Origin of the sequence: Arenibacter hampyeongensis, assembly GCF_002909255.1 — a bacterium.
Classification (GTDB): domain Bacteria; phylum Bacteroidota; class Bacteroidia; order Flavobacteriales; family Flavobacteriaceae; genus Arenibacter; species Arenibacter hampyeongensis.
The window spans coordinates 173,015-288,357 of sequence record NZ_PIOB01000006.1; the positions used below are offsets into that span (position 1 = coordinate 173,015).

84 protein-coding genes (1 of these 84 cut by a window edge) are annotated in these 115,343 nt (G+C 38.6%); 43 read left to right on the top strand and 41 right to left on the bottom strand.

The genetic code is table 11. From position 1 onward, the window contains the following. Positions 1-733, top strand: partial view of an ATP-dependent helicase gene (locus CWD91_RS15675; RefSeq protein ID WP_103441914.1) — the final stretch only. Its footprint begins 1,589 nt before the window's first position; 733 of the gene's 2,322 nt are visible here — the last part of the coding sequence; its start codon lies off the left edge, out of view; it ends in the stop codon at positions 731-733. A 40-nt stretch (positions 734-773) separates the two neighbouring features. Here CWD91_RS15675 and CWD91_RS15680 read toward each other — a convergent pair whose 3' ends face one another. Then, on the bottom strand, positions 774-1,616 hold the full coding sequence (locus CWD91_RS15680; RefSeq protein ID WP_103441915.1) for an alpha/beta hydrolase: 843 nt from the start codon (positions 1,614-1,616) through the stop codon (positions 774-776). Positions 1,617-1,662: 46 nt separating this feature from the next. Between CWD91_RS15680 and CWD91_RS15685 the strand changes: the two genes are divergently transcribed. Beyond that, positions 1,663-2,283, top strand: coding sequence for an L-threonylcarbamoyladenylate synthase (locus CWD91_RS15685; RefSeq protein WP_103441916.1), 621 nt, complete (start codon positions 1,663-1,665; stop codon positions 2,281-2,283). Between the two features lie 86 nt (positions 2,284-2,369). On the opposite strand, the gene CWD91_RS15690 is transcribed toward CWD91_RS15685, so the two are convergent. The 3 genes from CWD91_RS15690 to CWD91_RS15700 all read right to left on the bottom strand — a co-directional run bounded on the left by CWD91_RS15690 (position 2,370) and on the right by CWD91_RS15700 (position 4,918). Beyond that, entirely contained in the window at positions 2,370-3,218 is an 849-nt protein-coding gene (locus CWD91_RS15690) for an OmpA/MotB family protein (RefSeq protein WP_103441917.1), read from the bottom strand. Positions 3,219-3,314: 96 nt separating this feature from the next. Next, positions 3,315-4,319 carry a glycosyltransferase family 2 protein gene (locus CWD91_RS15695; protein WP_103441918.1) on the bottom strand — a complete coding sequence of 335 codons (1,005 nt, stop codon included), beginning with the start codon at positions 4,317-4,319 and terminating at the stop codon, positions 3,315-3,317. 152 nt (positions 4,320-4,471) lie between these two features. Continuing rightward, the gene (locus CWD91_RS15700) at positions 4,472-4,918 is read right to left on the bottom strand and encodes a type I restriction enzyme HsdR N-terminal domain-containing protein (RefSeq protein ID WP_103441919.1); all 447 of its coding nucleotides are present in this window, start codon (positions 4,916-4,918) and stop codon (positions 4,472-4,474) included. Between the two features lie 26 nt (positions 4,919-4,944). Between CWD91_RS15700 and holA the strand changes: the two genes are divergently transcribed. Beyond that, positions 4,945-5,943 carry a DNA polymerase III subunit delta gene (holA, locus tag CWD91_RS15705; RefSeq protein WP_103441989.1) on the top strand — a complete coding sequence of 333 codons (999 nt, stop codon included), beginning with the start codon at positions 4,945-4,947 and terminating at the stop codon, positions 5,941-5,943. 156 nt (positions 5,944-6,099) lie between these two features. On the opposite strand, the gene CWD91_RS15710 is transcribed toward holA, so the two are convergent. The 5 genes from CWD91_RS15710 to uvrA form a co-directional block, all read right to left on the bottom strand. Then, complete coding sequence (locus tag CWD91_RS15710; RefSeq protein WP_103441920.1) at positions 6,100-6,462, bottom strand: DoxX family protein; 363 nt, start codon at positions 6,460-6,462, stop codon at positions 6,100-6,102. A gap of 135 nt (positions 6,463-6,597) precedes the next feature. Beyond that, positions 6,598-9,009 carry an alpha-ketoacid dehydrogenase subunit alpha/beta gene (locus CWD91_RS15715; protein WP_103441921.1) on the bottom strand — a complete coding sequence of 804 codons (2,412 nt, stop codon included), beginning with the start codon at positions 9,007-9,009 and terminating at the stop codon, positions 6,598-6,600. A gap of 162 nt (positions 9,010-9,171) precedes the next feature. Continuing rightward, complete coding sequence (locus CWD91_RS15720; RefSeq protein ID WP_103441922.1) at positions 9,172-11,997, bottom strand: gluzincin family metallopeptidase; 2,826 nt, start codon at positions 11,995-11,997, stop codon at positions 9,172-9,174. A 33-nt stretch (positions 11,998-12,030) separates the two neighbouring features. Beyond that, complete coding sequence (locus CWD91_RS15725; protein ID WP_103441923.1) at positions 12,031-12,717, bottom strand: LOG family protein; 687 nt, start codon at positions 12,715-12,717, stop codon at positions 12,031-12,033. A 95-nt stretch (positions 12,718-12,812) separates the two neighbouring features. Then, on the bottom strand, positions 12,813-15,647 hold the full coding sequence (uvrA, locus tag CWD91_RS15730; RefSeq protein WP_103441990.1) for an excinuclease ABC subunit UvrA: 2,835 nt from the start codon (positions 15,645-15,647) through the stop codon (positions 12,813-12,815). Between the two features lie 122 nt (positions 15,648-15,769). On the opposite strand from uvrA, the gene CWD91_RS15735 reads away from it, so the two are divergent. After that, positions 15,770-16,297 carry a hypothetical protein gene (locus CWD91_RS15735; protein WP_103441924.1) on the top strand — a complete coding sequence of 176 codons (528 nt, stop codon included), beginning with the start codon at positions 15,770-15,772 and terminating at the stop codon, positions 16,295-16,297. A gap of 120 nt (positions 16,298-16,417) precedes the next feature. Here the strand turns inward: CWD91_RS15735 and CWD91_RS15740 are convergent, their stop codons facing one another. Next, complete coding sequence (locus tag CWD91_RS15740) at positions 16,418-17,137, bottom strand: TIGR03915 family putative DNA repair protein (RefSeq protein ID WP_103441925.1); 720 nt, start codon at positions 17,135-17,137, stop codon at positions 16,418-16,420. A gap of 2 nt (positions 17,138-17,139) precedes the next feature. Further along, entirely contained in the window at positions 17,140-17,319 is a 180-nt protein-coding gene (locus CWD91_RS15745) for a hypothetical protein (protein ID WP_103441926.1), read from the bottom strand. Between the two features lie 172 nt (positions 17,320-17,491). Between CWD91_RS15745 and CWD91_RS15750 the strand changes: the two genes are divergently transcribed. The 3 genes from CWD91_RS15750 (at position 17,492) to CWD91_RS15760 (ending at position 21,488) form a co-directional block, all read left to right on the top strand. After that, positions 17,492-18,259 carry an XRE family transcriptional regulator gene (locus CWD91_RS15750; RefSeq protein WP_103441927.1) on the top strand — a complete coding sequence of 256 codons (768 nt, stop codon included), beginning with the start codon at positions 17,492-17,494 and terminating at the stop codon, positions 18,257-18,259. Positions 18,260-18,944: 685 nt separating this feature from the next. Further along, positions 18,945-20,783, top strand: a complete 1,839-nt coding sequence (locus CWD91_RS15755) for a sensor histidine kinase (RefSeq protein WP_317045619.1) — start codon at positions 18,945-18,947, stop codon at positions 20,781-20,783. Positions 20,784-20,807: 24 nt separating this feature from the next. Next, positions 20,808-21,488 carry a metal-dependent hydrolase gene (locus CWD91_RS15760; protein ID WP_103441929.1) on the top strand — a complete coding sequence of 227 codons (681 nt, stop codon included), beginning with the start codon at positions 20,808-20,810 and terminating at the stop codon, positions 21,486-21,488. On the opposite strand, the gene CWD91_RS15765 is transcribed toward CWD91_RS15760, so the two are convergent. Beyond that, positions 21,489-22,283 (bottom strand): SDR family oxidoreductase, encoded by a 795-nt coding sequence (locus CWD91_RS15765; protein WP_103441991.1) that lies wholly within the window; start codon positions 22,281-22,283, stop codon positions 21,489-21,491. 48 nt (positions 22,284-22,331) lie between these two features. Here CWD91_RS15765 and CWD91_RS15770 point away from each other — a divergent pair, with 48 nt between their 5' ends. The 4 genes from CWD91_RS15770 (at position 22,332) to CWD91_RS15785 (ending at position 27,216) form a co-directional block, all read left to right on the top strand. Continuing rightward, a complete protein-coding gene (locus tag CWD91_RS15770) occupies positions 22,332-23,369 on the top strand; it encodes an o-succinylbenzoate synthase (protein ID WP_103441930.1) in 1,038 nt (345 codons plus the stop codon). Positions 23,370-23,376: 7 nt separating this feature from the next. Next, a complete protein-coding gene (locus tag CWD91_RS15775; protein ID WP_103441931.1) occupies positions 23,377-24,336 on the top strand; it encodes a CPBP family intramembrane glutamic endopeptidase in 960 nt (319 codons plus the stop codon). Continuing rightward, the gene (locus CWD91_RS15780) at positions 24,320-25,393 is read left to right on the top strand and encodes an AMP-binding protein (RefSeq protein ID WP_103441992.1); all 1,074 of its coding nucleotides are present in this window, start codon (positions 24,320-24,322) and stop codon (positions 25,391-25,393) included. The genes CWD91_RS15775 and CWD91_RS15780 overlap by 17 nt, the downstream gene beginning before the upstream one ends. Positions 25,394-25,470: 77 nt before the next feature. Next, on the top strand, positions 25,471-27,216 hold the full coding sequence (locus tag CWD91_RS15785) for a carboxypeptidase-like regulatory domain-containing protein (protein ID WP_103441932.1): 1,746 nt from the start codon (positions 25,471-25,473) through the stop codon (positions 27,214-27,216). A 182-nt stretch (positions 27,217-27,398) separates the two neighbouring features. On the opposite strand, the gene CWD91_RS15790 is transcribed toward CWD91_RS15785, so the two are convergent. After that, positions 27,399-29,027 carry an acyl-CoA carboxylase subunit beta gene (locus tag CWD91_RS15790; protein WP_103441933.1) on the bottom strand — a complete coding sequence of 543 codons (1,629 nt, stop codon included), beginning with the start codon at positions 29,025-29,027 and terminating at the stop codon, positions 27,399-27,401. 73 nt (positions 29,028-29,100) lie between these two features. Here CWD91_RS15790 and CWD91_RS15795 point away from each other — a divergent pair, with 73 nt between their 5' ends. The 3 genes from CWD91_RS15795 (at position 29,101) to ettA (ending at position 32,527) form a co-directional block, all read left to right on the top strand. Next, a complete protein-coding gene (locus tag CWD91_RS15795) occupies positions 29,101-30,084 on the top strand; it encodes a Gfo/Idh/MocA family protein (protein WP_103441934.1) in 984 nt (327 codons plus the stop codon). Positions 30,085-30,538: 454 nt separating this feature from the next. Beyond that, the gene (locus CWD91_RS15800; protein ID WP_031443882.1) at positions 30,539-30,721 is read left to right on the top strand and encodes a CAL67264 family membrane protein; all 183 of its coding nucleotides are present in this window, start codon (positions 30,539-30,541) and stop codon (positions 30,719-30,721) included. 114 nt (positions 30,722-30,835) lie between these two features. Continuing rightward, positions 30,836-32,527: an energy-dependent translational throttle protein EttA gene (gene ettA, locus CWD91_RS15805; protein WP_103441935.1), complete on the top strand. Its 1,692-nt coding sequence runs from the start codon at positions 30,836-30,838 to the stop codon at positions 32,525-32,527. A gap of 118 nt (positions 32,528-32,645) precedes the next feature. Here ettA and CWD91_RS15810 read toward each other — a convergent pair whose 3' ends face one another. After that, positions 32,646-33,446: an MBL fold metallo-hydrolase gene (locus CWD91_RS15810; RefSeq protein ID WP_103441936.1), complete on the bottom strand. Its 801-nt coding sequence runs from the start codon at positions 33,444-33,446 to the stop codon at positions 32,646-32,648. A gap of 12 nt (positions 33,447-33,458) precedes the next feature. Next, complete coding sequence (locus tag CWD91_RS15815; protein ID WP_103441937.1) at positions 33,459-33,923, bottom strand: GNAT family N-acetyltransferase; 465 nt, start codon at positions 33,921-33,923, stop codon at positions 33,459-33,461. 173 nt (positions 33,924-34,096) lie between these two features. Here CWD91_RS15815 and CWD91_RS15820 point away from each other — a divergent pair, with 173 nt between their 5' ends. Then, a complete protein-coding gene (locus CWD91_RS15820) occupies positions 34,097-34,984 on the top strand; it encodes a hypothetical protein (RefSeq protein WP_103441938.1) in 888 nt (295 codons plus the stop codon). A 322-nt stretch (positions 34,985-35,306) separates the two neighbouring features. Here CWD91_RS15820 and fumC read toward each other — a convergent pair whose 3' ends face one another. Further along, the gene (gene fumC / locus CWD91_RS15825; protein WP_103441939.1) at positions 35,307-36,704 is read right to left on the bottom strand and encodes a class II fumarate hydratase; all 1,398 of its coding nucleotides are present in this window, start codon (positions 36,702-36,704) and stop codon (positions 35,307-35,309) included. Between the two features lie 277 nt (positions 36,705-36,981). Here fumC and CWD91_RS15830 point away from each other — a divergent pair, with 277 nt between their 5' ends. Next, positions 36,982-37,521, top strand: a complete 540-nt coding sequence (locus CWD91_RS15830; RefSeq protein WP_103441940.1) for a CHRD domain-containing protein — start codon at positions 36,982-36,984, stop codon at positions 37,519-37,521. An 89-nt stretch (positions 37,522-37,610) separates the two neighbouring features. On the opposite strand, the gene CWD91_RS15835 is transcribed toward CWD91_RS15830, so the two are convergent. Continuing rightward, positions 37,611-38,021, bottom strand: coding sequence for a thiol-disulfide oxidoreductase DCC family protein (locus CWD91_RS15835; RefSeq protein ID WP_103441941.1), 411 nt, complete (start codon positions 38,019-38,021; stop codon positions 37,611-37,613). Between the two features lie 29 nt (positions 38,022-38,050). Further along, complete coding sequence (locus CWD91_RS15840) at positions 38,051-40,222, bottom strand: endonuclease MutS2 (protein WP_103441942.1); 2,172 nt, start codon at positions 40,220-40,222, stop codon at positions 38,051-38,053. 242 nt (positions 40,223-40,464) lie between these two features. Between CWD91_RS15840 and CWD91_RS15845 the strand changes: the two genes are divergently transcribed. Both CWD91_RS15845 and CWD91_RS15850 read left to right on the top strand, forming a co-directional pair. Continuing rightward, positions 40,465-41,514, top strand: a complete 1,050-nt coding sequence (locus CWD91_RS15845; RefSeq protein ID WP_103441943.1) for a DUF6340 family protein — start codon at positions 40,465-40,467, stop codon at positions 41,512-41,514. Positions 41,515-41,827: 313 nt separating this feature from the next. Continuing rightward, a complete protein-coding gene (locus CWD91_RS15850) occupies positions 41,828-42,877 on the top strand; it encodes a DUF6340 family protein (RefSeq protein ID WP_157943817.1) in 1,050 nt (349 codons plus the stop codon). A gap of 77 nt (positions 42,878-42,954) precedes the next feature. Here CWD91_RS15850 and CWD91_RS15855 read toward each other — a convergent pair whose 3' ends face one another. The 4 genes from CWD91_RS15855 to CWD91_RS15870 are packed head-to-tail and all read right to left on the bottom strand — an operon-like array spanning position 42,955 to position 48,046. Continuing rightward, a complete protein-coding gene (locus CWD91_RS15855) occupies positions 42,955-44,775 on the bottom strand; it encodes an ABC transporter ATP-binding protein (protein ID WP_103441945.1) in 1,821 nt (606 codons plus the stop codon). Next, the gene (locus CWD91_RS15860; protein WP_103441946.1) at positions 44,775-46,484 is read right to left on the bottom strand and encodes a phospho-sugar mutase; all 1,710 of its coding nucleotides are present in this window, start codon (positions 46,482-46,484) and stop codon (positions 44,775-44,777) included. Before CWD91_RS15860 ends, CWD91_RS15855 begins: the two co-directional genes overlap by 1 nt. Positions 46,485-46,529: 45 nt before the next feature. Beyond that, positions 46,530-47,486 carry a glycosyltransferase family 2 protein gene (locus CWD91_RS15865; RefSeq protein WP_103441947.1) on the bottom strand — a complete coding sequence of 319 codons (957 nt, stop codon included), beginning with the start codon at positions 47,484-47,486 and terminating at the stop codon, positions 46,530-46,532. Between the two features lie 35 nt (positions 47,487-47,521). Further along, positions 47,522-48,046 (bottom strand): DUF4199 domain-containing protein, encoded by a 525-nt coding sequence (locus tag CWD91_RS15870; RefSeq protein WP_103441948.1) that lies wholly within the window; start codon positions 48,044-48,046, stop codon positions 47,522-47,524. A gap of 168 nt (positions 48,047-48,214) precedes the next feature. Between CWD91_RS15870 and CWD91_RS15875 the strand changes: the two genes are divergently transcribed. The 3 genes from CWD91_RS15875 to mtaB all read left to right on the top strand — a co-directional run bounded on the left by CWD91_RS15875 (position 48,215) and on the right by mtaB (position 51,167). Then, positions 48,215-48,466: a type B 50S ribosomal protein L31 gene (locus CWD91_RS15875; protein ID WP_103441949.1), complete on the top strand. Its 252-nt coding sequence runs from the start codon at positions 48,215-48,217 to the stop codon at positions 48,464-48,466. A gap of 67 nt (positions 48,467-48,533) precedes the next feature. Further along, on the top strand, positions 48,534-49,709 hold the full coding sequence (locus CWD91_RS15880) for a GlmU family protein (RefSeq protein ID WP_103441950.1): 1,176 nt from the start codon (positions 48,534-48,536) through the stop codon (positions 49,707-49,709). A 129-nt stretch (positions 49,710-49,838) separates the two neighbouring features. Beyond that, positions 49,839-51,167 (top strand): tRNA (N(6)-L-threonylcarbamoyladenosine(37)-C(2))-methylthiotransferase MtaB, encoded by a 1,329-nt coding sequence (gene mtaB, locus CWD91_RS15885; RefSeq protein ID WP_103441951.1) that lies wholly within the window; start codon positions 49,839-49,841, stop codon positions 51,165-51,167. Between the two features lie 78 nt (positions 51,168-51,245). Here mtaB and CWD91_RS15890 read toward each other — a convergent pair whose 3' ends face one another. After that, complete coding sequence (locus tag CWD91_RS15890) at positions 51,246-51,539, bottom strand: GNAT family N-acetyltransferase (RefSeq protein WP_103441952.1); 294 nt, start codon at positions 51,537-51,539, stop codon at positions 51,246-51,248. A gap of 163 nt (positions 51,540-51,702) precedes the next feature. Between CWD91_RS15890 and CWD91_RS15895 the strand changes: the two genes are divergently transcribed. From CWD91_RS15895 to cls, 3 genes are all read left to right on the top strand, one after another. After that, the gene (locus tag CWD91_RS15895; protein WP_103441993.1) at positions 51,703-52,365 is read left to right on the top strand and encodes an alpha/beta fold hydrolase; all 663 of its coding nucleotides are present in this window, start codon (positions 51,703-51,705) and stop codon (positions 52,363-52,365) included. A 125-nt stretch (positions 52,366-52,490) separates the two neighbouring features. After that, a complete protein-coding gene (locus tag CWD91_RS15900) occupies positions 52,491-53,447 on the top strand; it encodes a lytic transglycosylase domain-containing protein (RefSeq protein WP_103441953.1) in 957 nt (318 codons plus the stop codon). Next, entirely contained in the window at positions 53,448-54,911 is a 1,464-nt protein-coding gene (cls, locus tag CWD91_RS15905; protein WP_103441954.1) for a cardiolipin synthase, read from the top strand. Positions 54,912-55,024: 113 nt separating this feature from the next. Here cls and CWD91_RS15910 read toward each other — a convergent pair whose 3' ends face one another. After that, complete coding sequence (locus CWD91_RS15910; protein ID WP_103441955.1) at positions 55,025-55,540, bottom strand: hypothetical protein; 516 nt, start codon at positions 55,538-55,540, stop codon at positions 55,025-55,027. 1 nt (position 55,541) lies between these two features. Continuing rightward, entirely contained in the window at positions 55,542-56,426 is an 885-nt protein-coding gene (locus CWD91_RS15915) for a DUF6263 family protein (RefSeq protein ID WP_103441956.1), read from the bottom strand. 206 nt (positions 56,427-56,632) lie between these two features. Between CWD91_RS15915 and rpmH the strand changes: the two genes are divergently transcribed. Then, complete coding sequence (gene rpmH / locus CWD91_RS15920; RefSeq protein WP_026809253.1) at positions 56,633-56,794, top strand: 50S ribosomal protein L34; 162 nt, start codon at positions 56,633-56,635, stop codon at positions 56,792-56,794. A gap of 103 nt (positions 56,795-56,897) precedes the next feature. Then, positions 56,898-59,750 carry a carbamoyl-phosphate synthase large subunit gene (gene carB / locus CWD91_RS15925; RefSeq protein WP_103441957.1) on the top strand — a complete coding sequence of 951 codons (2,853 nt, stop codon included), beginning with the start codon at positions 56,898-56,900 and terminating at the stop codon, positions 59,748-59,750. 196 nt (positions 59,751-59,946) lie between these two features. Here the strand turns inward: carB and CWD91_RS15930 are convergent, their stop codons facing one another. The 4 genes from CWD91_RS15930 to CWD91_RS15950 form a co-directional block, all read right to left on the bottom strand. Then, the gene (locus CWD91_RS15930; protein WP_103441958.1) at positions 59,947-61,797 is read right to left on the bottom strand and encodes a Xaa-Pro dipeptidyl-peptidase; all 1,851 of its coding nucleotides are present in this window, start codon (positions 61,795-61,797) and stop codon (positions 59,947-59,949) included. A 538-nt stretch (positions 61,798-62,335) separates the two neighbouring features. After that, entirely contained in the window at positions 62,336-63,571 is a 1,236-nt protein-coding gene (locus tag CWD91_RS15940) for a DUF3999 family protein (RefSeq protein ID WP_103441960.1), read from the bottom strand. Further along, entirely contained in the window at positions 63,555-65,915 is a 2,361-nt protein-coding gene (locus CWD91_RS15945; RefSeq protein WP_103441961.1) for a DUF2339 domain-containing protein, read from the bottom strand. The genes CWD91_RS15940 and CWD91_RS15945 overlap by 17 nt, the downstream gene beginning before the upstream one ends. A 199-nt stretch (positions 65,916-66,114) precedes the next feature. Continuing rightward, positions 66,115-66,804, bottom strand: coding sequence for an arylesterase (locus CWD91_RS15950; RefSeq protein WP_103441994.1), 690 nt, complete (start codon positions 66,802-66,804; stop codon positions 66,115-66,117). 72 nt (positions 66,805-66,876) lie between these two features. Between CWD91_RS15950 and CWD91_RS15955 the strand changes: the two genes are divergently transcribed. Further along, entirely contained in the window at positions 66,877-67,566 is a 690-nt protein-coding gene (locus CWD91_RS15955) for an ABC transporter ATP-binding protein (protein ID WP_103441962.1), read from the top strand. A gap of 47 nt (positions 67,567-67,613) precedes the next feature. Then, the gene (locus tag CWD91_RS15960) at positions 67,614-70,112 is read left to right on the top strand and encodes an ABC transporter permease (RefSeq protein WP_103441995.1); all 2,499 of its coding nucleotides are present in this window, start codon (positions 67,614-67,616) and stop codon (positions 70,110-70,112) included. A gap of 82 nt (positions 70,113-70,194) precedes the next feature. Here the strand turns inward: CWD91_RS15960 and CWD91_RS15965 are convergent, their stop codons facing one another. The 5 genes from CWD91_RS15965 to CWD91_RS15985 form a co-directional block, all read right to left on the bottom strand. Then, positions 70,195-70,707: a MepB family protein gene (locus CWD91_RS15965; protein WP_103441963.1), complete on the bottom strand. Its 513-nt coding sequence runs from the start codon at positions 70,705-70,707 to the stop codon at positions 70,195-70,197. A gap of 51 nt (positions 70,708-70,758) precedes the next feature. Then, positions 70,759-71,721, bottom strand: a complete 963-nt coding sequence (locus tag CWD91_RS15970) for a metallophosphoesterase family protein (RefSeq protein WP_103441964.1) — start codon at positions 71,719-71,721, stop codon at positions 70,759-70,761. 3 nt (positions 71,722-71,724) lie between these two features. Further along, positions 71,725-74,085: a hypothetical protein gene (locus CWD91_RS15975; RefSeq protein WP_205164649.1), complete on the bottom strand. Its 2,361-nt coding sequence runs from the start codon at positions 74,083-74,085 to the stop codon at positions 71,725-71,727. Positions 74,086-74,226: 141 nt separating this feature from the next. After that, positions 74,227-75,039, bottom strand: coding sequence for an HpcH/HpaI aldolase family protein (locus tag CWD91_RS15980; protein WP_103441965.1), 813 nt, complete (start codon positions 75,037-75,039; stop codon positions 74,227-74,229). Positions 75,040-75,077: 38 nt separating this feature from the next. Further along, positions 75,078-76,043 carry a D-2-hydroxyacid dehydrogenase gene (locus CWD91_RS15985; RefSeq protein ID WP_103441966.1) on the bottom strand — a complete coding sequence of 322 codons (966 nt, stop codon included), beginning with the start codon at positions 76,041-76,043 and terminating at the stop codon, positions 75,078-75,080. 688 nt (positions 76,044-76,731) lie between these two features. Between CWD91_RS15985 and CWD91_RS15990 the strand changes: the two genes are divergently transcribed. The 7 genes from CWD91_RS15990 (at position 76,732) to CWD91_RS16020 (ending at position 86,555) form a co-directional block, all read left to right on the top strand. Next, positions 76,732-77,550, top strand: coding sequence for an alpha/beta hydrolase (locus tag CWD91_RS15990; protein WP_103441967.1), 819 nt, complete (start codon positions 76,732-76,734; stop codon positions 77,548-77,550). Between the two features lie 199 nt (positions 77,551-77,749). Then, positions 77,750-78,889 (top strand): glycerate kinase, encoded by a 1,140-nt coding sequence (locus CWD91_RS15995; protein ID WP_103441968.1) that lies wholly within the window; start codon positions 77,750-77,752, stop codon positions 78,887-78,889. A 22-nt stretch (positions 78,890-78,911) separates the two neighbouring features. Then, positions 78,912-80,159, top strand: a complete 1,248-nt coding sequence (locus CWD91_RS16000; RefSeq protein ID WP_103441969.1) for a Tm-1-like ATP-binding domain-containing protein — start codon at positions 78,912-78,914, stop codon at positions 80,157-80,159. Between the two features lie 76 nt (positions 80,160-80,235). Next, entirely contained in the window at positions 80,236-81,096 is an 861-nt protein-coding gene (locus CWD91_RS16005; protein ID WP_103441970.1) for a phosphoenolpyruvate hydrolase family protein, read from the top strand. A gap of 7 nt (positions 81,097-81,103) precedes the next feature. Further along, positions 81,104-81,514: a cupin domain-containing protein gene (locus CWD91_RS16010; RefSeq protein WP_103441971.1), complete on the top strand. Its 411-nt coding sequence runs from the start codon at positions 81,104-81,106 to the stop codon at positions 81,512-81,514. Between the two features lie 78 nt (positions 81,515-81,592). Continuing rightward, positions 81,593-84,937: a PVC-type heme-binding CxxCH protein gene (locus CWD91_RS16015; protein WP_103441972.1), complete on the top strand. Its 3,345-nt coding sequence runs from the start codon at positions 81,593-81,595 to the stop codon at positions 84,935-84,937. 142 nt (positions 84,938-85,079) lie between these two features. Further along, on the top strand, positions 85,080-86,555 hold the full coding sequence (locus CWD91_RS16020; protein WP_103441973.1) for a potassium/proton antiporter: 1,476 nt from the start codon (positions 85,080-85,082) through the stop codon (positions 86,553-86,555). 305 nt (positions 86,556-86,860) lie between these two features. On the opposite strand, the gene CWD91_RS16025 is transcribed toward CWD91_RS16020, so the two are convergent. The 5 genes from CWD91_RS16025 to nirB form a co-directional block, all read right to left on the bottom strand. Further along, positions 86,861-87,235: a DUF7009 family protein gene (locus CWD91_RS16025; RefSeq protein WP_103441974.1), complete on the bottom strand. Its 375-nt coding sequence runs from the start codon at positions 87,233-87,235 to the stop codon at positions 86,861-86,863. A gap of 107 nt (positions 87,236-87,342) precedes the next feature. Further along, a complete protein-coding gene (locus CWD91_RS16030; protein ID WP_103441975.1) occupies positions 87,343-89,187 on the bottom strand; it encodes a sensor histidine kinase in 1,845 nt (614 codons plus the stop codon). Between the two features lie 28 nt (positions 89,188-89,215). Beyond that, positions 89,216-89,803, bottom strand: a complete 588-nt coding sequence (locus CWD91_RS16035) for a DUF4202 domain-containing protein (protein WP_103441976.1) — start codon at positions 89,801-89,803, stop codon at positions 89,216-89,218. A 24-nt stretch (positions 89,804-89,827) separates the two neighbouring features. Further along, on the bottom strand, positions 89,828-90,205 hold the full coding sequence (gene nirD / locus CWD91_RS16040; RefSeq protein WP_103441977.1) for a nitrite reductase small subunit NirD: 378 nt from the start codon (positions 90,203-90,205) through the stop codon (positions 89,828-89,830). A 91-nt stretch (positions 90,206-90,296) separates the two neighbouring features. Continuing rightward, on the bottom strand, positions 90,297-92,813 hold the full coding sequence (gene nirB / locus CWD91_RS16045; RefSeq protein WP_103441978.1) for a nitrite reductase large subunit NirB: 2,517 nt from the start codon (positions 92,811-92,813) through the stop codon (positions 90,297-90,299). 126 nt (positions 92,814-92,939) lie between these two features. Between nirB and cobA the strand changes: the two genes are divergently transcribed. The 6 genes from cobA to CWD91_RS16075 all read left to right on the top strand — a co-directional run bounded on the left by cobA (position 92,940) and on the right by CWD91_RS16075 (position 102,957). Then, positions 92,940-93,707 carry a uroporphyrinogen-III C-methyltransferase gene (cobA, locus tag CWD91_RS16050; protein WP_103441979.1) on the top strand — a complete coding sequence of 256 codons (768 nt, stop codon included), beginning with the start codon at positions 92,940-92,942 and terminating at the stop codon, positions 93,705-93,707. A 206-nt stretch (positions 93,708-93,913) separates the two neighbouring features. After that, positions 93,914-95,332 carry an MFS transporter gene (locus CWD91_RS16055; protein ID WP_103441997.1) on the top strand — a complete coding sequence of 473 codons (1,419 nt, stop codon included), beginning with the start codon at positions 93,914-93,916 and terminating at the stop codon, positions 95,330-95,332. Positions 95,333-95,588: 256 nt separating this feature from the next. Beyond that, a complete protein-coding gene (locus CWD91_RS16060) occupies positions 95,589-96,872 on the top strand; it encodes an alginate export family protein (RefSeq protein ID WP_103441998.1) in 1,284 nt (427 codons plus the stop codon). 221 nt (positions 96,873-97,093) lie between these two features. Continuing rightward, positions 97,094-97,765 carry a response regulator transcription factor gene (locus CWD91_RS16065; protein WP_103441999.1) on the top strand — a complete coding sequence of 224 codons (672 nt, stop codon included), beginning with the start codon at positions 97,094-97,096 and terminating at the stop codon, positions 97,763-97,765. Positions 97,766-97,975: 210 nt separating this feature from the next. Beyond that, entirely contained in the window at positions 97,976-101,509 is a 3,534-nt protein-coding gene (locus CWD91_RS16070) for a nitrate reductase (protein WP_103441980.1), read from the top strand. An 11-nt stretch (positions 101,510-101,520) separates the two neighbouring features. Next, positions 101,521-102,957: a rubredoxin gene (locus tag CWD91_RS16075; RefSeq protein ID WP_103441981.1), complete on the top strand. Its 1,437-nt coding sequence runs from the start codon at positions 101,521-101,523 to the stop codon at positions 102,955-102,957. A 205-nt stretch (positions 102,958-103,162) separates the two neighbouring features. On the opposite strand, the gene CWD91_RS16080 is transcribed toward CWD91_RS16075, so the two are convergent. Together CWD91_RS16080 and CWD91_RS16085 are read right to left on the bottom strand one after the other, a co-directional pair. After that, positions 103,163-103,780 (bottom strand): response regulator, encoded by a 618-nt coding sequence (locus CWD91_RS16080; protein ID WP_103441982.1) that lies wholly within the window; start codon positions 103,778-103,780, stop codon positions 103,163-103,165. After that, positions 103,781-105,754 carry a tetratricopeptide repeat-containing sensor histidine kinase gene (locus tag CWD91_RS16085; RefSeq protein ID WP_103441983.1) on the bottom strand — a complete coding sequence of 658 codons (1,974 nt, stop codon included), beginning with the start codon at positions 105,752-105,754 and terminating at the stop codon, positions 103,781-103,783. It lies immediately after the preceding gene. 591 nt (positions 105,755-106,345) lie between these two features. Here CWD91_RS16085 and CWD91_RS16090 point away from each other — a divergent pair. Beyond that, on the top strand, positions 106,346-113,878 hold the full coding sequence (locus tag CWD91_RS16090; protein WP_192877684.1) for a T9SS type B sorting domain-containing protein: 7,533 nt from the start codon (positions 106,346-106,348) through the stop codon (positions 113,876-113,878). 2 nt (positions 113,879-113,880) lie between these two features. Then, positions 113,881-114,879 carry a PorP/SprF family type IX secretion system membrane protein gene (locus CWD91_RS16095; RefSeq protein ID WP_103441985.1) on the top strand — a complete coding sequence of 333 codons (999 nt, stop codon included), beginning with the start codon at positions 113,881-113,883 and terminating at the stop codon, positions 114,877-114,879. Positions 114,880-115,343: the final 464 nt, after the last annotated feature.

Below are 115,343 nucleotides of genomic sequence, written 5' to 3' on the forward strand. Positions count from 1 at the left end.
AAAGGAATTGGCAGATGCCAAAGGCGACATTGGCGAATTTTTGGAAGATGTTGCGCTGGCAACAGACCTCGATAAGGATACTGGTGATGAGGACCGAGTGGCTTTAATGACGATTCACTTGGCAAAAGGATTGGAATTTCCATATGTATTCATCGTGGGTATGGAGGAAGATCTTTTCCCATCAGCAATGAGTATGAATACCAGAAGTGAATTGGAAGAGGAAAGGCGCTTGTTTTATGTTGCCTTGACAAGGGCGGAAAAGCAGGCATATTTGACTTATACACAGAACAGATATCGTTGGGGCAAGTTGGTAGATGCCGAACCAAGTAGGTTTATTGAGGAAATTGATGAAAAATATGTCGAAAACCTGACTCCAGTGATAAGGTCCAGATATACGCCATTGATCGATGTTGATATTTTTGGCGACGTTGATAAAAGTAGATTGAGGCAGAACAAGCCTACACATGGTACACCACCCAGTGGCATAAGGCCCAATGAAAATCAATTGCGGAAGTTGCGAAAACTTAAACCGGAACTAGGTACCCCAGTTGGAAATACCAACTCGGTAGAATCCAATTTAACCGAGGGTTCCCTTGTCAACCACACCAGATTTGGTAGGGGACAGGTAATAAAGATTGAAGGGGTAGGCAATGATAAGAAAGCAGAAATTAAATTTGACAAGGGAGACATAAAGAAACTTTTGCTTCGATTTGCCAAATTGGAAGTGCTCTAAACCATTGTGATATCGGAAAGCATTTGTATTAAGACGAAGACTATAAGTTCTCTTGAATAAAAGCCTTTAATTTAATGGAAGTGTCCAAAAGATCAAATCCAACCCAACCATGACCACCGTTGGGGTATAGTGTAAATTGGTGAACTACGTTCAATTCCACTAACCTATCCCTAAGTCCAATTCCCTGGGAATTGGGAATTAACGGGTCCTGTGCCCCATAAAACAATATAGTTGGGGGAGAAGTGGAGTTTACCTGGTATAACGGACTAACTTCCTCCAAAACATCTGGATCATTCCCAAATTGATCTAAAAGGGTCCTTAGGTCTTGATTGGGGGTATTTATATAAGCCTCATCCAACAGATTGGTCGGACCTACAATACTACAGACCATCTTAACCTGATTTTTGGTGTCGTGCGAGTAGCTCCATAAAAGTGAAAGGTGAGCACCGGCGCTGGCACCGATAAATCCTATTTCGTTGGATATTTTAAATTCCTGGGCCCTTTCGCGTAATTCGGTAACTACAATGTCAATATCGTTTATTTGCATGGGATATGGAGGATTATTGACATCGGCCAGCCTATAGTTCATGTTTACAACCGCAATTTCAGGTAATTGTTCCCTGATAAAATCTTTAAAAGCGTCCATTTCAGATTTATCCCCTGCGTTCCATCCACCACCATGAATCAAAATCAGCACTTTAGTGTCCTTGGTCCTGTTTCGTGGAAGATAAATGTCATATTTTTGATGTGATTCGGAACCGTATTCCAAATTGATCATGTTTTTTGCTTCTAAGGAGGTAACCTCAGGTGTTGTATCATCCGAACATGAGCTGGGAATAATAAGAAGGAAGCTTAGAAGTAGAATAAACGCTAGCTTATGCATAAAATATTATTTCTTAAATTGATAACGTTTATTTTGATCTTTTAATATGGCAGAATTAATAAAAATATATCCTGAGAATCCGAATCCCAAGGAAATTAAAAGGGTAGTGGATGTATTGAGGAAAGGGGGCTTAATTATTTATCCCACCGATACAGTTTACGGATTGGGCTGTGATATTACCAATACGAAGGCGTTGGAAAAAATTGCAAGGATCAAAGGTGTAAAATTGGCGAAGGCCAATTGGTCCTTTATTTGCGCAGATCTTAGTAATCTTTCAGATTACGTTAGACAAATTGATACTTCAACCTTTAAAATTCTAAAGCGGGCCCTACCCGGACCATATACATTTATTCTACCGGGGAACAATAATTTGCCCAAGGAGTTTAAAAAGAAAAAAACCGTGGGGATTCGAATCCCTGATAATTCCATTGCAAGGACTTTGGTCGAAGTCTTGGGCAATCCAATTGTTTCTACGTCAATTCGAGATGAGGATGAGTTATTGGAATATACTACAGACCCGGAATTGATCTTTGAGAAATGGAAAAACCTTGTAGATGTGGTTATAGATGGAGGATATGGGGATAATGTTGCTTCTACGGTAATAGACCTTTCAGAGGACGAACCTATAATTGTTAGGGAAGGAAAAGGGAGTTTGGATATATTTTAGAATTAAGAATAGTTTTGTAATTACGTTATATTCCATAAAAAAAGCGACCAATTTGGTCGCTTTTTAATCTTATAATGAATTAATCCTTAGTTAATTTTAGGATCTTTCATTCCTTCTTCGATCATGCTGTAGAACTGATCAATTTTTGGAAGAACAACTATACGCGTTCTTCTATTTTTAGCTTTATCCGTTGGAGAAAGTGGAAGGTATTCTCCTCTTCCTGCAGCAGTCATACGCTTAGGGTCAACACCGTAATCCTTTTGTAGGATACGCACAACAGAAGTAGCACGTTTAACACTTAAATCCCAGTTGTCATATAATACTCCACTGTTATAAGGATCCGTATCGGTATGACCTTCTACCATAAATTCGAAATCTGGTTTGTTGTTAACTACTTGTGCAACCTTACCCAAAATTTCTTTGGCTCTATTGGTTACATTGAAACTACCACTTCTAAACAAAAGTTTGTCTGAAATAGAAACGAATACCACACCTTTTTCTACACTGATTTCGATATCCTCATCATCCATGTTTCCAAGAACACCTTTTAAACTTTGAACTAAAGATAAGTTTACTGAATCCCTTCTAGTAATGGCGTCACTAAGCTTTCTTATAGTAAGGTCTTTTTCTTTTAAACTTTCCAAAGATTTCTCCAAGTTATCGGCACCTTTACTGGTAAGGGTAGTAAGGTTGCCCATATTGTTGATTAAATCTTGATTATTCGCTTTTAGGAAAGCATTCTGATCTTCCAAGGTTTGCATCTTTGAAGTAGCAGCCGCCTTGTCTTCCAAACAGGTATTTAATTTAACTGTTGCGGAATTTAATAAATCTTGTGCTTCTTTCGCTTTTGTTTCCATATCCGCATATTTCTTCTGCGACACACATGAAGACAACAACAGGGTAATACCTAAACAGCCTAAAATGATTTTTCTCATAGTTATGATAATAGAATTAATAATTTATAATTTTAAAGTTTTGATTTAATGTAGGCAAAATTATATAAATCACAATATTCTGCGGGCCTAATTTAGTTAATCTTTTACTAAAATGTTAAATTTTTTTACATGATTTATATAATAGGACCAAACAATGGATTTAGTGGCGTAATAATTAGTGGTAAAATGGTCCTTTTCACGCTTTTTATATATTATTCCAAAATTTTTGTAAAAACTAAAATGGGCCTGTACAATTGCCCAGCAGTGTTTTGGCCTACCTTGAAAAATAAAGGCGATTCCCGCTAAGGCATCCAATATAAGTCGTAAGAGTATTATTGGCAACGCTTTCTTGGGAGGTAGGTTTTTTAATATGGAATAAAGGGAATTTCTAAAGTTAAGAAAAGTCTTTTTTGGATTCATGGTACTTAAGGTTGAACCACCTAAATGGTACACCATGGAATTGCCAACGTAAAACACCCTATATCCCTTGTTTTTAGCCCTCCAACATAAATCAATTTCTTCTTGATGGGCAAAGTAATCCTCGTCAAATCCTTTAAGCTCCTGAAATACATCCTGCTTTATAAATAAACATGCCCCTGTAGCCCAAAATATTTCCTTTACATCATTGTATTGACCATTATCCTCCTCCAATTCATTAAAAATACGTCCCCTACAAAAAGGATAGCCAAATTTATCAATGAATCCTCCTGCAGCACCTGCGTACTCAAAATGGGTCTTACTCTTATAATCCAATACTTTTGGTTGCATTATGGCCGCCATAGGGTTCTCTTGAAATTCTTTTATAATGGGCAATAACCAATCTTGGGTTACTTCCACATCTGAATTCAACAAGCAATAAATATCGGCTTTAACCTTGGGCAAAGCATCATTGTAACCTTTGGCGTAACCTCCATTGCTTAAATTCCGGATTATGTTTATTTGGGGATATTTCTGTTTCAAAAAGGCAATGGATCCATCTGTGGATGCATTATCGGCGACATAAAGTTCTGCCTCCTGGGAGAATGCGGTTACAGAAGGAAGAAATTTTTCCAAAAGTGCCTCACCGTTCCAATTAAGTATAACAATTGCTATTTTCAACATTTCTATATGGCCTAATTAAAAAGGACAATTATTCTAATTAGATGGAATTGGATTAAGTTGGCAATTTAAAGAAATATTCCATAAATGACTATGAATATTTGGATTACTACTAACCATTCCCTATTAATTCTTAGGTCTTTTATAGCCTTATTTTAGGATTGATAGGAAGGAATATTCTCTAGAAAACTATATTGTTCGTTTTCGAAATCCATTTTGCAATAAAAATGAGTCAACCCATTAGTGACCATTAAATATTTTGCTTTGAGCTGGAGATTATACCGGGCAATTTGGTCAAATACCTGCTGGGTTATTTTTATATCCGGAGATTTGCATTCCACCAGGATCTCTATACTCCCGTTAGGATTGAAAACAACCACATCGTACCTTTTCTTTAAATTATTAAGAAGCAGTTGCTTTTCAACATTGATATGTGCCTTGGGATAGTTTCTGTCTGAAATTAGATTTTGTACTACGTGCTGGCGTACCCATTCTTCGGGCTGTAAAACCACAAATTTTTTGCGTATGACATCAAAAATATAGATTTTATTTTCCCTATTTTTGAAGCGAAAGGTATATGAGGGGTAGTTTAGAGGTTGCATTGTGCAAAGTTGATGAATTTTTTTATATGGAAGAGGTAAAACAAATTGTAAGCAGTATAAAAAATGGAAATATTGCACCAATATATTTTCTAACCGGGGAGGAACCCTACTATATTGATAAGATTGCAGAGTATATTGAAAAAAATGTGCTTACGGAGGAAGAGCGCGGATTTAATCAGGTGATACTTTATGGGAAGGAAGTCACCATAGAGGACATCGTTGGCAATGCAAAGAGATATCCCATGATGTCGGAACGTCAAGTGGTTATTGTCAAGGAGGCTCAACATTTATCCCGTTCCATAGAAAATTTAGTTTCCTATTCCGATCAACCACAACCTTCAACGGTATTGGTATTGTGCTATAAGTACAATAAGCTGGATAAACGTAAGAAATTATATAAATCCATTAATAAATCGGGGATTATATTTGAAAGTAAAAAGCTTTATGAAAATCAGGTAGCGGATTGGATCAAGAAATCCCTGCATTCCAGGGGGTATGGAATTACTTTCAAGGCAGCCAATTTATTGGTTGAATTCCTAGGGACCGATTTGGGTAAGATCGACAAAGAACTTGAAAAATTATGTTTGGTTGTCCCAAAGGGAATTGAAATTACCCCTGAGGCAATTGAGGTCAACATTGGTATAAGCAAGGACTACAACAATTTTGAACTTAAAAAGGCCATTGTGGAACGTGATGTTTTAAAAGCAACAAGAATTGTCAGCTATTTTGCCCAAAATCCCAAGGACAATCCTTTTGTTCTGACCATCACACTTTTGTATTCTTTTTTCATTCAATTGCTCACTTATCATGGTCTGAAGGACCATTCTCCCAAAAGTGTTTCCAGCGCCTTGGGTATTAAACCTTATTTCGTGACCGAAATTCAGGCAGCAGCAAGAAACTATCCCATGAGACGGGTCAGTGAAATTATTTCCAATCTAAGGGAATTGGATGTCAAGGGTAAAGGAGTTGGATCTAATATGGCCCAAGGAGATCTCCTTAAAGAATTGTTGTTCAAAATTTTCTAAGCCACATTAATTTTAGTTTGGGCAAAGAGGGCCATTGGTATGCCGAATTTTGTTAGTTATAAGGCACCCTTACCTATCCAACGCATTGTTTGTGAAAAACAAACGTGGTAGGGATTGTCAAAAAATATAATTTTAGTACAGGCTGGTAGACCAACTTTACTTCTTATCCAAGCTATATTTTCCAGGACCCAGCAAAAGGATTGTGGTAAAGGTTACCAAAAATAAAATGGCCTTTTCCTTTACGTTAAAGGGATCGGAACCGTGTACTATCAATATTACTACCAGCATGGTAATTATTGTAGGTACTGTTGCCCATCTGGTCTTAAATCCTACAATGACTAAAATTGGGCATACAAATTCACCAATAACAGCAAGAAATAAGGAAGGTGTTGCACCTAACCCAATAGGATCTCCAAATTCAAAATTACCTCCAATGAGTTTTTGAAGTTTTGGGAGTCCATGGGTGATCATTAGTAGGGCAGAAGAAACGCGAAGAAGTAGTAGGCCTAGGTCTTTCATGGGGGTGTATATAAAATAAAAATTAATAGATTTAGAGCGGGATAAAAGTAACCATTAGTTTCTTATAATTTTATAAAATATTAAAAGAATTACTCTTGCCGGTAGGTCAAAAAACATTAAGTTATCAAGTTTCCTCTATCTTAGCTTAGGAAAATCCATAGGATTGGATTCGCGCATTATAGCATATACCTTCTCAAAAATATCCTCCGAGTTGGGTTTGGAAAAATAGTCGCCATCTGTGGCATAAGCCGGTCTATGAGGCTTTGCCGTAAGGGTTTGGGGAGCACTGTCCAAGTATTTGTAAGCCCCTTGTTTTTCAATAATTTCATGGGTTAAATACGCGGAGCAGCCACCAGGAACGTCTTCGTCTATAACCAATAATCTACTTGTCTTTTTAACACTAGTGAGCAAGTCATGTCGTAGATCAAAAGGTAACAAACTTTGTGCATCCACAACCTCGGCATCAATCCCTACTTCTTTTAGTTCATTGGCCGCTTGCATCACAATTCTTAAGGTAGATCCATAAGACAGCAAGGTAATATCCTCTCCCGGCTTCACAACTTCAACCACTCCAATTGGGGTACACAGTTCCCCTAAGTTATTTGGCATGGGCTCCTTTAGACGATAACCGTTCAGGCTTTCAATTAGGAGGGCTGGCTCATTGCCTTTCATAAGGGTATTGTAAAAACCAGCGGCCTTGGTCATGTTCCTGGGCACCAAAATATACATACCTCGCAACAAGTGAATTAATCCACCCATTTGCGACCCAGAATGCCAAATTCCTTCCAACCTGTGCCCTCGGGTCCTAACGATCAATGGAGCTCTCTGTTTACCAACGGTCCTATATAGAAGTGTGGCCAAATCATCTGTCAAGGTAAACAGGGCGTAAAATATATAATCCAAATACTGAATTTCAGCAATGGGTCGCAAACCTCTCATTGCCATTCCTATACCTTGCCCAATTATGCTAGCTTCCCTAATTCCAACATCCGCTACCCTAAGTTCTCCATATTTCTTCTGAAGTCCTTCCAATCCTTGATTTACGTCACCAATAGCCCCGCTATCCTCACCAAAAATTAGGGCCTGGGAGTATCTTTCAAAAAGCAGGTCAAAATTATCCCTTAGAATTACTCTACCATCCACTTCTTCTGACTCTTTATTATAGGAAGGTTTTACTTCTGGAACACTTAAGGCATTGTTACTTTGTTCGTTGTATAGATATGAGCTGAATTTGGTTTGGGATTCTTCTAAAAATTTGTTTGTCCAAGCCGCCAATAGGTCTTTCTCCTTACTGCTTTCCCCTAATAAATAACGTAGGGCTTTTCTAGCATTGGAAGCCATATCTTTCTTTATGGGTTCTTCAATGGCTATTAGATCATTTTTGATTTTTGTAATAAAATTTTTATTGATACTGGAGTTGGCTGCATTTTCCAATAAATTGACCAACACTTTTTTCTGCGCTTTATGGGGAGTTAAAAACTCTTCCCATGCTTCCTTACGCGCACTGCGAACCTGCCTTTTAATGTTCTTTTCAAGAGTTTTTAAATCCTCTTCCGTTGCTATGTTATTTTCCAGTATCCACTCCCTATAGCGCTTGTTGCAATCATTATCCCTTTCCCATTGCAAACGCTCCTCACTTTTGTAACGTTCATGAGAGCCTGAGGTAGAATGACCTTGGGGCTGTGTAAGTTCGGTAATATGAATAAGTACAGGTACATGTTCGTCCCTGGCAATATCCGATGCATTTTCATACGCATGGATCAGGGCGGTATAATCCCAACCCTTCACTTTTAAGATCTCATAGCCAGCATTCTTTTCGTCCCGCTGAAAACCAGCTAAAATTTTGGAAATGTCTTCTTTGGTAGTCTGATGTTTGGCATGTACCGAAATGCCGTAATTATCATCCCAAATACTAATTACCATAGGCACTTGTAAAACTCCGGCAGCGTTTATGGTTTCAAAAAAGACCCCTTCACTGGTACTCGCATTGCCTATGGTTCCCCATGCTACTTCATTGCCGTTCTCAGAAAATTTTGAACTATTTTGAACTTTTACGTTCCTATATATTTTAGAGGCTTGTGCCAAGCCCAGCAATCTAGGCATTTGTCCGGCAGTACAGGAAATATCGGCACTACTGTTTTTTTGTTTGGTGAGATCTCGCCAGCTTCCGTCTTCATTTAAACTAAAAGTAGTGAAATGTCCTCCCATTTGTCTTCCAGCACTCATGGGATCTTTGGTTATATCTGTAGTAGCATATAAACCATGGAAAAAATCTTTTGGCGTAAGTAAATCAAGTGCCATCATAAAAGTTTGATCCCTATAATAACCACTTCTGAAATCCCCATTCCTAAAGGATCTGGCCATAGCCAATTGTGGGAGCTCCTTTCCATCGCCAAAAATTCCAAATTTCGCCTTTCCAGTCAGAACTTCCCTTCTTCCCAATAGGCTACATTCCCTGCTTGTGACCGCTATTTCATAGTCTTTCAATATCTGTAATTGAAAATCGTCAAATGAAATATCGCTGCTTGCTTCGGAATCTATATTCATTACGGAATGTATCGTTTGTCGCAAAAATATCAAATCATTATGGTTTTTGCAACGAATGGAAGAGGATAATAATTAATAATTCCTTAAAGAAAACAGAAGTGTGTTTTTAATTATTAAGAATATCACAAAAAATTAACTGGAATATAAGAATATATCAATAATTTAAAACCATTTTCTGGTAAATAGTCCGGTTAAGGTCCTGGGACTAAAGGTTATCACAAATCTAATTTTTTGATCATATTGAGGCTGAGATATCTCCCAACCATTATTGGAGTACAAGGGAAGATAAAGTTCAAAATAATCGGTTAAAAGATTCAAACGTATTCCAGAGTCGTAAACCAATCTTTCTTTAATCCCTTTATTTTTAACCAAACCTAAATCCCCGTAAAGTTCTATCCAGCGCCAAATATTCACGCTGGTATTAACGGTTGCCATCCAATCATTGGCAAAGGGGTTTTCCAATTTTGATTTAAAACCACCTTCGGCAACAATAATTTGTTGACTGTAGATACCAGATCCTTCCGATCTACCTAAATAATCATAATCAAATAGGTAATCCGTAGGCCGGTCAAGGGCAAAACTAAAGAAGTCAGTGTTCCCAGCGGTTTTATTTCTAATAAATTTACCCGCGAAAAAGCGTAAGTTGAATTGCCTATTGTTCTCAAAAAGTTTGCGGTATTCCAATTCGTAAGCAAGCTTGGTAAATTTATTGGAATACTGCGCATCCACGGACCAGGACAAATAATTAATTATATTGTTCGTGGTGTTGTAATATTTTGCGTTGAGAACATTATAATCAGGATCCGTTTCCAGTCCCAAAGTTTGTAGGTTTGGGTCAATGTCCCTAAAGACACTTATGGATCTAAATATTAATGCTTCTCTTTTATTCAGCAAAAGATTACTGGGTCTCCAACCGAAACCTATGGATGGACTTAATGTACTGTAGCGTGAATTTTCCTGAAAATGGGAAGTAGACCCCCTTAGGGAATAATTGGTAACATATAGTCCGCTGGTCCCGTGATATTGACTAAAATTAAATTTACCATATCCCACGAATGTCTTTTCGTTAGGTGCATAGGTAGGGGCTATATCAAAGACAAAGGGCCTTTCCAATAAGGTTTTGTTGTGCAACCTCATACCTGGGGAGAGTCCATCGTATTTATTGAAGCCCAATACAGGAACATAAAAAACCTGATTGTAATAGGGATCCTCGGCATCCTTAAAAAATTGAAATTTTAATTTTTTGTTACTGGAAAAGAAGCCGTTCAATGATTTCCAGTTATCGCGTTGGTTGAATTCCGGTATGGTCTGATCATAATTCAAAACCAAACGGTCCTCACCGTTCCTTGGAATGGTCAAAGTCTGTTCATCGGCTATATCGGTGAACCAATAACTAGAAACAACAGTATCATTTTTAATTCCAAAAAGGGAGATAGGGACATTGGTGCCTTCTTTATTTTTTAAAGTAACGACCAATGAATCCTCCAGTTTTTGTACCTTTTTTATTTTAAAATCGATTTTACTCGTAGTAGAAACGTATTCATCAAAAAACCAATTGATATCCTTATCAGAGTTCTCCACGACTATAAATTTAAAATCTGCCGCAGTTGTTGGTTTTAACCGGTAATTAATGTAGAACTCCTTCACACTGCGATCTACATGTTCTTTACCTGTATAGTCGGCCAAATATGCCAGCCCTAGTCCGGCCTTGTACCTGTTTGCAATTTTTTGATTGAACTTTATTAGCGAATCGTTGGGGGTTGTAAGGGATTGATCAACATTTCTTCTAGCCGATAGCATGTGAAGCAGAGGATATTGTTCATTAAAATTCATTTTTGCCAAATGGAAACTACGGATACCCCAAATGCTTGATAATTTACCCAACAATTTTTGATCTGGATAGTATTCTTCCACAAAACCGATCATTAGATAGTTCAAAATGGCATCTGTAACCCATTTTTCATTTCTAGTATCAAGAAACATGGTTTCCTTAATAAAACTATTGAGGGTGGTTTTCAGAAATTTCATTTCAAATTGGAACTGCTCCTCATATGGCCGTATAAAACTGGGAAGTTGATTTATTCCATATAAGGGATTCTTATTGTAGTCCAATTCACTTACCAGTACATGCTTATGTGGAAAGTCGCCCAAGTTTTCGTAGATATACTTAGATACCCTGTTAATAGAAATTCCTGTAGAAATTTCGTCGTATCTGGGAGACCTTAGGTCGGTCAAAATTGTTAGCTCAGGTGTTACATGTTTTATAAATTGCTTGGTCGGACCAATTATTATTTCACCACTTTTTTGTTGAATTCCCTGCAAATAAATATGCTGTAGATTACCAACAGTTATTTTATTTAATTCATGGAAATTAGAGACCGCATTTAAATTTTTAGGGATAATGAGTTCTATGGAGGTGTTCGCCATATCCGTATAAAGATCTTCCAAATTCTTATTGGAATACAAATGCCAACTTCCGTTATATACGGCGGGGGTAAGGTACCAGTCCTTTAGATAATAACCACCATTATTATTATATCCGTAGGTAGTAAACTTATCCGCAGGTAATTTTACTTTGTATGTAATAAATAATTTAGTTGATGCTTGGGGTGCTAAGGGACGGTTCAGGACAATTTTGATAATATCTTTACCAGATGCATACTCCCAATCCAATCCGTGATAGTCGTCGTCAACAGTACTTACGATTTTAGTATTTCCCCTCTCTTCATCTTTTGCGAGATGTAGCCCCTTTTTAAATTCCTCAGCAAATCTTTTGGCCAATGCAGTGTTTTTATTGGCATAAGCATTAGCCCAATCATTAAGGTAAATAAGCTTTAATGTGTCCTTGGATCTATTTACGTACTCAATATCTTGTTGAATGGAAAATTCATTTTTTTCTGCATTTAGGGTTGCAATAACCTTGTTGGTATGTTGGGCTATGCAAAGTCCACCGACAAACAAAATTATCAAAAAAATTATAGGTTTCATATTAAATGCCAACTGCTTCAAGAATCTTTGAATTTAAAAATTTGGACTTAATATATTGCCTTTATAAAAGGCGTCAATTATGTCTACAACTTCTTGTTCCGAGTCCACGATCTGTATTAAATCTAGATCTTCTGGACTAATATTCCCCACAGTGAGCATAGAATTTTTTATCCAATCCAACAATCCGCCCCAAAACTCTGTACCAACCAATATAATCGGGAACTGTTCTATTTTATTGGTCTGTATTAGGGTTATAGCTTCAAAAAGTTCATCCAGTGTTCCAAAACCGCCGGGCATAACAACAAAACCTTGGGAATATTTTACGAACATGACTTTACGCACAAAGAAATAATCAAAATCCAAACTTTTATCGCTATCTATATAAGGATTGTCATGTTGTTCGAAGGGCAGATCAATATTCAATCCAACAGAGGTGCCACCTGCTAAATGTGCTCCTCGATTCCCAGCTTCCATAATTCCAGGACCACCACCTGTTATAATTCCATAACCGGCTTCAGATATGCTCTTGGCCACACTTACCGCCAATTCATAGTATTTGTCACCTGGTTTGTTACGTGCCGATCCAAAGATGGATACACAAGGTCCAATAGCGCTCATTTTTTCAAATCCATTCACAAATTCGCCCATAATCTTAAATAGAGCCCAGGAATCGTTGGTTTTTATCTCATTCCATCCTTTATGATGTTGTTCTTTTCTCATATTATATTTTTATCCACATTCAATTTAAACCATCGCTTACATTGCATATAAAATGCATTTTTGAAGAAAATAGTATTTTAAATGGACTATTAATTTCACAAACCTAATTCTTTTCTAAGAAATATTGAGGTGTAACTCTTTTTATCCAAAGCCACTTCTTCAGGAGTACCTTTTGCAACTACCATACCACCATTTCGCCCACCTTCATAACCAATGTCGATAATATGGTCCATCATTTTTATAACGTCAATATTATGTTCAATTACCAGTACCGTATTCCCCTTGTTTACAAGCTTATTAAGCACGTTCATCAATACCCTAATATCCTCAAAGTGTAAGCCAGTTGTTGGTTCGTCCAAAATATAAAAGGTATTACCTGTGTCCCTTTTAGAGAGTTCGGTAGCTAATTTTATTCGCTGTGCCTCCCCTCCCGAAAGGGTGGTAGACTGTTGGCCCAAGGAAATATATCCAAGACCTACATCTTGAATAGTCTTTAATTTGCGATAAATTTTAGGGATATTCTCAAAAAATGCCACCGATTCGTTTATGGTCATTTCCAGCACATCCGCGATGGATTTGCCCTTGTATCGGATTTCCAAGGTTTCCCTATTAAAACGTTTACCATTGCAGGTCTCACATTCAACATATACATCGGGCAAAAAATTCATCTCGATAACCCTTAAACCTCCGCCTTGGCAAGTTTCACAACGGCCTCCAGTTACATTAAAGCTAAACCGACCGGGTTTATACCCCCTAATGGCAGCTTCTTGTGTCTTGGCGAAAAGAGACCTGATTTCGCTAAAGACGCCTGTATAGGTTGCCGGATTGGACCGTGGTGTTCTTCCAATGGGCGATTGATTAATATCTATTACTTTGTCAATATTTTCCAGTCCCTTGATTTTTTTGTAGGGCATGGGTTTTTTTACACCATTAAAATAAAAGGCATTTAATATTGGATATAGGGTCTCATTGATCAAGGTAGATTTTCCGCTGCCTGAAACGCCAGTGACCCCAATCATTTTTCCTAGGGGAAAACTAACGGAAACATTTTTTAAATTATTACCGGTACAGCCAGTTAATTCAAGGCTTTTACCATTCCCTTCCCTACGTTTTTTGGGAATCTCAATTTTCAATTTCCCAGAGATATAATCGGCGGTCAAGGTGTGATGGTTCTTTAAAGCCTCAGGCTTACCTTCCGAAATTATTTCCCCTCCATGTTTTCCAGCTTTAGGTCCAATATCTATGACATGGTCTGCGCGCTCTATCATGTCGCGGTCATGTTCCACAACTATTACAGAATTGCCAAGGTCTCTAAGAGATTCCAAGGACTTAATTAAACGTTCGTTATCCCTTTGGTGCAAACCTATACTGGGTTCATCCAGAATATATAGGACACCTACCAATTGAGATCCAATTTGTGTTGCCAACCTAATGCGCTGGGCTTCACCCCCCGAAAGTGACTTACTGCTTCTATTTAAGGATAAATAATCCAAGCCTACATCCAATAAGAATTGAATTCTTGTTTTTATCTCCTTAATAATTTCCTCGGCAATTTTTAATTGGTTGCCTTCTAATATTTTTTCCAGACCGTTAAAGAAATCAGCCAAATCTGTAATGTCCAGATTGGATAGGTCGGCAATATTTTTGTTGTCGATCTTAAAGTACAAGGACTCTTGTTTTAAACGTGTCCCATCACAACTTGGACATTTAATTTTGTCCATATATTCCTTTGCCCATCTTTTGATCGAAGTAGAATTGGCCTCATGAAATTGACTCTTAATAAAGTTGGATATCCCTTCGTAATCTATTTTGTAAAGACGTTTTACCCCTAAGGTTTTGGAGTCCACTTCAAAACTTTCCTTGCCGCCGTAGAGCAATATTTGAATAGCTTCACCTGGAATTTGGGAAACAGGGGCCGTAATTTCAAAATTATAGCGTTGCGCTATGGTTTCGATCTGTTTAAAGGCCCAGGAATTTTTATATTCTCCCAAAGGGGCAATGCCTCCTCCTTTGATCGACAACTTTTTGTTCGGGAAAATTTTATTTTCGTTTACCTCATAAACATGCCCCAGCCCATTACAATCGGGACACATGCCCTTGGGTGAGTTAAAAGAAAACGTATTGGGCTCAGGGGAAGGATATGAAATTCCGGTTGAGGGACACATTAAATCCCTACTAAAATAGCGCGGCACCTCGGTTCCCTCTTCCAAAATCATCAATACATTTTCGCCACTGTACATTGCCGTATTGATAGTTTCGGAAATACGCTTGTCCAACTCGGAACTCTCCTCAATTTTAAGTCGGTCAATAACAATCTCGATATCATGGGTCTTGTATCGGTCCACTTTCATACCCTTTACAATATCCTTTATTTCCCCATCTATCCTTACTTTAACAAATCCTTGTTTGGCAATCTGTTCAAAAAGTTCCCTATAGTGCCCTTTTCTGGATTTGACGATTGGAGCCAGTACGTTAATCTTTTTGCCTCCATAAGAGGATATAATCAATTCCTTTATTTGCCCATCATCATAACTAACCATTTTTTCCCCAGTATTATAACTATAGGCGTCACTTGCCCTAGCAAATAAAAGTCTTAGGAAATCGTAAATTTCGGTAATGGTCCCAACTGTTGACCTAGGCGATTTTGAAGTAGTTTTTTGCTCAATGGCAATAACGGGTGACAGTCCGTCAATTTTGTCCACATCTGGTCGCTCCAGTCCTCCCAAAAACTGTCGTGCATATGCCGAGAAGGTCTCAATGTATCTCCTTTGGCCTTCCGCATAAATAGTGTCAAAGGCCAAGGATGATTTTCCGCTTCCTGACAATCCGGTAATAACAACCAACTTTTCGCGTGGTATGGTAACATCTATATTTTTTAGGTTGTGCACACGTGCGCCTCTCACCTCGATATTCTCTTCGTACTTGATCATTTTCATTAGCAATGTGCGAAGTTACGACTTTGAAGCCTAAAAATGAAGTTGGTGCTATTTAGTTTTTTGTAGATTAAAACCTTAGCTATAAATTAGCATTCTAAACTTTAAAATATTTTTTAATGCAACTTTTAGGAATAGGTTCACGAATCAACCACAGCGAATATGGAAAAGGAGTTGTTACCAATGTTACTTCCAAACATTATTGGGTTACTTTTATGGATAATGGACTGGAAACCATTGATTTGAATTCCAACTTTGAGGTCATTGAGGCAGTGGAGGATGAGGTGGATACCATAAGTTTTTCCGAGGTGGAACAATCACTGATTTCAATATTAAAAAGATGGAGTGATGCCAGTGCCATAACACCAATTGCCGATAAATGGAAAGGCGGTAACTTGGTACTAAAACCTGGTGATGCCAACTTGTCTGACAAGGAAATTCCTATGGACACGTTTTTTCATAAAATTGTAATGGTCAGAGATCGAATCAGGGTGATGGAACAGAAAATAAACAGCAGTAATAATTTGGACGATCTTGAAAAGGTTGATTTGCAACAGTACATTACCCGTATATACGGAAGTTTAACCACTTTTAATGTACTTTTTAAGAATCAGAGCGATAATTTTGTGGGTGAAAAAACAAAGTAACCTAAAACGGGATTTGATGCCATAATTTTATTTCAATAAATTGAAGGCACGCAGGAACATTTGCATAAAGAAGGGATAGGGGTTTAATTGAAACTCTGTGCCAATAAACGGGCAATTGTATTATACCGCCTCCTTTTCACTTAAAATCGCCAACTGGGGTTGTCTGGAATATCGTGTATGTGAGTGTATTTTACTATTTATCAGTTGTTTTATGTTGGTCTGGGAAATATCTCCGGTACAATCATAGGCTGAAAATTCCAAGGATATAACTTCTACGGTGTATAGGTTGTAATAAATGGCATATTTTCTTTTCTGATCGTAAACCATAAATTCCTGGCCATGGAATTTGGACCTGAAGTATTTGGAAATAAGCGGTAGTACGTCGAATCCCGGTGAAACACTGGAAAAGTAGACCTGATCTTGCGATATTTTAAAATTTGCAATGGCTTCAATTCTATGTTTTTCCCTTGCCACCATTCTTGAATGTTGCTGAATTTTTAATATAATTTCAGCCATATCCTCTATGGGGTCATCATTGGAATTGGCATACATGGAACGTATATATTGGTACAAAAGCAGTTCAATACCCTTGGATTCACTTAAAAAAGCGAAATAAATGGACTTAATAGCTGCATTGCTTTTTTTCTGTATACTGTTCCAAACTCGTCTGGCCTTATCCATTTGGGTGAAAACGGTTATCGCCTCGGAAAACAGTCCTTTTTGATTCTCCGTATTCCTCTGAATGTTGGTTACTTCAATTTTTTCTTCAAAAATTTTGAAGACCGTAGTTAGAAACCCATTAAAGCTGCCATCGTAAATTAAAATTTTAGGATTTTCCATAATTAATCGAATAAACTTAGTTGAACACTTAATTCCTTTGATAAACGCCTTCTTTCCTTTTTTATGGAATGACTTCTGATAGGACTATGCACCCTATTTAGGAGATTACTGGAATAGTGATTATCCTCCATCCCTGAATGGGCTAGTCTGTTTAATTTTTGATGTATATCTTCCAAAGTCATTTTGTTGTTTTTGTAATTATTCCAAATATATGGATTATTTCCTAATTATGGAATTAATCCAATAAATTTTTTGGATATATTCCAAATTACGTATATTTGAGGCTATTGGAAGTTAATTGTTGGATACATTTGGATATGTACATGGCAACTTAATCAATTTAAAACCAGGAATATGAACGAGGATATGGAAATTGTAACAAAGCGTTTTACGGATTTACGTAGGGAGTTGGGATATACCCAATCCGATTTTGCCAACCTTCTTGGCATCTCAAATACCACTGCGGATATTGAAAGGGGGCGTACAAAATTGTCTGGAAAAGTTGTGGCGGAACTGCTAAAACAATTTAAGATCAATCCACTTTGGTTATTTGGAGAAAGTAGTCAAAAGTATTTGTCGGTTACAAATATCAGTGTCATACCAAAGGTAGTGACCGTAAATTCGTCCGATAACGAGAATATGGTATTGGTTAACGCAAAAGCAGCTGCCGGTTATCCACAGAATATTCAGGATACCAGTTGGTACAGACAGCTTCCGGCATTTGATATTCCTTTGCCAGAGTTTAGAAATGCAACTTATCGCGGTTTTCAGATAGAAGGTGACAGTATGTTGCCCAATTTAAAGCCAGGGGAGTGGGTATTGGCCAAGGCGGTAGAGGGATTACAGGAAATTAGTCCCAATAAGATTTATGTAGTGGTCCTACAAGATGCAGTTTTGGTTAAAAAAATTGAAAAATCTCCAAACCCAGCTGTGATTTCATTAATTTCTATTAATGAAAATTATCCTCCTTATTCCGTTAATACAGAGGATATTCAGGAGCTTTGGCAAGTGAGCAGTAAAATAACCTTCGGAGTGGATGCCACTTCCGAAAAAGGGTTGCTAAGGCAACTTCAAGAATCTATGGAAGAGTTGAAGAATCAATTAAAAAAAGTCAATGATTAAATATTATCGATGAATCGATTTGGTATGGAATTGCTTAAAATTCCAACTGATATTGCATTTAGAGCTAAATAGGATTTAGATCTTGGAAATGTAAGGCTTTACGTATCTTTCCTATGTTCGGTAAAATGCATGATAATTCCGATGAAATACACGATTTTTAATAATTTATTGATTTCACCACAAGATATAGGTATTACACAACAAAATTCCAAAATTCCCATTGCAACAACATATTTTTGATTTGATAAAGAGTCCCAAATCTTATCATTACATATATAAAAAGGCTGTGCAATTTTATTGTATCGCCTTTTTTATTTTAATCCCACATTGTGCGGTAAAAAAACTGGAAGGATGAAATAATGGTTAACTTGCCCATTTAACCTTATAATTGTGTAGTGTTGAAATAAGGGCAGTGATGAAGACGGATATTGTGATTATTCGAGGTACAACATAAACCTCTATTTTACGTTTGTAGTATTATGCAACAGAATCCCAAAGGCAATAAATAATTATAAAAAAACCAAGGACTAATTAGAGAATTTTAGACAACCATTGAACAATGCCGAAGTCATTTAAAAAAATATTTGTTTCATTATTGATTTGTTCATTGTGTTTTTGGTATTTACCGGCCCAAGATTCAGTTGATAGGCCCGATCATTTTCAAGAGTTTCAAAACAAACAGGGAGTGCAGGAGAGATTCGATTATTTCTTTGGCACCACAAATCGCTATTCCGATAATTCGGCATATGACTGGCAGGCGACTGTAAATGTATATCACAACAATGCACAAAAAGCGAAGGATACCATAAGCACAAAAAAATATGAGCTTATGCAATCCCAGCTTTACTATGATATTGGGGACTTTAGTAAAAGTGTGGCCATTGCGAACCAATTATATAAGAAAATTGAAAATTTGGATCTGGAATCCAAAAGGATCCTATTGGATTTAATAGACAACAACTATGCAAAATTGGGTCTTTATGATCGCCAATTTGAAATAAGAAATGAGAAAAAGAATTTAGGCCTTACTGATAAGGTTATTTTTTATGATATCTATTCCAACCTTGGGCTTCACAGAAAGGCCATGGATGACTATATCAAGGATAAGTTAAAAACGATACGGGAAGATGACTATTATGGTCAGGCCCAATATCAAAGCAACGTAGGGAACTATCTTCTTTTGGATATGTCCATACCTACGGCCTTAACGTATTACAAGAAAGCCAAAGGATTTATTGATGTATATCTAAATGATATAAGCAGGGAAAAAACTGAACAGGAAGTAAGTAATGGAAATTTATTAAAGGGCATCATTGAGGGAAATATAGGTAAGTGTCATGCCCTATTGAAGGAATACGATATTGCAATTCCGTATTTGGAAAATTCCATTACCCTGATCAACGAGTTCAACAAAGGCAAATTCTCATCAGAAATGGTGGAAAATTCCTTGGAATTGGCAGATTGCTATCTACAAAAAGAAGATTACGAAAAAGCCAAGGAGTATCTTTTGAGTGCATTAGATCCCGTAAAAATCGATAATATTCTTAGGAGGAACCGATTATTGGCATCATACTATGACCGAATAGGGGATTTTAAAAATTCAGTTGAATATTTAAAGAGAAATGTAAGAATTAGGGATTCGTTAAATAGGAATGAATCCTCTATGAAAAAACAGCAGTTGGCTGCCGTGGCAGGACAGGAAATAGAGTACTCCAAAAAAATGATGGAGCAGCAGAAGAAGGACTTGGAGCAGTCCCGTAGCGACTTACAGGCCAAAGAAGAAAGAATCAACATAGTTTTTATTTCCTTGATCTTTACACTTTTGGGATTTGCAGGCTTGGTTTTTGCCTATCTAAAAAGTATTAAGAACCAGCGATTGATTGCCGAACAAAAACGGATAATTGAGGCCTCCCTAGTGGAAAAGGATTCTCTTTTGAAAGAAATACACCATAGGGTAAAAAATAACCTTCAGATGGTATCCAGCTTACTTAGTTTGCAAACAAAAAATACCCGCAGTAAAGCGGCAATAGAAGCTTTGGAAGAAGGAAAGAGTAGGGTAAAGGCCATGGCATTGATCCATCAAAAATTATATCAGAACGATGACCTCTCGGTTATAGAAATGCAAGGGTATATAGAAAGTCTTATCAACAGTGTGCAGTCGGTATATAAAAAAGGAGGGCATAATATTAATATTGCCATAGATGCCGAAGGTGTGGAATTGGATATTGATAGGGCCATTCCCTTTGGACTTATTTTAAACGAATTGGTTTCCAATTCATTTAAGTATGCCTTCCCTGATGATGATGAAAACGGAAAAATTTATATCCATTTAAGAAAAAATGGGAGTCATGAAGGGTATTTTGAATATACCGATAATGGAATAGGACTACCCGAAGATACAGACGACAGGGCAAATTCCTCTATGGGAATCAGGTTAATGAATCGTCTTGTAAATCAGCTACAATCTACTTTAAATATCGATAAAACATCGGAAGGGGTTCGTTTTTGGTTCAATTTTAAATAAATTTGAATAAAAACAGTTCATCTTATGAAAATTACTTTTCTAGGCCATGCATCCTTGCTAATTGCAACCGCGGGCAAGAGGATATTGGTAGATCCATTTATTTCCGCGAATGAAAAAGCTTCCGGGAAAATTGATATTAAAAACCTAAAACCAGATTATATCTTGGTTACCCATGCCCATCAAGACCATATTTTGGATGTAGAGGAAATTGGGAAAATGAATAATTCTACGGTAGTGAGCAATTATGAAATTGCCACCTATTTTGAAAATAAAGGGTTAAAATCCCATCCCATGAACCATGGTGGGAGTTGGAAGTTCGAATTCGGCACCTTAAAATATGTAAATGCCATTCATACCTCTTCCTTTCCTGATGGATCCTATGGGGGTCAACCAGGAGGGTTTATTTTATCTTCCGAAGATAAACAGGTATATATTGCGGGAGACACGGCATTGACGATGGATATGAAGCTTATACCATTATCCATTAAATTAGATCTGGCCGTATTGCCCATTGGAGACAATTTTACGATGGGAGTGGACGATGCCATAAAAGCCTCGGATTTTGTTGAGTGCCCTAAAATATTGGGCTACCATTATGATACTTTTGGGTATATAGTGATCGATCATGCGGAAGCAATTCAAAAATTTTCCAAACATGGCAAGGAATTAATTTTATTGGAAATAGGGGAGTCCCTAACAGTTTAGCTATCTTACTTTATTGCGTAACACTACTTTGTGGAGCAGATTGGGAAAGAATCTTTTTAAATAAATGCCCATCACTTCTTTTCGACCAATGTAAACTTCGAATTTTTCTCTTTCAATGGCTTTGACCATTTTTTTGGCAAAAACCTGCGGTGATAATCCATTTTTAGTGGCTGTGTCATTATCAACCTGGGGAGTGCCATCTGCGGTAAGGGCATTTATGGCTACATTGGTATTTACAAAACCTGGACAGACGAGGGTAACCTTTATGTTATCCTTTTCATGTTCCATGCGCAGAACATCGAAAAAACCATGTAGAGCGTGTTTGGCCCCGCAATATCCCGAGCGATAAGGCGAGCCAAACTTCCCCATTAGACTGGTTACTGTGGCAAATTGTCCATTTTTTCGAGACACAAAATAGGGAAGGATTGCTTTGGTAAGGGCTATGGTACCCATATAATTTACATCCATTAATTTTTTATATACTTCAACATCCGTTTCCAAAATCAAAGAACGTTGGCTTATGCCGGCATTATTGATCAATATGTCAATTGGTCCATGGAAAGCCATAGCTTCCTTTACTTTTTCCGACATTTTACCCATATCCAACAGATCTAATGGGAGCATTGAGATATAATCATTATTTGGGCAACGATCCTTTACTTGTTGTAGGTCTTTTAATTTTCTGGAAGAAATAACCAGTTTATAGCCCCTTCGATTAAGTTCATAGGTCAGCGATTCACCAATACCGGATGAAGCCCCCGTTATCCAAGCTATTTTGTTGACTTTTGTTGTCATTATTTTCATTTTAAGAAAAAAAGATAGTTAAATTTGATTTTATATTTCATGAAAGCGACCTACAAAAAATACATTTTAGAATTTAAACGTCCCAGCGGCACTTCCAGGGGTATAATGACCCATAAGGAAACCTTCTTTATTATTTTGGAAAAGGATAAGAAATTCGGAATTGGGGAATGCGGTATATTAAGGGGATTAAGTATTGATGATGTCCCTGACTATGAGGAAAGACTAAATTGGACTTGCGCTAATATCAGTTTGGGTAAAGATGGACTATGGGAAGCTTTGATCGATTATCCAAGTATTCAATTTGGGATTGAGCAGGCCTTTTTATCCTTAAATTCCGATGACTCCTTTATATTATATCCTTCAGGATTTACACAAAACAGTCGACCCATAGAAATCAATGGACTAATTTGGATGGGAGATGAACATTTTATGCATCAACAGATCCAGCAAAAGTTGGATGAAGGTTTCAAATGCATAAAATTAAAAATTGGAGCCATCGATTTTGAAAGGGAAATAGCGCTTTTAAATTCCATTCGAAATAAATACAGCGAAAAGGAAATTGAACTCAGGGTCGATGCCAATGGCGCTTTTCTTCCCTCGGTAGCAATGCATAAACTTAAACGCCTTTCTCAATTTAATCTGCACTCTATAGAACAGCCCATTAAAGCGGGGAACCCCAATGAAATGAAGAAATTGTGCTCAAATTCTCCCATTCCAATTGCTTTGGATGAGGAGCTTATTGGAGTAACCCTTGTAACGGAGAAGGAGAAATTGCTACAAACTATAAAACCAGAATATATAATCCTAAAGCCAAGTTTAATCGGTGGATTCAGGGGAAGCCTGGAATGGATCGAAATAGCAGAAGGTCTTGATATAAAATGGTGGGTTACCAGTGCCTTGGAAAGCAATATTGGTCTTAGCGCCATTGCCCAATGGACCTACACCCTAGATAACAACTTACCTCAGGGACTGGGTACTGGAGGTTTGTACAACAATAATTTTGACAGTCCGTTAACCGTGGAAAATGGTACTTTAAAATACGCAAATAACAAGGTTTGGAAAACTAATTTAATATAGAGCATATATGTATATTGAACAAGGATATAAAGGAAATCACGAATCTTGGCGGTATTTGGTAGGAATTGTGGTCATCTTTATTGGATGGCAACTTTTGGGTTCAATTCCATTGCTTGGGGTTATAATAGTGAAGTCTCTTGGAGGTGAAACCTTTCCTACGGATGTTACCGGGATGTCTAAAATGGTAGGAAGTAACCTATTTCTCTTCTTAATGTTGATTTCTTTTGTTTTTGGTCTATTGGCAACCTTTCTTACCGTTAAATTTGTACATCGGCAAACTATAGTTTCCCTTACCACCAGCAGAAATAGGATTGATTGGACAAGAGTTTTTTTTGCTTTCGGTCTTTGGGGATTTATTACCATTTTAATTACGGGATTGGACATATTTATGTCTCCCGAAGATTATGTCTTCAATTTTAATGCAAAACCCTTTATTATTTTGTGCCTTATTTCGGTGTTTTTGATTCCGCTACAAACTAGTTTTGAAGAGTATTTCATGCGTGGATATCTCATGCAGGGTATAGGGTTAATGTCGGGTAAAAGATGGGTGCCATTGGTAATCACCTCAATGATTTTTGGATTGTTGCATCTTTTTAATCCTGAGGTAGAAAAACTGGGGTATGGTATAATGGTCTATTATATTGGCACTGGATTTTTTCTTGGGATTTTAACGCTAATGGATGAGGGGTTGGAATTGGCCATAGGCTTTCACGCTGCCAATAACTTGTTGACGGCCCTTTTGGTTACCGCAGATTGGACTGCCTTCCAAACGGAATCCCTATATCGGGATATATCGGAACCTAAGTTGGGCTGGGATGTATTTGTCCCGGTTTTGGTAATCTATCCAATTCTAATATATGTATTTTCCAAAAAATACGGCTGGACCAATTGGAAAGAGCGTCTTGCCGGTGATGTGCAAAATATTGAAACGGTACAACTAGTTGAAGAAGGTGGGTCCAATATATAAACATATCCATCCTAAATTCAAATTCAATGGAATCCATTACGATTTTGGAGCTTTACAGGAATTGGCCTATAGCCTCGTAAAGGAGGGGCAGGAATATGAAAAGGCTATTGGCAATTTTCTTATGGATTGGCTGGATGATTCGGACTCCGTTCAAGTTAAAACTTCCGGCTCTACTGGCATTCCAAAAATAATTTCTTTAAAAAAAGAACATATGGTCAACTCTGCTTTGGCTACGGAAACTTTTTTTAATTTGAGGGCGGGAGCAAGGGCCCTAAATTGTTTATCCGCCAATTTTATTGCAGGTAAAATGATGATGGTCCGGGCCATAGTTCTAGGCTGGGAGATGGACATTGTAGAACCTACATCGCATCCGTTGGATTTAACTTTTAAACCCTACGATTTTTGTGCTATGGTACCTATTCAGGCACAAAATTCAATTCCCTATTTAAATCGATTAGGCTCTTTAATAATTGGGGGTGCTCCCATTTCCCCAGAACTTAAATTAAGTATAAATAAGGTGAGCACTAAGGTTTTTGAAACCTATGGAATGACCGAGACCATTACCCATATTGCCGTAAAGGAGCTTGCCAATGGTTCTGTCAACAACAACTTTAAAGCATTGCCAAATGTTGTTTTCACCAAAGATGAAAGGGATTGTTTAGTGATTGATGCCCCTAAAGTTTCGGATGGAACCATAACAACCAACGATGTGGTAGATCTAATTTCTTCTTCAGAGTTCCAGTGGTTGGGCCGGTATGACAATGTAATTAATTCAGGGGGCGTAAAATTAATTCCTGAACAATTGGAAGTAAAGTTGTCGTCTTTAATTAATTCAAGATATTTTGTTGCTGGAATCCCTGATGCAAACTTGGGCCATAAAATGGTTTTAATGCTGGAAGGCAATATTAATAAGGAGCAATTACTAAAGGATATCAAATCCCTTAACTCAATTTCCAAATATGAAATCCCCAAAGAAATATTTAGCATACCCCAGTTTGTGGAGACAGGCAGTGGTAAGGTAAATAGAAACGACACATTGGCGAAATATAAGATATAGATAATCAAGGTTTTATATTAAAATAATTCCCTAAATTCAAGAATTGAATACTACTTTCAAATTATAAAGATTAGCAAATGGTCAGGGTTTTAATCGTAATCATTTTTTTTGGAGTTTTCTTTATTGGGAGATCTCAGGAAACTAAGATGACCATTAGCGGTAAGGTCACTTATATGGGCCAGGCTTTGCCCAATGTCAATGTGGTCATCAAAGGTACTACGGACGGAACAAAAACGAATGCCAAAGGAAAATATAGCATCGAAGTGTATCCTGGAAATATATTGGTTTTTACCTATTTGGGAATGCAGACTATTGAAGTAGCTGTTGATGACACGAACAATGTTTTGGATTTAAAACTATCGGAACATGTGGTTGAATTGGATGAAGTTGTAATAAAAAAAAGAAAACGTAAAAGCCAAAAAGAACTACTGGCAGATTACCCAACCAACACTAACTTAATTAAGTCTTCATGGGGAATTATGGACAAGGACCGGACTTCATATTCGATACGCGTCATTGACGGTAAAAATTTAATGCCTGCAGGCTTGGATTTTTTGGATGCTTTACTGGTATGGGTTCCCAACATGGTAATCGACAGGGTAACCAACCCCTTGGATCCACGTGCCTATTTGCCACAATATGGTAGTACACAAGGTCCTGCTATTTTTGATGTTGATGGTTTTGTATATGAACAGGCCCCGACATTTATTTCAGTTCATGAGATTGAACGTGTTGCGGTTCTTACCAGAAACGGAGCATTTGCCAGATATGGTCCTAGAGGTGCTGGAGGGGTAATTATTATTAATACCAAGGAGCAGACCCGTATAGATGACCTTGGAGTGGAACGGCACTATAATAATTCTGGATTAAGGGATAGTATTTATGATCAGTTTGCAATAAAACAGGTATATGTTCCAGAAATTCCTGAGTATATTGAAGAATATTCTTTGGCGGATTCGGAAGAAAAGGCCAATCAAATATTTGAAAATCAAAAAACAAGGTTTAACAACTCTCCCTATTATTTACTTGAACTTTCCCAATATTTCAAGGACACTTGGGGAGACACTAAAAAATCATTGGCACTTCTGGATACTATGACACGTAAATTCGCCCATGATGCCATGGCACTAAAGGCATTGGCCTATAGGTATGAAAAACTGGGGTCATTGGAAAGTGCCTTACAGCAATATCTGAAAGTTCTGAAGCTAAGACCAAGGGATGCCCAATCGCACAGGGATTTGGCCAATGCCTATGATGAAATAGGGAATTACCAAAAGGCATTGCATATTTATTCCCGTTATGAGCTTGCTGTTGATGACCTAGATTCTGTTCCATTTTACAAATACGGTACGGACGCGCTTATGACTACAGAAAGGATGAATATTATTAAACTCAACGCAGGGAAGTTTTTTTTGGAAAGTGGGTCCTTGGAAGAAAGCACTTCAAATCCTGAGAGTAGAGTATTATTTGAATGGAACAATAACGCGGCCGAATTTGAATTGCAATTTGTAGATCCTGAAAAGTATTACGATGGTTGGGAATATACTGTTGAAACTAAGGAAACCGAATTGTCCGCAGCAATTTTAAAAGGATACTCTAGCAAACAATTCTTTTTGGACGACAACTTAAAAGGGGAATGGGTGGTTAATATTTCTTACTTCGGAAACGGTACACAAGACCCAACATACCTGAAAGTAACTACATTTTTTGATTATGGTACTTCGGCCCAAAGAAAGGCGGTCAAGGTTTTTAAACTCGCTGGGATTAGCGAAGATTCTTATTTGTGTAGGATAAATACGGATTCAAAACTATTTATTGAATAAACTTGGCTCGCGGGCAGGGCAAAAAATCCAGCTATTGTTGCATCAACGCATTGGTCATTTACAAATTCAACAATTATCGAATAGACAAATTGATACATTGTTAAATTTTGACATTAGCTAATTTTCAAAATTATTAAATTGATACATTTCCACATTAATGAATTGGTAAATTGGAACCAATCCTAAACCTGTATTACCCCCAAGTTAAAAGGCTTTTCAATAGGAGCATGGTTGGCAGCCTCTATACCCAGAGATATATATTTCCGAGTGTCCAAAGGATCTATTACTGCGTCTGTCCATAAACGGGAGGCGGCATAATAGGGCGATATTTGGTTATCATATCGTTGTTTTATTTTATTAAAAAGTTCGGTTTCCTGGGCTTCGGTTATTTTTTCGCCCTTTTTCTTGAGTGAAGCGGTCTCTATCTGCAGTAATACTTTGGCGGCCGAATTGCCGCTCATTACCGCTAATTCTGCACTGGGCCAGGCAACAATCAATCTTGGGTCGTAGGCCTTTCCGCACATGGCATAATTACCTGCCCCGTAACTATTACCGATAACAACGGTAAATTTGGGTACCACGGAATTACTGACCGCATTGACCATTTTTGCCCCGTCCTTTATAATTCCGCCATGCTCACTTTTACTACCCACCATAAACCCGGTAACGTCCTGTAAAAATACCAGTGGGATTTTCTTTTGGTTGCAGTTGGCAATAAATCTGGTGGCTTTATCCGCCGAATCTGAATAGATGACACCACCAAATTGCATTTCCCCATTTTTGGTTTTTACAACCTTTCGCTGATTTGCTACTATGCCCACTGCCCAACCGTCTATACGGGCATATCCTGTTAGTATTGTTTTTCCATATCCTTCCTTATACTGTTCAAATTCGGAGTTATCTACCAACCGCCTAATAATTTCCAACATATCGTATTGCTCCGTTCTCGATTTTGGGAGAATGCCATAGATATCCTCTTCTTTTGCCTGAGGTTTGACTGGAGTTATTCTATTATACCCGGCCTTGTCATAGTCACCTATTTTATCAACAATGTTCCTTATGGTATCCAAGGCATCTTTATCGTCATTCGCCTTATAATCGGTAACACCGCTAATTTCACAATGCGTAGTGGCTCCCCCTAAGGTCTCATTGTCGATTAGCTCCCCAATGGCGGCTTTTACCAAATAGCTACCGGCTAAAAAAATGCTTCCTGTCTTGTCCACAATCAATGCCTCATCGCTCATGATGGGGAGATAGGCCCCACCGGCAACACAACTGCCCATAACTGCGGAAATTTGGGTAATCCCCATGCTGCTCATGATGGCATTGTTCCTAAATATCCTTCCAAAGTGTTCCTTATCGGGAAAAATCTCGTCCTGCATGGGAAGATATACCCCTGCACTATCTACCAAGTATATAATTGGCAAGCGGTTTTCCATGGCAATTTCCTGTGCCCTTAGATTCTTTTTTGCAGTAATAGGAAACCAGGCACCGGCCTTAACAGTAGCATCATTGGCCACAACAATACACTGTTTGCTCTTTACATAGCCAATTTTTATAACAACGCCCCCGGACGGACAACCACCATGGGCTTCATACATTCCATCACCTACAAACGCGCCAATTTCTATAGCATCCCTTCCCTTGTCCAAAAGATACTCTATACGTTCACGGGCACTTAATTTGCCCTGGGCATGCTGTTTTTCAATTCGGCTTTTTCCACCACCAAGTTTTACCTTGGTAAGTCTATTTTTTAAATCGGATAGTAGTAATTTATTGTGGTCTTCGTTTTTGTTGAAGTTGATGTCCATGTTGCGCGGCCTTTCTTTTGCGCAATAAAGATAAGGAGTTATATTTATTAACTTTAATTAAATCATATTCAAAATGGGACAAATAGTGAGATGGGGAATTATTGGCTTGGGCAATATTGCAAATAATTTTGTCAAGGACCTGGCCCTGGTTCATGAAGCCGAAATATATGCCGTAGCCTCTAGGGATATGAATAAAGCTCAAGCATTTGCCAAGGAATACCAAGTGCCAAATGCTTTTGGGAGCTATAGAGAACTTTTCGAATGCCAGGAGGTGGATGTGGTCTATATTGCCACACCACACACCTTGCACTCCGAACTTTCTATAATGGCCATGAATCACGGAAAGCACGTGTTATGTGAAAAACCCATGGGTGTGAATAGGGTAGAAGTCCAAAATATGATAGTCGCTGCGCAACAGAACAAAGTATTTTTAATGGAAGCCTTATGGAGCAGATTTAATCCTACCATTAAAAAAGTTAAGGAGATGGTAGATACAGGTGAAATAGGTTCATTGGCCTATTTACATGCAGATTTTGCCTTTTATGCCTTGGATAGGGATTTTGAAGGAAGGGTATTGAATCCGAAACTCGCTGGAGGATCTTTACTGGATATCGGAATTTATCCCATTTTTTTAAGCTATTTGCTTCTTGGAAAACCAGATCAAATTTTATCCACCTCCAATTTTCATGGGAATGGTGCAGAAGTCCAGACTTCGATGATATTTAAATATCCGAAGGCCCAGGCCATTTTATATTCGGGCTTTACCAGTAGATCCGAAATGAAAGCAGAAATATCCGGGCAAAAAGCCACCATATACATTCCCGGCAGGTGGCATGTAGCTCAGGGATATACGCTTGAGGGAAATAATGAACTGGAAGAGATTAAGCTTCCAACTACTGGAAAGGGGTATTATTATGAAATCAATGAGGTACATGCCTGTATTAGTAAAGGTAAATTGGAAAGTGATCTTTGGAGCCATCAAAACAGTTTGGATTTAATTACCATATTGGACACAGTGAGAAATCAAAATGGAATAGTATTTCCTTTCGAGGAATAACATTTTTAAAAAATGCACTTCGGGATGACGTTGAAATAATTTCTACATCGGTTGAGAACTCCTTTTGAGCATAATAGCTAACGGCTCTCCTCTTGGAACGCAGAGGGCAATGAATTGCCATGCTCTTAGTGGGGGAAAGGCCTGGTAACGATCGGGAGGGGAAATTGAAATCCCTGGCCATAAACCCATACCCAGTCTATTGTCCCTGCCCATAAACTAGGTCCATCAATCCCTTCCAGCTCCTCCGCAGCTAGCAGAGGATCCACCTTCCCTTATCCAGGGGAAGGCACTCTTGCTGTCATCATTGCATGCCAGTTTTTACCTAGGAGCTTAACTCTTGTACCTTATGGCTTTTAGTTATTCCGTCATCGGTAGGAATAAAGTTTTTTGTTAGGTGATAAATTCTTGTAAAATTTACGATATTTGAGGTACTACAAACCAAACCGATTAAAACATGGGAATGAATAAGAATACAGTGCTTGCTTGGGCAACCTTTATAATGATAATTGTAGGTCTTTCGCTTATTGCGTTGGGTGCTTTTAGATACGATGATGTAGCCGGATGGGGATTTGCCTCGGTTGGAATAGGTTTCTTCGCAATTGCATGGGTTTTTAATGCCTTAAAAGGAAGGGTTTAAAATATTCCTATAGGTTAATTTTAAACTTATGAATAGAATATAAGGCTGGAATTCCTTTGTAGCTGATATCACACTTCAATTTTAAATAATCAAAATTAATAATACACATATAATATGTCGGACGATAAGAAAGTAATTTTCTCCATGTCCGGGGTAACCAAGACTTACAAAACTGCCAATACCCCGGTATTAAAGAATATTTATTTAAGCTTCTTTTATGGAGCAAAGATCGGAATTTTAGGTCTTAATGGTTCAGGTAAATCTACCTTGCTAAAAATAATTGCCGGAGTGGATAAAAACTTCCAGGGAGATGTAGTTTTTTCTCCGGGGTATAAGGTTGGTTATTTGGAGCAGGAACCCCAATTGGACGAAAATAAAACAGTGCTGGAAGTGGTCAAGGAAGGGGTTGCCGAAACCGTTGCCATTTTGGACGAGTACAATAAGATAAATGATATGTTCGGGCTTCCCGAAATATATGAGGATGCAGACAAAATGCAAAAACTCATGGACAAGCAAGCAGAACTTCAGGATAAGATAGATGCCACCAATGCCTGGGAGCTGGACACCAAACTGGAAATTGCCATGGACGCTTTGCGTACCCCGGACTCCGATAAGAAAATTGGCATACTTTCCGGTGGTGAAAGGAGACGTGTTGCGCTTTGCCGATTATTGTTGCAGGAACCTGAAATTCTATTGTTGGATGAGCCAACGAACCATTTGGATGCAGAATCTGTTCATTGGTTGGAGCATCATCTAGCAGAGTATAAGGGAACCGTTATTGCCGTTACCCATGATAGGTATTTCTTGGATAATGTGGCCGGATGGATATTGGAATTGGATAGGGGCGAAGGTATTCCGTGGAAAGGGAACTACTCTAGCTGGTTAGATCAGAAATCCAAGCGTATGGCCCAGGAGAGTAAAACAGCCTCCAAAAGACAAAAAATATTGGAGCGAGAGCTGGATTGGGTTAGACAAGGGGCAAAGGGTAGACAGACCAAACAAAAGGCCCGTTTGCAGAACTATGATAAATTAATGAGCCAGGACCAAAAGCAATTGGATGAAAAACTGGAGATATATATCCCTAACGGACCTCGCCTGGGGACAAATGTTATAGAGGCCAATGGAGTAAGTAAGGCCTACGGTGATAAGTTACTATATGAAAATTTAAATTTTAAATTGCCACAAGCGGGAATAGTCGGTATAATTGGTCCCAACGGGGCTGGTAAAACTACCATTTTCCGTATGATAATGGGTGAGGAAAAACCTGATAAGGGTGAATTTGTTGTAGGGGACACCGCAAAAATCGCCTATGTAGATCAAAGTCATTCCAATATCGACCTTGAAAAATCTATTTGGCAGAATTTTAGTGATGAGCAGGAATTGATCATGATGGGTGGCAGACAAGTAAATTCAAGAGCCTATTTAAGTAGATTCAATTTTTCTGGTAGTGAGCAGAACAAAAAAGTGGATAAGCTTTCAGGTGGGGAGCGTAACCGTTTGCATTTGGCCATGACCTTAAAAGAGGAAGGTAACGTATTACTTTTAGATGAGCCAACCAACGATTTGGATGTGAATACCTTAAGAGCCTTGGAAGAAGGTCTGGAAAATTTTGCCGGATGTGCGGTGGTTATTTCCCATGACAGGTGGTTCCTGGATAGGGTTTGTACGCATATTTTATCATTTGAAGGGGATTCCCAAGTCTATTTCTTTGAAGGATCTTTTTCCGAATATGAAGAAAATAAAAAGAAACGTTTGGGAGGTGATTTAATTCCTAAGCGACTAAAATATAAGAAGTTGATACGGTAATTCAGAAGGTTTAGCAAAAAAACGCTGTTTCTTAATCATCTCGATTGTAGAAACAGCGTTTTATGATTTAAAAGGCTTCGGATTTAATTTTAACCCATATGATTTTTCACAACATTGATTAATAATCTTCCTTAGGATACCAATCCAATTGTACCACTTCAATATTGGCGTCTTTACCATTTACCAACTTTTTAAACTTAACAACGTCTCCAACATCGGGCTTGCCTCTATAATGATAGGGATATACTTGTTTGGGCTTAAATTCAACTACGGCATCCGCAGCACTCTCAACGGTCATGGTATAAGGAAGGTTCATGCAAACAAAGGCCTTGTCTATATTTTGTAGTGCACGCATTTCCGGAATATCCTCGGTATCCCCTGAAAAATAAATGCGTTGGTTGTTTTTACTTAGGACATACCCATTACCTCTTCCCTTGGTATGAAAGTCTTTCGCTTCTTCCCTTAGATTGTACATGGGTATCGCTTCGATATTAATTTCAAAACGTTCCTTTGAGTCCCCATTATTGAGAATATCCAGTTGGGGCGTAAATTCTGACGGAATCTTATCGGCTACAGCCTGTGGCACAATTATTTTGGCCTTTGAGGTATTTAATCCCTGTAGTGTTTCCAAGCTAAAGTGATCTCCGTGAATGTCGGTAATCAATATTAGGTCCGCCTCCTTGACATTGGAAAATGCATCCTTGCCTCCAACGGGATCTATATATATGATTGTCCCATCCCAATCCAAAACTGCCGTAGCGTGTTCAATTGGGGTAATATTAAGACCTGAAGCCGTATTTTCAGCAACAAGCTCAACAACATCATTTTTAACAGGAGATGACTTGGATTTTTCCTTGCACCCTAGTGTCAAAAAAAACGTTAAGGAAACCAAGCCTATAATAAAATTTGAATACCGCATGATTAAAATATTTTAAATTATTAATAGTTCCATTTTAATATCACTCCTTGCGTAGGGTAGATTTTTTTCAATTTCAACCTCCATAAAGCCATATTTCTTGTAGATATATAGGGCATTTTCCAACTTGGTGTTGGAATACAATACTAATTTCTTCCATCTCTTTTGTTTCGCAAGATCAATTGCAAAATTTAGAAGTGCCTGACCAATTTTTAATCCCTGATAATTTGGATCTACCGCCATTTTACCCAATTCATATTCATTCGCTCCCATTTTTAGCAATGCAAAACAACCTACTAAATCCTCCTTGTACTGGGCAAAAAATATATATCCACCCTTATTTATTATGTTGGCCTCACAATTTTCCAAAAGAATGGTATCTTTTGGTTCAACATAAAAATATTTTTCCAACCATGCTACATTAAGTTCTTTAAACCTTTTGGCATAGCTGGATTTAAAGGAGACTATTTTTAAATCCATAATAGCGAAATCACCTTATTCCTATAGTTAAGGTAAGAATTTTGGAATCTTTGGGAGAATATTTATTTTTTTTTAACTAAAAAAATCTAAAATCCAAACTTGATCGTATATAGAGTGTTACAAACAAATAATTTTAAGACTAAAAAAAAATTAAATAATTAATAATTACAATTATGACTGAAACAAAAAGTAATAATGGATTGAAAGTTATAGCAGGTTTATTAGGTGTGATTTTACTTGGTGTAATCATTTACACAGTAAGTTTATATCAAGATAAACAAAAGAACACTGCATTACTTACAAAAGAAAAAGAATTGGTTGTTGAAGACTTGACCAGTTTAAAATCAGAATACGACAAAGCTATCTTGGAAAGTAATGCTACCAATGAAGAATTGGTTTCTGCCAGAGATAACATTGCAAAATACATTGATTCTGTTAAAACTATGAAATCTGATATTGCAAGCCTTTATCGATACAGAAAACAAGTTGGTATTTTGACCAAAGAAAGAGAGCAATTAATAAGAAAAGTAGATTCTTTGACCAGATCTAATACTTTCTTGGCAATGCAAAGAGACAGTACTTATGTTGAATTGGAAAAACAAACAGTTTTCAACGACTCATTGGTAGTACAGAACACTCAGTTGGCAGATGTTGTATCTAAAGGTTCAGCTTTAAATTTATCCAAATTTTCTGTAGATGCGGTTAAAGAAAGAACTAGTGGTAAAATGGTATCTACTTCTAGAGCTAAAGCTACTGACAAATTAAAAGTTTGTTTCACGGTTGCCGATAACGTAATTGCACAAGCTGGTGACAGACAATTCTTTATTGAAGTTTTAGATCCACAAGGAAATGTACTTGGAGAAAGTTTCTCTAAAACAAGTGATTCAGGAGCTTCTGTCACTTACAGTAAAGGAACCGATTTCTACTATGAGAACCGTTCTTTGGATGTATGTGATTTCATTGACAAGCCAGCTGGAGAATTCCAAAAAGGGAATTATATGGTAAATGTTTATGACAATGGTTTAAAATTATTGGGAACTTCCAAGTTTCAATTGAAATAATAGTAACACTATCCATTTAACTAAAAAGGCCAATCTCTCGGGATTGGCCTTTTTTATTCGTGAGACCTGTATTTCAAAAGCCGCAGGCGTATTGAAAAGCGATAGTCGAACTAACCCCGCCTCCTCGGCTGGGTTTCTTGTTTAATTACCCAGATCCTTGGATCGGGACCTAAAAGGTGTCCAGGGATTGGCTTGGGATTTAATACCCTTTATTATTTAAACTAATCCCGTATTAATAAAATTAATCCCGCTAAAAAAGAGGGCTAAAAATTTCTGATATCAGACAGCTTGCTTCGCTTCGTTTTCTTATTGACTTCAATTCTTAATTTAGAGTACCTACCATATCTTCTGGTTTAACCCATTCATCGTAGTCCTCTGCTGTAACGTAACCCAGATTAATGGCTTCCTCCTTTAAGGTAGTACCATTTTTATGGGCGGTATTCGCTATTTCCGCAGCTTTATAATAACCAATTTTTGTATTTAATGCGGTTACCAACATTAAAGAGTTATTTAGAAGTTGCTTAATTACATCGTAATTGGGTTCTATGCCAACGGCACAATTCTCATCAAAACTAACACAGGCATCTCCGATTAATTGTGCGGATTGTAAAATATTAGCCGCCATCATGGGCTTAAAAACATTTAGTTCGTAATGGCCTTGGGTTCCACCTACACATATGGCAACGTCGTTCCCCATTACTTGTGCACAGACCATGGTCAAGGCTTCACATTGGGTTGGATTTACTTTTCCCGGCATAATGGAACTACCTGGTTCGTTCGCTGGAATAATAATTTCACCGATTCCAGATCTTGGCCCTGAAGCCATCATTCTAATATCATTGGCTATTTTATTAAGTGCTACTGCCAACTGTTTTAAGGCTCCATGACTTTCTACAATGGCATCATGTGCGGCCAAGGCCTCAAATTTGTTCTCGGCTGTTTTAAAAGGTAATTTGGTAAATCTGGAAATATACTGTGATACAAGAACATCGTATCCGCTAGGGGCATTTAAACCAGTTCCAACGGCAGTACCTCCAAGTGCCAGCTCACTTAAATGGTCCAAGGTGTTATTCAAAGCTCTCAACCCGTGGTCCAATTGTGAAACGTAGCCAGAAATTTCCTGTCCCAAGGTGAGGGGAGTGGCATCCATTAAATGGGTACGTCCTATTTTTACAACCTTGGAAAATTCTTTTGCCTTTTTATCCAATGTGTTTCTTAGTTGTGTTACACCTGGAATGGTAACCTCTATAATTTTTTTATAGGCGGCAATATGCATCCCAGTAGGAAAGGTGTCATTTGAAGATTGGGATTTGTTTACATCGTCATTGGGTTGTATGGTTTTTTCACCTTCACCAATTTTCTTTCCCGCAAGTTCATGGGCCCTATTGGCAATTACCTCATTCACGTTCATATTACTTTGAGTTCCCGAACCTGTCTGCCAAATCACCAAAGGAAATTGGTCGTCGTGTTTTCCATCTATAATTTCATCGCAAACCTGGGCAATACGATCTCTTTTTTCGAGGGAAAGTACACCTAATTCATGGTTGGCGTAGGCTGCCGCTTTTTTTAAATAGGCAAATCCATAAACTATATCCAATGGCATTGATGCCACTGGACCAATTTTGAAATTATTTCTTGAGCGTTCGGTCTGCGCTCCCCAGTATTTGTTGGACGGCACTTTAACCTCGCCCATGGTATCCTTTTCTATACGGTATTCCATAATTTAAATTGAGTTTATGATAATTACAAATTTACGTTTATATCAATGAGTTATAAAATTTAAGAAGCTAGATTTATTATTTTAATGGGCATTTTATAGATTTATAACAATTCTAAAATCATCTGTTTTACCAATTCGGTTATGGCAATTTCTGAATATATTATAATTTTATAATACCTTAAATCCGATGTAATTATTTCGTAATTTAATAAAGTTCTTTAAATGGCAATTTCCTGCCAGGTGTTTTTTTATTCATTATTCAAATCTATAAGGTATTATGAAAAAAATTACTAACTTTTCAATGGGTTTTTTAGGGTTTTTTGCCCTACTATTATTGTTTGGGGGTTGTTCCACCGACACGGTAATGGAACCAACAGAACAGATCTACCCCTTATCAGTGAAATCAAAAATGGGGGAAACTTTTAATTTTACTACTTCCTTAAAAGGTAGGAATGAAGTACCGGAAGTAATATCCAATGCTGCCGGGCATGTAAGCATTAAGATCAGTAAGGATGAAATGTCCATTTATTACAAAATTACCGCTGCCAATATTGAAAATGTGAGGGCATCCCATTTTCACATAGCCCCTGCTGGGACTAATGGGGGAGTGGTAGCATTTTTGTATTCCAATCCGGATCAGCCCTCCGGTCCACAGAACGGTGTTTTGGCAGAGGGAATAATTACTGCAGATAATCTGATCAACTCAATGTTCGAACATCCCTTGTCCGACTTGATCGATGCAATCCGGGCCGGGAATGTGTATGTAAATGTTCACACAAATCAGTTTCCTGGTGGGGAGATAAGAGGACAACTGTAAGTTAATTCAATTTTGAAGTCTAATGCTACAAAGAGTAGGTTATAAATGGATTATTGACCTGCTCTTGTAGTAATAGCTTTTAACCTAACTCAATCTATTAGGAACTTATCCATAATTTCAGGTGTAGGCACCATGCAGGCCTCTTTTTTGCCATACCATTGATACCTGTTTTTGGCAACGTAGTCATATAGCCAATTCCTTATCTTTTCAGGAATCCATTCCAAAACGCTTGTCAAACCCCAAGCACCTCCAAAAGATTGGGCAATTTTTAGTGCGGCGGTAGATTTGGTATAATAGGCTACTCCCGGCTCAATTAGAATAATGGAATCGATCACAGAAGTGTCAATTCCACGTTCCTTGGCTAATTTTTGTCCTACTTCACTTTGAAGGGCAGCAAACTTAAAATCGTTACGGCTATCGTGTTTAATTACGTATTGCACGGAACGGTTACAGAGGTTACAAACCCCGTCAAAAAGAATTATTTTTTTGTTTTCAATCATTTTAGCGGAGTTGCGACCCCCTTTTTTTTTTATTTTTTTCTTTCTACCAATTCCAGTTGGTCTACTCCCACATTGGTGGTAAAAATGCCATAATTGACAATGGCCTTGTTTTTTTCCAAACTATCTATACTGCCTACAGCTTTTCCGTCTATTAATCGAACTCGATCCCCCACTGTAAATATGGGACGTGGTTTGTTTTTTTCCTTTACTTCGGCCTTCTTCTTCTCTACTTTTTTCTTTTCACGGATTACCTCCACCTTTTTAATGACCTCTTGTTCAACTTTGGCCTTTCTTGCCTTTTGTACCTTAACTTCCTTTACAGTTTGTTTTTTACGCTTACTGTTTTCTGTTTCCACAATACGTATTAATTCTGAAACCAAAATACGTTTCTTATTATCATGAAAATATTTTTCTGCTGCCGTATTCACCTTGTTCCCCAAATAGATCATCCTCTGGTTGTGGTCATAGAGCTCCTGATAATTTTCCAATTTAGATTTGATCTTGGAATTCAGGTCCTCCAGTTTTTGGGCTTCCGTTCTAGCCTTGGATTCCTCCTCCTGTAGTCTGGAACCCGTTTTCTCCATTTTACTGCGTTCCTTTTGCAGCTTTGCAATGGTGGCATCAAAACGTACCTTACCGCGCTCAATTTTCTTTTTAGCATTGTTTATGAGGCTATAGGGAATACCATTCTTCTGCGCCACTTCAAAGGTAAAGGAACTACCGGCCTGTCCCAAGACCAATTGATAGGTGGGTTCCAATGATTTTCCATCGAATAGCATATTGGCATTGCTTACATGTGGTAATTCATTGGCCAAGAGTTTTAGATTGGCATAATGGGTAGTAATAACTCCATAAGCTCCGCGTTCGTAGAAAACTTCCAAAAAAGTCTCGGCCAGGGCACCGCCCAATTCGGGGTCACTTCCCGTACCAAATTCATCTATTAGAAAAAGGGTTTTATCGTTGCACTTACGTAAAAAATAATTCATGTTCTTTAATCGGTAACTATAGGTGCTAAGATGGTTCTCAATGGACTGGTTGTCACCAATATCGGTCAATACATTGTCGAACAAACAAACCTTGGAACGCTCGTGAACAGGGATCAATAAGCCACTTTGAAGCATTACCTGCAATAGTCCTATGGTTTTCAAGGTAATACTTTTACCTCCTGCATTGGGTCCGGATATGACGATAATCCTATTTTCCGAATGCAGGCCAATGGTTTGTGGATACGTTTTCTCATTTTTGTATTTATTGCTCAAATACAGCAAAGGATGGTAGGCATCCCTAAGGTAAAGCTCTCGGTTATCACTTATTTCGGGCAATAGGGCATCCATTTCCAAAGCATATTTTGCCTTCGAAGCGGTTATGTCCATATGTACAAGAAAACCCTGATATGAGTAAAGATCGGGTGCAAACGGTCTTATACGCTTCGTTAGATCGTTCAATATTTTTTGTATCTCTTCACGTTCCTCGAATTCCAGGTTACTTAGTTCCCTACTGTACCTAAGAGTGGCTTCAGGCTCAATGTATACAATACTGCCTGTTTTGGAGGTCCCCATTACGGCGCCCTTCACCTTTTTCCTATACATGCTCTTTACGGCAAGTACTCGTCTATTATCTACCACAGACTCCCTAATTTCGTCCAACAGTTCGGAAGCGTGATAGGTATTAAGGGCACTGGCAAAACTTTGATTTATTTTGCCCTTGATTCCCACCATTTGGGAGCGTATGTTTTGGAGGTTATTGGAGGCATTGTCCCTTATTTCCCCAAACTTATCCAAAACCCCGTCTATATGCCGAGGAATCTCTGTGTTCAGGGTAATGGATTCTGTAACCTCAAAAAGTAAGGGATAGTATTCCTTGAATTTTATAAAAAATTTTATGTGTGTTGCAACTGTTGTACAAAGGGTACCAATTTTCTTAAAACCTCCAACTTCCAAGGTTGTATTCTCAATTTTAAGGAGCTTTAATTCAGAGTTTATGGCATCAAAATTATGGTTGGGTATCCTATTGTCATTGGAGTAGGATGCCAGATACTCTGAGGTTTGTCCCAAAACTTTCAAAAGTTCTGTTTTGGACGCTATGGGTTCCAAGCTTACTACCTGTTCCTTCCCTAGTTCTGTGGTACAACGCCCAGCCAATTGTAGGAGTACGGTGTTAAATTCTAAATCTTGAAGCGTTTTTGAACCTATATTATTCATCTATTGCAATTTCCTTTCCGTAACATTTTATAACCTTCAAAGGTAAGGAATAGGAGCAATACGGAAAGACAGTAAAAGCATGTATTTATAGCAGGAATCAACCTTTTTTAGTCGAATGAGCTATTTAAAATAGCTAAAAAGGAGATGAATGTTGGTCTTTAGGACAATAATTTTGGCACAGTATATGTTTTATAGCTATACTATTACAATAGTTTTAAATAAAAACCATAAAAGTCCTACCTATGAAAAACCTTAAATTAATCTTCGGATATATTGGTCTTGGCATTTTATTGATATCCTGTAGTGCCACCAATAATTTAACCATGGGAGCTACAGAACCGGCCATTGTTCATCTTCCAAAAGATATTCAGAGAATTGGTATTATCAATAGAAGTTTACCTTCTGAAGGTAATAAGTCAATTGATAAAATTGATCAAATATTGTCGGCAGAGGGACTCAATCTAGATAAAAAAGGAGCTGAGGCCGCCATTACTTCATTGTCCGATGAATTGGTAAGATCAGGTAACTTTGAAGAAATTCTGATTTTAGACAACGAAACAGGAATTAGAAAAGGATTGGATGTTTTTCCGGCCAGTCTATCGTGGGATACAATTGAAGAGATCTGTGAAGCCAACGGTGTAGATGCCATCTTTTCGCTGGCATATTATGATACCGATACACAGGTATCCTATAAACCATCGGTTATGCAACTACCCAACAATTTGGGAATAAAAGTGGCCGTCCCGGCCCATGAAGTAACTTTGAACACCTTGATAAAAAATGGATGGCGTATCTATAACCCACAGTCTAGGGAAATTGTAGATGAATTTATGTACACAGATCATCTGGTCTCCTCTGGAAAAGGAATTAATCCAGTTAAAGCGATTGAAGCTGTGGCCCGAAGGAATGAAGCTGTTGAGGAATTTAGTAAAAATATAGGGTACGCCTATGGATCTAGACTTTCGCCATACAAACACAGAATCAGCAGGGATTATTTTGTTCGTGGCACGGACAATTTTGTGGTGGGCAAAAGAAGGGCACAAACTGGGGATTGGCAGGGTGCTGCCCAACTTTGGGAAAAAGAGCTGGATAATTCCAAAGCTAAAATTGCGGGAAGAGCCCATTATAATATGGCGATAATAAATGAAATTAATGGTGACTTGAACGCCGCAATGGACTGGGCATCAAAATCCTATGCGGATTATGACAATAAGGATGCCCTCAGATATTTAAATATTCTAAAATATAGGCTATCGCAAAATGAAGTCCTTGAGCAGCAAGCTTCGCGATAAGCAGATTTGCCTTTAAAGGGTATTTGTATTTTTTAAAAACTTCAACAAAAGAGTCCTGCTTCCATAAAAATGGAAACTGGACTCTTTTGGCATATTGGGCTTATTGAAATGGTCCCATCGAATTAAGTGCCAATTTAAAATAATATGGATCCCTTTTGTAAAAAGAAGGGTCTTTGCGCAAAAAAGGTTTGAAAAAGCCTCCAAATTCAATGATTTTGGGACTAATGGACAATATTTTGCCTATAAAATGAGTTTTAGCAAGGTTATGTTAATACGCCTAATCCTTTTATCAATTGAATTTCATTTAAATAGCATGAGCAAGTTTTTTATAAGGCTTTTTGCATCAGGCCTACTAATTATAATTATAAGTTGTAGCCCAACTAAACAAATTATTCTTCAGACGATGGAGCCCTCTCCTGTGCATATTTCAAAAAAAATAAAGAAAATAGGTATCACTAATAGAAGTATACTGCCAGATGTAGATCAAGATGAAACAGGTCTTAATAGAATGGTGTCCGCCGAAGAACAGTGGCTTTCAGAGCAGGGTAGGGATGCAGCTCTTACAGGTTTATTCAATGAACTGTTGAAGGATAACCGATTCCAGTCTATTAAAATGCTCGATTCCGTACCGGAAGGACTTCTGAATTTTGACCCTGGAAATGATTCCATTTCTTGGGAATCCATAGAAAAAATTTGCCAGTCCTACAATGTGGATGCCATATTTTCCATGTCCTATTTTGATGCGGAGACCACTGTTTCCGTAAAAAAAACATCGATGATGCAACCTAACCTAATGAGAGTAAAGGTAAAGGTACCGGCCCAAGAGATTACTTTGGCAACACTTATAGAAAATGGCTGGAAAATTTATTATCCTAATAAGAACGAAATTATTGATGAATTTGTTTTTAATGGTCAGGTGGTTTCCAAGGGCAAAGGTACAAGCCCTATTGAAGCTTATAGGGCCATAGAAGGGCGGAAGGACACCTTGGTTGAACAGAGCAAGACCACGGGCAGCAATTATGGCCAACGATTATTACCTTTTGAAAACAATGTAGAGAGATCGTATTTTACACGTGGTACCGATAACCTGGACCAAGCTGGCCAACTTATAGAAAATGGAAATCTACTGGGAGCGTCAGAATTGTGGAAAAAGGATGTAGAGAATTCCAATCCTCGAATTGCAGGAAAGGCATGTTATAACATGGCGGTTTTAAACGAGATCAATGGCGACTTGAAATCGGCCATGGAATGGGCAACAAAATCACATACGGATTATGATAATAGGGAAGCCCTTAAATATATGGAAGTACTTAAGTTTAGGTTGACCCAAAACCAAATTCTGGAACAGCAGGTATCCCGATAACATATTCTCTTAAATTGACTGTCCAATCAATACCCCTAAATCAAAGTCCAATGGTTGTAAAGTGGTGTTAACCACGCTTAGAAAGACTGCATGGTAACCAACTTATTATAAACCCCATCTTTTGCCAAGAGTTGTGCATGAGATCCCTGTTCAACAATCTCTCCCTTCTGTAAAACCACTATTGTGTCGGCATTTTGTATGGTGGAAAGCCTATGGGCTATTACAATGGAAGTCCTGTTCTGCATCATTTTCTCCAAGGCATCCTGTACCAATCTTTCACTCTCGGTATCCAAAGCGGAGGTGGCCTCGTCCAAAATCATTATAGGTGGATTTTTAAGAACGGCCCTGGCAATGGACAATCGCTGTTTTTGACCCCCACTCAATTTATTGCCACTATCACCTATGTTGGTGTTATATCCTTGTGGCAGTTCCGAAATAAAATCATGGGCATTGGCTATTTTGGCCGCTGCAATTATTTCTTCCTCAGTAGCATTATCCTTGCCCAATCCTATATTGTTTTTCACCGTATCATTGAAAAGAATGGAATCTTGCGTAACCAGCCCCATTAGGCTGCGAAGCGATTTTTTGCTAAAATCCCTTATATCTGTACCATCTATTGCAATATCCCCTTCATTTACATCATAAAAACGGGTCATTAAATTGGCTATAGTACTTTTGCCGCTACCAGATTGGCCTACAAGTGCCACGGTCTTACCCTTGGGGACTTTTAGGTTGAAATTTTTCAGGACGTACTCATCCTCATACTTGAAGGAAACGTTTTTAATTTCTATACCTTGATCGAAAGTGGATTTAGAAACGGCATCCTTCTTTTCTACAATAGGGTTATCCGTTTCCAAAATTTCCAGCACCCGTTCCGCTGCGGAATTACCTTTTTTAACTCCAAAGGAAGCCTTACTTATAGCTTTGGCCGGGGTAAGAATATTGTAGGCCAGCCCCATATAGGCAATGAATGAGGATGCATCCAAGGTCTTATCTATCAGGACCATTTTTCCTCCGAACCAAAGTAATACCCCAATGACCAATATTCCTAAAAATTCTCCTGTAGGGGAAGCAAGATTTTGTCTAATCAACAACTTATTGGAGAAGTGAAAAAACCTATTGGTGGAATTGGAAAATGTTTTATAAAATCTAGATTCGGAATTAAAGGCCTTTATGACCCGTAATCCACCCAGAGTTTCTTCCACAATGGATAAAAACTCCCCTTGTTCCCTTTGGACTCTATCGGATTTCTTTTTCAAGGATTTTCCAATTCTAGAGATAATCATGCCCGCTATAGGAATAAAAATAAAAACGAAGAGGGTAAGCTTGGTACTTATCCCGAACATAATCACAATAGTAAACAGAATTGTAAGTGGCTCTCTGACAATAAGTTCCAAAATAGAAAGGAAAGAATGTTGAATTTCCAAAACATCAGAAGTTATACGGGCAATAACATCGCCCTTTCGCTTTTCAGAATAATAGGAAATAGGCAAATCCACTATTTTGGCGTACATTTTATTTCTAATGTCCTTTAATACCCCATTTCTTAAAAAGGTAATGAAATACATGGCCAGATAATTAAAGAAATTCTTTAAAAGAAAAAGAATCAATACCAGGCCAATGACTAAGACAAGCCCCTTCATTTCATCATCGCCTGAATAAGCGTTGACACGATAATTAATATAATCCTGTAGATAATCCTTTAGTTCGCCAATGCCTTCATAGGCCGGTTCTACCAAAATCTTTTTTTCCGGCTTAAAAAGCACATCCAACATGGGAATTAAAGCGGCAAAGGAAAGGGCACTGAAAAGTGCGTATAGAATATTAAAAAAAATGTTTAAAAATCCGTATTTACGGTATGGTTTCGCAAAGCGAAGAATTTTCTTAAAATACTCCATTAACCTATGTTCAGCTCTTTAAGGATTCTTTCAATTTTGGCATCTAGTTCTGCATCCACTTTTTTATAATCGGCTGCATTCTTCAATTGGGTATTGATGCTAAAGTAAAATTTGATTTTGGGCTCTGTACCACTAGGTCGGGCAGCCATTTTGGTACCATCCTGTGTTATGTAAATCAAAACGTTGGATTTTGGTATATCTATAGGGGTAACTTTACCCGTAATTATATTTTTAGAGGTTGCCGTATTGTAATCTTCTACAATAACCACTTTGGAACCATCAATGGTTTCAACAGGATTATCCTTGAAATCGACCATCATTTGTTTAATTTCCTCGGCACCGGACATCCCCTTTTTGGTCAAGGAAATTAATTTTTCCTTAAAGAATCCGTAGTTTACATAGCATTCTATTAAATCCTTGTAGAACGAACTGCCATTTGCCTTGGCATTGGCACCAATTTCGCAAGCCAGTAGGGTAGAGGTAACTGCATCCTTATCACGTACAAAATCACCTACCATAAAACCAAAACTTTCTTCCCCTCCCCCAATAAAGGGCTGGTTCGGGAAATCCTTTATCATTTTGGCAATCCATTTAAAACCTGTCAAGGCAGTTTTACATTCCACCCCATAGGCTTTGGCCAATGAGTCCATCATAGGAGTTGAAACAATGGTAGAGGCAATAAACTCCTTCCCTGATATACCCTTTTTCTTTCTTTGGTCCAATAAGAACTTGGTCATCATGATCATGGATTGGTTACCGTTCAGGATTTCCATTTCTCCCTTCAAATTACGAACGGCCACTCCCAGTCGGTCACTATCCGGATCGGTCCCAATAACCATATCCGCGCCAATTTCCTCGGCTTTTTTAATAGCCATGGATAAGGCTTCAGGCTCTTCTGGGTTAGGGGAAACCACAGTTGGAAAATTACCATCGGGTTTGGCTTGTTCCTCAATGACGGTAACATTCTTGTACCCGGCCCTTTTCAGTACTTCAGGAATTACGGTTATGGATGTGCCATGCAATGAGGTAAACACAATTTTAAAATTGTCCTTGCCCTTGGCATTGAAGTTTCCATTTTTAACGGATGCCCCAATAAAGGCTTCGTCTACCTCCTTGTCTATTAATTCTATCAAGCTTTCATTTGCATTGAATTTGATATCTTCAAAGGCAAGGCTATTTATTTCGCTGACAATGGCTTCGTCCTCAGGTGGCACTATTTGTCCGCCATCTGTCCAATATACTTTGTAGCCATTGTATTCAGGTGGATTATGTGAAGCCGTTAAAACAATACCGGCATGGCAGTTAAGGTATTTTACCGCAAAAGACAATTCGGGAGTGGTTCTCAATTCCGAAAAAAGGTACACCTTTATACCATTGGCAGCAAATACTTCTGCAACGGTTCTGGCCAGGGTGTCGCTGTTATGCCTACAGTCATAGGCGATGACTACCTTAACCTGTTCATTGGTATATACCTGATTTAGGTAGTTGCTTAGCCCTTGGGTACTTTTTCCCAAAGTATATTTATTGATTCTATTGGTACCGGCCCCCATAATTCCACGCATTCCACCAGTTCCAAATTCAAGGTTCTTGTAAAAGCGGTCTTTTAACTCTTCGGTATTGTTGTCAATTAATTTTTGAATCTCGTTTTTGGTCTTGTCGTCGAAAAAATCGGTCAACCAGCTTTTGGCATTTTTTAGTATGGCTTCCATAGTCTTTTGGTGTTATATGTTCTTAAAAATACAAAGAATATTCGTTTATTTTTCGGTAAGATTTATCTCTTCTGTGATATTATAGCGGGTTTCATTCTTTCTGGACCGTACCATGATTTCCCCCAAAAAGCCGGCTAGGAAAAGTTGTGTTCCTATTACCATGGCTATCAGTGCTATATAGAATTGAGGTCGCTCCGTTATGAGCCTTCCAAAGGGATTGATAAAAACTTTATCAATTCCCAAATAAAGTGCAAATCCAAAACCAATTGTAAACATTAATACCCCCAAAGCACCAAAAAGATGCATGGGCCTTTTTCCAAACTTGGAAACAAACCATATAGTAATTAAATCCAGAAAGCCATTTATAAAACGATCCATCCCAAATTTGGTCTTTCCATATTTCCTTGCCTGATGTTGTACAACCTTTTCATCTATTTTGTTGAAACCCGCACTTTTGGCCAATACAGGAATATAACGGTGCATTTCTCCAGATACTTCAATGGTCTTTATAACCTCCTTTTTATACGCTTTTAGGCCACAATTAAAATCGTGCAAGCGTACACCGGATGTCTTACGGGCAGCCCAATTAAATAATTTGGAGGGGAGATTTTTGGAAATGATGGAGTCATATCTCTTTTTTTTCCAACCGGAAATAAGATCAAATCCTTCCTTGTCAATGAGATTAAACAATCCCGGAATTTCCTCCGGATTATCCTGTAGATCGGCATCCATAGTTATGACCACATCACCTTGAGCGGCTTTAAAACCGGCATGTAAGGCTTGGGATTTACCAAAATTCTTTAGGAAGCGGATTCCCTTAACATTGGGATTGGACTTGCCCAATTTGGTTATAATGTCCCAAGAAGTATCTGTACTTCCATCATCGATAAAAAGTATTTCATATAAAAAATGATTGGATTGCATTACGCGTACAATCCAATCATGCAGTTCTGTTAACGATTCTTCTTCGTTGAGTAAGGGAATTATTATGGATATATTCATTCGGTACTAATGGAAAATCTTTTCAAAAGTACAAATTACTGAATAGTTTCTTGCTTTTTTAAAATTAATGCTGGAATAAGGGATAATAAAAAACTTGCCACGACACTATAAACCAGTCCGAATACAATCTGCATGGAGGGTGTAGTGAATTTTTTACCCATTTCCATTTGGGCGTCTATTTGATCAGGGGTCATTTTGGTGGTTTCCAAAAGCGTCCCCTTTTGGTACTCCATGGCCTTGTTCATCATTTCAGGGTCAATAACTCCGGCCATAATCTGATTGAACAGAATACCTATAATACCTCCGATAAGGCCAATACCGACCCCAATCTTTAAGGCTTGTCCAAAGGACATTAAGCCGTTATTATCCTTTCTAAATTGGAGCATTCCAATAACCATCATTACAATAGTTATAATAAGGCTAACGCTCAACACCATCATCCCGCCTTGGTAATGCATATCCAAAGAGTATAGCATTAGAGCAAATACAATGCCTATGGCACCCAATAATAGGCCGTAGGTTAAAGCATACTTTCCTGTTTTTGGTTTGGTTTCTTCCATGTTGATTAAAGTTTTTAGATTTTTTCTGATTAGTTGCGAAGATGTTAAATTTGTTACATTTAAAGTTAAGTAATTTTTATTTTTCCTTTTTTAGGAATTTAAGTTGTTCTTTTCAGAAAAATATTTAAATTTGCACCTCGAAATTAAGCAGGAACAAACGTTATTACAATGAAAAAAGATATACATCCAGGGAATTATAGATTGGTAGCCTTTAAGGACATGTCCAATGAAGAGGTTTTCCTTACTAAATCCACAGCCGATACCAAAGAAACTTTAGATGTTGATGGAGTTGAATACCCATTGGTAAAATTGGAGATTTCAAGAACTTCACATCCATTTTATACCGGTAAGGCCAAATTTTTGGATACAGCAGGTCGTATCGATAAATTTAAGAGCAAATACGACAAGTTTAAAAAATAATATTTTCTTTACAAAAGAGTTATTAAGTCACGCAGTTGCGTGACTTTTTTTGTTTTAATTTAGTTGTATGAATTATATTCTTTTTGACGGTACGGTAAGAAAGGCCCTCTTGCCTTTCACTTTCACCAGACCCGTTGCAGATATTAGGATCGGAATTTTGACCATAAGGGAGAAATGGGAAAAATACCTTGGCAATACCATCACCACTATTACCGAGGATTATCTTTCCGAAAGATTTCCTATGGTAGAAATGGAAGAGAACATTCTTATTAATGCCTCCTTTTTGCCCAATGCCATATTGGTTGATCTGGTATCAAATTTAAGAACTAATGAAGCTGTATTTTATGGAGAGGAGGTTATAGCCTTTTATTCGGAAGAGACTCAGGAAGCTGTGGATTTTACAAGGTATACCCACATTGAATTTGATGGGCCCGTTTTTCGGATTGAAAATACTTGGGATATTTTTTCAAAAAATGGTGAAGCCCTTCAAGCAGATTTTGATCTACTTACCGAAGGCCGGAAAAGTGCTCCCATTTCCAAGACCAATAGTTTGGTAAACCCCAAAAATATTTTTTTGGAAGAAGGGGCCAGTGTAGAGTTCAGTATACTAAACGCTTCCGAAGGGCCTATATATCTAGGTAAGAATTCTGAGGTTTGGGAAGGTAACCTAATTAGGGGAGGTTTCGCACTGTGTGAAAAGGCGGTCGTAAAAATGGGTGCCAGAATTTATGGACCAACCACAGTTGGTCCATACAGTAAAGTATGTGGTGAAATTAGTAATGCCGTAATTTTCGGATATTCCAGTAAAGGCCATGAAGGCTACCTTGGAAATTCTGTACTTGGGGAATGGTGCAACATAGGTGCAGATTCCAATAATTCCAATTTAAAGAACAATTATGCAAAAGTGCGATTGTGGAATTATGAAACTGAGAAATTTGAGCAGACAGGACTTCAATTCTGTGGCCTAATGATGGGAGACCATAGTAAAACGGCCATAAATACCATGTTCAATACAGGAACGGTGATAGGTGTAAACTGCAATATTTACGTACCTGGTTTTCCAAGGAATTTTATTCCCAGTTTTAGCTGGGGTGGGGCCTCTGGATTTACTACTTATCAGCCTAACAAGGCTTTTGAGGCCGCCAAGGTTATGATGGCACGCAGGGGAGTGGAATTCAATGAAATGGACGCCAAGATCCTTAACCACGTTTTTGAGGAAACCAAGCGGTGGCGTAAAGAATAACCATATCCTTGTAAATGTTCCAAACCATTTGTATCGACTAAATGGATGCCTAATTATTTGGTATATTTGCAGTCATTTTGGATTAAGTGTAATAGAAACTGAATTATATTCAGGGAAAGAAAGATAATAATGAAAAAAAAGGTCGCTTTCTATACATTGGGTTGTAAGCTCAATTTTTCAGAAACTTCAACCATAGCTAGGGATTTGGTGGAGGAAGGCTTTGAACGTGTGGATTTTTCTGAAAATGCGGATATGTATGTTATCAACACTTGTTCCGTTACTGAAAATGCCGATAAACGATTTAAGTCGATCGTGAAACAAGCCCAAAAAAGCAACCCAAATGCCTTTGTTGCTGCCATAGGATGTTATGCACAACTTAAACCCGAAGAACTGGCGGCAGTAGATGGCGTAGATCTTGTTTTGGGAGCAACCGAAAAATTCAAGATTGCAGATTATGTGAACGATCTTTCCAAAAACGATTTTGGACAAGTACATTCATGTGAAATAGAAGAGGCCGACTTTTATGTAGGAAGTTATGCCATTGGGGATCGCACCAGGGCCTTTTTAAAAGTCCAGGATGGTTGTGATTACAAATGTACCTATTGTACAATTCCTTTGGCCAGGGGAATTTCCAGAAGCGATACCCTACAGAATGTCTTGAATAACGCGGCGGAAATCTCGGCAAAGGGCATTAAGGAAATTGTGCTTACCGGAGTTAATATTGGGGATTATGGGAAAGGCGAATTTGGCAATAAAAAACATGAGCATACTTTTTTAGACTTGGTTAAGGCACTGGATGGAGTGGAAGGAATACACAGATTACGGATTTCATCCATAGAACCAAATTTATTAAAAAATGAAACCATTGATTTTGTTGCACAGAGCAATTCTTTTGTGCCTCATTTTCATATTCCACTTCAGAGCGGCAGTGATGCCATTCTAAAATTAATGAGCAGAAGATATTTGACCCAATTGTATATTGATAGGGTTAAAAGAATTAAAATGGTTATGCCACACGCTTGCATAGGCGTGGATGTAATTGTGGGATTCCCTGGAGAAACGGAGGAACATTTTTTGCAGACCTATAATTTTTTAAATGAACTGGATATTTCCTATTTACACGTATTTACCTATTCTGAAAGGGATAATACCAAAGCGGTGGAATTAAATGGGGTGGTTCCCAAAAAAGTTAGAAATAAGAGAAGTAAGATGCTGAGAGGTCTTTCAGTGAAAAAAAGAAGGGCTTTTTACGAGGGACAGCTTGGGTCTAAAAGAACTGTATTGTACGAAGCCGACAACAAGGAAGGTTATATACATGGCTTTACTGAAAATTACGTAAAGGTAAAAGTGCCTTGGGATCCAAGCTTGGTAAATACTTTGCACGAAGTGAATCTTACAGAAATTGATGATGACGGAATGGTGAGATGTGTAGAAGTGGGTAGTATGGCATCGATCTAGCTCACCAATAAACGATGTGTACAGTGTTTTATAATCTATAAAAAAACCTCTCAAAATTGAGAGGTTTTTTATTGAAGTTTATATTCTTATCCCAACGGGAAGCATCTCTTTATATTGTCGATTTTTCCTCAAGAAACCTGCTATTTGAGGGCTAGTAGGCACGACTCTTAAATTTTGTTCTTGGATATGGCTCAAAACACTTTTAATGAAATCTTCTTTAAAACCTTCCGTAGTTATTTCCTCAGGAATAACAAGTTTGGTTAAAAAAACTTTACGCTCTTGAGAAGAATACTCAATTTTAGCCAAGTGGCCGTCAACCCTGGCTTCAAATTGTCTCAAGAAACCATTGTCCTTAATTTCTACTTCATTCATATAGTTTGATTTTAATAATGACTAATTTTGGATCATAACGTTCTCAAATTACAATCTAGGCTTATAAATTAAGTAAATACAAAGTGGGGACAAAAAAGCCAAGAAAACAAAGTTAGAGAAAAAAAAGGAATTATCCTATTAATATAGTATGCTGAAAAACCAAATGGTCCAAAATAAAATACACGTTTATTTCATGCCTGGCATGGCGGCCAATCCTTCCATTTTTGATAATATAGAATTGCCATCCAAGATCTTTGAAAAGCATTGTTTGGACTGGGTAATTCCGGACAAGGATATAACCTTGGAAGATTACGCTTTAAAAATGTGCAGTTATATAAAACATGATAACGCTATCCTAATAGGGGTGTCCTTTGGTGGAATTCTAGTTCAGGAAATGGCAAAACACATTAAAGTTGGAAAAGTAATTATTATTTCGAGTGTTAAAAGTAAATCGGAACTACCGAAAAGAATGATTTTTGCCAAATACACAAAAGTTCATAAGTTATTGCCTACAGGCTTGGTAAATAATATGGAATTATTGGCAAAATATGCCTTTGGCGAAACGGTACCCAAGCGATTGGCCCTATATGAGCAATATTTGTCTATCCGTGATAAATATTACCTAGATTGGTCCATAGATTCCATCGTGAATTGGAAACAATCCCAGCACCAAGAAAATATCGTGCATATCCATGGTGAAAAGGATCCAGTCTTCCCTATAGGTCATATCAAAGATTGTATTAGGGTTAAAAATGGGACTCATACGATGATAATTCACCGATCAAAATGGTTTAATGAGCACTTACCAACAATTATTTTGCAATAAGGCAGTTCTATTTAATATCTTTGAATTGGAAATGGGTACCAAGAATGGAATACCAAATTGGCGGAACGGCCAAGCCCAAGGTAGAGTGACATATAAGTATATTTAAAAATATAAAAATTAAACATATGAAAATTATAAAGAACATTTTAATGATTTTGGGAGTTTTTTTCGTGGGAAGCACCTTAATATTTGCTGTACAAAATCAGTATAAGGAAACCGCCATGGTAGTGGAGAATTCCGAGCCTGAAACAAATGATGGCGGGGATGTGGGCTATCGTATCACGGCAATTGAGATTCCTGAAGATTTAAATTTCGCCGGTGAAGCGGTACCTTTTGATGATCCAGAGATTATGGAACGAGTGGATCGCGAGTTTTTGGTAAATACATATTGGCAGTCCAATGCCCTTTTGTTAATGAAGAGAGCCAATAAGTTTTTCCCCATAATTGAACCTATCCTAGCAAAAAATGGTATACCGGACGATTTTAAATATTTAGCCTTGGCAGAAAGTGGGCTTCAAAATGTTGTTTCGCCTGCAGGGGCAACCGGTTTTTGGCAAATAATGAGCGCCACTGGCAAAGAGTATGGTTTGGAGATTAACGGCAATGTGGATGAAAGGTATCATGTTGAAAAATCTACAGAAGTAGCCTGTAGGTATTTAAACAAATCAAAAGAAAAATTTGGTAGCTGGACCTTAGCTGCAGCCGCCTACAATGCTGGGGCTGGTGGAATCCAAAAGTATATGGGCATACAAAAAGCGGACGGCTATTACGACCTTCTTTTAGGTGAAGAAACAGGTCGCTATGTATTTAGAATTTTGGCGATCAAGGAGATACTTTCCAATCCTGAGAAATACGGATTTCATATTGAAAAAGAGGATATGTATACGGCTGTTCCTACTTTTAACGTAGAAATTAATGAACCTGTGAGTAATTTCGCCGACTTCGCTAATTTATATGAGATAAACTACAAGATTTTAAAGAGGCATAACCCATGGTTAAGGGAGCCACATTTAAATAATTCTTCCAAGAAGAAATATACTATTGAAATCCCAAATAAAGGTTACTATAAGATTTCCAAATAAATGATTTCTTTCCTAAAAGAGAATCTTTGGTCATTGCTTTTAGGAATTAATTATTTATTGGCCATAAGTCTTTCGGTCATAATCGTTCTAAAAAATAGAAATCCGGTTAAGACCCTGTCCTACATTTTTGTTTTGGCAACATTACCCTTTATAGGCCTGTTGGTCTATTATTTTTTTGGTCAGGACTATAGAAAGGACAAGATTTTTCAGAAGAAGTACGTCCGGGATAACAACCGATTAAGTCAATGGCGAAATAAATTTGGCCTGAACACGGAAGAAAGGGAGGATTTAAGGGAAGTTTTCGGGGAAGGCATTTATAAGATCTATCGATTAATGCGTAACAACGAAAATGCCGTTCTTACGTTTAATAACGAGGTTGACATCCTTATAAATGGTGAAGCGAAGTTTAAAGCGCTCCGAGAGGACCTGAAGCATGCCAAGCACCATATTCACTTGGAGTATTTTGTACTTTTTGACAATGGACTGGGTTCTGAAATTATAGATATACTTTGCAAAAAAGCAGAAGAAGGACTATTGGTCCGATTAATCTATGATGATGTAGGTAGTGACATATCAAATGCCAATAAGAAGAAACTTACGGCCAGCGGGGTGAAGCATTTTGCTTTTATGCCCGTTTTATTCTCAAATTCCACCAGTAAATTAAATTATAGAGATCACAGGAAGATTGTCGTAATCGATGGTGATATTGGTTATGTGGGTGGAATAAATCTGGACCAGAAATACGACAATTCTTTTGATAATGACAGATATTGGAGAGATACCCATATGCGCATTTCCGGTGGAGCAGTGGGTGCCCTGCAGTCAGCTTTTCTTTTAAGCTGGAATTTTGTGGCCAAGGAAAATATGGAAATTGAAGCAATCCTACTTCCCAAACAAAAGGCCGTTTCGCAAAAGCCAGTGGCGGTACAAATTGCTGCGAGTGGTCCGGATAGTGATTGGGCAAATATTATGGAAGTCATGTTCTGCGCCATTAATTCAGCAAGAAAAAGCATATTGATCACAACACCTTACTTTATGCCAAATAGTGCTATAATGACGGCTTTGACAACGGCCGCAAGAAGTGGGGTGGAGGTGAATATTATTTTGCCCTATGAATCGGATTCATGGCCAGCCCAATATGCAACCGATTCCTATATTGAAGAATGTCTAAATTCCGGGATTGTAATCAATAGATACAGAAAAGGTTTTGTACATGCCAAGACCCTCGTGATTGATGATATGTTTACGAGTATTGGGACAGCTAATATGGACTATAGAAGTTTTTCCATGAATTTTGAGATAAATGCCCTAGTGTATAACAAGGATATTAACCAACAAATGCGAAAGCAATTCACCATTGACCTTCAGGACTGCAATGTAGTCACCATGGAGCGATGGAAAGACAGAAATATAAACAGAAGGTTAAAGGAATCCTTTAGTAGGCTATTGGCCCCTCTATTATAAATTATACGTATTCCCAATGGCGAAGTTCTGAACTTCTAGATTGTTATATCAACAAGACGTATAGGCAATATTAGTATTTTGCGAAGGCTTTATTTAAAAATCATGGGCGGACCTTAGATTTTTTTCATCTGCTGTTGCATCATCTTAATTTGTTCTGCCAGCATATTTTGTTTGTCCAATTTCTTGGCTTCGTTCAATAGCATGGTAGCCTCCCTTTTTCTTCGTTTTTGCATGGCAATACCAGCAAGGCTTAATTTGGCCATCGCCACATCATAATCCATGTTAAGGCCGAATTTTAATGCTTTTTTAAAATATTTTTCAGCTTGGGTAAGATTGGTCTGTGAAAAAATAATACCGTTCAGGTAATTATAGTAACCATTTTGCTTTTGGGTAAGGGCGGCATCCGGGTTTTTTATTTTATCGAGCCATTTTTTGGTTCCCTCCAAATCTTGCTTCCGCATTCTTAAGAATGCCAATAAAATAATTTCATTCCTAAAATATAGAAATATAAAAATAGAGGAAAGGAATATCAAGGAAATCCCATTTCCTATATTGCCTTCTATAAATTGATATACTGCATAGGCGATAATCAGTGCAGCTATGACTATTTTTAAATTTTTATTGAACATATTACTTATTAATTAATTCGTACGTAATTTTAGATTTTATAGTGGTCGGAATCTCTTCTTCCCCCATTTGCGTCATTGTGGACATCCCGGTGGTTAAACTTTCAACCAACATATTAATAATAAAACCAGAATTAGTGTCGGCCGTTACAGTTGAGGTTTGAGACCCGCTAAGTTTCATACTGGTATTGGCATCCTTTATATCCATCAATACCTTGGCCTTACCACTAATTTTAGCCTTGTTGTCCACAATACTTTTCAGGGTCCATGTATTGGTGGTCTTTAATTTACCATCATATGCGTTCTCCCATTTGTCATTTATATTGACTTTATTATCTGGATAAATAAAAGTTAATTGCTTGTAACTATTGGATAAAGCTTCGGATCCGAACTCACTTTCCAATGATTTTTGCATCATATTGATCGAGAACTCATCTTCCAAACCCGAGGCCCTTGCCATTTTAGCAACCAGACTGTCGCCCCCTTGAACTTTTAATATATCACCATTCTTGGCCAAAACCATTTTCACTGGATTGTTCAATATGGTATTGAAAATTTTGGACTGCATGTCTTCTTCCTTCACCTCTTTTGCCCTCACATTCATTAATTCTCCTTGGATACTGGAGCTCATTTTAAGGTTTAAATCCTTAAATGTTAATGCTACTTCATAGCCATTGTTGATCTCTCCAAGCACTTTAAATTCTAAAATTCCATCAATATGATTGGTTATTTCATGTGTAGCGCCATCCAATTCCTGTATAATTATTTGCTCGGCATCCTGTTTGATATTAAAAACATCGCCCTTTTTTAAGTTGTATTGCAATGTGGTTTGTCCAAATACACCCGTATTGCAAAGGATGCAAACCATTAAAAATAAAAAGCGCTTCATGTTATAGTATCATTCTGGTTAAGCCGATGCAAAAGTAATAAAATCCTGTGGGCCTTAGGGTGGGCAATCCTAAAAAAATATTTTTTTAATTTGATTTGCCAATGAAAAAACTCTTTGTATATTTGCAGCCGGATTTTGCTGTCTATGAAGCAAGATTTTAAACATTGTCAACACAAATTTAAGCATACTATAAAAAATAGGCTACGATGAGCAAAAGAACATTTCAACCATCAAAAAGGAAGAGAAAAAACAAACATGGTTTTAGAGAACGTATGGCTACTGCCAATGGTAGAAAAGTTCTAGCTAGAAGAAGAGCAAAGGGAAGAAAGAAATTATCTGTATCCTCGGAGCTGAAGCACAAAAAATAATGATAGAATTGTTTTTTTAAAATAACAAGGTGTTACTTTTTCCGAAGTAGCACCTTTTTTTTGTCCAATTCCCATTTTTTCATATTTATAAATAATTTTTAAAATGCCCAAAAGAAAAGATTTAAATTCTATTTTAATTATTGGTTCCGGCCCTATAGTTATTGGTCAAGCTTGTGAGTTCGATTATTCAGGTACACAGGCATTAAGGTCATTAAGAGAAGACGGCATAGAAACCATACTCATCAACAGTAATCCCGCTACGATCATGACCGACCCAACTATGGCGGATCATGTATATCTAAAACCTTTGACTACAAAATCCATAAGGGAGATTTTGGAAAAACATCCCAATATAGATGCGGTTTTACCTACAATGGGTGGTCAAACAGCATTAAATCTTTGTATAGAAGCGGATACTAAAGGAATATGGGAAGATTTCGGAGTAAAAATTATAGGCGTGGATATTGATGCTATCAATATAACCGAAGACCGGGAGAAATTCCGCGAGTTGATGCTTAAAATTGGTATTGGTATGGCGCCCCAAGCTACTGCCACCTCATTTCTTAAAGGAAAGGAAATTGCCCAGGAATTTGGATTCCCATTGGTTATACGGGCTTCTTATACCCTTGGTGGGGCGGGAGCGTCTATAGTCTATAAAGCAGAGGATTTTGATGAACTTTTAAGTCTTGGACTGGAAGTGTCCCCAATTCACGAGGTTATGATAGATAAGGCCTTAATGGGCTGGAAGGAGTACGAATTGGAATTGTTAAGGGACAAGAATGACAATGTGGTCATTATTTGTGCCATTGAGAATATGGATCCCATGGGTATCCATACCGGCGATTCTATAACTGTTGCCCCAGCAATGACCCTATCTGATAGGACCTATCAAAAAATGCGTGATATGGCAATTCATATGATGCGCAGTATCGGGGATTTTGCAGGTGGATGTAACGTTCAGTTTGCAGTAAGTCCAGATGATAAGGAAGATATTATTGCCATAGAAATCAATCCAAGGGTCTCCCGATCATCAGCATTGGCTTCCAAAGCTACCGGATATCCTATCGCCAAAATAGCCGCCAAACTTGCTATTGGGTATAATCTAAATGAGCTTAGCAATCAAATTACAAAATCGACTTCGGCCTTATTTGAACCTACCTTGGATTATGTTATCGTAAAAATACCGCGTTGGAATTTTGATAAATTTGAAGGTTCGGACAGGACTTTAGGACTTCAGATGAAGTCGGTAGGGGAGGTAATGGGAATTGGCCGTTCTTTTCAGGAAGCCCTACACAAAGCCACCCAGTCCTTGGAAATCAAGAGAAACGGACTTGGAGCCGACGGTAAAGGGTACACTAATTATGATGAAATCATTAGCAAACTTACCATCCCAAGTTGGGACAGAGTATTTGTAATCTATGATGCCATCCAACTAGGTATTCCCTTAAGCAGAATCCATGAGATTACCAAAATTGATATGTGGTTCTTGAAGCAATACGAAGAGTTGTATCAATTGGAAAAGGAAATTTCCAACTATAACATTGAAACACTTTCAAAAGATCTTTTATTGGAAGCCAAGCAAAAAGGTTTTGCCGATAGGCAAATAGCCCATATGCTGGATTGCTATGAGAGTGAAGTTTATAACAAACGTGTAGCCCTAAATATTAACAGGGTGTACAAATTGGTAGATACCTGTGCTGCTGAATTTAAGGCCATGACACCTTACTATTACTCTACTTTTGAGGCGGAAATTGAAACTCCGGACGGAAAGAGATATGTGGAAAACGACAGTAAAGTATCGGATAAGAAGAAGATTGTAGTACTTGGATCTGGACCTAACCGTATTGGCCAAGGTATAGAATTTGATTATTGCTGTGTACACGGGGTCTTGGCGGCAGCGGAATGTGGTTATGAGACCATCATGATCAATTGTAATCCAGAAACGGTTTCCACAGATTTCGATATTTCTGACAAACTTTATTTTGAACCCGTATTTTGGGAACATATCTACGATATTATAAGACATGAGAAACCAGAGGGCGTAATTGTTCAACTAGGGGGACAAACGGCGCTTAAGCTGGCAGAAAAGCTGGATAAATACGGAATAAAAATAATCGGAACCAGTTTCAAAGCTTTGGATCTGGCTGAGGACCGAGGAAGTTTTTCAAACTTGTTATTGGAAAACAACATCCCTTTCCCACAGTTTGGTGTGGCCGAAACTGCTGATGAAGCATTGGCACTTTCAGATGAGCTGGACTTTCCTTTATTGGTTAGACCATCATACGTACTGGGTGGACAGGGAATGAAGATTGTGATCAACAAGGAAGAGTTGGAATCACATGTAGTAGATCTTTTAAGAAAAATACCAAACAATAAATTGTTGTTGGATCATTATCTGGATGGCGCTATCGAAGCCGAAGCAGATGCCATTTGTGATGGGGAAGATGTGTACATCATTGGAATCATGGAGCATATAGAACCATGCGGAATCCACTCCGGCGATTCCAACGCCACCTTGCCGCCTTTTAATTTAGGTGAATTCGTAATGCAGCAAATAAAGGACCACACCAAGAAAATTGCCTTGGCACTTAACACGGTAGGGTTGATCAACATTCAATTTGCTATCAAAGATGATATCGTTTATATTATTGAGGCTAATCCCAGGGCTTCCAGAACGGTACCTTTTATTGCGAAAGCCTACAAGGAGCCTTATGTAAATTATGCCACCAAAGTAATGCTGGGCGAGAAAAAAGTGAAAGATTTTACTTTTAACCCTCAACTGGAAGGCTATGCCATAAAACAACCTGTATTTTCCTTTAATAAATTCCCAAATGTAAATAAGAATTTAGGACCGGAAATGAAGAGTACAGGAGAGAGCATTTTGTTTATAGACAGTCTTAAGGACGACGAGTTTTACAATTTGTACTCTAGACGTAAAATGTACTTGAGCAAGTAGATTCAAAAATTATGGTCCTTTGAGAAATTCTTTTCCCATTTAATATAAAAACTCCTTTTTCCATCTGTATTGGAAAAAGGAGTTTTCTTTTTGAGCGATTATGGCAGCTGTGGCCTAGTGCCAACGTTAATAAATTAATTTCAAAAATCTCCAAAGAAAGTCCTGACCTGCATGGCCATTATCCTAATTGAAATGTTTATTCTACAGCAGTTTTTAAAGCTTCTGTTCCTCCTACAATAGGTAAACTTATAGTTGTTGCATCCAAATCCACGGATAATTCGGTACCCGGCTCAGGCCAAAGAGTAAATTCCTTGTCACTAGAGAAGATCATAAGGCCAATTTGTTGGCCTTTAGGTATAATCTGGTCGTCTGGCATTAGTTCAAAGCTTAGGTCGTAAAATTGCCCCGGTACCAATGGTTCACTATGGGTAAGGGAACTATGGTTTTGGGGGTCTGCCCAACCACGGGTTATAATGTTATCTGTTATTTTGGCATTGTGACTATCGTTCCATGGCAAGGAAACCAGCCATACCGATAAATTGGCGGCAGCTTTGTTACTGGAAACGGAAATACTTATTTTAGGAGTTCCGGAAATATGGACATCATTGGATAGGGCAGGCGTAACATATACCAAACGATGGTTTGTGTTTTCGGCTTGAGCTAGGGTAGCTCCCGAAAATGAAAAGTTATCCACTAAGGTTTCCACACCTTGGCCTGCTTTTTTTTCTGTACTTAACACACCTTTCTCAGGGGCTCCTTTTTCTAGGTATAAAGTTACTGGAGAAGCTTCAGGGTTTGGATAATCCTTATAAGGTGTCGGATTTTTTTTATCGTCGTTTTCTCGTACGATCCAGGCCTTGGCATCTTCTTCAACTCCATTTTCAATATCGTGCAGATATCGGGTAAACCATTTGTTCATCATTTTTAAAGGTGGTTCCCCTCCATGACCATTTTGGTGGTAATATATTTGAGTAGGTAGACCTATGGCTTTGGCTTCTTTGTATATTCTATAGCTATGCTCCGGCATTACGTTCCAATCGTTAAATCCGTGCGCCATTAATAAGGCAGCTTTCATGGGGCCCATATCATTTAAATAGTCACGTCCCGCCCAAAATTCGTTGTAATCACCAGTTATCCTATCCATACCATTTTTCATTTCGGTATCCCTAACAACCCTATTACTATAGGGCCGTTTGGTTTCATCACCACTATGTATAAAATCATAGAGTACATCTATATCTTCACCCAAATAACCTCCTGGGGAACGTACAAGGCCATTGGATCTATAGTAGTGATAATAGGAGGTATTTGGAGCAATTGGAATAATAGCCTCCAAACCTTTAACTCCAGTGGTTGCGGCAGCCAGAGGTATAGTTCCATTATAAGAAGTCCCTGTCATACCCACTTTTCCGGTAGACCAATAAGCCTTAACCTTCTCCATACCATAAGGTTCAGTGTAGCCTTTTGCACGGCCACATAACCAATCTATAACTGCCTTTGGGGCCAAGGATTCATTGTCTCCACCTACAGTTGGAGAACCTTGGGACAGTCCTGTTCCAGGGGAAGAGGAATGCACTACTATATACCCACGTGGTACCCATGTTTGGATATGGGAATTGGAAATGACGGGCCTTTTTCCAGTCCGCACTACCTCGGTGTGTAGACGCTCCCCGGCACTAGCTCCGAGTTCATGCCTTACATTCCAAAAGCTACCTTGTAAGTTAGGGGCAACGCCCGCAAAATAGGGACTACTTATGTAAATTACAGGTAATTTAAGCCCTTCGGTTTCGGTTTGATCAGGCCTGGTTACCGAAACATGCATTCTATCCTTTTTGCCATCCCCGTCGGTATCAAATTCAGTTTCAACCCATAGGTCATGTGTTATCCATTTGGTTTCGTCACTAAAACCGGGTATGACCTGAGCCTCACCATTGTCAAAGATTGGAACGGATTTTTTTTCCAATAAAGTTTCACTTTTCTGGGAGCTTAGCAGGGAAACAAATCCAAATAAAAATGTAATACAAAATATGATTTTGATTCTTTTCATAATCGATTATAATTTAATATATAGAATTTTAATTTATATAAAATGAGGAATATTTAACCTTGTTTATAAACCAATTTAATCTTCTCTACAATAAATTCTTATTGGCAAACATTAAATGGGCAAGTATAATCCCCATAGAGAATAATAGGTTTCCGTATTGGGAACTTCGAACCAAAGTATTTGATAATTTTATTGGAAAGGAGTTTCGAACCCACCTACACACTCGAAATAAGCAAAAATTATATTGGGCGAATATAACCAAAAATGGTTGGACAAGGTTTCCAATAAGTTAGCCAATATGTATCCTTATTATTTGATTTCATTTAAGCATAGGCAACAAACCATTATGTAAGGTAGGATTTAATTAATCTTCTATATTTATTCCCTTCTTGAATCACCATGGCGATTATGGGATAAATATTATTTTCGACACTTAGGTAATTCAAAAAAAATCAAAAGCATAAAGGATAGTTGAATTATTTCAACTTTTGTAATAGTTTCCCAATAATTCTTAAAAATGATCTTTGGTAATTTTCCTTTAGACCTTCTTTTTTATCATATTTAGTGAAAACCATCCCAGCACAATTATGATAAGGGTTATGATACCCCATAACCATAACTTGTTTTTAAATAGAAGTTCTTTTTCTGAAAATGGTGTTTTCTTTAATCTTTGTTCATTCCCAATTTTTAATGGAGTAAGGGTTTCGGGGATATTCTCGGAAAACTTGGCTATGTCATAGTCGGCAAATGAACCACGATTATTTCCATATGTAAGATAATAGGTTGCCTCCTTGGTAAACCGTGCAACCAACTCGTGTAGAAAGCCCTTTATTTTAATATTCCCATAAGTTAACGGCTGATTATCCCCATTGTAAACAGTGATTTTCACTTTCTGCACTGTCGTACTTTGGAAATCAAAATCACTCTCTTCCAATGAACTCAATGTACCGGATAGTAAAGTGTTGTAGTTATATTTCCAACCCTGTTCGGTTTTGATACTATCTGTTATTTGGGAAATGGTAATGGGTCTATAATAATCATATAGTTCCTGAGTACGAAGGGAAATTGAACTAACCGCTACTGGATTCCCTAGATCAATTATTATTTCTGAAGTTCTTTCTGTTTTATTTTCGTCAATGGTTATTGTTTTAAAAGGATAGTTTTTATAATTCCCTTCTATTATTTCATCATTGGAAATTTTGGCAGTTATTAAATTGGGTTCCTTATCAGTTTTAACTAGTAACCGATAGTAGTGGTATTTGGAATTTGGGAAAGAAATGGTCGTGAATTGATAATCTGTCAATCCATTTTGAATGGATAAAATACGGTAATCATCTACTATTGTAAACCATTCCAGTTGTTCCTGGCTAGCTTGCAAAGCTACTTTCCAATCAAAATTTTTCTGCTTAAACTCTAGTTTTATATGGTTAATGGCCATCTCGGAAGGAACTTCAAAAGTGTAATAATAACCATTGTTGTTATGTGAGGTATTCACAATACTGAAAGTGATCGGCCTACTCTTAATTTTTTCAGATTTGAGACGGAGAAGGTAAGGAACTTCAATAGTATCCTTATTGCTCACTACCCCATATATTCTTATATCGGACAAATTGCTTGAAACCTTTCCAAAAATTGAATCTGGCAGTGGTATATTATGCCACTGGTCATTTACTCCTTCTAATGCTCTCTTGTATTCATATTGGTCCATCTGACCGTAAGAAAGGGAACAGACCATTAGGATTATACCGCTAATAAATTTACTCCTCCGTTTCATTGGATATAATATGTTTGTATTTGTTGTACAAAAAGGAAATAATTAATAATAGAACACCAAGTGAAACAAAAACGATAGTCTTGGCTATTGTATCAAGATGCGATATGTCATATATGAATAGCTTTACCAAGGTAATACCAAACAAGGCAAAGGCCATTATACGCAGATGTTTTTTGGTTTTCCATATTCCCAAAACTATGAGAAGTAGAGCATACAGTCCCCATAAGATGCTCAGCCCCAATTTATAGGACTGTGTAAATTCGAATATATCCATCCAATTGATCAATTCACTGCTAGAAATCCATAGCATTGAAATATATAATAATAGATCAAAGCCAATGTTAAAACGCAACTTTAAAAATTCTTGTTTGCGGTAATAATAAGTGGCGAGCAATGTAATTCCAACAAAAACATAGGAGACGTATCTCATAATAATATTCCAAACACCGATCTGATAATATTCGTTCGTATTACGGACCAAATAACTTTCCCGGAGCTCACTTAGTTCATAAAGGCCGACAAATAAAAAGAAAGCAATAACAATACTATTTACAACTATATTAATTATACCTAATTGACGACTTTTTATCTTTTTAATGTTGATAAAAGAAAGTACCGAGACAAATAACAAGGTATAGTTAATGGTCCATATATCGCTCAACTTTCTAAAATCGTAATTCCAAAGATAGTTGGGGTATTCTTGGCCCTCCGGCGAAATAACAAGGGCCGAATCCAAGTATAATTGGTTCCAATAGGTAGTTATCTCTATCCTGAATGCAAAATATATTATTAGCACCAATATGATGGGAATTGCCTTCGAGATTAAAGCTAGGTATGTGTTCCTGGGTTTAATAGTCGAGCTATGCATTTGTTTTAAATCTACCCAATACATGAAGCCAAAAGAAGCGATTAACATAAATGAGGTTAGAAAATTAATATTGAGCAAGGGAGTTATCCTGGTTCCACTAATTTCCGGAACATACTGGCCATAAACCCACGACCAGTCCTCAAAAATGCTAAACACGGCCAATATCATCAGTGGAAATGATAGTTTTTCATAAATAGGCACATTTTTGGATCGGCCAATCCAAAATAACAAAGTGGCCTCTCCCGCCCACAACAGCGTTACCCAATTTCCATTTAGTTGAACAGGAACGGCAATAGTTATAAAAAGCAGGACCAAACCAATAATAAAATAAAACAAATTTACGTCAGCCAATTTTTTACGATAGATTACAATACCTACCACAAAATGTATAATAGCGTTCCCTAAAGTAAATAACCCCAGGAGTTGTTTAGCTGTTTCATGATTATTTAGAATGGAATAGCCCAACCCATAAAAAATTATTGAATTCAACAACAGGAGTATTACATCCGTAATTCCAAATTTTTCTTTTTGTAGTAATTTATAGCCAAGAAAGGCTAAATAAAATATAGTAAAAAATAGGCTTAAAAAGGTCAGGGCCAATCCGAAATGGACCTCCATTTTATATTTTGATAGGTACCAAAAAAAGAACATTACCCATGTTAAGCCAAAAGAAGAATAGTAAACTGGTTTCCAGTATTTTTTAAAGGCGATGATCAGTATGCCTATATTGATGATGCCCATATAACTAAAAAGCACCATTACTTCCCCTGAACCTTCGCTCAATAAAAAGGGGATGGCGTATGCGCCTACCAATCCAATAAGGGCAATTACCTGTCTATTGTAATTTATGGCAGCCACCACGGTAAAAACAGTAAAAACAACCATAAGCGCAAAAGCCAATCCCTGAGGAAAAAGGTCATACAGGCTATAGGCTGCAAAAGTTATAAAATATAAAATGGCCATAGCGCCACTAACCAATACTGCGCTATAGTTTTCGTATTTTGGCTTTAACTTTATACCAAATCCCAGGAAGCCAGCTCCTGCCAAGTAGCCTAATATAATTCTTGTAAGCGGACTTATCAGATCGTGTTCTATAGAGTATTTAGCCCCTATAGCTACCCCGATTACAGTAATAATAATCCCAATTTTATTAATAAGATTTTCGCCGATGAATTTTTCAATATCGGACTTTAATTTTGGAGTTTTTTTTATTTCCGGCTGTTCTTTTTGAACATTGGTATTCTTCTGCTGTGAAACTATTGGTGAACTTGGCAACAACTTTTCAGTGGATTCCTTGATCTTCACTGGTGATACTGAAGAAATTTTTTCTGAGAGGCTTGGGTCCTCTTTAGAACCCCTTAAGAGATTGATATCCGCACGCAAGCTATTAATTTCCTTTGAAAACTCGTCTTGTCTACTTAACAATACATCGAGCCTTTTTAAGAGTAGATTGATTTGTTCCTGGGAGTCTGCCATTATATGTTGGTTAGCTTATGGGTAAAAATTATAAAATCCTAGGTTAAACTAATTGGTCCTATGTTAATTTACTGGATTGATGAATACAAACGTTATTTTGACCAATGTATTTTGTCTATGGAGCCAACTATCAATAAAGCCCGCTAATTATCGTTGATTTTAATAGACATACCTTACCTATAAGTAATAAAGGTATTGCTTACCCCTTGGTGGCGTCAACAATTATGGGCCAAATATTATTGGCGATTATTTTTTGTCCTTCGGCTGTAGGATGTATACCATCAGCTTGATTTAGATCAGGATTTCCTGCCACGTCCTCCAAAAGGAATGGTATAAGGCCAATATTATTCTTTTGTGCAAGTTCAGGGAAGATACCTTTAAATTCTGTGGTGTATTCCTGGCCCATGTTGGGAGGAATTTGCATTCCTGCCAATATTATGGTCGTATTTGGATTTTTATGCTGCACCACATCTATAATGTCCTGTAAGTTGGTCCGCGTTTCTTTCAAGGGAATACCACGTAGGCCATCATTGGCACCAAGTTCCAATACAAATACGTCTATATCCGTATTTAAAACCCAACTGATTCTATTTTTGCCACTTGCCGTGGTTTCACCACTTAAGCCGGCATTTACTACCTTGTATGGTAATTGCAAAGAATCAATTTTTACTTGGATCAATGAAGGAAAAGCCTCATTGGGGTCGAGCCCCATGCCAGCGGTAAGGCTGTTACCAAAAAACAAAATAACTTTCTTTTCAGTTTTAGTCTCAACTATGCTTTCAGAACTATTTTTACCTTTTTCAACAGAATCCGGATTCTTGGTTCCCAAATTCCCGCATGAGGTGCAAAAAATGAATAATAAATAAGAAAATCTTAACAAGGTTCGCATAGGATATTGGATTAAAATCAAAATCATTTCTGTATTTTGCCTACTTCGGTAAAACTGTGAAATAGGCATTATATGGCAAAGATATTAAACGTGACCAATTTAGGGAAAATCTATAGTAGTGGTTCTAAAAAACTAACGGTATTGCAGGATATTACCTTTGATGTGGAAGAGAGGGATTCTTTTGCCATTGTAGGGCCTTCCGGCAGTGGAAAAACTACCTTGTTAGGTTTATGTGCAGGTTTGGACCAACCGGATTCAGGTACGGTGACCTTATGCGGTACAGAACTGGGAAGTTTAAATGAGGACGAAAGAGCCATACTGCGAAATAGGCATGTAGGTTTTGTTTTTCAGGATTTCCAATTATTGCCAACGCTCACCGCTCTTGAGAACGTAGCCATTCCATTGGAATTAAGAGGGGACAAAAATGCCATGAAAAATGGAATGGAACTATTGGACAAGGTAGGTTTGCAAAATCGTTTTCATCATTATCCCTCACAACTGTCGGGGGGCGAACAACAGCGTGTTGCTTTGGCCCGGGCATTTTCCAATAATCCATCCATCCTATTTGCCGATGAACCTACTGGTAATTTGGATGCTGAAACAGGGGAGAAGGTAATACAATTACTTTTCCAGCTCAATGCAGATGCTGGAACCACCTTGGTTATTGTAACCCATGATTTGGAATTGGCGGCTAAGACCAAGCACATTTTAAGGTTAAAAGGAGGTAGAATTATTGCCAACCAAAAAACAGCTTCCCTGTGAAAGATCATACCAGCACTACTAAGGCCGGGTTTCAGTGGCTTCTAAAAATGGCATGGCGAGATGGAAAGGCAAGCAGTAGAAAGTTACTACTTTTTATAGCCTCCATCATTATGGGGATTGCAGCAGTTGTTTCCATACAGTCTTTTGGGGATAACCTTAAAAAAAATATTTCGGTACAATCCAAATCCCTTATGGGAGCCGATTTTATAGTGGATAGTAGAAATCCGCCAAATGAAAAAGTTTTAAGAATAATGGACTCCCTTGGGGGACCTGACGCCAAAGAAATAAACTTTCCTTCCATGGCCGCGTTTCCAAAATCGGGAACCTCTAAACTCGTCCAAGTTCGCGGTATTGAAGGTGGATTTCCATTTTATGGTGTTTTGGAGACGGTACCGGTTTCAGCCGCGAATAGTTATCAAGAGAAGGGTGCTGCTTTGGTGGATGCCACAGTTATGCTACAATATAACCTTCAAGCGGGGGATAGTATTAAAGTTGGTGAAGTAACCTTTCCTATTGCCGGTGCTTTAAAATCCATACCGGGGAGTTCTGGGTTGTTCAGTTCTATTGCTCCTCCAGTAGTAATTCCATATAGGTTTATCCAGGAAACAGGATTGATCCAGAAGGGCAGTAGGTTGGACTATGAATTTTATTTCGTGCAGCCGGATGCGGATCTTGAGGCTTTGGATAAAAAATTGGACCCGATCTTGGATGCCGAAGGTGCGGATTTGGATACCCATACTTCTACCAGTGCCAATCTGGGACGGAGATATGATAATTTTGGAAAATTCCTAAATCTGGTCGCTTTTATAGCCCTCCTTTTAGGCTGTATTGGGATTGCAAGTGCTATCAACATTTACATAAAGGAGAAATTACGATCAGTAGCCGTTTTAAAATGTATCGGGGCCACCAAAAGACAAACTTTTTTAATTTATTTATTACAAATTGGGGCGCTAGGACTACTGGGGGGAATTCTCGGCACTATAGTTGGCCTTATATTACAGCAGTTGTTTCCAATATTTTTAGGGGATTTGCTGCCTGTGGATGTGCAAATATCCCTGGCGCCAAAGGCAATAGCCATGGGCCTTTTATTGGGCCTCTTTATGTCCATTTTGTTTGCCCTTTACCCCTTAATGAGTACCCTATATGTTTCGCCTCTTCAGGCTTTAAGGGTACAGGAAGTGGACCGGTCAAGGTCTAAGAGAGGACTTGCGATGGTTGCTTTGGGAATTTTAGGCTTTTTATTTCTTTTTTCCTATTGGTTATTAAAGGATTGGAGATATTCTGTGTCATTTGTGGCCGGAATTTTGATAACCTTCGTTATACTGGCAGGTTTGACTGCATTGGCCATGAAAACCATAAAGAAATATTTTCCAACTTCCTGGGGTTTTACTGCCCGTCATAGTTTATTGAATCTTTTTAGACCACAGAACCAAACCTTAACCTTGGTACTGGCAATTGGTATAGGAACGTTTTTGATCAGCACCCTATATTTTACCAAGGATTTTTTGTTGGCCAAGACAGCTATGGGAACGGATGCCAATAGTCCCAATATGATTCTTTTGGATATTCAAACCGAGCAGAAAGAGGCGGTTGCCAATACCATTTTGCGAGATGGATATCCGGTATTGACCAATATCCCGATTATTACCATGAGGGTAAATAGCATACGGGGCAGGGAGGTAAACGACATCAGAAATGATACCACTTCTACCATAAATTCTTGGATATTGAACCATGAGTTCAGGGTAACCTTTAGGGATAGCCTAATTGCATCCGAGAAATTGGAATCTGGAGAATGGGTTTCCAAAGTAAGTTCGAAAGAAAAAATACCAATTTCCATTAGCGACAACTTTGCGAGGGATGCCAAGGTTGGGGTTGGGGACCAATTGACCTTTAATGTTCAAGGTGTAATTATGAATACCTTTGTTGCCAGTATTAGAACGGTGGATTGGGGCCGAATGCAACTAAATTTTTCCATAGTATTTCCTTTGGGAATTTTGGAAGATGCTCCTCAATTTACAGTACTTACGACCAGGGTACCTGATGAAATTGCGTCGGCATCACTTCAGAAGGAATTGGTAAAAGAATTTCCCAATGTGTCCATCCTGGATATAAGACAAATACTGGTTGTTATAGAAAACTTATTAAACAAAATTTCTTGGATTATTAATTTTATGGCCTTTTTTAGCATCCTTACCGGGATAATTGTGCTTTTGGGTGCAGTTAGGACCAGTAAATATCAACGGATACGTGAAAGTGTGCTTTTAAGGACAATTGGCGCCAAAAGCAAACAAATACTAAAAATAGTGGCCTTGGAGTATCTGTACTTGGGTATTTTAGGAGGTTTATCTGGAATTCTGCTGTCCTTAATAAGCAGTCAATTGCTGGCTTTGTTCGTATTCGAATCCCCTTTTACGCCATCTTTATTCCCATTTTTGGTGCTGTTCCCCGGAATTACCGTACTTGTTTTGCTAATTGGCCTTGGAAATAGCATAGGCGTTATAAAAAGTCCCCCTTTGGAAGTCCTGCGGAAGGAGGGTAGGTAGGCCGTACAATAGTACACTACTATGTTATTAAATTATAAATGTGACAAAGAAAGGCTAGTACTCTTTTATGTAGATATAAGGCTTACGAATTCAGATAAAGGGCACTTGCTTTATGCAGGTCCGTTTTAAAATCTTGTTCAATGGGCAAAAAATATTCAAGTTGCCATTTCTGAGTTTTTTGAGCTGTCTTGTTGGTAGGTCGTGACCAAGGGGGGTAAACACGAAAACCACGTTTTCCTGACTTTGTACCGTGTGATACAATTCCTTTTTCAATCAAAATGTTTTTTGGAAAAACAAATTGGCCCAGCTGTGATTCCTCACGGGAAGTAATTACAACAAGATCTACTTCATCGGATTCTTCTAAGGACGTTGTTTCCCCGTTTTCATTTCTTTTCCAAAGGGTAACGAATTGCCCAATTTTTTTTGGTGTGATTTTACTTCTTCTCGCTTTAATGTTTAGGGCATTCAATAGAAATGAAGTAGCCTCGTATTCTTTGCTCTCCTTATCCAATACAAAGTTTGATACTTTTAAGTCACATGGTCCATAGACTTCTTCAATAATAAGGGTGAAATCTGAATTTGATATATTCTTCATTTCCACAAATCTACTCCAAAATGTAAATAATTAAGCACTTAATAATCTGTATTAAATTATGTTGTCCGCCAATCTAAGCCTCTCGGCCTCCCAACCATGATCAATATATTCCCAGGTAAAATCATTTCCACTGACCTTAATTTTCACAAAGCCTTCCTTGGTATTGTGCCTTCTTCCCTTCCATCCGTTTCCGGCAATGGATCCACCAGTTAAAAAGTGAAATCGGTCATTGACGAATCCATATTCTTTCCAGTGAATATGCCCTTGTAAAACCAATTTTAAATTGTGTTTCTCCATTATTTTAAAAACATCCGAAGCATTATTGGCTGTTCTACTTCCTTCACCTCCATTTAATTGGGCGTAGGTACATATCATGGGAATGTGGGTAGTGATAACGATGGGCGTAGATTTATCCACTTTTTCAATATCCTGCTTTAACCATTCCAGTTGTTCTAGATGAAAGAAACCTTTATATCTTTTGTTGTCAGTTACATCCAAGGAATTTAAGGTGATAAAATGCCATCCTTTATGATCAAATGAGTAGTAGGTCTTCCCAAAATGCCTTTCCCACATACCATACTTATAATCGGGATGATCTGCAGATTCCGGGCTCTCTTCATATATTGCGAACAAGTCGTGATTTCCAATACAGTTATGGACCGGCATTTTAAATCCTTTACTCATGTCTTTGTACAACGAAAAAAGTGATTCACTTTGCTCGTAATTTCCACGCATGGTATCATAGACAAGGTCTCCACCTGTTATTACAAAGTCGGGGTTCAATTCATTTACCTTATCTATAGCCATTTGAAATCCTTTTGGCGCATTCATTTCAGGTTTTATATGAATGTCCGTTAAGAAAGCAAATTCAAATGAATCCTCATTTTCTACCTCTACTACCTTATCCTTTGATGGTTGACAGGAAATCTGCGTGAAGGGTAAAGCCACTGCAGCCAAACCCGATTGAAGCAAGAATTTCCTTCTACTATCCATTTTATTTTTCTTTTCCTCCATGACTTACTGTTTTATTAATTCGTCTTGGTTAATTATCCATATTTCTGAGACCTGAGACCCCCGTTCTCCTTCACCACAGGTCCATTCCAGCTCCAGAACACCATCCTGTAATGCTGCTGTTGGAATTTTAAATTCATAAATAGGTTGTACTCCGGTCGTAATAAAGTCGTGCACAAGTGTATTCTCCGCCGTCAATTTTATTTTTGAACGGAAACGGCCCGTATATGCCACTTTAATGACATAGGCACCATTGGGGTCCAAATCTTTATAGACCATCTTCAGGGGCTCATCATATAATGTGGTTACCTGATTCATCCAGGATAATGGTGTTGTATGTCCGTCAAATCCTATAGCCGTAATTTCGTGTACCCATTCCTCTCCTTTTAGACCAACCCCAAAACTGACCCTAGGAGATTTTAGACCTCCGGGGTCCTCTGCATAACTATGATTGGAAACTACCCGGTTCCAACTCCTAGGTGATCCAAAATTGTCATAATACCCTCCGGGACCGGGATTGTTCCTTGCCAATAATTGGTTTATAGCTACCAATTTTTCATGTTCGGTTCCATTTTTTTCAATAATTTCAAGTTGATCTATCAACCACATGCCATCATTCAATGGAACATCTATATTGTCAATAAAATTACCACGGCCACCTGCTGCAAAATGTTTCTCCACTGTCAATTGGGCACCAATACTTGCAAACAAATCATCGGCCAAGGCAAGGCATCTATTTTTCCATTCGGTCATAACGGGTTCCTTTTTTGCCTTATACAATATTTCCTTGGCTTCTTCCATAACCTTAATTGGGCCCAAACCTTTTGCTTTAGACAATATTTCTCGAGCTTGCTGTTCCAATTCGGTCTCATAAATTAATCTTCTATATTGGTAAGCATCAAAATAGGCTCTAATAAGTCCCATTTGAAATCGGAAATTACCTAGGACCTCCTTGGAAGCCTGTTTTTCCAAATTTTGCCACTGTTGCAAGCTTGTAATTACACCATCGTTGTTAAGAAGAGGACCCCGTAAATTGTTTTCCAAGGCCATTAATCCTTGGGATACGGTTTCGGTATATTTGGCTCCTATAAAATAGCGTGCATAATCACGCAAGGTTTCCATAACCGGGGTTTCTGGATCCCAATCCTGATCGCTCCAAACTATCTTATTTACATCGTCGTTGGTGCCTTCAGAATAACTAATGCTTCCCTGTGCATATTGGTCAAAGGCATTATGAATTAATTTCTGGTCTTGCGGCCGTGGGTTGATAGATTCTCTCCCCAAGGTTATGGCATAAGCCAAATCCCAATGGGGAATTGGGTATTGACTGCTTAAATTATGGGTGATATCTGGATATCGCCTTATAGGAATACCCGGATTAATGCGTTCCGTGATTTCTTTTATGGGAGTTTTTATCCACGGACCAAAGACAACCCCTCCAAGCCAAGAGTACTCTTTGTTAATATGCCCATAAAAAGCATCGAACCAGGCTTTGGTAGGTCTAAAAACCTGTGGGGAAACCCATATTTTGGCGTTAGGATGATATTCACGCAGCAGATTTGCTTCTATCTTCAGCCAATTAAACAATTCATCCGGTTCCAAATCCCCGGGATCTCCCCCTGGAACAAATAGGGCATCCAAACGGGGAATGGCTTTAAATACCTGACGTCGCTCTTCAATCTCCACTTTTAGAGAATCTGGATCGGTATAGTCCGAACCCATATTGGGATACCACATCCAAACATCCATACCATAGCGATCACATATCTTTGATTGCTCCGCAATCATTTGGATGGCAGGGATCTTCATATGAACGTTTGTGAAATCATCATCGGTACGTGGAGGCATTATTTCAATGCTATTGGCACCGAAAATGGCCATATCACGGATGTAGTCGTCAAATTGCTGAACAGAAAATGCATCATAAGCATTGGTTTTAGGTCTGTAACCCATTTGGTGGCCCCGGATAGAAAATTTAGGGGTGGACGATATGTTTACAACTTCAGGCAGTAAAATCTGCCCCGGATACATTTCCAATTTCCTCAAAAGTTTGCCAATTCCATATAATACTCCCCTTGAATCGTGGCCTACTACCAGGACCACATTAGCTTTGGGCAGGACTGCTATTTTATATCCCTCCTTATTGGTTGCGGGCATGGTTCCCAGGAGTTGTTGATATTCAATTGGGAATTTCTTTAATCCCTCCTCAAGTCCAATAACTATAAGGTTTTGTGATTGCCTAGAAAATTTGTTTTCCCTTCTCAATACAATTCCACTCCTTTTTTCTATTTCTTCCTTTAGTACGGATATGGCATTGATAACCAGGGGATCTTTTTTCTCGAGGCAGATAATTTTGGATTTACTCATATCTATCATTTGCCCAAAGAGCGTAGATGATAAAAGCCCGAGAAAACATAGTGAAATCAAAAATCGTTTAAAGATTATATTCATATAAATTATATTAATTCACTCATTACGAACTTATTTAATATTGGCAATCATCATTGCTCATATAGCCAATTCGTTATCCTCTGACAGGTTCCTGCCATCTCCCACGGCATCTTTTATAGTATTCATATCTTCGGAAAGTTTTTGACTAAAAAGTCGAAGATCGGAACTGTGCAGTACAATATTAGCTCCTTCCATAATCCATTTAATCTGGTAATTTGGGTGGGCGGGAAAATGTATACCGGCAGCAATACCTTTACTCCTTGCTTTAAGTATGATCTCCTTAACCGTCCTTTCAAAATCCGGATGATCGTATTGTTCCGGTAACCCCATATTTATGGAAAGATCATGTGGACCTATCACTATCCCGTCCAATCCAGGAACACTAAGAAGTTCATCCAATCGCTCGACCGCAATAGTACTCTCAATGTTTATTATACACAAACTGTCCTGGTTGAACTGCTCCAGATAGCTCTTCATTTCAACCGATAATTTTTCCTTTCCACTAAGTACATTTTGTAATCGCTCTCCTTTCAAAGGCCTGTATTTAGTTGCTCCCACCATTTGCTGTACTTGGGGTACACTCTCAATATAAGGCGCCAAGACACCTACCGCACCGGCATCCTTGGCCATACACGCGGCATAAGGGTCAGGACTGGGAATACGGACAATAGGGGACAAACCCTGAGCCGTATACACCTGGCACAGAAAAGTGAGTTCCGTTCTGTCCAAAGGAATATGTTCCGTATCCAAAAAAACAAAATCCAATCCACTGCCCTTTACGACCTTGGACCAAATAGGAGAGGTAGAAAGAATACAGGTACCGTAGATATTTTGGTTATCGCGCAATTTCTGTTTAAGGCTGTTTGGCATAAGTTGTTATTTAGTGTATACTCTAAATGCGAATCATATTAATTATTCACCACATTAATGGGTTTGCCTTTTAAAAAAGCTTCCAAATTTTCCAGGGCCGTAATCAACAATCTACTTCTGGATTCTTTTGGAGCCCAAGCGATGTGCGGTGTTATAATACAGTTTTCTGCTTTTAGCAACTCATTGTCCTTATCTATAGGTTCTTTGGAAACCACATCTAACGCTGCGCCGGCAATCTTGCCTGAATTCAAGGCCTCTTTTAGATCCTTTTCCACTATTAACTGTCCCCTTGAGGTATTTATGATCATGGCCCCGTCTTTCATTTTGGAAATGTTGGACGCGTTAATAATACCTTTGGTTTCCGGGGTAAGAGGGCAGTGTAGACTAATTACATCCGAGTTTCCCAAAAGTTCATCCATATCCACCTGTTTACAGGTGCTGGTCTCCAGTTCTGGCTTCATACTGCTACCTGCTGTCATAATATTCATCCCAAATGCTTGGGCCAATTTGGCTGTAGCCCGACCAATTCTCCCAAAACCTACAATTCCCATAGTTTTGCCGTCCAATTCTATGAGAGGATAGTTCCAGAAGCAAAAGTCCTTGCTTTTAGACCATGCTCCCCGTTTTACGGCGCGATTGTGTTCTCCTACATGATGACACATTTCCAAGAGCAAGGCCATTGTCATTTGTGCCACGGCCGTGGTTCCGTAGCTGGGCACGTTGGTAACTGCTATGCCCAATTCTTTGGCAGCAACAACATCAACTACATTGAACCCTGTAGCCAACACACCAATATATTTTAGCGCCGGGGCCTTTTTCAATACTTCCTTGGGCAGTGGTGTCTTGTTGGTGAAAATAATCTCTGCTTTGTCTATGGCTTCAATAATTTTATCATTGTCATATTCGGTTCTGTCGTGTACCGTAAGTTCTCCTATGTCCTTTAATTTCTCCCAACTCAGATCGCCAGGGTTTAAAGTATATCCATCCAAAATAACAATTTTCATATTCAAAATTTATTTACACCCTAATTGGTTATTAGAATTACACTAAGCTGAAATCACTGTCGTTTTTAAAAATAATATATTCAATGGAATTAGCCTTGTTTTTCATCGGGACACTACATTCAATATTTAAATGTTAAAATTAATTAAATAAAAGCAAAGTACTGAATTACAATATCTTATAAAATAAATATTAAAGAATTAATATTATTTGAGATCAGCACTTGTCTAGACCAAAGAACTATAATTTTCCAACTAACAATTGAAAATTTAGAATCCAATCCATCTGCTTCTACAAGTCATTTTTGTTCCTTCTTTTTCATCATTAATTAAAATAACCTAGTTCGATCCCTACTGGAGCACAAGGTGCTCCTTACAAATATAGCTTATATCAGATGCGTATTATAGCCTATATTTTATCGAATACAGATTATATTTTGACAATCAAAACATAAATAACTTCTTTACAATGCTTTCAACCTATATACTACTACCTCAGGTGGATAATTTGCACAATCCGTTAAGAAGTTCCAATTATTATTGGGAAGTTGATGAAAGTGAACAACGCAAATATTCAAATTAATTAGAAAGTAATTGGGGGTTTAGAGGATTTGAATGTTTTTTCTAATCTGTTTTTATGATATTAGGGGAATAATTAAAACCATATAATCAACTTAAAATCCTATGTTCTATGAAAAAGGTACTTATTTACATGTTTTTGTGGGTTTTGCCCATATGCGCTCATGGTCAAGTCACAGAGTACAAGACATTGGAAGATGTCTATTACTATGACACTCAAACTGAAGGTCAAACGGATTATATGAAACAGAAGTGTCTTATGGATGTCTACTACCAGGAAAGTAAAGCAAAGGTACCTGTGGTGGTTTGGTTTCATGGCGGAGGGTTAACAGCTGGCCAAAAGGAAATTCCATTAGCCCTTAAGAATAAAGGATTTTGCGTGATAGGAGTGGGGTATAGGCTTTCTCCCAATGTAAAAGCCGAAACCTGTATAGCGGATGCAACGGCGGCCATAGCTTGGGTATTTAAAAATATAGATCGCTATAATGGCGACATAAATCAGGTTTTTGTTTCTGGCCATTCGGCAGGCGGGTACTTGGCCTTAATGTCCGTCATGGACAAAAGTTGGCTAAAGAAATACAATATTGATTCCGATAGGGTGGCTGGCCTAGTTCCTTTTAGTGGTCATACCATAACCCATTTTACAATAAGAAAAGAACAAGGTATACCCGGAGAGCAGCCTATAATAGATAAATGGGCACCATTATTCCATGTACGTAAAATGGCACCTCCAACATTGCTGATCACAGGGGACCGTGAAAAAGAGATGCTGGGCCGTTATGAAGAGAATGCCTATTTCCATAGAATGATGAAGGTTGTTGGACACCAAGATATTACTCTTTATGAAATGGACGGCTATGGACACAATATGACCGAACCGGCCTTTCCCTTGTTGGTGGATTTTGTAAGTTTAAGATCCAGGGCGGACTAGATGGATTTAGCATTTCTGGAATTTTGTGCATGGATTATTTGTAACAAACATCCAAAGGGTTGGCTTATTGGAAGCAAACTTTATAATGGTCAATATATAATATGTATCAGGTGAAATTTAGGCTATAAAACCCGTGTCATATACGCTATATTTGTAAAGCGAGCAGCAAATTTATTAAAAATATCAAACTGAAGATATAATGAATATCGTAATTGCCCCGGATTCTTTTAAGGAATGTTTATCTGCCAGAGAAGTGGCGGCTAACATTGCCATAGGGGTGCGAAAAGTAATGCCGGCCGCCAAAATCCATGAAATCCCGATTTCCGATGGTGGGGAAGGGGTGTTGGAAGCAATTTTGACAGGTGCGGGAGGAACAAGGGTTTCCGTTTCAGTAAGGGACCCCCTTATGCGAAAAATTCTGGCTGAATACGGGATTTTGAAAGATAAGAAAACTGCGGTCATTGAGATGGCCAAAGCCACCGGATTGGAATTGCTAAAAGAAGATGAAAAAAACCCCTTAATAACTTCCACTTATGGTACTGGGCAATTAATAAAGGATGCACTGGAAAGTGGATGTAATAAAATTATTATTGGTATAGGAGGAAGTGCCACCAATGATGGGGGAGCAGGTATGATTAGGGCTTTGGGTGCAAAGTTTTTGAATGATAAAGGTGAGGAGATTAAAGACGGAGGAGGCAGCCTAAATGAGTTACACACAATTGATTTATCCAATTTTGACAAAAGAATTCAATATTGTGAGGTGATCGTTGCCTGTGATGTTTCCAATCCCTTAACCGGTTTAAACGGTGCTTCCATGGTATATGGGGGTCAAAAAGGGGGAAATAGTGAGGACTTGGAATTATTGGATAGTAATCTGGCCCATTATGCCCAAATAATTAAGGCCACGGTGGGTATAGATATCTCTGACATTCCCGGATCAGGAGCCGCTGGAGGTACCGGTGGGGGACTTATGGCTTTTTTGAAGGGCCATTTGGTAAAGGGGATAGGATTAATTTTGGAAACTCTAAGAATTGAGGAATATATAAAACAGGCCGATCTAGTGTTCACGGGAGAAGGTAAAATTGATGATCAAACCTTGCAAGGCAAAACGATTTCAGGGATAGCGAAGATGGCAAAAAAATATGATGTTCCCGTAATTGTGATTACTGGAAAAATTGGGGATAATATAGACGGTATTTACAACATTGGAGTAAGCGCAGTATATTCCATTGTTAATCAGCCTATGGAATTAAAGCAAGCCATTGGGCAGGCTCCAAAGCTTATTCAGGATTGTGCCAAAAATATAATGTCCACCATTATTTGTTTCAATAAATCCTGAGCCATATACACAAGAAATAGGAATGAGTGTAAAATCAAATAGTCAATTGCCAGAGGTAGGAAGTATAGTTATGGTAGGGTGCTTCGATACCAAGGAAGAAAATTTTGCTTATCTGTATACCTCTTTAATACAATTAGGATCTAGCGTAATTACCATTAATACGGGGGTAATGGGCTCTACAAAACTGTTTCCCGTACATTTTGAGGCAGAAAAGGTGGCTATGAGAGGTGGAACTCCCCTAACTAGGCTACGTGACCTAAACGATCGCGGTAGGGCTATAGAAGTTATGGGAAATGGTGCAGCTATTGTAATAGCAGATCTTTTTGTACGGAAAAAAGTTAAAGCCATCATAGGCATGGGAGGCGGTGGAGGAACTTTTATTGCTCTTAAAGCTATGCAAACATTACCTTTCGGAATTCCAAAACTATGTATAAGCACTTTGGCAACGAAAGATTTATCTGCACATATCGGGAGTAAGGACATTACTTTAATGCCTTCAATAGTAGATGTAGCCGGACTTAATAGTATTAGTAAGGTAGTTATACGTCAGGGTGCTGCCGCTATTGTAGGTATGATGAAAGCCTCGGTACAGGTTAATGAAAGAGGGGACCAATCCATAGCTATTAGCGTTTTTGGCAATACCACCATATGCGTGGACAAATGTTCGGAATTATTGAAAGACAAAGGCTATGAGGTTTTGGCATTTCATTCCGTTGGGGTTGGTGGACAGACCATGGAAGGGTTAACTTTGGATGGCTGTTTTGATGCTATATTGGACATTACCACTACTGAAATGGCCGATGAACTTTGCGGGGGAATATGTAGTGCTGGACCAGACCGATTGACGGCCGCATCCAAAATGGGAATCCCCCAGGTTATAGTCCCAGGGTGTTTGGATATGGTAAATTTTGGACCCTTGAATACTGTTCCGGCTAAATATAGGGACCGCCAATTATTCAGTTGGGCACCGGATGTAACCCTTATGCGTACCAATGAAGAAGAGAACAGAATTCTAGGGAAAACTATTGCCGAAAAACTTAATAAATCCAAGGCTCCGGTTACCGTAATACTTCCCTTGGGAGGATTATCCAAAATTGGAGGAATCGGCGAAGTCTTTTACAATCCTAAAATAGATCGGGAACTGTTTCGTTCCCTTAAAAAGTATCTAAATGGAAATATTAAAATTGTAGAAGTCGATTCAAATATCAATACCGAAGATTTTGCTGAAAAAGCTGTAAAATGCTTACTGGAATTGATAAAAAAATCCTGATGTCATAAAATATCAATTGAAAAACAGCAATTAAATATTTAAACAAAAATCAACTAATCAATACAAAAAGAAAATTATGCCAAATCCATGGACAGGGAAAGGAAACCCCTACACAAAACAAGAAGTCAGAGATAGGTTACAAGCAGTAGTAAATCAAAAAAAGGCAATTATTGCTGCTGGTGCCGGAACAGGAATCAGTGCTAAATTTATTGAAAAAGGAGGGGCCGATTTAATCATTATTTATAACTCTGGTAGGTTTAGAATGTCCGGACACGGTTCAACAGCCGGTATGATGGCCTATGGGGATGCCAACGCCGTGGCTATGGAAATAGGCGAGTTTGAGGTACTTCCTGTAGTGGAGGAAATTCCGGTAATATGTGGGGTTCACGGTAGCGACCCGAGAAGACGAATGTGGCACTTTCTGGGAAAAGTGAAGGATATGGGGTTCTCCGGAGTGAATAATTTTCCGACCCATTCCATTATAGATGGTCATTTTAGACGGGTACTTGAAGAAACGGGAATGAGTTTTCAAAAAGAAGTGGATATGGTAGATTTGGCCACCAAAATGGACTTGTTCTCCGTGGTCTATGTGGGTAAACCAGAAGAGGCCATACAAATGGCCGATGTAGGCGCCGATGCCATAATTGCCCATGTGGGGACAACGGTCGGTGGATCCATTGGGGTTACTAATGCTTCGGCATCCATGGATGATGCCCTGGAACGCACACAACGCATTGTTGATGCCGTGAAAAAATCCAATCCCGACACCTTTCTTCTTGCCCATGGCGGACCGATCAACACGCCAGCAGACGTAAAATACGTTTTGGAACATTGTAAAGGGCTGCATGGTTTTGTAGGAGCCTCGTCCTTGGAAAGAATGGGAATAGAACAATCCCTGACCAATCTGACCAAGGAGTTTAAAGCATTAACCCTTTAATGTCACTATGCTAAGGAATTGGAAATTTGTCAAGGAAAAAGATGTCATGTTCGAAAAGGCCTTTGGTCGGGTACATCATTGGCATTATCATCCCGAAATTATAAAACAGGCCGACTCCTATATGGTAAAAGTGGTGATGCCGGAAGGAGGGGGGCATAATTTTCACGTTCATCCAGAAATGCATGAAATCCTTTATGTGTTAAAAGGTACGGCGGAACAATGGATAGAGGATGAGATGCAAATTTTGGAGGAAGGCGATTCGGTCTATATCGGGGCCAATGTTGCACATGGCACCTTTAACGCCGGAAAAGGCGAATTGGAATTTTTGGCCATCCTGTCACCGCCGGAAGGCTGGGAAGCAGGAACGGTGGACGTAAGTGAAAATGCTCCCTATTCGGAGTATCGTCCAAGAATTTGATGGGTATTACATTCTGCTTATAAAAAAGCAATTGGTTCATAATTGATCCTACTGACTAATAAAATTAAAATTTTAAAAATGAAAAATATAACTGCTTTCCTTTCCTTACTGATCTGTGGAATGGTCCTTTTATCCAGCTGTTCCGGAGAAAAATCTCCCCCACCTCCCTTGACCTATACCGGAGAGAACCCTAAGGTCCAGAACCCTTTAAGCCCTGAAGATTCCCAGAAACACATTCAACTTCCCGAGGGTTTTAGCGCTAAATTATTTGCAGCGGAACCCAATATAATAAATCCCATAGCCTTTACCTGGGATGAAAGGGGAAGACTTTGGGTGGTGCAGTCCAAGGATTATCCACATGGCCTGGGCAATGATGTTGGGGGCGATAGGATCACTATCTGCGAAGACACCAATGGGGATGGTAGGGCAGATACCTTTACGGATTTCGCCACCGAACAAAAGTTAACCACCGGAATTACCTTGGTAAAGGGCGGGGCCATTGTGGCCCAAGCTCCCAATATGGTACTTTTGGAAGATACCGACGGAGACGACAAAATGGACAAGAGCAGCGTTTTGTTCGAAGGATTCGGAACCTTTGATACCCATGCCGGACCCTCCAATCTGCGCTACGGAGTGGACAATATGATTTGGGGATCCGTAGGATATTCCGGGTTTGAAAATCAGTTTCAGGGAAAACCTGTCGAATTTAAAATGGGTGTCTACAAATTTGCCAAGGACGGTTCCTATTTTGAACCCGTGGGCCAATTCAACAACAATACCTGGGGCCTTGGTTTTAACGAAAATTTTGAAATATTTGGATCTACGGCCAACAACAACCACTGTTGTTATGTTGGGATTCCTTTAAAACATTACGATTATTTAAATAAACTGCCCTCATGGGCGGTCAATGCCGATTTTATTCAAGGACACTATGAAATTACTCCGGTAGATTCCATTCCATTGCAACAGGTAGATGTTCGTGGAGGGTATACCGCAGCCGCGGGTGCCAATTTCTATACTGCGCGAAACTATCCGGAAGAATATAGGAATCAAATGTATGTTTCAGAACCTACCGGCCATTTGGTGCATATTGCAAAAATAGTCAAGGATGGGGCAGGGTACAAGGAAATTGATGGCGGCAATATTTTTGCCAGTACAGATGCCTGGACTGCTCCTGTTTTCGCTGAAACAGGTCCAGATGGAAATATATGGGTCGCGGACTGGTACAATCCGGTGATTCAGCATAACCCGGATAAGCGTGGGATGGACAATCAAATTTGGAACGCCGATAAAGGTGAAGGGAATGCCCATAAGAATCAGTTACGGGATTATGGACATGGTAGAATATATGTAATTACACACGAGGACGGAGATGATTCAGATATAACATCATTAAACCCCAATGATGATGAAAAGCTATTGGAGGCTTTGCAAAGCGACAATATGTTTTGGCGAACTACTGCACAACGTTTAATAGTTGAAAATAAGAAAGTATCCCTAATCCCGGATTTGATCAAATTGGCAGGAGACAATAACAATATTGATAAAAGTGGTCTAAATGCCGGGGCACTACATGCTTTGTGGACCTTGAGCGGCCTAGGCGCACTTAACGGTACCAATGCCCTTGCCGACGAAGTGGTTGTTAATGCGTTGACCAGTAGTTCCTATGGGGTAAAAAGGGCGGCATTGGCTTTAATGCCTTTATCTAAGGAAAGTAGTGAGAGTTTGGCCCAATCGGGACTCTTAAACAATTCCGACCCACAGATTAAATTAGCTGCGGTGTTAAAGGCAGGGCAATTGCCGGAATCCAATACACTATATGCGGAAATCGAAAAAATTGCCCAAGACGATTCCAGTACTTCGGATAAATGGATCAATGCAGCACTAAAAATTTATTATAGGGAATCCAACTACGAGGCGGTAGAACCGTCCTCCGTAGTTATGCTGTTACCCTCGGCAGAAGAAGAAAAATCCATTTGGAATTATACCAATGAAAAACCTTCCGATAACTGGATGAAAGCCGAATTCAATGATTCAGGATGGAAGAAGGGAACTGCCAAGTTCGGAGGAGATAATATGAAGAACGTGAATACCAAATGGAGCAGCTCCGATATCTGGATGCGCCAAGCGGTGGTTATTACAGATGAAATTATTGAACCAGTGGTCAAGATTGCCCATGACGATGATTATGAAATTTATGTCAATGGACAACTTTTGATAGCTGAAGCGGGTTCCAGTGAGTCTTATAAATACATAAAGTTGGATAGTGAAAAGGGTCAATTATTCAAAAAAGGAAAAAATATTATTGCTGTTCACTGTGTAAATACTGGAGGAAATCAACATATTGATATGGGAATAGGCAAGGTCGGAAAAATAAAGGCCGATGTCACATTTGTCCTCAATACCGTTGATCAGGAAATGGCCTATGATAAGACAACACTTCATGCCACGGCCGGTCAGACCGTAGAAATAGTTTTAAAAAACAAAGATCAGATGTCCCATAATTTAGTGGTCATCCAACCCGGTAGTTTGGATACCTTTGGGGCCATGGTAGATGGATTTTTAAAGAATCCGGAAGCAGAAAAAATGGGTTATGTTCCTAAATCAAGATATGTATTGGGAGCCACGGATATGTTGACGCCTGGTGTTACAGGATCCGTAGTGTTCAAACTTCCTGACACTCCAGGTATTTATCCCTATGTCTGTACTTTTCCTGGGCATTGGCGTATGATGCAGGGGGTTATCATTGTATCCGCTCCTGGATCCTATATTTCTGAAAATAAGGACGCCCAAAAAATTTCGGTCATGGGCGGAGGTGGTTCCCATGACTTCCTAAAGTTCTTTGGTATTGCGGATGGTGCAATCCTTAGTGATGGTGGAAAAAACACAGTGACCTACACAGAGAATCCTATGGAATTGGGAACCTTGCTTTCATCTACTGATATACTTTTCTTAAGTAACAACAAACCTTTGGACATGAACACCAAAGCTGCCATCATGTCCAGAGTAAACGCCGGTAAAATGAATATGCTTATCTATCACCCCAGTACTTGGTACAATTGGGAAGATTGGCCGGAATATAACAAAACATTGGTAGGGGGCGGATCTAGGTCCCATGAAGATCTTCAGGAGTTTGAAGTAAGGGTCCTAAAGCCCGATCATCCCATAATGAAAGGGGTTCCTTCCAAATTCAGAATTGTTGACGAATTATACCGTTGGGAAAAAGACCCAGGGGCGGATATAGAGGTATTGGCAGTAGGCAGAGGCTTAAAATCAGGGAAAGAATACCCCACGGTTTGGGTCGTAAAACATCCAACTTCGAAAATTGTTGGTAATACTTTAGGGCACGATGAAAGGGCCCACGGATTAAAAGCCTACAAGACCATCCTAAGAAATAGCGCAGATTGGGTAACGAAGAAGTAAATGAATTTTATTGTACGACAGCAAGCTTTTAAGCTGAAAGGTATATTCCCTATTACATTTGAATACAAGCAAAGTTGGTTGTAATGTAAAATTCTTTAATAAGAACCCTTATTTTTGAAGAAACCTATAGTAGTTTCGCAAAATGAATTTAACGATTGAAAATATACTCCTTGTCGGTTCAATACTACTCTTTATAAGTATAGTAGTTGGTAAGACTTCCTATAAATTTGGGGTTCCCACTTTATTGCTCTTTTTGGGAATTGGAATGTTAGCGGGTTCGGAAGGTATTGGGGGAATCCGATTCAACGACCCCAAAATTGCCCAATTTATTGGAATCGTATCACTTAATTTCATCTTGTTCTCGGGAGGTCTTGATACCAATTGGAGTACGGTTAAACCCATTTTAAGGGAAGGCCTTGTATTAAGCACATTGGGAGTCTTATTTACCGCCTTATCAATTGGTTCCTTTGTTTGGTGGATTACCGATTTTACCATTTACGAAAGTATGCTGTTGGGTTCCATTGTTTCTTCAACAGATGCAGCCGCTGTTTTTTCAATCTTACGATCAAAAAGTCTGGCCTTAAAAACCAACCTGAGACCAACCTTGGAATTGGAAAGTGGAAGTAACGACCCAATGGCATATGTCCTGACGATCGCCTTTTTAACTTTGGTAGTTCACCAAGATCAAAGTGTATTTTCTATAATTCCTTTGTTTTTGCAGCAGATGATTTTAGGTGGAGCAGCGGGTTTTGGATTTGGAAAACTCAGTAAATATATAATCAATAAGATAAGGCTCGACTTTGAGGGACTCTATCCTGTATTGGTGATAGCCCTAATGTTTGTTACATTTTCAGCTACTGACTTTGTCGGGGGCAATGGATTTCTATCCATCTATATCTGCGCCGTGTATCTAGGCAATCAAGATTTGATACACAAGAAAACAATTTTAAAAATGTTCGATGGTTTGGCCTGGTTGATGGAAATTGTTCTCTTCCTTACCTTAGGATTGTTGGTGTTTCCGTCTCAAATTATCCCGGTAATGGGTGTGGGTTTACTTATTTCAATATTCCTCATCATTGTAGCCCGTCCGATCAGTGTATTGCTAAGTCTAATTTTTTTCAGGATGAAAATGAGAAGACGTTTTTATATATCATGGGTAGGCTTACGTGGGGCCGTCCCAATTGTGTTTGCCACTTATCCACTTTTGGCCGGAATAGATAAAGCAAACATGATTTTTAATATTGTTTTTTTTATCTCGGTAACTTCTATTTTAATTCAAGGAACCACACTTTCCGTAGTGGCAAAATGGTTGGGCGTGGCCATTCCTGAAAAGTCGAAAAAGTTATCTCCGACAGATTTGTTATTTTCAGAAGATCCAAAGACTATAATGCGAGAGATTTCCGTAAGTGCCGAATGCTTTGCCACGAACAAAAAAATAGTTGAATTGGGCTTTCCCAAGAACGCAATAATTGCAATGATCAAAAGGGGCGACAAATTTATTACCCCGAGCGGTTCAACTAAAATTGAAAGTGATGACACTTTAATAGTCCTTGCTGATAGATTTGAAATCATAAACGAAGTATATAAAACGCTCAAAATAAATAATCCCGGCCAGTAAAATTTAGCATTTTTATGGTCATAAAGATTGGATTAAAATTATAACCTAATGCTTAATTTCAGGTTATTTACTTTGTAGTAAAGCATAGTAACTACACAGGCCGAAAACAACCACCGAAGCCCTAAGAAATGTGCAATGTTACATCAGGCAATAAGCAGGAAAAACTTATGGGCAGAATCACGGAGATTTGTCCCCTAAAAGAGGTTCAGCTATATGTGCCTCCTATTGAGAGAAACCCTCGGGTTAAAAAACTAGCCCCAACACATTGCGAAATTGCCAACTATTGTTTAAATGATTTTAAAGAATTATTTCCTTTTGGCCATTAATGGATTGGGATAATTATCGGATTGATCTTCAATGGTCTCATCCAAACAGACGAAATCCTTTTCCAAAAGCAAAAACAGTTCCTTGCCATTTCCAAGTGTAATTGAATACTGAAACCCAACGCGATCGCTGGTTGCCCAATCATTTTTATCCTTCTCTGGCAAGTACATGCTAATAGTATCATTTTTAAAATCGGCATCCAGATTTGAGATTAGATTATGGCTCCGCAATTCATAGTTGAAGATTTGGTCCTTAAACTCCGTTCGCTCTATAACATAACCTTCCCTACTAAAGTTTTCAACTTCGGTCTTGGATAGTCTATATCGTATTGAATTTCCTTTTATCCTAATTTTCATACTACAATTTAATTAAAAACAACGAAGGCTTTACATAGGTTCCATTTTCATTTGGAGACGATAAAGGGACTTCTATTTTCAAAAATAAACATTGAATAGACAGCTATTTAATCCTCTTTATTTAACAATTCCTGGCTTTCTGTTTTATAATTGATGGTTACCCTAGTTCCCTTCCCTTTTATGGAGTTGATAAAAAGACGTCCGTTGATATAGTTCATTCTCTCCTTCATAAAGAAAAGTCCCATTCCGCCTTCACTGTTATTTTTCGGTACCTTACCCAAGATGGAGTCGTCAAAACCTTTGCCATCGTCGTCTATAACAACACTCAATAAATCATCACTGAAATTAAGGGTAACCAGAATATAATTTGCCTCCGCATACTTTATGGCATTGTTCACCGCTTCTTGGACCACTCTATAAATATTAGTTTCAGCCAACGAATTAAATCTAATATTTTCCTCGGTTTTATTTTCGAACAAAATATTTTTTCCGGTGAGTTTAGAAAGTTCATGGGTCATTTTCTGAAGTGCGGGAAAAATTCCATGATCACTAAGTTCTGGTGGGGTTAAATTAAAAGTAGCGGTACGTACTCCTTTGATCAAGTCGCTGGCAAGCGCCTTGATATATTCTATTTTTTCGGCCGTTTTTTCCTTATTGGCCAAATTAATGGATTCTATATTAAACTTTAAGGCTGTTAACATTTGTCCAATTCCGTCATGAATATCTTTTGCAATGCGTTTGCGCTCCTCTTCCTGCCCTTCAACAATCTGGCTGGCCTGCACCTGCTTTTGCCTCATGGTCTCCTCGTAATTCTCTTTCGTCAATTGGGCTACTTTCAACTGATTCTTCTTCCTTTCGGTGATATCGGAGCACAATATTAAAATAGACTGTTGGGCAGATTGGTGCATCGGAATAATGGACATATCCAACCATAGCGACTCGCCTTTGGTGGTTTTTATCTTTATTTCCTCTGTCCTTATATTTTTCCTATTGCTTTTTAATACTTCCATCAGGTATTGCTGTTGGCCTTCATCAGTGGTCAACATTTCGTATAATGGCTTATTTGTGTCCCGATCGTTACGACCAAGGAGTTCATTGAACTTTTTACTTATAAAAACAACATGACCATCTTGCTTGGCGCTTGCGAAAAGTGCAGCGTTGTCGATTACAAAATTAAGCTCCTGTAATTCCTGGAGTGATTTTTCCTTTTCCTGGAAAAGCCTTTTTATTTCCTGTGCACTTTCCTCTGATTTTTTTTGGGTGATCATCAAATTTTTGATCGTATTTCTGATTTGAAGGGAAAGTGGTTTAAAGATGAAAAATATTTCCAACAACAATATGAGCAGTGAAACTGCCAATAAGAGATACTCCTTGAACTTTAAATTTTGAAGATGTGTTTTGCTAAGGGCATCATATTTATTGACAATGGTATCCATCATCGCCAAAAAGGTACTTTCATTTTCTAGGACGACATCAATATTCGACTGATTGGGAATGGAATTTCCGTTTTCCTTAAAATCTTTCAAAATAAACTCTACTGCACTGACCATAGCATCATAATGCGGGTTGATATTATCAAATAGAACCCGTACCTCCTCGTTTTCCGCCTTTGAAATACCCATTGCCATATCTCCAAATTGCAATGTCTGATGGGCATTTTTCCAAACCGATAAGGTTTCAGCCAGGTCGGAAATGACACGGACACGCTGGGCAGTATCCGTACTTTCCTTTAATAATAGTACTTCTTTGGTCAATTTTTGACTGTAGGCCCTTTGTCTACCCGCTATGTTGATTACTTTGGAATCATCCAATTGGGAATTTAAATGATTTTGGATAAGTATTTGGGCAAATATTATACTAAGGGCAATGGTGGCCAATGCAAATAAATACCATTTACGGACCCTTATAAAGGTAGAGGTGTCCAATGGTGTAATTAATTTATTGTCGTTCATTTCCCAAATTCAGTTGCTAAAATAGGTACTATCCCTTCAGTGCTTTACCGATAAGTTCTAGGGAATGCTTTGATAAGGGCAGCTTTAATGCCGCATCATGTCCCTTTTTTGACATTTTTCGCCATGTTTTTTGAAGGATATCCATTAATTTTTCCTCAGGGTATTTATGGGAGAATGACTCAAAATAAAATTCTAAAAATACCAGACAAATAACATCTTCCAAGGTTTGGGTATCAGCATTTTTTTTAAGTTGTTTCTTTTCCAGTAAAAAAACCACTTGCTCTATCATTTCTTGATCATATCCCACCTCCTTAAGGATGTCACCGGCCTTGTTAGCATGAAACTTTTTAAGATCCTGTCGCCATTTTAGATATCCGGCCCTGTTCATTTCATAGGATTCCCTAGGGATTTCCCATCTTCTGATATGCTGACATCTAGCAGTAAGTTGTAGGGCCTCGGAAGCCTCAGTGGCAAATGTTTTTAGCTTGTCCGTCATCCTCATGGCATACAACAACTCCTTTGGATATTCCTTGCCTTGCCATACCTCCTTATTGGGGTCATTCGTGTTTGCCTCGTCGAATAGACGGAAGGCTTCATTAAGTTTTACTGAGGCCATGATTTATATTGGTTTTTTCCAAAGCTATTCAGAAAAACCAATATAAACAAAGCCATCCTCTATTTTAACCGGGTATGTCGCTATACGGTCCAAATCCCCATTAAGATGTTTTCCCGTTTTTAATGAAAAGGAATTTTTATGGAGCGGGCAGGCTACTTTAGGCACACCCTGATCTTCCCCGATCATACCACGGGACAGCACCATTTCCATCTTATGGGGACATAAATTCTGGCATGCATACCAAGTACCTTCCCTAGTAAAATTAAAAACCGCAATTTGTTTATCCTTATATTTTACACATGCGCCACCATTCTTAGGAAATTTGACCACAGCAGCCGCCTTGAACCAAATACTCACATTTTCTGATTCCACTACTTCATAAGTGTTTAAGTTAGATATCATATTTCATTATTTTAAAAAGTGCAAAACTGTGTTGCACCTGTTGATCAACATATAGATAGTTAGGTTGGGGCTTGATAGTCCCAGTTTAAAATTAAACCCAGGCTTTAGGCATTTTTTGCTCCCTCAGAGAAACAAACTCAATGGAATCATCAGCTTCTTCTGCATTCACAAAATGGCTGTAACGGGCTCTAATTTCAGGATTTTCAACGGCCTCTTTCCATTCACACTTGTAAGTGTCCACCAAATGCTGCATTTCCTTGTCAAGCTGATCTGCAATCCCAAGACAATCGTTTATAACAACATCTTTCACGTAATCTATGCCACCATCAAGTTTGTCCAACCAAGCTGCTGTACGGGTTAGGGGAGGAGCGGTTTGTATGTAATACATTAAAAATCGGTCCACATATTTGGTTGCCGTAATTTTGTCCACCTTTTCGGCCAACAACTGTGCGTGCTGTGGATTGGCACCACCATTTCCACATATGTAAACGTTCCAACCACCTTCAACAGCAATAAAACCGAAATCTTTATTCCTGGCTTCCGCACATTCCCTGATACACCCGGAAACACCCCCTTTAATTTTATGGGGGGAACGGATTCCTTTATATCGGTTTTCGATATCAATGGCAAAAGTGACACTTTCATCCATCCCATATCTACACCATGTAGAGCCCACACAACTTTTAACGGTACGTAACGACTTTCCATAGGCTTGACCAGTTTCAAAGCCTTCAGCAATCAATTCCTCCCAAATAAGGGGCAATTCATGCAATTGGGCACCAAACATGTCGATTCGCTGACCACCGGTAATTTTGGTATATAGATCATATTTTTGAGCTATTCTACCAATAGCCAAAAGTTGTTTAGGGGTAATTTCGCCGGCCGCAACCCTAGGCACTACCGAATAGGTACCATTTCTTTGAATGTTGGCCAAAAAGCGATCGTTTGTATCTTGTATGGTTTCTTGTCTATTGGCGGTTTCATTATAGATACTGGCAAAGATAGAGGCTACGGCAGGCTTGCAAACTTCACAACCATGTCCTTTTCCAACCTCGTCCAATAAGGAATCGTAGTCTTCAATTTTCATAAGCTTTACAATGTCATAAAGCTCCTGCCTGGAATATTCAAAATGCTCACAAACAGATTCCTTAACCACTTTTCCGAGCGATTTTAGGGTTTCCTTGACCAAATCGTCTACCATAGGTTTACAGCCCCCGCAACCGGTAGTGGCTTTCGTAGCCTTGGCTATTGCTTTTAAGCTTTCGTGACCATCTTCCTTTACGGAACAACAAATTTGACCCTTTGAGACTGCTTCACAAGAACAAACAACAGCAGTATCCGGCAGGTCCATAGCACTGCCAAAGGATACATCCTCACCACTGCGACTTCCCAAAATTAGATTCTCTGGGTTTTTTGGAAGGGGCATTTCATTGAGATACATCTGTAATAACATGTTGTAATCTTTGGCATCTCCAACTAGGATACCGCCCAAAAGTCTTTTACCGTCATGGCTTACATTAATTCGTTTATAAAGACTCTCCGTCTTGTTTTCAAAAATGATGGAATGACCTTTTTCAGCGGGCATAAACGGAGTTCCAAAACTGGCCACATCAACGCCTATCAATTTAAGCTTGGTGGACATATCTATTTCCGCAGCCATGGTAGTTGCTTCCAAACCTATTATTTGATCCACCGCAACACCTGCCATTTCATAACCGGGCGCTACAAGACCATATATCATTTGGTTATAAAGGGCTATTTCGCCGATGGCAAAAATATTGGGATCCGAGGTCCTCATTTTATTGTCTACCACGATTCCTCCCCGGGTACCCATTTTAAGGCCGCAGCTTTTTCCCAGTTCATCCCTAGGGCGTATCCCTGCCGAAATAACCAACATATCTACGTTAAGTACATCGTCTTCACCAAATTCCATTCCTATTACATGGCCATTACCCAAAATTTGATTGGTAGCTTTGCTCAAGTGGATATTGATTCCCATGGATTCCAATTTTACCTGAAGTACCTTGCTACTTCTGGTGTCCAACTGTCTGGGCATCAATTTTGGGGCAAACTCTACTACATGAGGTTCAAGACCCATATCCATAACCGCTTTGGCCGCTTCCAGACCCAATAGGCCACCGCCTAATATGGCTGCTTTTGGTTTTTGAACTGTCCTTTTTATTTTTTCCGCATAGGCCAGAGTCTGCTCCAAATCCTCTATGGTCCTGTATACAAATACTCCATCCTTATCCACTCCATTTATCTGTGGCACAAAGGGACTAGATCCCGTTGCCAACACTAGGTAATCATAATTGAATGTTTTTTCACTTAGGGTAGTAATAGTTTTTGAATTTCGATGAATGTCCGTAACTCTCTCGTTGGTAAAAAGTTCAATATTATTCTCTTGGTACCATTCACGAGGAGCCATGGACAAACGTTCCGCGTCGCCATTTTCAAAATATTCACTTAAATGCACCCTATCATAGGCAACTCTTGGTTCTTCTCCGAAAACAATTAGTTTAAAGGAGCCTTGGTCTACTTTGGCGACAAACTTTTCACAGAATTTGTATCCAACCATTCCATTTCCAACTACAATTACGGTCTTCATACGTATACGTTTAAATGTTACGTAGCAATATTACGTATTATTACGTAATAATAATGTGTTTTTTTGAAAATAAATACGTAGTTTTGTTGCGGAATTCTTAATTGAACACCTTAAACAATAGAAATTATGAGCATATCTAAAGCCCCAAAAGTAAGTTTAGTAGGTGCAGGTCCTGGGAGTAGCGACCTTATCACCATAAGAGGATATAAAGCACTGGAAGATGCCGATATAGTCCTATACGATGCTCTAGTAAGTATGGAATTACTCAATGAATTAAATACCGATATCCCAAAATTATATGTAGGGAAAAGATGCGGACAGCATTCCTTTGCACAGGAAGATATTAATAAATTAATAGTAGAAAATGCCTATAATTACGGGCATGTGGTACGTTTAAAGGGAGGTGATCCCTTTGTATTTGGCAGGGCAAGTGAAGAATTGGAATATGTGGAATCCTTTGGGATTCCAGTGACTGTGGTACCAGGGGTAACAAGTGCCATAGCAGTTCCGGCAAGTCAGGGTATACCGGTAACCCGACGCGGAATTAGCAGTAGTTTTTGGGTGATGACCGCCACCAAACGTGACGGTTCCTTTTCCGAAGATCTGGAACTTGCCGCTAAGTCTTCCGCCACTATGATCATACTAATGGGAATACGTAGATTTCAGGAAATCGCCAATAAAGTTTCCCAATTTAGAAATGGAATGACTCCATTCGCCATTATACAAAATGGGACAACGATAAATGAAACTTGTGTAACAGGAATACTTAAAGATGCTGATTCAATAGTGAACCAAATAGATGCATCACAGCCTGGAATAATAGTAGTTGGGGAAGTTGTGGCGGAACACCCCTCATTCTTTGAAGAGGAAATTCAAAGGGTACTTAACTATTAATGATCAACTTAGAATGGCTTATTTACAATATTGTAATTAAATCAACCAATATTCCAAAATTTCGTAAATGCATGCTCCATATTTTTTCACCTTAATAAAAATACATCCAATTTTCATTATTACGTAATAATAATAAGTAATAATACGTAGAAATACTTACTTTTGAATTGTTGAATGAAAAAACTAATCCTAAAAACAATTCAGTTATGAAAGAATTTGTCTCTGCCAAAGCTACGAAATTAGAACTTTTAAACTTCAAAAGTATTCCCATCCGTACATTTTGGATAACCTCTATTGCCTTCTTCATTTGTTTTTTTGCCTGGTTCGGCATTGTTCCTTTTATGCCGGACGTAGTTAAGGACTTGGGCTTGACCCCGACACAAAAGTGGAACTCCATTATATTAGCGGTTTCGGGAACCGTATTTGCTCGATTGTTAATTGGTAAATTGTGTGATAAATACGGCCCTAGATTATGTTATACCTATTTATTAATACTTGGTTCCATCCCCGTGATACTGCTAGGTTTTGTACAAACCCCGCTTCAATTTCTAATATGCAGACTATTTATTGGTTTTATAGGGGCTTCGTTTGTAATAACCCAATTCCATACTTCCATAATGTTTGCTCCCAATATTGTAGGTACAGCCAATGCAACTTCTGCCGGTTGGGGTAATCTTGGTGGAGGTGCGAACCGTTTGGGTATGCCTTTGATTGCCGCCGGGGTTATTAGTTTCGGAATATCCGAAGAAATAGCTTGGCGATATTCCATGGTAATAGCGGGAGTTATTTGCTTGGCAATGGGCATTATTTATTACTTGTTTACAAAAGATACTCCCGAAGGTAACTTTAAAGAACTTAAGGAAGAAGGGAAAATGCCCCGTCTAAAAAAAGATGAAGTGTCTTTCCTAAGTACCTTAAAGGATTATAGGGTATGGATTCTATTCTTGGTATATGCAGCTTGTTTTGGAATTGAGTTGACTGTGTATGGTACCATGGATGATTATCTACAGAATAGATTTGGTCTTGACCGCTCTACTGCTGGTAATTTGGTGCTGTCCTTTGCCTTAATGAACATTTTCGCAAGGACCTTAGGTGGATATTTCGGTGACTTGTTCGGAAAGTTTCGTGGCCTGCGTGGCAGGGTAATTTTTCTTGCCTTGATATTGGCTGCAGAAGGAATAATGCTTTCCATTTTTTCAGTTACTACAAGTTTGGTATTTGGAATGATTTTTTTAATAGCGTTTAGCCTTACAGTTCAAATGGCTGAAGGAGCCACTTTCTCGGTAGTACCATTTATAAATAAAAAAGCCATAGGGTCTATTTCCGGAATTGTTGGTGCAGGTGGCAATGTCGGTGCTTTTTTGGCCGCCATGTTATTGAAATCCAAATCGGCAGTGGCCGAAAGTGCAGCCATAGCCGCAAACAGTGAATTGGGAGAACAGGCGGTAAGGGCGGCTCAAACCACGGCAGCCGCTTCTGCGGTATCCAATGGATATTTTGTTATTGGCGGATTCATAGTAAGTGCGGCCGTATTATCCTTGGCCATTAGGTTTGCTACAGCCGAAGAAAAAGCTGTCATCGATGAAACCAAGAGAGAACTTGTACTTTCTGGAATGGACAAATAGGAGAGAATCTTAATTAGGATAAGCAACAAACGCTTTTCCCAAGAAAGATTCCTATTTATTCAAATCCAAACCGAATTACGGAATGACCAATACCCAATTCCGTAAACCTGACCAAAATATGAAATAAGCCATGATAGTTCTTGATATGAACCGAAATCGACGATTCACGAACAATAAAAATTGAATTAACAAATTCGTAAGTAAACGTATAATGGTGAATTTCATTAAGCCTCCTAAAACAAAAACATTTAAAAAGATGAAAGGAATATATCTATTATTAATTGTTATTACCCTATATGGACCATTATCCAATGCCCAGTTTACATTGGATGGGGAATTTAGACCTCGTACCGAATTACGTCATGGTTTTGGCAACCTAATCGCCGATGATGCCGATGCCGGTTTTGGCGTATCAACCCGTTTACGATTGAATGCTGGTTACACAATAGAGGCCTATAAATTTTATGTAAGCCTTCAAGATGTTATGGTATGGGGAGAAAACAGACAGCTGCTACCCGATGATGAAAATAATTCCTTTGCTGTATTTGAGGCCTGGGCAGATATTGATCTTGGTAGTGGTTTTTCTACCAAATTGGGAAGACAGACCTTGGATTACGACGACCAACGAATTTTGGGCAGTGTGGGGTGGACTCAACAGGGACGTAATCACGATGCCGCTATTTTAAAATATGCCAAAGAGCAATTTCAACTTGATCTTGGATTGGCATATAGCCAGGATTATGACAACCCTAGTGGTTTTCAATCGGTAGGCTCAGCCTATAGCACAACTGGATTCTTCTCCTATAAAACCATGCAATTCCTTTATTTAAAGGAAAATTGGAAAAACTTAAGTGGAAGTCTATTGATATTGAACAATGGCTTCCAGAATTTTGAAACAGATGGAACTACACCGGATGGGCTAAGTAATCTGCAAACCCTAGGAACACATTTGGACTATAAAAAAGGTAATTTCGCTGCCGTGTTGAACGCTTATCTTCAAACAGGTGAAAGACAGGGCGTTGTTGATGTAAGTAGAGCCTATTTGCTGGGACTGGATTTCAACTATGCCGCTTCAACCAAAGTAAGCTTAGGGGCCGGTATGGAAATTATTAGTGGCAATGACGCCGGTACAAGTGATAAAATGGAAGCGTTTTTCCCCCTGTTTGGTACCAATCATAAGTTCAATGGGATTATGGACTATTTCTATGTAGGCAATCATGCCAATTCCGTTGGCTTGTTGGATGTTCATGTGAGTGCCAATTTTAAACTAGGGGAAAAATCCAGCATTCTGATAAAAGCGCTTAACTTTAGTGGAGAGCAGGCATTGCCCAGTGGGGAAAAATCTTTGGGTACAGAAATAGACCTAGTATTTTCACAGGCATTCAACGGCTATTCCCTACAATTGGGTTATTCCCAAATGTTTGCTGGAGATGGCATGTATGAATTAAAAGGCATTACAGAGGATGCCTCGGCCAGTAGCCAAAATTGGGCATGGGCCATGTTGGTGATCAAGCCTAAATTTTTGAATACTTCCAAATAAGTAAATTATTATCAAAGCCCTGCCAATTAGCAGGGCTTTTGATTTAGTAGTGGTATTTGAAAATTATCCTCATAAGCCTGGTTGATCAAACTTGGGCAATATAATACAGCCATATCCCATTTCAAATAAGGTTTATAATCTAAAAAGAAGCATCTATTTTCACCGTATGAATACTTAGTTTTAATTTTATCCTATATTTGTTTGGAAAGAAAATAACCATTGTGAATAAAACTACACGTATTGTATTGGCCGACGACCATTCCTTGGTTAGGGATGGAATTCGTGCATTATTGGAGGAAGATGAAAATTATATTGTAATTGGAGAAGTCTCCAATGGTAAGGAGGCCGTTAAAATGGTATTGGACAAGAATCCAGACCTCTTGATCATTGATATTCGAATGCCTGAAATGAATGGCATAGAGGCCGTAGAGGAACTTAAAAAACATTCTTCACCAACCAAATGTATTATACTTTCCATGCACGATTCCGAAGAATATATCCTTAAATCGGTTAATGCCGGGGCAAGTGGTTATCTCTTAAAGGATACCGGTAAAACGGAATTTCTTAAGGCCATTTCCACAGTGGAACAAGGTGGAAAATATTTCAGTGGCGATATTTCCAATGTTTTGGTAAACAATTTGTTGAGTCAAGGAAAGGCTAGGCAAGAGAGTCCATTACCAACAACCAACGGAAATAACTCCTTCGGAATAACGAGTAAGGAGCTGCAAATCTTAGAGCTTGTACTCTCAGGGCTTACCAATAAGCAAATTTCTGAAAAACTTCAAAAAAGCAAACGTACCATTGAAACCCATCGCTTTAATCTAATGCGAAAGATGGGGGTAAATAACCTTATGGACCTGGCCAAGAAAGCGCAGGAATATAAGTTGGTATAGCTTATCCTTGATTGATAATTATTTATCGCATTACTTAAGTCAATGACCTATTTGGGTAAGTGTTAATTCGGTAATATCCAATATACAATCACTTTTATTGTCTTTTCGTCAATATTCTGCTCAACTATTATCAATAAAATACTACGTATTTATACCTAATTTGGTAATTTTAAACCATTATTAAATGGTTTCTTTTAATACTAGGATTTTATGCAGAAAAAGAACGAACATAAGACTATTTGCTCCTATTGTGGGGTTGGGTGTGGGATTTTGGTGGAACAGGACTCCAAGGGCAATATTAGTGTAGAAGGAGATCCCGATTACCCAGTGAACAAAGGCATGCTTTGTTCCAAGGGGAAGAACCTAAATTATGTGGCACAGGATACCACTGATCGTATTCTGTACCCTGAGATGAGATGGAGCAGAAACCACCCCTTGCAAAGAGTATCTTGGGATACGGCCTTTGACAGGGCCGCAGCCGTATTTAAAAGCATTATTGAAAAGCATGGCCCGGATAGTGTAGGCTTTTATGTTTCGGGTCAGTGTCTTACAGAGGAGTATTACCTTGTAAATAAACTCACCAAAGGTTTTATTGGTACCAATAACATTGACACTAATTCCAGACTATGCATGAGTTCTGCAGTGGTGGGCTACAAAAAAATGTTGGGTGAAGATTCCGTGCCCATTTCATATGATGACATAGAACTTTCAGATTGTTTTCTTATCGCGGGGGCAAATCCAGCCTGGTGTCACCCCATTCTTTTTAGAAGGATAGAAAATCATAAGGAGAAAAATCCTGATGTAAAAATTATAGTCATAGATCCCCGTAAGACGCAAACATGCGCTGCAGCAGACCTGCATTTACAGATTTTACCAGGGACAGATGTTATTCTGTTCAACGCCATGGCCCGTTGGTTGATAGAAAAGAAAAAGATAGACAGGAATTTTATTAAAAAGCACACGGTAAATTTTGACGCTGTACGGGAAAGTGCCTTTCAACTTTCTTTAAAAAAGGCGGCCGAACTGTGTGGTATTTCCGTGGAGGATATTAAAAAGGCTGCAATGTTTATTGGGAATGCCAAGGCTTTTATAAGTATGTGGACCATGGGTTTAAACCAAAGTGTTATTGGAGTCTCTAAAAATGTTTCTTTAATGAATTTGTCCTTGCTTACAGGACAGATTGGCAAACCTGGAGCCGGACCGTTTTCACTTACGGGCCAGCCCAACGCCATGGGGGGTAGGGAAGTAGGTGGAATGGCTAGTTTATTGGCTGCACACAGGGAATTGGGCAATCCAAAGCACCGTAAGGAGGTGACGGATTTCTGGGGAGGAAAAGAAATAAAATCGGAACCCGGATATACCGCAACCGAAATGTTCGATGCCTTGGAAAGCGGTAAAATGAAAGCAGTTTGGATCATTTGCACCAATCCCATTGTAAGTATGCCCAACGTGCACAAGGCCGAGAGAGCATTAAAAAATGCCAGTTTTGTTGTGGTTCAGGATATTTCACATAATTCAGAGACCACCAAGTTTGCAGATTTGCTTTTACCAGCTGCCGGCTGGTTGGAAAAGGATGGAACCATGACCAATTCCGAAAGGCGCATAAGTTATCTTCCCAAAGTGATCGATGCACCAGGGGAGGCTTTACCAGATGCTGAAATTTTATGGAGGTTTGCCCAGAAAATGGGCTATCATGGATTTGATTATAAAAATGCCAGTGAGGTCTATGACGAACATTGTCTTCTAACGAAAGGCACCGAAATAGATATAACGGGTCTTTCCCATGAGCGATTAAAGCGTGAAGGTAGTTTTCAATGGCCGGTTCCACACGCCGATCATATGGGTACTCCAAGATTGTTTACGGATTATCAATTCTTTACCAATGATAAGAAATCGCACTTTAACGCCCCCGCTTCACTTTACAATAAGTCTGAAATAACAACTCCTGAATATCCTTTAATACTCAACACCGGCAGGGTAAGGGATCAATGGCATACCCGTACAAAAACAGGGAAGGTAAAGCGCCTTCTAACACATATTCCCGATCCATATTTGGAAATGAACAAGGTGGACGCCTATTTGCGAAAATTAAAGGATGGGGACATAGCTGTCATAAAAAGCAGAAGGGGAACGGTGCGGGTCAAAGTAAAGGTGAATTTCGACATTCGCGAAAAGGTAGTATTCCTTCCCATGCATTGGGGAAAAGTGCTCAATAACGATTTTGGAAGGGCCAATAATTTGACCAATGACCTGGTTGACCCAGTTTCCAAAGAACCCGATTTTAAGTATTGTGCCGTGGAAGTGGCAAAATATGTTAAGCCCAAACAAAAAATTATGATAATCGGGGCAGGTGCAGCGGCCTACAGATTTGTTCAAACCTATAGGGAGAAAAATGAAGTGGATGAGCTCCATGTGTTCTCCAAGGAAAAAGATCCATTTTATAATCGAGTATTGCTCCCTGAATATGTAAGTGAGGAACTTACATGGGAGGCCTTGGAAAAATTAAAAAAAGGGGAACTTCAAAAGCTGGATATATCTCTGCATTCAGGGACTGGCGTAACGCAAATAGATAGGATAAATAAAACCGTAATGGACGACAATGGTTTTAAACATTCCTATGATATTCTTGTAATGGCTACAGGAAGTCGAGCTTTTGTACCAAGTGAGGTTCAAATAAATATGCCTGGCCGCTTTACTATGAGAGAACGTGGGGATGCCGATAAATTGCGTAAATATCTTCAGGATACAGGGCTTCCACCGGAGGAACAACATGTGGTTATTGTTGGGGGCGGTCTTTTAGGCCTGGAGTTGGCAGCGGCACTTAAGAATAGAAATGTCAATATCAGTATAGTCCAACGTGCCCCGAGATTAATGGAAAGACAATTGGATCGTATTGCAAGTCGACTTTTGGCAGAGGATGTCAATGATAGGGGAATCAAAGTTTATTATGACAATGAGGTAAGTACGGTGTTTGAGGAAAGGGATGACAAAAATTCACTTTCCATTACCTTAAAAACAGGTAGGACCGTAAAGTGCAATGCCATAGTTTACGCTATAGGTACACGCCCCAACATTGAATTGGCAAAACATTCAGATCTTAAAACCGGAAGGGGAGTGGTGGTCAATGAATATTTACAGACCAGTGATCACAATATTTTTGCCCTAGGTGAAATTGCCGAATTTAGAAATTCACTATTTGGAATTACTTCGGCCGCCGAGCAACAGGCAGATACTGCAGCTAAATATATTTTGGGAGATTTTAGCAGTATCTATAACGGATCCATCCTTATGAATATTCTAAAGTTTGAAAATCTGGACCTATGTAGTCTTGGTATGGTCAACGCTCCAATGGATGACAATAGCTATGAGGAAATAATTCTGATGGATGTCAGCAAGAAATATTATAAGAAATGTATAGTTAAGGATGACACCCTAAAAGGTGCCATTTTAATGGGGGATAAAAATGAGTTTGCCGAATTCAAAAGACTTATTGAAGAGGAAATTGAATTATCCGAAAAACGGAACGAACTACTAAGAGGACAATCAAATTCGGTTCCCTTGAAAGGTAAACTAGTTTGCTCATGCAGTCAGGTAGGAGAGGGCAACCTAATTGAAACTATTAACGGGGGCTGTGAGGACTTTTCCAAACTGTGTTCAGAAACTGGGGCCGGCTTGGGATGTGGAAGTTGCAAACCGGAGATACAGGATATACTGCGCAAACAATTACAAACAGTTGCTTCATAAATTATAAGGTTATGAATGATGATCTACATAGAATACTGATTAAAGGAGGGGTAACCTCCCCAGGTGAATTAAAGGATATTATTGCCATGTTGGAAGCAGGTGGGCTGAAAGAGGTATTTTTTGGATCCAGGCAAGATCTTTTGTTTCCATTGCAAAATGCCAAGGAGGAACAGCTGGAACAAATTTCAAAATTTAATACGGATATTGTTGCGGACAGAAGCTATCAAAATATTGTGAGCTCCTACGTGTCTGCAGATATTTTCGATATGACATTTTGGCTAAAGGGATCTACCTATCTGTATATTTTGGAAGGATTTGATTATCTGCCCATACTAAAGATCAATATCACTGATCCCAAGCAGCGTCTGGTTCCCATTTTTAGCGGTAACCTAAACTTTATTGCATCGGAAAATGAGGATTATTGGTATCTGAACGTTAAATTGCCCCACTGGACCAAGTCAGTATACTACCCCGTCCTAATTTATAGCTGGGACATTAATACAGTGGCCAAGGCCATTGAGGAAATATATGCGGACATTGCGGATATAGATGAATTGTTTTTTGTTCTCAATAAAAAATTGGACACCAACAATAGGACTATTGAGCGGGAGTTGGAGATACCCTATACTAAATTTCCATATTATGAGGGAATGAACCGGATGGGGTTGGATGAATATTGGCTTGGACTTTATTGGAGAAACAATAGATACGACCTTGATTTTCTAAAAAAATTATGTGGGTTTTGCTTGGACAACAGTATTGGAAAAATATGCATTACACCATGGAAATCATTCATAATCAAGGGCATCAAGAGTTCTAGTAGGCCAGATCTGGAACGTTTCTTGGGACAAAAAGGAATAAATATTCGTCATTCGCAATTGGAAATGAACTGGCATCTCCCTGTGGATGACATGGAAGCATTGGAGCTGAAAAAATTCTTGGTGCTTAGTTTTGACCAGAACGATATAAGTACCTATGGCCTGACCTTTGGAATAAGTAACGAAACGGGGAAAAGAACCCATTTCTCATCTGTAATCATAGAAAAAAACACCCAGCCCACAATAGTTAAGGATTTTGCCGTAAGGCCTACCTATAATGTGTTGCATTTCAAAAATTTTGACCCCAATACCCAAGAATATAAAGTGTATGCCCAAGACGTGGATAAGATTGAACTCCCCGGTCTTTTAATGGAACTTAGTAAAAATTATTTTGATCAGTTGGGCAGGGCAGTGGTAAAGAAAGAAGCCCCTAAGAATACAAATGATGACCAATGGAAAGAGGTGTACCAATGCACTTCCTGTTTCACCGTTTACGATGAAACTTACGGTGATGCCAAATCACAAATTCCGGCTGGGACGGCATTTAAAGACCTTGCCGAGGATTACAGCTGTTCTGTTTGTGGCGCTTCCAAAGCCGGATTTGAGAAAATGAAATTGCAGATATTGTAGAGGGACTTTTCCATTGGCAGAGGGGTCGAGTATATATTTTAAAGTTGGTATTTCCAACTTTGTAAATACAATTAAATTCAAATTACATTTTTGATTATATAAAACATTGTATGATTTAATTAATAGTAATCCTTTTACAAATCTTAACTTATTTAACGATCGGTTTTTTACCCGAAACAGTGAAAAAGGAAAGGGCATACTTGCCTTATATTAATTGGTTCTTGGTTGCAACTCTGACCAATGAAGCGGTATTTTTTACTTCGAATTTGTTCAAAAGATTTTTTCGGTGGGTATCCACTGTTGTAGTACTTATGAAAAGTTTTAGAGCAATTTCATTATTGGTCATTCCCTCAGCTATAAGGAGTAGGACTTCCTTTTCCCGTCTAGTAATGACGGGAATAATTGAATTTTCATTTTGTTGTACAGCCAATTCTGCTTCAAGACTTAAGTATTTTTTTCCATTAAGGACCGTTTTAATAGCAAACACCAATTCTTCGTGTGTGGCATTTTTCAGTATATACCCCGAAGCTCCATTGTCCAACATTTTTTGAATAAAACTATGCTGATTAAAGGTGCTGAGACCAATGACATGAATGCTTGGGTATTTGGTCTTTACATCCAAACACAAATCTATCCCAGTCCTGTCCGGAAGACTAATATCCATTAATATCACATCTGGTTCATGCTGCTCCAGGAAGGCCATGCACGAAGTTGCATTCATGGCATGTCCTATCCATTCAATACCACTTTGGTTTTGAAGCAAGGACCTAATTCCCTCTATGATCATATAATGATCGTCGACAATAAAGATTTTGGTATCCATTTACATTTCAAATTCTATGTGAACAGAGGTTCCGTTTCCAGCTTTCGTCTTTACGTCGAGCTTTCCCTTCAAAAAATCCACTCGGTGTTTTATATTTATCCATCCCATTCCTTTAGAACTATTTAATAGGCGAATATCAAAACCCTTGCCATCGTCTTCAACAGTAATTGTCAATAAATTATCAGATTTTGTAACCTGGACAATCGCGTTTTTTGCTGCCGCATGTTTTAGCGTATTACTGATTAATTCTTGAATGATACGGTATATTGTAATTGCTGTAGTATGCTCAAAGTAATGATTTTTCAACCCAATGGATTGGTAATTTATCTGTAGGGCCCCACTTTTGTTAATGCCTTTGCAATAGTCTTCCAAAGCCGTATCCAATCCAAATCTCACCAACGATTCCGGCATCATATTGTGTGCCACCCTTCTCATTTCTTGAATTGAACTATCCAACATATCCATACTCCGATCAAAAGCCAATTGATCATCTGGTTTCATTATGAGGTTGGATTTCATAGTTTGAAAAGAATATTTTATTCCGGAAAGCATGCCTCCCAATCCATCGTGTAAATCCTTGGCCAAACGGGTTCGTTCCTGTTCCTCACCTTTTAGAACGGCTTCAGTTGCTGTTAGTTGTTTTTCTTTTTCCAATTCACTGATTCGTTGCTGATTAAGCTTCTGTTTATGGCTGTAATTTCTAAAAGCCAGAAAACTTATTGCAACAACCATGGCAATAGCACCAATTAACAAATAGTTCAAGGAATTCTTTTGTTGAATGGCCAGTTGATTGATTTTTTTTTCCGTCTCCAGATTATTGATTACGGTTTCTTTCTTTTCCGAATCAAATTTGGCTTCCAATAAATTAATATTGGTTATACTTTTCTCACCAATAATAGAATCCTTGAGTATTTCGTACTGCTTGTAATACTCCAGTGCTTTCTGAAAATTCCTGGTTTTTTCCTTAAGTCCGGAAGCCCTTAAATACAGGTCTTTTAACTCATATTTTGAACCCAATTTTTGGGCCAGGTCTATGCCCTTCCAAATATACTTTTCGGTCTCAACATAATCCTCTAGGTCTAAATAAGCATCGGAAATACCCATATAGGCATACATTTCATATTCTGGGGCCAGTTTTTCTATTGAAAAATCGATGACCTTCCTGTAATACTCCAACGCCCGTGGGATGCATTTTTTAGCACCATAGACATCAGCCATTCCTAGCCAACCATCCAGAATAACTTCAAAATCATTGATCCGCAAGCCTATTTGCTCTATATCGGAATAGTTGGACAAAGCATCATCGTATTTTTTTAAATAGAGTTGTGCAGTGGCAATGTTTAGAGTAGAGGAAGAAATGGCATAGTCATTTTTTAATTCCTTCGCTATAATTAGTGATTTATTAGCGTAATCAAGTCCTTTAACATACTCCTTTAAATTGATGAAAATGGAAGCCAAATTATTATTTGTAATACGTTGAAGTCTTTTGTCCCCAATCTCCTCGGCCAATTTCATAGCTTTGAGATAATATTCCGCGGCCGATTGAAAATCAGATAGATAATGCCATTCACTACCCACATTTAAATTGGCTATGGCCAAATCCCCAATTGTTCCTATTTCCTCATAAATCCGTAATGCTTCCAAAGTTAGGTCCAGTGATTCCCTGAATTTCCCTTGATCATTCAGGATTTCTATGGCATGGCTTGCGTAGGTGGCTTCCCCTTTTCTGTATCCAATCTCGGTGGAAAGATTCCTTGCCTTATTATAATAATACATGGCGGAATCCGGTCGGCTATTTTCAAATTTACTGCCATATTCGTAGTAATAGGCCACTGCAAGACTATCCTTCTCCAAAGATTTCGATTGACCTTCAGTACTATTGATTTCAGTACTTTGGGTAAATCCCAGCATGCCCAAAAACAGGGCTATGATACAGGGTTCAACGTATCTTATTTTTGAAATCGGGCTTGGCATATATCATACAAATTATATCTCCAAATTACGGATTCAAAAGAATTAAATTGCTCCTGTTTTTCCATGATTTTTTATTGAAAAATCCTAAATATTACGCTTTGCCGGGATTGTTGAATATTTTAACAGTATTTATATTTTCCACTCACACACAGAACGGTTATTTATACTGAAAGTCAACCACGTTTTCCATTAAAATTACAATTAATTAGGATTGAAATTACATTAAGTATTGGAATACAAAATGATTGATTGTGTACAAAATAACTGCAACAAAATATTAATTTTTGGACGTTATACAGCTAGTTCAACAAACTTGATTTCGGTACTACAATGCATCCTTTGATCACCTAAAACCCTTTTAATTTATCGGTCCAAGTTTTAGGTGTGCATCCCTAATTAAACATTGAAATTATGGTGATAGTTTGTCATTCACCACAAGAAAATACAGTTTCACAACAAAACAGTAGCGGCGGTCGGTATATAAGAAAAATAGCTGCAATATATTGAACTCCTGTCCCGTTATAAGGTCTTTCCTACAAGATGGAATTAAAAGCACTAATTAATTGCAATTATAATATAAGGGGCAACATCATGATAAAATCGACCGCAAAACTATTACTGCTAATCCTGTTGTTTAGTTTTAACGCTTGGAATAGTACAGCTCAAATTTCCAGTAGTTTACAGAATACCAATTTCAATTCCTGTGGTAGTAACTTACCCCAATCCGAACTAAATCTTGGAAATTTGGTTTTGACCGAGGCCTTGGCTACCGATTTTGGAACTGGTACTTACACATTTTATTTACAGGCACCAACCAATTTTACAATCAACGCCACTACCATACTTAAATCGGGGACCGATATTTCCAGTGCCATGGTAGTCCAAGATCCGGGCAATGCTTCTAGATTGCAGGTGACACTTACCGTCAATGCCCAAACTACCACGGATATAATTACAATTGAAAATGTTAGAATACAACTAATTCCAAGTTCCACTACTACAGATGGGAATTTGAAATATATTTTAAATGGGAATGCCAATAAAATTAATGCACTTGTAGATGCCCAAAACTTAGCTGCCATTTCATTCACTGCACTAACAGGAGGTACGGGTGTAAACCAACAAGTTTGTACCATCAACGACGTACAGAATATTAGTATTACGGGGTCTAACATAACCCAAACAAGAACCTTTGCATGGGAAAAAAATGTAAACGGGACCTGGACTGCCATAGCCAATTCCAATACGGAAATTTTGGTGGTAGACAAGCCATCGTTCCCAAATGGAGTAAGTAGATACCGACGTTTAACCACCTTTACTTTATATGGCCAGCCATGTACTCAAATTAGCTCGACTGCAACCATCACAGTTAATGAAATATATCCTGGAAGTATTACGGATGGTACCGGTCAAACTGTTTGTGCTACCCAAATTCCCGCACAATTAAGTACCTCTGGCGATGTGGCGGTAACCCCCACGGGAACCACAACCTATCAATGGTATAAAAACGATTCAGGCCCATGGGACCTAATCCCGGGAGCAACAGATAATTTCTATCAACCCACTGCTTTATCCGTAACCACTTCATTTAAAAGAAGGGTCACCAACGTCTTAAACGGATTTAGCTGTTTTAAAGAAACACCTGCCGTCTCTATAATTGTAAATTCCGCAGTTTTAGGCGGTACTGCCACAAATCAAAATATATGTTCTCTAAGCGATCTACAATTGTTAACGATAAACAATGGAGAGAACAATGGAACCTATCAATGGCAAAAACGCAGTGGAAGTAACTGGGTAAACATTAGTGGTGCCACTTTAAGTACCTATAATGCCAGTTCCAACTTAAATCCGGGTACTGAAGAATTTAGAAGGGTTACCACCGTGTCAGGAGCAAGCTGCCAGGGCATTAGTACAGTTGCTACAATAACCTATACCAATTTTGGGGTAGGAAGTATTGCTGGTGCCGAAACCGTATGTTACAATGCTGCTCCAAATACTTTAACATCGGACGCCAATGCTACCGGAACAGGCACAATTTCCTATAAATGGGAACGATTTAATGGAAGTTCTTGGACTACAATTTCCGGAGCCAACAATGCGGAATATCAACCAACCTCCCTTACCCAAACAACAACTTATAGAAGACAGGATAATATACTCTTAAACGGATATACTTGTTCCGATTATACCAATGAAATTATAATTACAGTTCTCAGCCAAATTAATGGAGGTACTTCAAGTGCATCCCAAACGATTTGCGCAGGGGAAATTCCGAGTTCCATATCTGTAAGCGGTGGTACAGCGGCAGGCCCAAACATAACCTTTCAATGGCAATCGGCCACTACGGGTAATTTCACAAATATAAGCGGGGAAACCAATGCCACATATAGCTTCGCCAGTGCACCATCTGTAACTACGAAATATAGAAGACAAACCATAATTACCAATAATTCCAAAGTCTGTTTGCAGAATTCTACAGAGAGTAGCGTTTTTGTAAACTCCTTGAATACGGGAGTAATCGGAAATGACCAGGATGTTTGTGCTGGGCAGGCACCTAGTACTTTGGTGAATATATCCAACACTACAGCGGCAGGGAATATAACCTATACCTGGGAATCATCAACGGACAACGGTGTAAATTGGAATGTTATAGCATTAGCAACTGGTGCTACGTATACTCCAGGGGTTCTTGCGGTATCCACCAAATATAGAAGATTGGATACAACCACCTTGAATGCAAAAGTTTGCTCCAACTATACCAACATTGTAACCATAAATGTAGCAGGTGCCATCTCTGGAGGGGAAGGATCTACAGACCAGGTGGTATGTGTGGATGAAACACCAGCAACAATTACTGTTGCCAACGGTACAGCTGCGGGAGTAGGGGTGAATTTTCAATGGTATTCCTCCTTGGACAACCTAAACTACACGGTCATAACTGGAGAAACTGGAGAGAGTCTAAGCTTTTCTTCAGGGTTGGCGGCATCTACCTATTTCAGAAGAAATGTGACTTCCACCAACAATGGAAATACTTGTGAAGCTTCAAGCCTTCCTACATTGGTAACATTAATTTCACTGTCGGCAGGAACAATTGCCCAAACACAAACGGTATGTGGGTCAGGAAATATTCCACCCATTACCAGTACGGCCGATGCCACATCAAACGGTACAATTACCTATACTTGGCAAAGTTCATTGGATGGCAATTCATGGTCCGATATTGCAAGTACCAATCAGTCTACTTATACGCCGATAAACACCAATGAATTGGCAACCTATTTTAGAAGAAAAGCCACTGCTACATTGCAAAGTACCGCTTGCGAAGCAATAACTCAACCGGTAATAGTGTATGTAAATAAATTTGACAATGCACCTAGCCATAATATCACATTCTCCACAGGGGGAACAGGTAGTACGGAAGTTTGCAATTCGGGAGATCCACAACCCTTTAGTACCAACTTTCAATTGATTGCTTCTGGAACTTTGACCTATCAATGGCAAAATTCCAATGACAACATCACTTTTAACGATATTTCTGGAGCTACTTCCATTTCCTTTGATCCTCCTGTGGTTACCCAAGATATTTACTATAGAAGAATAAGTACTTCTACCTTAAATGGAGTTCAATGTTCTGTAACCAGTAACGTATTGGAAATAATCAACGGAGGCAATGCCACAGGGGGAGAAATTGGTACTACTCACGCTAATGGGGTAATCATTAATCCATATGAGGAAGTAATATGTGAAGGAAACGACCCCAGCTTAATTCAAGAATTGACCGCTTCAACCGGACAGACCTTAACCTATCAATGGTATGCCAATGGAGCATTGATTCCCGGAGCAACGGCAACCAGCTATGACCCCCCAGCCAACCAAACATTTACAAAAACTTTTATTAGAACTACCACTAGCACCGATATTTCCGGAGTGGAATGTACAGTAGATAGCAACCCTGTTGTGGTCTTGGTGCCACAGGCCAGAAGTTTAGGAAATTCTATAACTATTTGCTATAATTCCATGGCCCCAACACTAGGAAACCCTAGTGCTATTGAAGGACTTCCATATTTAACTTTTCAATGGTACGAATCGAACGATGGAACTACCTTTTCACAAATAACCGGAGCAACCAGTGAAACCTATGCACCAGGAATCGCCTTTACAGCCGACAAATGGTACCGTAGGGATTACCAAGCTACTGTGGACTTGGTTGTATGCGATCCCTCCTATACTCCAAGTAATGTTATTAGAATTCGTGTGAATGACGTGGATGGTGGTACCATTTCAGGGGACGATAAAATATGCTTTGGAGATGACCCTGCCATATTGGGCAATACCGTTGACGGTACTGCAGAAGGGGTATTAAGATACCAGTGGTATTCATCGGAAGATAATAGTAATTGGGGCGTAATAAATGGTGCAGTAAATAGTACCTATGATCCAATTGCAGGAAGCTTTCCTACCACTTATTTTAAAAGGACCACCTTCTCAACATTGAACAATGTGGTTTGTTCCGAAGATAGCAATACCGTAGTGGTGCAGGTTACAGAACCACTATTGGCAGGAACATTGACCAATGACCAAACTATCTGTGAAGGGCTTGTACCAGCGGCATTAACTGTATCGGGCGGGAGTACATTTGTAGATCAAACCTATAATTGGTATTCATCCCCAAATGGCACAACATGGACGGATCTTGCTGTAAGCTCGGCTTCCTATACACCTCCAATTCCATCCGGAACAATGTTTTACAAAAGGTCTATTACCAGAACTTCATTGGTAGACCAGACCTGTGTTGTTGAGACCAACTCTATTAAAGTTACCCTTAATGATGTTTACGCCGGTAAAATAACGAACAATCAATCGGTTTGCGAGGGAGGTCAGCCTTTGGCCATTGTGGAACAGGAATCGGCAACAGGTGCGGGCGTACTCAGCTATCAGTGGTGGTCTTCCCCGGATAACCAAACCTATGCTCCGGTAGCTGGCGCCACACAGCCCAATTACACCCCTCCAAGTACCCTAACTACCTCTACTTACTTTAAAAGAGTTGTTACTAGTACAGTGAACGGTGTTGCCTGTGCGGATGAAACTTCTCCTAAAATTGTAACTGTAATACCCTATGCCATTATAAATAATGATGCCATCATTGCCAACGACATTACCAATGTTAGTTGTAATGGAGGAAATGACGGTAGTATTGTAATCCCTAATGGAAGGATCACAGGAGGTAACACGGCCCAAAAGCAAATAAATACCATTTCCCTTTTTGGAACTCCAACTTTAGGCAATACCTATAGTATAATTATCGATAGCAAGGTCTATGATCACCAAGTTACCCTGAACGGTCTTAATCAGCCGCAGGATAACAATGAGGTAGCTGCCGCACTTGTACAGAAAATAACTTCTGCAACCGGCGCAAACTTAAGTCCAGCCATAGCAACAAACAATTTCCATGAAATTATATTGACGGCCAAAGTTGCCGGGATTGGATTTACAGCCTTTGTTAGTACTGGAACGGACCCCAATGTCAGTGCCTCAAATGTTATTACCCAACCAAATTCGGTTGCCAATACTTATGTATGGTCCAAAATTGGGGATAACAGCTTTACGGCATCCACATTAAGTATTAGCAATCTAACAGCGGGAGTATACCAATTAACGGTATACAACGAATTTTGCGGTACTACATCCTCACCATTCGTGGTATCGGAGCCTGAGATTTTAATTTTGACCATTGGAGACACATGTAATACGGCCATTACTGCCACTAGTACTGGAGGGATCGCACCTTTTACCTATACTCTTACTAGGCCCAATGGTACAACTCTGGTACAGACATCCAACAATCCAAATATTACCTATACCAATTTAATCGGTGGATCTACTTACAACATAAGTGTACAGGATGCCTCGTGTGGAATACAGGAATCGCAATCCGTAACCTTGCCCATGGGGCTACAATTTGATCAAGCTTCCGTGGTGGTTGAAAACGCCACTTGTTATGGCCAAAATGATGGTAGCATTAGTTTAAACAGTGGAGCTACAACAGTAACTGGGGGATATCCTCCATATAACTTTAGCTGGACCGGCCCCAATAATGCCAACTTTACCACAGAAAATATCACCAATTTGGCACCTGGGGTGTACGTACTATCCGTAACGGACCAACTTGGATGTTCCACAACCTATACTGCAAATGTGGCATCAAAAGCCCAATTGGAAATCAGTAGTGTTCAGGTTATCAACCAGCAATTACAATGTGCCGGTGATGCCAATGCTGAAATAAGTATACAGATAAGTTCTGATCCTAGCAGCCAATTACAAATAAACTGGTACAAAAACGGAACAAGTTATTCTACCAATAATACTAGTCTAACCAATTTGGGAGGAGGAAGCTATGAAGTAGTGATAATAGATACAAACAGCGATCCAAATACTCCATGTACGGTTAGACAGACTTTTGTGATAACTGCTCCAACCGTATTTAGTGCTACAGAGGTTACTAATGGAAACACAAGCTGTGTGGATGCCAACACTGGTCGGGATTTTACTTTTAGGGTTCAGGGAGGTACAGCACCTTTTCAATATTCAGTTGATAGCGGAACACCTGTCATCTTTAGTAGTGCACAAACCACTATTAGCGCCCTTTCCAATAACAGCCATGTTATAGAAGTAACCGATGCCAACCAATGTGTTGTACAAACGTTTACAATGGAGAGTTATGAGCCTATGGATTATTCCGGTGCCAAATCTTACACCATTCCACCTTGTGAAGTAGGTTATTCATTTAGCTTGAATACCAATTTGATTACGGGAGGAAAACCGTTTATGGACACTAGTAACAACCCATATTACCTATACGATTGGAGAGGTCCCAACAATTTTGTGGCTCAGGATATCACCAGTTTTGATGCTGTGCCAGGTTCTTACTTTTTAACAATAACCGATAGTAATGACTGTTCCTCTCAGGAAATTGAATTTACCTTTAACACTACTTATACCCCAATTGTTGTAAATAGGACAATAACCCCAGTAAGCTGTGGAGCTACCAATGATGGGGCTATTTCCATTGCAATAAGTGGGGGTCTTAGACCTTACAATATTGTATGGGAAAAAGAGGTAGCTGGTACTGCTAACAATCCGGACCCTGTCTTTACCCCTTTAGGTCAAAACATAACACAATTAAGTGGCTTGGAAGAGGGAAGATTAAGACTTACCGTTAGAAGCAATATAAGTGGATGTAACAATGGTGATCAATCCTATTACTTTCAGGAAATCATAACTATCAATAAAGCTCAATCGCTTCAACTGTTGGACGGACCTTATTTGGATCAATCCCTATGCTTGGGCAATCCAGGTAGTATTTCGGTTTCAGTTTTTAATAGTCAACCAGGCGATTTAAGCTTCTACTACGAAAATGCACTTGTACCGTCTGTTAAAACTGGTACGAATACATATTCCGTTCAAATTGGCAATCCATTGGACAACGCCACCCTAAATGTAGTAAATGATCAAGGTTGTGGAATTACAATGCCTATAAGTGCGGGTGTCACAGATCCTGCATTTTCATATACATCTGACGAATACGAAATAACAGGTCTACTAATGGCCAAGGAGGAGATTAGATTCAGCATAACCAGTGAACCTGGATATGGCAATGCTTCATGGGATTTTGGGGATGGAAGTCCAATAATTAACGTAGACCCAACTACAGACGGTATTATGACCACACACGCATATAGTTACCCTGGTATTTTTACCGCAACCCTAACTTTATTTAACGACGAAGGTTGTAGTAAAACTGTGGAACAGAGCCTACAGGTAGGTAATGGTTACGACGTAATGTTCCCTAATGTGTTCTCAGCGAATGCCGATGGAATAAATGATTACTTCCAGGGAGAATTTACTGGAATGGCTTCATTTACTTTTCAAATTTATGATATGTGGGGTTCATTGGTTTACAGTGTAGGCTATGACTTTGACAATATGCCAGTAAATTGGGGATGGAACGGTAATTACAGTTCAGGCAAACCCTATAAAAATACGTCTTTCCGATATTTATTTGTTGGAACAACCAAAGACAACAAACAAATAACCAAAACCGGCGAAGCCTCAATATTACGCTAGAGATGAAAAAACTTAATTTTATAATCCTCCTACTAATTCTAATTTCAGTGGGGGTCAATGCCCAGGAGAAATTCGTCCACAACCTTAGTAAGGTGCCGGCATCCTTAAACCCCAGTTTTCATGCCTTTAAAGACAAGACAAGGATTGGGGTACTGGCTGAATTTGCAAGTCAAAATCAAGGTACGCAATCCCAGCACAAATACGCCTTTGGCTCAACTTCTTTTGAAGAATACAATTTTCAATTGGGATTGGATTTGTTCAATAATAATTTGAACAACTCCGGATTTAACTATACTTCGGCAGCGCTAAGTTATATGTACAAATTGGTACTGAAGAACGATTGGATCCTATATCCCGGAATAACGGCAGCCTATAGCAACTATAGGTACGATTTCAACAATCTTACCTTTCAGGATCAAATTAACATATTTACGGGGCAGATCAGTGCCAATACCATTGATCCCATTACCGCCTCAGAAAATATAGGGTATTTGGATATGGGAGCTTCAGTTTTGATACATAATGATATTAATATGCTCTTTGGACTATCCCTAAAACATTTGAATCAACCCAGAATCTCATCAAAACAGAGCGAAAATAATGTGAATTTAAATATGCTTATTTCAGGGCAGTTCGGATACGAATTGAACATCAATAAATATGGTCAGGCCAAATTACCCGAATACTCATACCTATACTTGTTCAATGCAGTATCTGTACAAGGTCCAAATACAAGATTCGATTTTTATCAGGATTTTACCCTCGGTAATTTTAGTGTTGGTATAAATGAGCATCTTAATTATATGGAAAACGCTTCGTTCTCCGAAATAGGATTTGCTACCAGCCTTACCCTTGAGACTTTTGAATTTGGATTAAACTATAGGGTGCCATTTGGTGGTGAGGCCAAACAGATTATTCCCAATTCCTTGGAACTATTCTTAGTCTTTGATATCTCGAGATTTAAGGAGCGTAGAAGATCGGATTATAGTAAGTTTTATTAACTATCCTTATTTTAATAACTCCAATTGGTTAGACATTTTTTTTAAAAGACCTTGGCCAGCCCCCAGAGCATTTTGAAGGAACACACCTTTTTGACCCTCCAGTCATTTACTATTAAAACAAGTCTTGGGGCATACTTCTCTAGAATAAAGTCTATTTTTTTGGCTATAACAAACTGAAAACTGATGATAAATAATAATAATAAGTGGGGTAATAAATCAAACTTTTGCTTGAAAATTGGATGAATTCATCCGCTAATTACCTTTTTGCCAGTAATTCCGATTAAAATTACCAGTATTATAACTAAAACTTTTTTGCCAGACAATAGTAGAATTTGGACTAATTTTCAGGACCATTAATACTGGTGTACACTTTGTTCCTCAAATTGGAATTCAACAATTTATCGAACTTAAATGGTTGATTAACAACTACTTAGATTCGATATGCCCTAGTTGATCACTATAAA

What these genes read in the sequence shown, in the direction of transcription:
- CWD91_RS15680 (WP_103441915.1), bottom strand. Translation starts at nt 1,616, where the DNA reads ATGCATAAGCTAGCGTTTATTCTACTTCTAAGCTTCCTTCTTATTATT.
- CWD91_RS15685 (WP_103441916.1), top strand. Translation starts at nt 1,663, where the DNA reads ATGGCAGAATTAATAAAAATATATCCTGAGAATCCGAATCCCAAGGAA.
- CWD91_RS15690 (WP_103441917.1), bottom strand. Translation starts at nt 3,218, where the DNA reads ATGAGAAAAATCATTTTAGGCTGTTTAGGTATTACCCTGTTGTTGTCT.
- CWD91_RS15695 (WP_103441918.1), bottom strand. Translation starts at nt 4,319, where the DNA reads ATGTTGAAAATAGCAATTGTTATACTTAATTGGAACGGTGAGGCACTT.
- CWD91_RS15700 (WP_103441919.1), bottom strand. Translation starts at nt 4,918, where the DNA reads ATGCAACCTCTAAACTACCCCTCATATACCTTTCGCTTCAAAAATAGG.
- holA (WP_103441989.1), top strand. Translation starts at nt 4,945, where the DNA reads ATGGAAGAGGTAAAACAAATTGTAAGCAGTATAAAAAATGGAAATATT.
- CWD91_RS15710 (WP_103441920.1), bottom strand. Translation starts at nt 6,462, where the DNA reads ATGAAAGACCTAGGCCTACTACTTCTTCGCGTTTCTTCTGCCCTACTA.
- CWD91_RS15715 (WP_103441921.1), bottom strand. Translation starts at nt 9,009, where the DNA reads ATGAATATAGATTCCGAAGCAAGCAGCGATATTTCATTTGACGATTTT.
- CWD91_RS15720 (WP_103441922.1), bottom strand. Translation starts at nt 11,997, where the DNA reads ATGAAACCTATAATTTTTTTGATAATTTTGTTTGTCGGTGGACTTTGC.
- CWD91_RS15725 (WP_103441923.1), bottom strand. Translation starts at nt 12,717, where the DNA reads ATGAGAAAAGAACAACATCATAAAGGATGGAATGAGATAAAAACCAAC.
- uvrA (WP_103441990.1), bottom strand. Translation starts at nt 15,647, where the DNA reads ATGATCAAGTACGAAGAGAATATCGAGGTGAGAGGCGCACGTGTGCAC.
- CWD91_RS15735 (WP_103441924.1), top strand. Translation starts at nt 15,770, where the DNA reads ATGCAACTTTTAGGAATAGGTTCACGAATCAACCACAGCGAATATGGA.
- CWD91_RS15740 (WP_103441925.1), bottom strand. Translation starts at nt 17,137, where the DNA reads ATGGAAAATCCTAAAATTTTAATTTACGATGGCAGCTTTAATGGGTTT.
- CWD91_RS15745 (WP_103441926.1), bottom strand. Translation starts at nt 17,319, where the DNA reads ATGACTTTGGAAGATATACATCAAAAATTAAACAGACTAGCCCATTCA.
- CWD91_RS15750 (WP_103441927.1), top strand. Translation starts at nt 17,492, where the DNA reads ATGAACGAGGATATGGAAATTGTAACAAAGCGTTTTACGGATTTACGT.
- CWD91_RS15760 (WP_103441929.1), top strand. Translation starts at nt 20,808, where the DNA reads ATGAAAATTACTTTTCTAGGCCATGCATCCTTGCTAATTGCAACCGCG.
- CWD91_RS15765 (WP_103441991.1), bottom strand. Translation starts at nt 22,283, where the DNA reads ATGACAACAAAAGTCAACAAAATAGCTTGGATAACGGGGGCTTCATCC.
- CWD91_RS15770 (WP_103441930.1), top strand. Translation starts at nt 22,332, where the DNA reads ATGAAAGCGACCTACAAAAAATACATTTTAGAATTTAAACGTCCCAGC.
- CWD91_RS15775 (WP_103441931.1), top strand. Translation starts at nt 23,377, where the DNA reads ATGTATATTGAACAAGGATATAAAGGAAATCACGAATCTTGGCGGTAT.
- CWD91_RS15785 (WP_103441932.1), top strand. Translation starts at nt 25,471, where the DNA reads ATGGTCAGGGTTTTAATCGTAATCATTTTTTTTGGAGTTTTCTTTATT.
- CWD91_RS15790 (WP_103441933.1), bottom strand. Translation starts at nt 29,027, where the DNA reads ATGGACATCAACTTCAACAAAAACGAAGACCACAATAAATTACTACTA.
- CWD91_RS15795 (WP_103441934.1), top strand. Translation starts at nt 29,101, where the DNA reads ATGGGACAAATAGTGAGATGGGGAATTATTGGCTTGGGCAATATTGCA.
- CWD91_RS15800 (WP_031443882.1), top strand. Translation starts at nt 30,539, where the DNA reads ATGGGAATGAATAAGAATACAGTGCTTGCTTGGGCAACCTTTATAATG.
- ettA (WP_103441935.1), top strand. Translation starts at nt 30,836, where the DNA reads ATGTCGGACGATAAGAAAGTAATTTTCTCCATGTCCGGGGTAACCAAG.
- CWD91_RS15810 (WP_103441936.1), bottom strand. Translation starts at nt 33,446, where the DNA reads ATGCGGTATTCAAATTTTATTATAGGCTTGGTTTCCTTAACGTTTTTT.
- CWD91_RS15815 (WP_103441937.1), bottom strand. Translation starts at nt 33,923, where the DNA reads ATGGATTTAAAAATAGTCTCCTTTAAATCCAGCTATGCCAAAAGGTTT.
- CWD91_RS15820 (WP_103441938.1), top strand. Translation starts at nt 34,097, where the DNA reads ATGACTGAAACAAAAAGTAATAATGGATTGAAAGTTATAGCAGGTTTA.
- fumC (WP_103441939.1), bottom strand. Translation starts at nt 36,704, where the DNA reads ATGGAATACCGTATAGAAAAGGATACCATGGGCGAGGTTAAAGTGCCG.
- CWD91_RS15830 (WP_103441940.1), top strand. Translation starts at nt 36,982, where the DNA reads ATGAAAAAAATTACTAACTTTTCAATGGGTTTTTTAGGGTTTTTTGCC.
- CWD91_RS15835 (WP_103441941.1), bottom strand. Translation starts at nt 38,021, where the DNA reads ATGATTGAAAACAAAAAAATAATTCTTTTTGACGGGGTTTGTAACCTC.
- CWD91_RS15840 (WP_103441942.1), bottom strand. Translation starts at nt 40,222, where the DNA reads ATGAATAATATAGGTTCAAAAACGCTTCAAGATTTAGAATTTAACACC.
- CWD91_RS15845 (WP_103441943.1), top strand. Translation starts at nt 40,465, where the DNA reads ATGAAAAACCTTAAATTAATCTTCGGATATATTGGTCTTGGCATTTTA.
- CWD91_RS15850 (WP_157943817.1), top strand. Translation starts at nt 41,828, where the DNA reads ATGAGCAAGTTTTTTATAAGGCTTTTTGCATCAGGCCTACTAATTATA.
- CWD91_RS15855 (WP_103441945.1), bottom strand. Translation starts at nt 44,775, where the DNA reads ATGGAGTATTTTAAGAAAATTCTTCGCTTTGCGAAACCATACCGTAAA.
- CWD91_RS15860 (WP_103441946.1), bottom strand. Translation starts at nt 46,484, where the DNA reads ATGGAAGCCATACTAAAAAATGCCAAAAGCTGGTTGACCGATTTTTTC.
- CWD91_RS15865 (WP_103441947.1), bottom strand. Translation starts at nt 47,486, where the DNA reads ATGAATATATCCATAATAATTCCCTTACTCAACGAAGAAGAATCGTTA.
- CWD91_RS15870 (WP_103441948.1), bottom strand. Translation starts at nt 48,046, where the DNA reads ATGGAAGAAACCAAACCAAAAACAGGAAAGTATGCTTTAACCTACGGC.
- CWD91_RS15875 (WP_103441949.1), top strand. Translation starts at nt 48,215, where the DNA reads ATGAAAAAAGATATACATCCAGGGAATTATAGATTGGTAGCCTTTAAG.
- CWD91_RS15880 (WP_103441950.1), top strand. Translation starts at nt 48,534, where the DNA reads ATGAATTATATTCTTTTTGACGGTACGGTAAGAAAGGCCCTCTTGCCT.
- mtaB (WP_103441951.1), top strand. Translation starts at nt 49,839, where the DNA reads ATGAAAAAAAAGGTCGCTTTCTATACATTGGGTTGTAAGCTCAATTTT.
- CWD91_RS15890 (WP_103441952.1), bottom strand. Translation starts at nt 51,539, where the DNA reads ATGAATGAAGTAGAAATTAAGGACAATGGTTTCTTGAGACAATTTGAA.
- CWD91_RS15895 (WP_103441993.1), top strand. Translation starts at nt 51,703, where the DNA reads ATGGTCCAAAATAAAATACACGTTTATTTCATGCCTGGCATGGCGGCC.
- CWD91_RS15900 (WP_103441953.1), top strand. Translation starts at nt 52,491, where the DNA reads ATGAAAATTATAAAGAACATTTTAATGATTTTGGGAGTTTTTTTCGTG.
- cls (WP_103441954.1), top strand. Translation starts at nt 53,448, where the DNA reads ATGATTTCTTTCCTAAAAGAGAATCTTTGGTCATTGCTTTTAGGAATT.
- CWD91_RS15910 (WP_103441955.1), bottom strand. Translation starts at nt 55,540, where the DNA reads ATGTTCAATAAAAATTTAAAAATAGTCATAGCTGCACTGATTATCGCC.
- CWD91_RS15915 (WP_103441956.1), bottom strand. Translation starts at nt 56,426, where the DNA reads ATGAAGCGCTTTTTATTTTTAATGGTTTGCATCCTTTGCAATACGGGT.
- rpmH (WP_026809253.1), top strand. Translation starts at nt 56,633, where the DNA reads ATGAGCAAAAGAACATTTCAACCATCAAAAAGGAAGAGAAAAAACAAA.
- carB (WP_103441957.1), top strand. Translation starts at nt 56,898, where the DNA reads ATGCCCAAAAGAAAAGATTTAAATTCTATTTTAATTATTGGTTCCGGC.
- CWD91_RS15930 (WP_103441958.1), bottom strand. Translation starts at nt 61,797, where the DNA reads ATGAAAAGAATCAAAATCATATTTTGTATTACATTTTTATTTGGATTT.
- CWD91_RS15940 (WP_103441960.1), bottom strand. Translation starts at nt 63,571, where the DNA reads ATGAAACGGAGGAGTAAATTTATTAGCGGTATAATCCTAATGGTCTGT.
- CWD91_RS15945 (WP_103441961.1), bottom strand. Translation starts at nt 65,915, where the DNA reads ATGGCAGACTCCCAGGAACAAATCAATCTACTCTTAAAAAGGCTCGAT.
- CWD91_RS15950 (WP_103441994.1), bottom strand. Translation starts at nt 66,804, where the DNA reads ATGCGAACCTTGTTAAGATTTTCTTATTTATTATTCATTTTTTGCACC.
- CWD91_RS15955 (WP_103441962.1), top strand. Translation starts at nt 66,877, where the DNA reads ATGGCAAAGATATTAAACGTGACCAATTTAGGGAAAATCTATAGTAGT.
- CWD91_RS15960 (WP_103441995.1), top strand. Translation starts at nt 67,614, where the DNA reads ATGGCATGGCGAGATGGAAAGGCAAGCAGTAGAAAGTTACTACTTTTT.
- CWD91_RS15965 (WP_103441963.1), bottom strand. Translation starts at nt 70,707, where the DNA reads ATGAAGAATATATCAAATTCAGATTTCACCCTTATTATTGAAGAAGTC.
- CWD91_RS15970 (WP_103441964.1), bottom strand. Translation starts at nt 71,721, where the DNA reads ATGGAGGAAAAGAAAAATAAAATGGATAGTAGAAGGAAATTCTTGCTT.
- CWD91_RS15975 (WP_205164649.1), bottom strand. Translation starts at nt 74,085, where the DNA reads ATGAGTAAATCCAAAATTATCTGCCTCGAGAAAAAAGATCCCCTGGTT.
- CWD91_RS15980 (WP_103441965.1), bottom strand. Translation starts at nt 75,039, where the DNA reads ATGCCAAACAGCCTTAAACAGAAATTGCGCGATAACCAAAATATCTAC.
- CWD91_RS15985 (WP_103441966.1), bottom strand. Translation starts at nt 76,043, where the DNA reads ATGAAAATTGTTATTTTGGATGGATATACTTTAAACCCTGGCGATCTG.
- CWD91_RS15990 (WP_103441967.1), top strand. Translation starts at nt 76,732, where the DNA reads ATGAAAAAGGTACTTATTTACATGTTTTTGTGGGTTTTGCCCATATGC.
- CWD91_RS15995 (WP_103441968.1), top strand. Translation starts at nt 77,750, where the DNA reads ATGAATATCGTAATTGCCCCGGATTCTTTTAAGGAATGTTTATCTGCC.
- CWD91_RS16000 (WP_103441969.1), top strand. Translation starts at nt 78,912, where the DNA reads ATGAGTGTAAAATCAAATAGTCAATTGCCAGAGGTAGGAAGTATAGTT.
- CWD91_RS16005 (WP_103441970.1), top strand. Translation starts at nt 80,236, where the DNA reads ATGCCAAATCCATGGACAGGGAAAGGAAACCCCTACACAAAACAAGAA.
- CWD91_RS16010 (WP_103441971.1), top strand. Translation starts at nt 81,104, where the DNA reads ATGCTAAGGAATTGGAAATTTGTCAAGGAAAAAGATGTCATGTTCGAA.
- CWD91_RS16015 (WP_103441972.1), top strand. Translation starts at nt 81,593, where the DNA reads ATGAAAAATATAACTGCTTTCCTTTCCTTACTGATCTGTGGAATGGTC.
- CWD91_RS16020 (WP_103441973.1), top strand. Translation starts at nt 85,080, where the DNA reads ATGAATTTAACGATTGAAAATATACTCCTTGTCGGTTCAATACTACTC.
- CWD91_RS16025 (WP_103441974.1), bottom strand. Translation starts at nt 87,235, where the DNA reads ATGAAAATTAGGATAAAAGGAAATTCAATACGATATAGACTATCCAAG.
- CWD91_RS16030 (WP_103441975.1), bottom strand. Translation starts at nt 89,187, where the DNA reads ATGAACGACAATAAATTAATTACACCATTGGACACCTCTACCTTTATA.
- CWD91_RS16035 (WP_103441976.1), bottom strand. Translation starts at nt 89,803, where the DNA reads ATGGCCTCAGTAAAACTTAATGAAGCCTTCCGTCTATTCGACGAGGCA.
- nirD (WP_103441977.1), bottom strand. Translation starts at nt 90,205, where the DNA reads ATGATATCTAACTTAAACACTTATGAAGTAGTGGAATCAGAAAATGTG.
- nirB (WP_103441978.1), bottom strand. Translation starts at nt 92,813, where the DNA reads ATGAAGACCGTAATTGTAGTTGGAAATGGAATGGTTGGATACAAATTC.
- cobA (WP_103441979.1), top strand. Translation starts at nt 92,940, where the DNA reads ATGAGCATATCTAAAGCCCCAAAAGTAAGTTTAGTAGGTGCAGGTCCT.
- CWD91_RS16055 (WP_103441997.1), top strand. Translation starts at nt 93,914, where the DNA reads ATGAAAGAATTTGTCTCTGCCAAAGCTACGAAATTAGAACTTTTAAAC.
- CWD91_RS16060 (WP_103441998.1), top strand. Translation starts at nt 95,589, where the DNA reads ATGAAAGGAATATATCTATTATTAATTGTTATTACCCTATATGGACCA.
- CWD91_RS16070 (WP_103441980.1), top strand. Translation starts at nt 97,976, where the DNA reads ATGCAGAAAAAGAACGAACATAAGACTATTTGCTCCTATTGTGGGGTT.
- CWD91_RS16075 (WP_103441981.1), top strand. Translation starts at nt 101,521, where the DNA reads ATGAATGATGATCTACATAGAATACTGATTAAAGGAGGGGTAACCTCC.
- CWD91_RS16080 (WP_103441982.1), bottom strand. Translation starts at nt 103,780, where the DNA reads ATGGATACCAAAATCTTTATTGTCGACGATCATTATATGATCATAGAG.
- CWD91_RS16085 (WP_103441983.1), bottom strand. Translation starts at nt 105,754, where the DNA reads ATGCCAAGCCCGATTTCAAAAATAAGATACGTTGAACCCTGTATCATA.
- CWD91_RS16090 (WP_192877684.1), top strand. Translation starts at nt 106,346, where the DNA reads ATGATAAAATCGACCGCAAAACTATTACTGCTAATCCTGTTGTTTAGT.
- CWD91_RS16095 (WP_103441985.1), top strand. Translation starts at nt 113,881, where the DNA reads ATGAAAAAACTTAATTTTATAATCCTCCTACTAATTCTAATTTCAGTG.